The following is an 83,162-nucleotide window of genomic DNA, read 5'->3' on the forward strand; positions in this document are numbered from 1 at the left end:
GCGCGGGGGGGGGGGGGGGGGGGGGGGGCGCGGGGGGGGCCGGGGCGGGCGGGGGGCGCCCCCCCGGGGGGGGCGGGGGGCGGGGGGGGGCGCCCCCCCCGGCCGGGTGTCCCGGGGTGGTGACGGGTCAGAGCGCCAGGCCCGGCTTGGCGGCGGTCCGGCGGCGGCGCATCGCCAGCACCGAGACGCCGACCCCGCCGGCCAGCAGGACCGCGCCGGTCGCGGCGCCGCCGCCGGACAGCGCGAGGCCGCCGCCGCCGGTGTGCACGCCGCCGTGCGGCTTGTCGTGCTTGCTGTCGGAGCCCTTCCATCCGTGCTCGGACGTCGAGGAGCCGGTGGCGGCCTCGGCGGCCGGCTCGGCGGCAGCCGGGTCGGCAGCCGGCGCAGCGGCGGCCGGGTCCGCGGCGGCGGGCGCGGCGGGCTTGGAGCCGCCCTCCCAGCCGCCGCTGCCCTGGTGGCTGCCGGCATCGGGCGGGACGTCGGCGAGGGCGGCGGGTGCGCCGAGCAGGAGGGTGGCGGCAACGGCCGCGCCGGTCACGAGGGTGCGTGCAGAACGCATGAGGGTGGGGACCTTTCCGATGGCCGCGCGGGCCGGCCCGTTGCCGGCCCGTGGTGTCGCGGCGCCGTGGACCACGCTGCGCCCGCCGACCGGGTGCCGCGAGCCGGGTGCGGCATCCCGGGCGTCCTGCTGGGCCCTTCGGGTGCGGGGGGTCAACCCGGGCGCGTGCCCTGCCGATAGGGGGTCAGACGGTCGCTTCCTCGGCCATGGCGGCGACCAGCCCGGTGGTGTGCTGCCCGGCCCGGTAGCGCGGGTCGGCCAGGGTGCGGCGCAGGTACCCGGCGGTGGTGCGCACGCCCGGGCCGTCGATCCGGAACTCGGCGAGGGCGCGGTCGAGTCGGGCGACGGCCTGTTCGCGGTCGGGTGCCCAGGCGATCGTCTTGGCGAGCAGCGAGTCGTAGTCGGGGCCGACCACCCAGCCGGGGTAGGCGTGGGTGTCGACCCGGACGAACGGGCCGCCGGGCGGGGTGAACTCGCTGAGCAGGCCGGGGGTGGGCACGAAGTCCCGCTCGGGGTCCTCGGCGTTCACCCGGGCCTCCACGGCGTGCCCCCGCACCACCACGTCCTGCTGCCCGTAGCCGAGCGGCTCGCCGGCCGCGATCCGCAGCTGCTCGCGCACCAGGTCGATGCCGGTCACCATCTCGGTGACCGGGTGCTCCACCTGGAGGCGGCAGTTGACCTCCATCAGGAAGAAGCCGCCGTCGGACGCGAGGACGAACTCGAAGGTGCCGGCGCCGACGTAGCCGGCGGCGAGGGCGCCCTGTACGGCGGCCGCGCAGATCCGGTCGCGCAGCGCGCGGGGCAGGTTGGGGGCCGGGGACTCCTCGATCAGCTTCTGGTGCCGGCGCTGCACCGAGCAGTCCCGCTCGCCGAGGTGGACGGCGTTGCCGTGGCGGTCGCACAGCACCTGCACCTCGATGTGCCGGGCGCCGTCGACGTACCGCTCCAGGTAGAGCCGGTCGTCGCCGAAGACGGCCCGGGCGTGGGCGCGGGTGTCCTGGAAGGCGGGGGCGAGCTGGTCGCCGTCGCGGACCACGGCCATGCCGCGTCCGCCGCCGCCGGCCACCGCCTTGAGGATCACCGGGTAGCCGACCCGGTCGGCGAGCTGCCGGGCCTCGGCGGGGCCGGTGACCACGCCGGTGGAGCCGGGCAGGACGGGCAGTCCGGCCTCGGCCATCAGCCGGCGGGCCATCGCCTTGTCGCCGAGCCGCTCCATGACGTGCGCGGGCGGGCCGATGAAGGTCAGGCCGTTGGCCTCGCAGACCTCGGCGAAGTCGGGGTCCTCGGAGAGGAAGCCGTACCCGGGGTGGATCGCCTCGGCGCCGGTGGTGAGCGCGGCCTCGATCAGCGCGGGGATGTTCAGGTAGCTCGACCTCGCGGCGGGCGGCCCGAGGTGGACGGCCCGGTCGGCGAGCCGGACCACCGCCGAGTCGCGGTCGGCGGTGGAGTACGCGGCGACGGTGCGGATGCCCAGTTCACGACAGGTCCGGGCGACCCGCACGGCTATCTCGCCGCGGTTGGCGATCAGTACGGTGGTGAACACGTCGGCCCCTCAGGCGAGTCGGACGGCGATCAGCGGCTGCTGGAACTCCACCGGCGCGGCGTCGGGGGCGAGGATCTCGACCACGGTGCCGGCCGCGTCGGCCTCGACGGGGGTCATCATCTTCATGACCTCCAGCAGGCCGATCGGCTGTCCGGCCGCAACGGTGTCGCCGACCCGGACGTAGGGCGGGGAGCCGGGTTCGGGCGCGTGGTAGAAGGTGCCGATCATCGGCGCCTTCACCTGGTGCGGGCTGGCGGTCTCCGGCTCGGCGGCGGCGGGCGCCGCGGGGGCCTCCGCCACGACGCCCACGGCCGGGGAGGTGACCGGCTTCCACTGGATCTCGACCGCCGTGCCGAGGTGTTCGAGGCGGATCCGGGCGGGCAGCTCGGGCCTGATCCGGGCCAGTTCGGCGATGCTGTGGCAGAGCGCGGGCAGGTCCGCGGTCGGCCCGGCGGTCAGGTCGGCGGGATCGCCGGTGAGCTCGGTGGTCACGGCTGGCTCCTCTCGGCAGGTGCCGCGGCGGCGGCGCCGAAGGCGTGGAAGCGGTTCCGGCGGTCGGCGAGCAGCCGCTGCGGGTCCCAGGGGATGAGTTCGTGCAGGGCGCTGACCAGCGCGGCCTCCAGCAGTCCGGCGGCGGCGGCGTGGTCCTGGTGGGCGCCCTCCGGCGGTTCGGGGACGACGCCGTCGACCACGCCGAGGGCGAGCAGGTCGCGGGCGTGCAGGCGCAGCGCGTCGGCGGCGGTGGGGGCGGCCTGCGGGTCCTTCCAGAGGATCGCGGCGCAGCCCTCGGGGCTGATCACCGAGTAGATGCCGTTGGCGCTGACCAGGACGAGGTCGGCGACGGCCAGCGCCAGGGCGCCGCCGCTGCCGCCCTCGCCGATCAGCACGGCGACGATCGGCACCGGCAGCCGGGCCATCAGCCGCAGGTTCTCGGCGATGGCGGCGGCCTGGCCGCCCTCCTCGGCGTCGGGGCCGGGGTTGGCGCCGGGGGTGTCGATCAGGGTGACCACCGGCAGGCCGAGCTTGGCGGCCAGCCGCATCAGCCGGGCGGCCTTGCGGTAGCCGGAGGGCGCGGCCATGCCGAAGTTGCGGCGGCGGCGCTCGCCGAGGTCGGGGCCGCCCTTGTGGTGGCCGATCAGCATCACGGACGTACCGGCGACGCGTCCGGTGCCGGCGACGATGGCGGGGCAGTCCTCGCTGAGCCGGTCGCCGTGGAGTTCCTGGAAGTCGTCGACCAGCCGCCGGACGTAGTCGAGGGTGGTGGGGCGTTCGGGGTGGCGGGCGAGCCGGACGCCTTCCCAGGCGTCCCGGTCGGTCAGCTCGTCGGCGGCACGCAGGATCGCCTCGGTGGATCCGGCCTCCGGCGCGCTCGGGGCGAGCGGCGGGCGCAGCCCCAGCAGGCGGCCGAGCACCGGGCGGACCCCGATCCGCGGGACGACGTCGTCGACCATGCCGTGCTCCAGCAGGAACTCGGCGGTCTGGAAGCCCTCCGGCAGCCGCTCCCCCGTGGTCTGTTCGATCACCCGCGGGCCGGCGAAACCCATCCGGGCGCCGGGCTCGGCGATGATCACGTCGGCCAGGGTGGCGAAGGAGGCGGCCACCCCGCCGTACGTCGGGTCGGTGATCACCGAGACGGTCAGGATGCCGGCCTCGTCGAGTTCGGCGAGCGCCTGGGCGGTCTTGGCCATCTGCATCAGGGAGAGCACGCCCTCCTGCATCCGGGCGCCCCCGGAGGCGGTGACCATGACCAGCGGGACGCGCCGGGCGAGCGCGGTGTGCGCGGCCTGGGTGATCAGCGCGCCGACGGCGCAGCCGAGGCTGCCGCCGAGGAAGCGGAAGTCCATCACGGCGAGCACCGCGGGCTGGCCCTCGATCAGCCCGGCGGCGCACAGCACGGCCTCGGTGAGACCGGTGTCGGCGCGGGCCTCGTCCAGCCGCTCCGTGTAGGAGCGGCTGTCGACGAAGCCGAGCGGGTCGTGCACCGCGGCGGCACCGTCGAGCAGCTCGGCGGTGCCGGGGTCGAGCAGCTGCGCCAGCCGCTGCGCTGCGGTGAGCCGGCCGTGCCGGCCGCAGTCGGGGCAGACCCGCAGGTTCCTGACCCATCGTTTTCCGTAGACCAGGGCGGCGCAGCCCTCGCAGCGCACCCAGTCGGGTTCCTGCTCGTCTCGGTCCACGTCCACGTCGGGTCTCCTTCCTCGGGCGGGTCGCGGGCCGGTCAGTGACCGGTCCGCTCCCAGCGGTAGAACTCCCGGGCCATGGCGTCCTTGGGCGAGCGCCAGGTGGCCGGGTCGTACGCGTCGACGTAGACCGCGAGCCGGTCGCTGATCGAGCGGAACTCGGGGTGCGAGGCGTACCGGGCGACCTCCGGCCCGGCCGGGCGCTCGGACTCGATCAGGTGCAGGTAGACGTCGCCGAACTGGAACAGGCTGCGGCCGGTGACCCCGATCAGGTGCGGCAGCTCGCCGCGGTCGGAGTCGGCGAACACGTCCGCGATGTGGTCGGCGGTGTCGGGCTTCATCCGGGCGACGATCAGCGACCGGTGGGGGCCGGTCACGAAAGACCCGCCCGGTGTTCGACCTTGGCGCGGATCAGCTCCATCTGGACCTTGGAGTTCTGGTTGATCCGGTCGGTCATCCCGACGTCGTCGATCGGCGCGGTGGGCTTCATCGCGAAGTCCTGGATCCAGCGCATGCTGGTGCCCTGCGGCACGTCCTCGTACTCCCAGCGGATCTCCATGAACTCGAACGGGCCGGGCTCGACCCGGCGGGCCCGCACGGCGAGCGCGTCGCGGTCGGTCTCCCGCTCGGAGACCCAGCTCCACACCTGGCCGTTCTCGTCGGGGTGCATGGTGAGCCGGAACCGGACCAGCTGGCCCTGCCGGTCGATGACCTCGACGGAGGCGTACTCGCTGAACAGCTGCGGCCAGTTCTCCAGGTCGTTGGTGACGTCCCAGACCAGGTCGACGGGGGCGTTGATGACGATGGTGTTGTCGGTGTGTCCGGGCATCTCAGGCGCTCGCCTTCACGGTGGAGTTGACGGTCTGCAGGAACTCGGCGACCGGGCGGCCGAGCAGGTCGGAGCTGTCGATGGAGACGCCGTAGCGGTTCTCCAGGTCGGCGAGGACGCCGAGCACGCCCAGCGAGTCGACGCCGAGGTCGAGGAACATGCAGCCGGGGTCGGCCAGTTCCTCGGGGGTGACGGTGACGCCGGCCCGGGTCTTGATCAGGGTGGCGAGGTCGTCGTGGGTGATCTCGGAACTCATCGGATTCCTCCAGTGGGTGAGGGGGTGTCAGGCCCGGCGCAGCACGAGGGCCGCATTCGAACCCATCAGTCCGCGGCTGAGCACCAGGGCGGTGCGCGGCTCGGCGGAGCGGGCGTAGCCGGTGACCAGGTCGATCTCCGCCTCGCACGCGGTGGTGTTCGGGGTGGGCGGGATCAGGCCGTTCTCCAGGGCGAGCACGGCGGCGGCCACGTCGAGCGCGGGCGAGCCGCAGTGCGCGCGGCCGGTGCCGGCCTTGGGGGCGGTGACCGGGACGCGGCCGGCGTGCTCGCCGAGCGCGTCGACGAGCGCGAGCGCCTCGGCCCGGTCGGCCTCCGGGACGCCGAGGGCGTCGGCGAAGACCACGTCGACCTCGTCGGGCGCGCAGCGCGCCTCGGCGAGCGCCCCGCGGATCGCCCGGGCCAGCCCCTCCCGGGACTCCGCCCAGCGCGCCGCGCCGGTGAAGGTGGCGCCGTGCCCGGCCAGCCGGGCCCGCACCCGGGCGCCGCGGTCGCGGGCGTGCCGCTCGTCCTCGACCACGAACATCGCGCCGCCCTCGGCGGGCACGAAGCCGGCCGCCGCCCGGTCGAACGGCAGGTAGGCCCGTTCGGGGTCCTCGACGAACGACAGGCCCGGGTAGCCGAGCTGGCACACCATCGAGTACGGGGCGATCGGCGCCTCCGCGGCGCCGGCCACCACCGCCTCGGTGCCGCGCCCGATCGCGCGGGCGGCGTGCGCCAGCGCGTCCAGGCCGCCCGCCTCGTCCGCGGCGACCACCCCGCAGGGGCCCTTGAAGCCGCCGCGGATGGAGATCTGGCCGGTGGAGGCCGCGTAGAACCAGGCGATCGACTGGTACGGGCCGACGTGGTGCGGCCCGTTGCCCCAGAGCTGCTGGAGCTCGCGCTGGCCGAACTCGCCGCCGCCGGAGCCCGCCGCGGTGACCACGCCGACGGTGAACGGGTCCTCCACCTCCAGGCCCGCCTCGTCGATGGCCAGCGCGGCGGCGGCCATCGCGAAGTGGGTGAAGCGGTCGGTCTGCACCAGGTAGCGCTCCTCGACGAACGACCTGGCGTCGAAGCCGCGCACCAGCCCGGCGACCCGCAGCGGCAGCCGGTCGCAGCCCTCCCGGTCGATCGGGGTGAGGGCCGAGCGGCCCTCCCGGGTGGCCTTCCAGTAGTCGTCGGCGCCGATCCCGGTCGGGGCGATCACGCCGACGCCGGTGAGCACCGCGCTGCGTCCGTTCACGCCGCCACCCCCGTCCGGCTGAGCACCACGGCGGACTGGAAGCCGCCGAAGCCGCTGCCGACCGAGAGCACGTGCCGCAGCGGCACCTCCCGCGCGGTGCGCGGGACGTAGTCCAGGTCGCACTCCGGGTCGGGCTTCTCGTAGTTGGCGGTCGGCGGGACGACGCCGTGGTGCAGCGCCAGCGTGCAGGCGACCAGTTCGATCGCGCCGATGGCGCCCAGCGAGTGGCCGACCATCGACTTGATCGAGCTCATCGGGGTGCGCCGGGCGTGCTCGCCGAGCGAGCGCTTGACCGCGGCGGTCTCGTGCCGGTCGTTCTGCTTGGTGCCGGAGCCGTGGGCGTTGACGTAGTCCACGTCCTCGCCGTTGACCTGGGCGTGGGCCAGGGCCCGGTCGATCGCCTGCGACATCTCCCGGCCCTCCTGGGTGAGGCCGGTCATGTGGTAGGCGTTGCCGAAGGTGGCGAAGCCGCCGAGTTCGGCGTAGATCCGGGCCCCGCGCCGGCGGGCGTGCTCCAGCTCCTCCAGCACCAGGACGGCGCCGCCCTCGCCGAGCACGAAACCGTCCCGGGAGGCGTCGAACGGCCGGGAGGCGTGCGCCGGGTCGTCGTTGCGCGCCGAGGTGGCCTTGATCGCGTCGAAGCAGGCGACCGTGATCGGGGAGATCGGCGAGTCGCTGGCGCCGGCGATCACCACGTCCGCGCGGCCCTCCTCGACGGCCATCGCCGCGTAGCCGACCGCGTCCAGACCGGACGTGCACCCGGTGGAGACGGTCTGCACCGGGCCGTTGAGGCGGAACCGCTCGGCCACCGCCGCCGCCAGCGAGCTGGGCTGGAACGCCCGCTCCAGGTACGGCCCGGCCGGGCGGTGGTCGACCGCCCAACGCGCCCCGTGCGAGGAGACCTTGACGTAGTCGTGCTCCAGCCGGGTGGTGCCGCCGACGGCGGTGCCGAGCGAGACGCCGATCCGCCACGGGTCCTCGGCCGCCAGGTCGATCCCGCTGTCGGCGACCGCCTCGGCGGCGGCCACCAGCGCGAACTGCACGTAGCGGTCGTGGGTGGCGCACTGCTCGGCGTCCAGGCCGTGCGCCGCCGGGTCGAAGTCGCACTCGGCGGCGATCCGGGAGCGGAAGCCCTCCGGGTCGAACAGGGTGATCCCCCGGGTGGCGGTGCGCCCGGCGGTGAGCAGCGCCCAGAACGAGGGGACGCCGACACCGCCGGGAGCAACCACGCCGATCCCGGTCACCGCGACCCGGCGCGTCACGACACCGCCCCGAGGGGTTCCGGCGGACCCGCCTGGGTGGCCTCCACCACGGTCTCCTCGGTGTCCACGTGCCCGAGCTCGGGGCGCGGCGCCAGCGGGCCGAGATGGAAGACCAGCCGGGCCTGGGTAGCGCCGACGTTGCGGAAGCGGTGCCGCATCCCGATCGGGATCATCAGCCCCTGGTCGGGCCCCAGCCGCTGGGTCTTCCCGTCCAGGTCCACCTCCAGGTCGCCCTCGACCACGAAGACGAACTCCTCGGAGTACGGGTGGTAGTGCTCACCGATCCGGTCCCCCGGCTCGACGAGCGCCATCCCCATGAAGCCGCTGGTCGCGCCGACCGTCGTCGGGGTGAGCATGGCCCGCAGGTCACCGCCGCGGCGGCAGTTCGGGGGTGCGTCGTCGACGTGGACGACGCGTGGGATCTCCGTGGTCATGGAACGTCCTCTCGGGAAGGTGCGGGCTGGGGTGGGGGCTCCGGGGCCGGAGCGGGGGAACGGATCAGGCGGTGGGCGAGACCCGGTCGGTGATCTGCGTCATCGCGCAGGCGGCCAGCAGGTGGCGCATCCCGTCCTCGCTCGGCAGCGGGTGCTCGGCGGGGACGTCGACCAGCTTGGCCAGCACCGCCGAGGCGCGCGGGCCGGCCAGGCCGAGCGCGGTCTGCGGGTCGTCCTGCGGCGAGCCGGTCAGGTCGACCAGGCGGACCACCCGGTCCTCGCGCTGGAACACGGTCGCCCGTACCAGCGGTGACGCCGGGTCGGCGACGGCCTGCTCGTCCTGCCGGGCGAGCAGCTCGGCGACGGCGGCGCCGCAGCCGGTCCGTACCGGGTAGTGGAACGCGAACCGGGCGACGGCGCCCGTCGGTTCGGCCGACCGGGCGTGGTGGTGGACGGCGGGCAGCGCGGCCTTCATGAAGAAGTCGCGGGCGGCCAGCGGGTCGTTCAGGTCGCGGGCGACCTCCAGGTGGGGGTTGATCGCCTCCTCGACCGCGCGGACCTCCGGCTGCATCGCCACGTGCCGCAGCGCCGCCACCAGGTCGCCGACCACTTCCACCGAACGGACCACCCGGTTGCCGTCCATGAACAGCGTGGTGCGCATCAGCCGGGTCTCGGCGTCCACCTGGGCGTTCGGCGACCGGTACCCCGCCAGGATCCCGGCCACCTTCTGCTCGCTGCCCGGCTTCACGGTGAAGGTCAGCGCGTGCCGGATCACCCCGTCCGGGCCGGGACGGGGCGCCAGCGGCACCCCGGCGACCGTCTCGCCGGGCGCCAGCGGGCGGTGCCCGCTGTCCACGGCGAGCCGGCCGGAGGTCTCGCGCATCACGTTGAAGCGCAGCGAACGGGTGTCGCGCACGCAGCCGTGCAGCGGCTTGACCATCTCGCGGTGCTCCGGGCTGTCCACCCAGCTGAGGAACGGCGCGGCGCTCTCCCACTCGCTGGTGATCAGCCACCGGGCCGGGTCCTCGATGGACTGGCACAGCTGGTCGGTGATGTGCCCCGGCACCGCGGAGACCTGGTACCTGAGCTGCTCGTACGCGGCGAGGAAGCGGTCCTGGGCACCGTCCTGCACGTCGCACAGCAGAACGACCCGCAGCCGGGCGGCGCGGGGGTCGGTGGAGTCGATGGTGGATTCGGACAACAGGGTCATGGAAGTTCCCGTCAAGGCTCGGACAGGGTCAGGTCGATCGTGGTGGCGAGTGCGGGACGGCGCGAGAGTTCGCATCCATCCGAGCGAAGCACCCTCTGTGTCCGTCCGACCGTGGGAATCCATCAGCGGACGGGGGCAGTCGAGTGCAACGGAGAGACCAGAACTGATGGACACACAGACCGCCGGCCGGGTGCCGGTGCTGATCGCGGGCGGCTCCCTGGTGGGCCTGTCCGCCTCGCTCTTCCTCGGCAGGCTCGGGGTTCCGCACCTTTTGGCGGAACGGCACGCCGAGACCTCGCGTCACCCGCGCGGACGCGGCAACAACCTGCGGACCATGGAGCTCTTCCGGGTCGCCCGGGTGGAGGACGACATCCGGGCCGCCGCCTCGGTGCTGGCCGACAACCACGGCATCCTGCAGGCCGACACGCTCACCGGTGCGGAGCAGGAGTGGCTGTTCCGCGAGATCGACCCCGGCGGGGGGCTGGCCCGGTTCAGCCCGTCCGGATGGTGCCTGTGCAGCCAGAACGACCTCGAACCGGTCCTGCTGCGGCACGCCCGGCAACGCGGTGACATCCGCTTTGGGACGGAGCTGACCGGGTTCACGGTGGACGCCGAAGGAGTGGACTGCACCCTGCTGGACCGGGAGAGTGGCGAGGTGTCCACCGTTCGGGCGGACTACCTGGTCGCCGCGGACGGGCCGCGCAGCCCCGTCCGCACCGCGCTCGGCATCGCGCAGACCGGCCGCGGCGACCTGTTCCACAACATCAGCGTCACCTTCCGCGCCAAGCGGCTCGCCGACGCCGTCGGGGACCGCCTGTTCATCGCCTGCTACCTCACCGACCCGGCGGGCGCGGGCGCGCTGCTGCCCGTCGACAACCGCGAGCAGTGGGTGTTCCACCTGCCCTGGCACCCCGAACGCGGCGAGACCGTCGAGGACTTCACCGACGAACGGTGCATCGCCCACATCCGCGCCGCCGCCGGCATCCCCGACCTGGAGGTGGAGATCACCGGACGCGCCCCCTGGCACGCCGCCGAACGGGTCGCCGAACGGTACTCCGCCGGGCGGGTGTTCCTGGTCGGCGACGCCGCCCACGAAATGCCGCCGACCGGGGCGTTCGGCTCCAACACCGGCATCCAGGACGCGCACAACCTCGCCTGGAAGCTCGCCGCCGTCCTCGACGGCTGGGCCGGGCCGCGGCTCCTCGACACCTACGGGCCCGAGCGGCAGCCGGTCGCCGTGCACACCGCGGCGCGGGCCGCGGAACGCTCGGCGGAGCACAAGCACCCCGGCTTCGACGCCGCACCCGGCGGCGGGCGGCAGACCAACGTGCTCGCCGTCGCGCTCGGGTACCGGTACGCGGACGGCGCGCTCAGCGGGGCGGACGCGGGCGACCCGGTGATCCCCGAACGCTTCGCACCGGACGGCTCGGTGGGCAGCCGGGCACCGCACGTCTGGCTCCGCCGGGGCGAGGAACGGCTCTCCACGCTCGACCTGTTCGAACGCGAGCCGGTCCTGCTCGCCACCGACCCCGCCTGGCGCGCCGCCGCGGCCACGGTCGCCGCCGAGACCGGCGTGCCGCTGCGCTGCCACGTCCTCGGCCCCGCCCCGGACGCCGACCTCCACCCCGAACCCGCAACCGGCCCCGCCGCAGGCGGCCACCCGGGAGCCGCAGGGCACGCCGGAGGCGGCGACCCGGCTGCGGCGGGCACGGGCGGCGGTGCAGGAGTTGGCGGCCCCGCAGGGCACGCCGGAGGCGGAGCAGCGCCGGTGGGTGGGCGGCCTCCGGGGGTCGGGGGCGTCGTGGTGGGGTGGCCTGAGGGGTACGGGCTCGGTGCGGGCGGGGCGGTGCTGGTGCGGCCCGACGGGTTCGTGGCGTGGCGGGCCGCCGGGCCGGTGGCGGACCGGGCGGGGGCGTTGCGGGCCGCGGTGCGGGAGGTGTTCGCGCTCGCGTGACGGCGTGACGCGGCGGGCCGGCGACCTCGATCGGTCGCCGGCCCGCCGCGTCGGTTCAGGGCCGGGAGTCGGTGAGCGCGGTGGCCAGGGCCAGCAGCACCAGGCCGACCACCACCGCCAGGCTCAGCTGGAACGCCGCCGCCCAGGAGCCGGTGACGCCGAGGCGGGCGAAGAAGACCGCTCCGACCGCCGCGATGCCGGCGGCGGAGCCGATCCGCTGCGCGGTCTGCAGGACGCCCGCCGCACTGCCCGCCCGTTTCACCGGGACCTCGCCCAGGGTGAGCACCTGGTTGGGCGAGACCACCAGCCCGCTGCCGACACCGGCGAGCAGCAGCGGCCCGGCGGTCGCCCAGCCGACGTACGGTCCGGACCACAGGTGGACGGCGAGCGCGGCCAGGGCGAGGCCGACCGCCGAGAGGGCGAGGCCGCCGGCCACCAGCCGCCGCCCGTACCGGTGGACGACCCGCCCGCCGAGGTTCGACGCCACCGCCGAGGCCAGCGCGAACGGTGTGATCGCCAGGCCCGCGCCGAGCGCCGACCAGTGCTCGCCGTTCTGCAGGTACAGCGTGAAGACGAAGAACACGGCGGTGAACCCGGCGAAGTACACCAGCGAGACCAGCGAGCCGACGGTGAACGACCGGGCCCGGAACAGCTCGGGGTTGACCAGCGGTTCGCGGGTGCGGGCGTAGCGGCGCTCCCATCCGGCGAAGCCGGCCAGCAGCCCGGCGGCGGGCAGCAGGAGCAGCCAGGTGGACGTCCGGTGGACGTCCTCCACCAGCGGGAACAGCAGCAGCACGGTGCCGGTGCCGAGCAGCAGCACACCGACCGGGTCGTAGTCCGGCCGGCGGCCGGTGCGCCGCGGCGGTGGTGGAAGCAGCCGGTGGGCGACGGGCAGGAGCGCCAGGCCGATCGGCAGGTTGACGTAGAACACCCAGCGCCAGCCCTCGTGCGCGCCGAAGAGGGCGATCAGCAGGCCGCCGAGCAGCGGTCCGACGGCAGTGGAGAAGCCGATGGTGGTGCCCAGCAGCCCGAACGCGCGGCCGCGTTCGGGTCCGCTGAACAGCTGTTGGATGAATCCGGAGACCTGCGGGACGAGCAGTCCGCCGGACAGGCCCTGCAGCAGGCGCGCGGCGACCAGCCAGGCCTCGCTCTGCGCGGCGCCGGCGAGTGCGCTGGTCGCCGTGAACAGCGCGAGCCCGGTGAGGAAGACCGGCCGCCGGCCGATCGCGTCGCCGAGCCGCCCGGCGGGCACCAGCACCAGCCCGAAGGCGAGCGAGTAGCCGGAGAGCACCCACTGCAGTCCGCTCTCGGACAGGTGCAGCCCGCCGCGCACGGACGGCAGGGCGACGTTGACGATCGACACGTCCAGCAGCGTCATGAAGCCGGCCACCAGGCAGACCGCCAGCGCCTGCCAGCGCCGGCGGTCTCCGGGTGCGGTGCGCTCGGCGGTCGGCAGCGGGGTCGCGCCGCTCACCGTCGGCTCAGGCGCCCGTGTGGGGGACGGTCAGGGTCAGCTGCTTGGCGTCGGCGGCGGCCGGCGGGGTGGCGCCGAGGTCGGTGACGGTGGCGACCACGATCCCGTCGATGCCGTCCAGCCAGTTGAAGGTCTTGGAGGAGACGATCACCTCCTGCGGGTGGGCGGTGCCGTCGCAGACCACCGTCGTGGGCGAGGTGCGGGTGCTGCCGAAGGCGACGTTGTCCTTGTCCTCGGGGTCGGTCTGCTCGACCGAGGTGTTCAGCGAGCGGGCGCCGTCCGGCGCGGAGCAGGTGTAGACGAGGTCGACCTTGACCCGCCCCGGGTACTTGCCGTCGATCGCCGCGCCCTTGATCTCGACCACCGTGGCGGCGACGGGCTTCGGGTCGGAGGTGGGCGGATCGTCCGTCGCGGTCGCCTGATTGACCGTCGCCACCACCGCGACGAGGGCGATCGCGCCGCCCAGGGCCTTGCCGAGCATGGGTCCTCCTCGGAACCGGGGGTATGCGACCGACTATCCGTCAGCCACTCGCCCCCGGCGATCCGGGTGCGCCGAGCGGAGCACGCCCGTTCAGCTGTACGGGAGTTCGATCTCGGCCCAGACGACCTTGCCCTCGCGGGTGGGGCGGGTGCCCCAGCGGTGCGCGAGCTCGCTGACCAGGTGGATGCCGCGGCCGCCCTCGTCCTCCTCGGCGGAGGCCCGCAGGCGGGGCGACTGCCCGCCGGCGTCCGCGACCTCCAGGGTGAGGGTGCGGTCGCGGAACAGCCGCAGCCGGCGCGGCGCGTCGGCGTGCAGCAGGGCGTTGGTGACCAGCTCGCTGACGACCAGTTCGGCGTAGTCGGTGAGCCCGCCCAGGCCCCACGCCTGGAGGGTGGTGCGGGTGAAGGCGCGGGCCTTCGCGGGCAGCGGGCCGTTGCCGGGCAGCTGCAGGGTGGCGATCCGGTCGGCGGGCACCGGCAGCACCCGCGCCATGATCATCGCGATGTCGTCGTCCGTGCCGTCGGTGACCAGGGCGCTCAGCACCGCGTCGCAGCTCTCCTCCAGGGTGCGGCCCCGGTCGGCGAGGGTGCGGGCGAGCAGCTGGATGCCGTCGTCCAGGTCGCGGCCGCGCCGCTCCACCAGCCCGTCGGTGTAGAGCGCGATCAGCGCGCCCGCGGGCAGGGTGAACTCCACGCTCTCGAAGACCGCGCCGCCCACGCCCAGCGGCAGCCCGGGCGGCAGCTCGACGATGTGCGTGCTCCCGTCCGGGTCGATCCGCACCGGCGGGAGGTGGCCGGCCGAGGCGATCGTGCAGGTCCGGTCCACCGGGTCGTACACCGCGCAGACGCAGGTCGCGAACTGGCCCTCGCCGATCGCCGACGCCGTCTCGTCGAGCCGGGTGAGCACCTGCTCGGGCGTCAGGTCCAGGGTCGCCAGGGTCCGCGCCACGGTGCGCAGCTGGCCCATGGTGGCGGCCGCCCGGATGCCGTGGCCCATCACGTCGCCCACCACCAGCGCCACCCGCCCGCAGGACAGCGGCACCACGTCGAACCAGTCGCCGCCGACCTCGCTGACCACGCTGGAGGGGATGTAGCGGTGGGCGATCTCCAGGCCCATGGTGCGGTGGATCTCCTGCGGCAGCAGGCTGCGCTGCAGGGTCAGCGCGGTCTCCCGCTCGCGGCGGTACAGGCGCGCGTTGTCGATCGCCAGCGCCGCGCGCGCCACCAGCTCCTCGGCGAGCGCCACGTCTGCGGCGGTGAACGGCTCCGGGTTGCGGGTGCGGACGAACTCGGCGCCGCCCAGCACCATGCCCCGGGCTATCACCGGCACCATCAGGTACGAGTGGATGCCGGCCTCGATGCCCGGCGCGACCCGGTCCGGCGAGGGCACCAGACCGCTCAGGATCTCCTCGTCCACGTACGGCTTCAGCAGCGGGCGGCCGCTGCGCAGGCACTGGGTGTAGATCCGCTTCGCGTCGTACTCGGTGCTCAGCCCGACCGCGTCCGCGACGTTGGTCAGCCCGGACCCGTACGCCTCGCCGACAGCGACCGCGCGCAGCTGGACCGGGCGGTCCGGCTGGATCGGCGCGGGCTCCTCGCCGCGCAGCACCGGCTCCAGCAGGTCGACGGTGGCGAAGTCGGCGAACCGCGGGACGACCGCCTCGATCAGCTCCTCGGCGGTGCGCTTCAGGTCCAACGTGGTGCCGATCCGGGCCGTGGCCGAGGCCAGCAGGGCCAGGCGCTCCTGCGCGCGGGAGGCGCGGGCCTCGGCACGGAACCGCTCGGTCACGTCGATGATCGAGGAGCTGACGCCCAGCACCCGGCCGGTGGAGTCCTCCAGCCGGAAGTACGACGCCGACCAGGCGCGGTCGCGGCGCGGATCGCCCGGGGTGCGGCCGTGCGAGCGGGCGTCCACGACGGGCCGGCCGGTCGCCAGCACCTGCCGCATCACGGCCTCGATCTCGGCGCTGTTCAGCCCCGGCAGCACGGCGCTTATCCGCCGGTTCAGATGGTCGGCGATCGGCAGGCCGTTGATCCGCGCGAGCGCGTCGTTGAGGCGGACGAACCGCAGGTCGGTGTCGTACACCGCCAGGCCGATCGGCGACTGGGTGAAGAACCCGTCCAGGATCGCCAGGTCCGCCTCCACCTGGCGCAGCGACTCCACGTCCGAGGCGGTCGCCAGCAGCATCGGGCGCCCGCCCGGGCCGGCGATCGGGTAGGTGTGGAACTCCAGCTCGATCGCGTGGCCGTCGCGGTGGCGGACGGGGTAGACGCCCGACCAGCCCGGGCCCGACATGATCTCGGCGAAGAGGTTGAGCACGCCCTTGCGCTGGCTCTCCGGGACCAGGAAGCGCGCCACGTACGTGCCCACCACCTCGGCGGCGGGCCAGCCGGTGAGCGCCTCCGCCTCCTCGCTCCAGTGCAGCACCCGGCCGTCGTCCTGGACCAGCGCGGTGGCGAGCGGGACGAGGCGGTGGCCGGCCAGGCGCGCGGAAGCGGCGCCCGCCGCGTCGCGGCCGGGCGTCGATGCGGAGTGCTCGAAACCGTGCATGATCAGTCAATCACCTGCCCGGTTCCTTCCCACCGCGACCCGGCCCAATCCGGTTCCCACCCAGACTGCACGGCCCACCGCCGTCCGGCGACCCGCAGGACACGTCGGAGTGGTGACGGTCGAGCCGCCCGGGTCAGCCGGTCGGGTGGAGGGTGGACTCCAGGAGGGACGACCAGTGCTGGACGATGCCCTTGCGGCGGGGGGCGTCATCGGTGAGGAGGTTGGCGAGGCCGAGTCCGCGGGCCAGGTCGAGGGTGGCCTGGACGGTCTCGCGCACGCCCGGGGTCGCCTCGTCCGCGCCGAGGAACTCCACGGCCGCCCGGTGGGCCTCGCGGCCGACGTGGTTCTCCAGGGTGACGATCCGCTCCCGCAGCGTCGCCTCGGTGGCGGCCGCCACCCACAGGTGGAGGGCGGCGCGGAACAGCGGCCCGGTGTACAGCCGGACGATCATCTCCACCACCGCCTCGGTCCGGGCCGGGCCGGCCGCCGGCAGACCGTCCGCGTGCGCGCGGACGGCGGCCAACCGCTCGGCGGCGACGTACTCGACGGCCGCGGTGAACAGGTCCTCGCGGGTCGGGAAGTGGTGCTGCGCCGCGCCGCGGGTCACCCCGGCGCGCTCGGCGACGACGGCGACGGTGGAGCCGTTCCAGCCGAGTTCGGCCAGGCACTCCACGGCCGCCTCCAGCAGCCGGCGCCGGGTGGCGCGGCTACGGTCCTGCTGGGGGGTGCGGGAGGCGGCGTGGGTGCTGGTCATCGGTGCTTCCTGCCGGTCGGTGCGGGTCGGGCCCGATCCTCTCAGACCGGCCGGGCGGCGCGGGCGCGCAGCTCCCGCCGGAGGATCTTCCCGCTGGCGGACTTGGGGACGGCGTCCAGGAACTCCACCGCGCGGACCTTCTTGTACGGGGCGACCTGCCGGGCGACGAACTCGATCACCTCCTGCTCGGCGAGCTCGCAGCCGAAGGCGCGGACCACGTACGCCTTGGGCCGCTCCTCACCGTCGGCGCCGACCTCGCCGACCACGGCGGCGTCGCTGATCTGCGGGTGGGTGAGCAGCAGGGCCTCGAGTTCGGCGGGGGCGACCTGGTAGCCCTTGTACTTGATGAGCTCCTTCACCCGGTCGACCACGTACAGGTAGCCGCGCTCGTCGACCCGGCCGACGTCGCCGGTGTGCAGCCAGCCGTCGGCGTCGATCATCGCGTCGGTCTCGCCGGGGCGGCCGAAGTAGCCCTTCATCACCTGGGGGCCGCGGAAGAGCAGTTCGCCGGCCTCGCCGACGCCGAGGTCGGTGTCGGGGTCGTCGAGGGAGACGACCCGCAGCTCGGTGGAGGCGATCATGCGGCCGACGGCGCCGGGCGGCGGGGCCGGGTCGTCCTTGGGGACGACGTGGGTGACGGGGCTGAGCTCGGTCATGCCGTAGCCCTGGAGCAGGTGCGGCAGGCCGAGGCGGCGGGCGCAGGCCGCGGCGAGCTCGGCGTCCAGCGGGGCGGCGGCGCTGAGCACGTTGCGCACCGAGGAGAGGTCGTAGCGGTCGACCAGCGGGTGCTTGGCGAGGGCCAGGGCGATCGGCGGGGCGATGAAGACGCTCTCGATCCGGTGCTCCTGGATGGCGTTCAGGAACTGCTCCAGGTCGAAGCGCGGCAGCACGACCACGGTGGAGCCGCAGCGCAGCGGCTGGTTGAGCAGCGCGGTGAGGCCGTAGATGTGGAAGAACGGCAGGACGGCGAGGATCCGCTCGCCGGGGGCGGTGGTGTGCACCGCGGTGATCTGCGCCAGGTTGGTGGAGACCGAGCGGTGGGTGAGCATCACGCCCTTGGGCAGGCCGGTGGTGCCGCTGGAGTAGGGCAGCACGGCGATGTCGGCGCCCGGGTCGATGACGGGGGCGGGCTCGGGGGCGGCGGAGGCCAGCAGGTCGGTGAGCGAGCGGTGGCCCTCCGCGCTGTCGCAGACGAAGATCTCGGCGACGGGCGTGCCGTCCAGGGCCTCGGCGGCGGCGGTGGCGACCGGCAGGAAGGCCGCGATGGTGATGATCCAGCGGGCGCCGGAGTCGCGGAGCTGGCCGGTGAGTTCGGCGGCGGTGCTCAGCGAGCTGACCGTGGTGACGGTGGCACCCGCCCGGGTGGCCCCGTAGAAGGCGGCCGGGTAGGCGACGGTGTTGGGGCTGAACAGCGCGACCACGTCGCCCGGGCGGACGCCCGCCTCGGCCAGGCCCGCGGCGATCCGGCGGCTGCCCGCGTCGAGTTCGGCGTAGCTGACGCTGCGGCCGGTGATGCCGTCGATCAGTGCCGGGGTGTCCGCGTGGGCGGCGAAGCCGCCGAGGACGGCGTCGTGGATCGGCAGGTCGAGCGGGGCGACGTCGGGGTAGTCGCTGCGGAACACCATGCGGGCCTCCTGGCCGGTCGGGCGGGGCGGTCCGCTCCAGGGTGACGTGCGGACCGCCGCGCCGACAGGGTTCTGTCATGAACTTCCGGTTGATCGACTCGTCGGTTCAGTAGGAGCGGGGCAGGCCGAGGGTGTGCTGGGCGACGTAGTTGAGGATCATCTCCCGGCTGACCGGGGCGATCCGGCCGACCCTGGTCGCGGTGATCAGCGCCGCCAGGCCGTACTCCTGGGTCAGGCCGTTGCCGCCGAGGGTGTGCACGGCCTGGTCGACCGCGCGGCAGGAGGCCTCCCCCGCCGCGTACTTGGCCATGTTGGCGGCCTCGCCGGCGGCCACGTCGTCCCCGGCGTCGTAGAGCAGGGCGGCCTTGCGCATCATCAGCCGGGCCAGCTCCACCTCCACCGCGCACTGGGCGAGCGGGTGGGCGATGCCCTGGTGGGCGCCGATCGGGCGGTCCCAGACCGTCCGGGTCTTCGCGTACTCCACCGCGGTGTCCAGGGCGTGCCGGGCGATGCCGAGGGTGAACGCGGCGGTCATGATGCGCTCGGGGTTGAGACCGGCGAAGAGCTGCAGCAGACCGGCGTCCTCGTCGCCGACCAGTGCCTCGGCGGGGAGCCGGACGTCGTCCAGGAAGACCTGGAACTGCTTCTCCGGGGCGGTGAGTTCCATCGGGATCGGGGTGTACTCGAAACCCGGGGTGTCGCGCGGGACGACGAACAGCGCGGGCTTCAGCCGGCCGGTCCTGGCGTCCTCGGTGCGGCCGACGAAGAGCACGGCGTCGGCGTGGTCGATGCCGGAGATGAACACCTTGCGGCCGGAGAGCAGCCAGTCGTCGCCGTCGCGGCGGGCGACGGTGGAGATCCGGTGCGAGTTCGAGCCGGCGTCGGGCTCGGTGATGCCGAAGGCCATCCGGCGGCTGCCGTCGGCCAGGCCCGGCAGCCACTGGCGCTTCTGCTCCTCGGTGCCGAAGCGCGCGATCACCGTGCCGCAGATCGCCGGGCTGACGATCAGCATCAGCAGCGGGCAGCCGGCCGCGCCCAACTCCTCCAGCACGATCGACAGTTCGGTGACTCCGGCACCACCGCCGCCGTACTCGGCGGGCAGGTTGACGCCGAGGTATCCCAACTTTCCTGCCTCGGCCCAGAGTTCGTCCACGGGTTGACCGGCCCGGGCCTTCGCCCGGAAGTAGGCGGGGCCGTAGCGGCGGGCCAGGTCTCCGACGGCGCGGCGGAGGGTCTGCTGTTCGTCCGATTCCAGGAGGACGTGCGCGGTCACGGTGCGGGTCCTTTCGGCGAGGGTGTTGGAGCAGGCGGGTGCGGTGGCGCTCGGGTGCTCGGGTGTGCGCGTGCGGTGGTGCTCGGGCGTGCGGGTGCTTGCGGGTGCGCGCCTGCGGCCGTGCTCAGGCGTGCGGGGTGATCACGGCGAGGGCGGTGCCGGGGGCGACCTGGTCGCCGGGGTTGGCGTGCAGCGCGGTGAGCAGGCCGTCGGCGGGGGCGGTGATGCGGTGCTCCATCTTCATCGCCTCCAGCCAGAGCAGCGGCTGGCCCGCGGTGACGGTGTCGCCGGGCTTGGCGGCGACCCGGACGACGGTGCCGGGCATCGGCGCGACCAGCGTGCCGGGGGCGAGCTGTTCGGCCGGGTCGGGAAAGCGGTCGAGCGCGGTCAGCACCGTGGCGCCGGCCGGACCGTCGACGTACACCTGCCGGTCGTGGCGGGCGACGTGGTGGGTGCGGCGGACCCCGTCGACCAGCAGGGTGACCCGGTCCGGCGCGGAGTCGAGCAGGACGGTGCCCGGGTGGCCCTCGGCGCGCAGCCCGTCCCGGGTGATCCGGTAGCGGACCTCCACCTCCTCGCCGTCGGCGGCCAGGTAGCGCTTGGACTGCGGCTGGGAGGGCAGGTTCCGCCAGCCGGAGGGCAGGGCGGTACGGCGCTCGGCGGCGTCCGCGAGCGCGGCGGCGAGCGCCGCCTCGCCGGCCGCCTCGGGTGCCTTTCCGGTCAGGTCGGCGGCGTGCTCGGCCAGGAAGCCGGTGTGCAGGCGCTCGGCGAGGAACGCCGGGTGGCGCAGCGCGTCGACCAGCAACTGCCGGTTGGTGGCCGGGCCGTGGATCCGGGCGCGGGCGAGCGCGTCGGCGAGGCGGCGGGCCGCGGCGACCCGGGTGGGTGCCCAGGCGATCACCTTCGCGAGCATCGCGTCGTAGTGGACGGTGATCTCGTCGCCCGCGCCGCAGCCCGCGTCCAGGCGCAGCCCGCGGCCTTCGAACTCCTGGTGCGGGAGCGTGAGTTCGAGGCGGTGCAGGGTGCCGATGGCGGGCTGCCAGTCGCGTCGCGGGTCCTCGGCGTAGAGTCGGGCCTCGATCGCGCAGCCGGTGGTCGCGGGTGGCTCGGCGGGCAGATGCCCGCCCTCGGCGACCTGGAGCTGGAGGGCGACCAGGTCGAGTCCGCTGACCGCCTCGGTGACCGGGTGCTCGACCTGGAGCCGGGTGTTCATCTCCAGGAAGAAGAACCGCCCGTCCGGGGCGAGCAGGAACTCGGCCGTCCCGGCGCCGACGTACCCGATCGCCCGGGCGGCGGAGACCGCGGCGGCGTGCAGTTCGGCGCGCAGCGCGTCCGGCAGGCCGGGGGCGGGCGCCTCCTCGATCACCTTCTGGTGGCGGCGCTGCAGCGAGCAGTCGCGGTCGCCGACGGCGAGCACGGTGCCGTGGGCGTCGGCCATCAGCTGGACCTCGACGTGCCGCCCGGCGGGCAGGTACGGCTCGCAGAACACCTCGTCGGAGCCGAAGGCGCCGAGCGCCTCCGCCCGGGCGGCGGCCAGCGCCTGCGGCAGCTCGGCCAGGTCCCGCACCACCCGCATGCCGCGGCCGCCTCCGCCCGCGGCCGCCTTGACCAGCAGCGGCAGGTCCGCCTCGGTCGGTTCGGCCCCGACGCTCAGCACCGGGACGCCGGCCGCCGCCATCAGCCGCTTGGCTTCGGTCTTGGAGCCCATCGCCTCGATCGCCGCGGCCGGCGGGCCGATCCAGCGCAGGCCTGCGGCCTCCACGGCGCGGGCGAAGTCGGCGTTCTCGGAGAGGAATCCGTACCCCGGGTGCACGGCGTCCGCGCCCGCCGCGCGGGCCGCGGCGACCAGCAGGTCGGCGCGCAGGTAGGTGTCGGCCGGTGCCGCACCGGGCAGCCGGACGGCGGTGTCGGCCTCCCGGACGTGCGGCGCGCCGGCGTCCGGGTCGGAGTACACCGCGACGGTGGCGATGCCCAGGTCGCGGCAGGTGCGGAAGATCCGGCGGGCGATCTCGCCCCGGTTGGCGACCAGCAGAGAGGTGATCATCGGGTTGCAGTCCTCACGTCCTTGGCGTCCTGGCGTCCTGGGGTCCTCACGGCGTCACTGGCGGCGTCACTGGCGGCGTCGCTGGCGGCGTCGCTGGCGGCGTCACTCGCGCCGTTCACATCCGGAAGACGCCGTAGCCGCGCGCGCCCTCCACCGGGGCGCTGTGGATCGCGGACAGGCACAGGCCCAGCACCGTGCGGGTGTCCCGGGGGTCGATCACCCCGTCGTCGTACAGCCGGCCGGAGAGGAAGACCGGCAGCGACTCGGCCTCGATCTGCTGCTCGACCATGGCACGGATCGCCGCGTCCGCGTCCTCGTCGTACGGCTGCCCCTTCGCCGCCGCCGACTGCCGGGCCACGATCGACAGCACCCCGGCGAGCTGCTGCGGGCCCATCACCGCCGACTTGGCGCTCGGCCAGGCGAACAGGAACCGCGGGTCGTACGCCCGGCCGCACATGCCGTAGTGCCCGGCGCCGTAGGAGGCGCCCATCAGCACCGAGATGTGCGGGACGCGACTGTTCGCCACCGCGTTGATCATCATCGCGCCGTGCTTGATGATTCCGCCCTGCTCGTACGCCTGCCCGACCATGTAGCCGGTGGTGTTGTGCAGGAAGAGCAGCGGAATGTCCCGCTGGTTGGCGAGCTGGATGAACTGGGCGGCCTTCTGCGACTCCTCGCTGAACAGCACGCCCTGTGCGTTCGCCAGGATGCCCACCGGGTAGCCGTGGACCGAGGCCCAACCGGTCGCCAGGCTCGTGCCGTACAGCGGCTTGAACTCGTCGAAGTCCGAGCCGTCGACCACCCGGGCGATCACCTCGCGCGGGTCGAACGGGACCTTCAGGTCGCCGGGGACGACGCCCAGCAGCTCGTCCTCGTCGTACTTCGGGGTCAGCGGCGAACGCTCGGGCGCGGGGCCGGACTTGCGCCAGTTCAGCCGGCGGACGATCCGGCGGGCCAGGCGACAGGCGTCCGGCTCGTCCAGCGCGAAGTGGTCGGCCAGGCCGGAGGTGCGGGCGTGCATCTCGGCGCCGCCCAGCTCCTCGTCCTCCGCGTCCTCGCCGGTCGCCATCTTCACCAGCGGCGGCCCGCCGAGGAAGACCTTGGCCCGCTCCTTGACCATCACCGTGTGGTCGGACATGCCCGGCACGTACGCGCCGCCGGCCGTCGAATTGCCGAACACCACAGCCACGGTGGGGATTCCGGCCGCGGAGAGCCGGGTCAGGTCGCGGAACAGCGCGCCGCCCGGGATGAAGATCTCCTTCTGGCTGGGCAGGTCCGCGCCGCCCGACTCCACCAGGTTGACCAGCGGCAGCCGGTTGCGCAGCGCGATCTCGTTCGCCCGCAGCGCCTTGCGCAGCGTCCAGGGGTTGCTGGCGCCGCCGCGGACCGTCGGGTCGTTGGCGGTGATCACGCACTCGGTGCCCTCGATCACCCCGATCCCGGTGACCAGCGCCGCACCCACCGGGTAGTCGCTGCCCCACGCCGCCAGCGGGGAGAGCTCCAGGAACGGCGAGTCCGGGTCGATCAGCAGCTCGATCCGCTCACGCGGCAGCAGCTTGCCCCGCTTGCGGTGGCGCTCCACGTACTTGGGGCCGCCGCCGGCCAGCGCCTTCGCGTGCTCGGCGTCCAGCTCGGCGAGCCGCTCCAGCATCGCGGCGCGGTTGGCCGCGAACTCCGGTGCGGCGGTGTCCAGTCGGGTGGGCAGCACGGTCACAGCAGCACCTCCGGGATGTCCAGGTGACGGGAGCGCAGCCACTCCCCCAGCGCCTTCGCCTGCGGGTCGAAACGGGCCTGCGCGGCGACGCCCTCGCCGAGCAGGCCGGCGACGGTGAAGTTCACCGCGCGGAGGTTCGGGAACAGATGGCGTTCGATGTCCAAGTCGGCGGTCTCCGGGAGGAGTCGGCGGAGCAGGTCGGTGGTCAGGGTGTGCGCGAGCCAGCGCCACGCCTCGTCTGTCCGCACCCAGACGCCGAGGTTGGCGTCGCCGCCCTTGTCGCCGCTGCGCGCCCCGGCGACGGCGCCGAGCGGGGCCCGACGGGTGGCCGATTCGGCTAGCGGTGGCGGGAGTTCGTGGTACGGGCGGCATGCAGCCGGGTCGCCGACGGTCGGAGGTGGTTCGGCCGCCGACGGCGGGGCGACGGTCGGGGGCGGGGCGACGGGCAGCTGCGTGCCGTCGGGCAGGACGGCGGTGTGCTCGACGTCCTTCTGGTCGACGTACACCGCCTCGAACACGCCGTACGGGCTGCCCGGCCCGGGCGGCGCGGTGAGGTGGAAACCCGGGTAGCCGGCCAGGGCGAGCTCCACCGCCGCGGCGGAGAGCGCGCGGCCGACCCGACGCTCCTCCGGGTCGCGGACGGTCAGCCGCAGCAGGGCGGCGGCCGTCTCCTCGGTGTCCGCGTCCGGGTGGTCGGTGCGGGCGAGGCTCCAGCGGACCTCGGCCGGCGGGTCGGCGGCGATCGCGTCATTGATCTGACGTTTCGTCAACTCGGCCTTGGCATCGATGTCCAGACCGGTGAGGACGAACACCACCTCGTTGCGGTAGCCGGCCAGCCGGTTCAGGCCGACCTTGAGCGCGGGCGGCGGCGCCTCGCCGCGCACCCCGTCGATCCGGACCCGGTCCGGGCCCTCCTCGGTCAGCCGGACGGTGTCCAGCCGGGCGGTGACGTCCGGGTTGAGGTAGCGCGGACCGGCGGTCTCGTACAGGAGTTGGGCGGTCACGGTGCCGGTGGTGACGGCGCCGCCGGTGCCCGGGTGCTTGGTGATCACGCTGCTGCCGTCCGCGTGCAGCTCCGCGATCGGGAAGCCCGGACGGACAACGTCGTGCTCACGGAAGAACGCGTAGTTGCCGCCGGTCGCCTGCGCCCCGCACTCCAGCACGTGGCCCGCCACCACCGCGCCGGCGAGCGCGTCGAGGTCGTCCGGGCCCCAGTCGAAGTGCGCGATCCCCGGGCCGACCACCAGCGCCGCGTCGGTGACCCGGCCGGTCACCACCACGTCCGCGCCGGCCCGCAGGCACGCGGCGATGCCCTGGGCACCGAGGTAGGCATTGGCCGCGAGCAGGCCCGGCCCGGTGGACGGGAGTTCGGCGCGCCGGGGCAGCAGGTCGTCGCCCGTGACGTGCGCGACCCGGGCCGCCAGGCCCTGCCGGTCCGCGAGCTCGCGCAGCGCGGCGGCCAGGCCGGCGGGGTTCAGGCCGCCCGCGTTGACGACGATCCGTACCCCGCGGTCGAGCGCCAGCGCCAGACACTCCTCGGCCTGCCGCAGGAAGGTCTTCGCATAGCCGAGCCGCGGGTCCTTCAACCGGTCCCGGGCCAGGATCAGCATGGTCAACTCGGCCAGGTAGTCCCCGGTCAGGACATCCAGCGGCCCACCGGTCAGCATCTCCCGGAACGCCCCGAACCGGTCCCCGTAGAACCCGGACGCATTGCCGATCCGCAACACCGCGCGCCTCCCCTTCGACCGCCTTCGGGCAGCAGCCTGGCAGCGCTCGGCAAACAAATCAAGCATGCATGCTTGTTTTTCTCCCGAACGATCGCCCACCTCCCCGGAAGGCCGGCGTCACTGTCCGTCCGCAGGTGATCCGGCGGATGCACTGCTGACCTGGTAAGGGTCGCGGCCGGTGCGTCAGTCCGGCAGCCAGTGCAGCTCGTGCGCCAGGGCTTTCGCGACGGCGCGGAGGCGGCGGTGCAGTGGCGACTGCTCGCGTGGGAGGACCAGGTGGTACGTCAGGCTGGGCGCGCCCCGCAGCGGCCGCCAGGTGAGACCGGCCGGCTGTGCCGTGGCTGCGGCTTCGCCGGCCGGGGCGAGGGTGACCCCGTCGCGCAGGTCGCGCTGGGACATGTCGAAAGAGACTGCGGGCGTGTGGAATCGGGGGTGTGGTCGGATGTCCCGGAACAGCGCGGACAGCTGGTCGTGGATCACGGGGTTGGCCGCACGGTCCGGGAGTCGCAGCGGATACCCGGCCGCGTCGGTGATCTCGATCTCCGGGTGTTCGGCCAGCGGATGGTGCTGCGCCAGCTGGACCCCGATGCGCGCACGCCGCAGCAGGAGCCGGCGCACGCCGCGGCCCGGCTGTTCACCGCGGGTGATCCCGGCATCGATGCGGCCGTCGGCGACCGCGGGGGTGATCTCCGGTGTCGCCATCGGGACCGCACTGACCTCGAGTCCGCTGGTGCCGCGCATCAGCCTGTCCACCAGGGCCGGTGTTGTCTCGGCCCCGGTGCTGAGACTGTATCCGATGCGCAGCGTGCCCAGTTCACCGGCCGCCGCGCTCCGGGCGGTGTCCCACGCCCGGTCCAGCGCCGCCAGCGCGGGCGGCGCGGACTCCGCCAGAGCCGCACCGGCTGTGGTCAATTCGACCCTGCGCGTGTTGCGGACCAGCAGGTCCGTACCGAGTTCCGCCTCCAATCGGCGCATCCGGGCGCTGAGTGCGGGCTGTGCGATGCCGATCCGGGCGGCCGCGCGAGTGAAGTTCAACTCCTGTGCCAGCACCAGGAAGTACCGCAGGCTCACCGTATCCGGCGCCACGTGCCCTCCCTGCCGATTGATAACGATCCGTTCTGAGGCTATCCCGCACCGGTCTTTCCCTCGGCCGCACATCGAGTCCTAACCTGCACATGCCGGGATCGATCGATCTGCGTGTCCGGCCGAGCACAGGAGGTCTCCATGGCCAAGGGCTACTGGGCCAGTGTCTACCCCGCCATTTCCGACCCTGAGAGGCTGACTGCCTACATCGAGCTGGCGGGCCCGGCTGTCCGGGCTGCGGGCGGGCGGACCCTGTCCCGTGGCGGTCGAGTCGTCGCCCACGAGGCCGGAATCACGCAACGCGTCGTTCTGATCGAGTTCGACAGCTTTGAACAGGCCGTCGCGGCATACGAGAGCGAGGCATACCGGAAGGCGCTGGCGGCACTCCCCGACGGCTTCGAGCGCGACTTCCGCATCGTCGAAGGCATCGACTGACCGGCGCGCCCAGCCATCGTTGAGCATGACCGACCCCACCGACACCGTCGAACTGATGGCCCGCCGGCTCGGCCGCATCGCTGCCTGACCCGGGCCGACCCCCGCCGGCGGGGCGCGGGCGGGGGTCGGGCGGGGCGGGTCAGAGGCGGTGGACCCGGAGGACGGCGGTGCGCATCGGCAGGGTGAACTCGCCGTCGGCGGTCTCCGGGCGGCTCGCGAGGTAGGTGCGGATCCGGTCGAGCGCGGCCTCCCGCTCCGCGTCCGGCATGACGAGCATGCCGGCGCGGGTCGCGAGGGTGGCGGTGAGGGAGTCGGCGGTGCGCGGCTGGCCGTGCGCGAACTCGGCCTGCTCCGGGGAGCCGAAGCGGACGTCGGTGCCGACCTTGGGGAGGTGCATGTCGGCCGTGGCGGCACGCCACTCGGCGGGCGTGTCGCGCGGGCCGATGGCGGCGGGACCGGCGATCCGGGCGAGTCCGGCGACCCACTCGACGTCGTCGTCCAGGACGTTCCACAGGCCCGCGAAGATGCCACCGGGGGCGAGCACCCGGGCGATCTCGGGCCCGGCGACCGCCATGTCGAACCAGTGCATGGCGTTGCCGGCCAGCACCGCGTCCACGGATCCGTCGGGCAGCGGGACGGTCTCCGCGCTCCCCGGCAGGGCGCGGACGCCCGGCAGTCCGCGCTGCAGTTCGGCGAGCATCGCCGGGTCGGGTTCGACCGCGACGACCTCCGCTCCCGCGGCGAGCAGGGTGGCGGTCAGCTTGCCGGTGCCCGCGCCGAGGTCGAGGACGCGGAGGCCGGGCGCGGGTTCGAGGGCCCAGCGCACCGCGGCCTGCGCGTAGTCCGGGCGGTGCTCCGCGTACGCAACCGCCGCGCTGCCGAAGGACGATGCGTGCCGTAACCGTTCGTTGTGATCCATCCGGTCACGCTAGCCGCGGCGCAGGGCCCGGACAAGCAACCCGACGGTCGGTCAGCTCCTCGGGAGGTCGGTGTCGACCAGCCGGGCGGCCCGGTCGGGGTCCTGCTCGGCGCGGGCGAGCAGGGCTTCGACGTCGCAGGTGAGGTCGTCCGGCAGACTGAGGGTGAGGCCCTGGTCGAAGCGGTCCACGGTGAGTCCGGCGTCCAGGTCGGGGCGGATCCGGTCGAGGGTGGTGAGCACCTGCCAGGCGGCGGACAGGAGTTGCTCCTGGACGGACGGGTCGCAGGCGCGGAGCGCCTCGGTGACGCCGGGGTCGGCGGGGTCGTACTGCCGCAGCGCGGGCAGGAGTTCGGGGTCGCCGAGGATCCGGGCGGCGGTGAAGGTGAGGGTGTGTGCCCCGTCCTCGTCCCGCAGCAGTTCGGCGAGGAGCGGGACGGCGTCCGGGTCGCGGCGGCGGGCCAGGCCGCGGACGGCCTCCTCGCGGGTCTCCTGGTGCGGGTCGGTGAGGCGGCCGCGGAGGGCCGCGCGGATGGCCGGGCCGTCCGCCGGGAGTTGGAAGCCGAGGGTGAAGGTGGCCCAGTTGCGGACGTCCGGCACCTCGTCCCCGGTCAGGGCGATCAGCGCGGCGACGACCGGTTCGACGGGCGGGCAGGTGCCGAGCGCGACGGCGGTCTCCTGGCGGACGCCGGCGTCCGGGTGGGCGGCGAGGGCGCAGAGGACGGAGGTGGCGCGTGCGTCCTCGGTGCAACCCAGGGCGCGGGCCAGGTCGGCCAGCACCTCCGGGTCGGACTCGCCGGCGGCCGCGGCGAGCAGGGCGGCCGTCGCGGCCGTGCGCAGCTCGGGGTGCAGGTCGGCGGTGCGGCCGAGGAGGTCGCAGCCGGTGGCGCGCTCGCCGGTGTCGGCGGAGGCGGTCAGGGCGATCGCCAGGGGCAGGGCGGCCTCGCCGTCGTCGGCGGCCTCCTGGAGCAGTGCGTCGCGGTCGTCCGGTGGGGAGGTGAGGGCCCGTTGGACGAGCTGCGCGGTGTTCATGGCGCCATTGTGCCCCGGGACGGCGGACGGCCCCGCCGACCGGGTGGGTGGTCGGCGGGGCCGTCGGTGTGCTCCGCGTCGGTCGACGCGCGCGACCTCGGGCGGTCGGCGCGCGGCGGTGGTCGGCGGGGCCGTCGGTGCGCGGGGCGTCAGTCGGTGCCGAGCTCCATGGCGGCGCGGTCGAGGGCCTGGCCCTCCTCGCCGGTGGTGGAGCCGGCCGCGATGGCCTCGGCGCCGCCCTGCGGCATGGCGCCGATCAGGCCGGTCGCGGCGGCCTGGGCCGCGCCCTGCAGGGCGTCCCGGGTGTCGCCGAAGATGCCCAGGCCCGCGTACTGCTCGAGCTTGGCGCGGGAGTCGGCGATGTCGAGGTTGCGCATGGTCAGCTGGCCGATCCGGTCGACCGGGCCGAAGGCGGCGTCCTCGGTGCGCTCCATGGAGAGCTTGTCCGGGTGGTAGCTGAACGCCGGGCCGGTGGTGTCCATGATCGAGTAGTCCTCGCCGCGGCGCAGGCGCAGCGTCACCTCGCCGGTGACGGCCGAGCCGACCCAGCGCTGCAGGGACTCGCGGATCATCAGCGCCTGCGGGTCCAGCCAGCGGCCCTCGTACATCAGGCGGCCGAGGCGGCGGCCCTCGTTGTGGTACTGGGCGACGGTGTCCTCGTTGTGGATCGCGTTGACCAGGCGCTCGTAGGCGGCGAACAGCAGCGCCATGCCGGGCGCCTCGTAGATGCCGCGGCTCTTGGCCTCGATGATCCGGTTCTCGATCTGGTCGGACATGCCGAGGCCGTGCCGGCCGCCGATCGCGTTGGCCTCCATGACCAGGTCGACCGGGGTGGCGAACTCGCGGCCGTTGATGGTCACCGGGCGGCCCTGGCGGAAGCCGATGGTGACGTCCTCGGTGGCGATCTCGACCGACGGGTCCCAGAAGCGGACGCCCATGATCGGGTCGACGATCTCGACGCCGTTGTCCAGGTGCTCCAGGGTCTTCGCCTCGTGGGTGGCGCCCCAGATGTTGGCGTCGGTGGAGTACGCCTTCTCGGTGCTGTCGCGGTAGGGGAGGTCGTGGGCGAGCAGCCACTCCGACATCTCCTTGCGGCCGCCGAGCTCGGTGACGAAGTCGGCGTCCAGCCACGGCTTGTAGATCCGCAGGTGCGGGTTGGCCAGCAGGCCGTAGCGGTAGAACCGCTCGATGTCGTTGCCCTTGAAGGTCGAGCCGTCGCCCCAGATCTGGACGTTGTCCTCGAGCATCGCGCGGACCAGCAGCGTGCCGGTCACCGCGCGGCCGAGCGGCGTGGTGTTGAAGTACGCGCGCCCGCCGGAGCGGATGTGGAACGCGCCGCAGGTCAGCGCCGCCAGGCCCTCCTCGACCAGCGCCGCACGGCAGTCGACCAGCCGCGCGACCTCGGCGCCGTACGCCAGCGCGCGGCCGGGCACCGAGTCGATGTCGGGCTCGTCGTACTGGCCGATGTTGGCGGTGTAGGTGCAGGGGACGGCACCCTTGTCGCGCATCCAGGCGACCGCGACGGAGGTGTCGAGTCCGCCGGAGAAGGCGATGCCGACGCGCTCGCCGGTGGGCAGGGAGGTGAGAACCTTGGACATGGGAAAAGTATGCATCATGCAGCATGCCCATGCAACGCCCGGCCACCCGACGTCCGACAGGCGGACGGCCGAACCCCGGCGGAAGGACGGATGGACGGCAAGGACGGATGTACGGCGAGGATACCGACCGCGGCGGGGAGAATGGCGGCATGACGATCACCGCGACACCCCCGCGACCGGAGGCCGGTGCGCTGCTGCGCAGTTGGCGCGAGCGCCGGCAGCTGAGCCAGCTGGAACTGGCGTTGCGGGCGGACTCCTCGGCGCGGCACATCAGCTTCGTGGAGAACGGGCGGGCCCGGCCCAGCCAGGCGCTGCTGCTGAGACTGGCCGACCAGCTCGACGTGCCGGTGCGGGAGCGGAACTCGCTGCTGCTCGCCGCCGGTTACGCGCCCCTCTACCCGGAACGCCCGCTGGACGACCCGGAGCTGCGCGGGCTGCGGGAGGCGATGGAGCGGCTGCTGGCCGCCCACGAACCGTACCCGGCGCTGGTGGTGGACGGCACGTACCAGGTGGTGGCTGCCAACCGGGCGCTCGGGGTGCTGCTGGCGGGCGTGTCGGAGCACCTGCTGGCGCCGCCGGTCAACGCGATGCGGCTGACCCTGCACCCGGAGGGCATGGCGCCGCGGATCCGGAACCTGGCGCAGTGGCGGGGCCACCTGCTGCGGCAGATGGAGCGCCAGTTGGCGCTGGTCCGCTCCGAACCGCTGCGGGCGCTGTACGAGGAGGTGAGCGCCTACCCGGTGACGGATCCGGGCGCGGACGACCCGACCCGGCCTGCGCCGTTCGCGCTGCCGCTGCGGGTGGAGCACGGCGGCCGGGTGCTGTCCTTCCTGTCGACGATCGCGACCTTCAACACGCCGATGGACGTGACCGTCTCGGAGCTGGCGATGGAGACCTTCCTGCCGGCCGACGCGCCGACCGCGGCGTACCTGCAGGCACTGGACCTCGACCGGTAGCGGGGGGGGGGGGGGGGGGGGGGGGGGGGGCGGGCCGGCCGCGGCGCGGGGCGGGGGGGGGGGGGGGGGGGGGGGGGGGGGGGGGGGGGGGGGGGGGGGGGGGGGGGGGGGGGGGCGGCGCCCCCCGCGCCCCCCCGCGCCCCGCCCCCGCGCCCCCCCCCCCCCCCGCCCCGCCGCCCGCCGCCGGCCGCCCCCCCCCCCCCCCCCCCCCCCCGCGGCGGCAGTCGGGTGGTGGCCCTCAGGTGGTGGCGCGGACCGTCCGGAGGGCGTGGAGCTGGAGGGCGGCGAAGCCCGCCACGGTGAGGGCCTGCATCGGGATCCAGACCAGGCCCGCGGTGCTCGGCGACAGCCACGCCTCCAGGGCGACGATCGACAGCACCGGCCACAGCAGGTTGGCGTCGACGACGAGCTTGACGCCGAGCACCGGCGGCCGGCGCCGGGCCGCCAGCACGCCCACGGCGAGGCCGAAGGCCAGCAGGAACGCGCCGACCTCCAGCAGCAGGCCGCGGCCCACGCCGAGCAGCTCGGCGAGCGGCCCGGACGCGGCGAGGTAGGCCAGGCCGTTGCCGCCGGTGACGGCCGCGTCGAGGGCCAGGAAGCGGCGCAGCCGGGTGTACGCGGCGGCGGTGGAGGTGGTGGAGCTGGTGGTCGCGAACGAGGTTGCGGACATCGCGGATCGCCTCCGGGCGGCTGGGAAGGTGTGGGTCACGGCCTCGGCCGGGGCCTTTCGCGGCTGCCCGGCCGGGCATGACTCCACTGTGCCGCCGCGGGACGCGGGGGTCGATTACCTGTCAGGTCATGCGACGCCGGCTCGGCGCGCGCGGGCCCGGCGGGCCTGCCACCGGCGCAGCGCCCAGCAGAGCACCACGGCGTACAGCCAGCCCGCGAGGATGTCGATGACGAAGTGTTCGGCGCCGTAGACCAGGGTGAACGCCATGGCGAGCGGGTACGCGGCGAGCAGCACGCGGACCGGGCGGCCGGCGGTCGGCCAGAAGAACACGGCCAGCATCATCGGGTACGCGGAGTGCAGCGAGGGCATCGCGGCGACGTCGTTGGCGAAGCGGCTGCCGTTCTCGAAGACCGAGCCGGCCCGGGGCAGTCCGCTGACGTCGAGGACGGCGGAGACGATCCGGGTGAGTTCGGGCAGGTGGCCCTCGGCGGAGGTGAGCCACGGCGGGTCGGCCGGGTAGAGCACGTACGTGGCGAAGCCGGCGAAGGTGACCGCGAGGTAGAGCGCGAGCAGCCCCTTGAAGCGCTCGCGGCGGCGCCGCCACAGGACGGCGAGCAGCACGAAGACCGCGAAGAAGTGCGACATGTAGACGGCGACCGCGGCGTAGTCGTACCAGTGCGGGCTGCCGGGGGTCCACAGCCAGTGCTGCAGGCGCACCGTCCAGGTCTCGCCGCCGCCGATGAAGGTGTCGAAGGCGAGCTGGGGCGCCCAGTGCGGGGCCCACGGGGTGTGGGCGCCGTAGCCGCGCAGCAGCGAGTACGTCCAGACGGCCGCCATCACCGGGATCCAGTCGCGCAGCACGCTCAGCCAGCCGGTGCGGCCGCCGCTGTGCACGGAGCCGGCGACCAGGGCGGCGATCAGCCAGCAGAACACCACGTCGTTCTGGTACGGCAGGCCGTAGGTGTTCAGGTACCAGAGCAGGGCGAGGGCGAAGAGCGGCCAGGCCAGCAGGCGGGGGCTCGGGCGCGGTCGGGTGCGCCGCGCCGGGCGGGTCAGGTCGATCATGTCCGCAAGCTAGCAACGGGACCTGGGAACATTCCTTACGCGACTCACCTGCGGACCCAGAGAATTCTCAGACGCGCCGGTCGTCCCGCTCAGTCGGTGGTCGGCGCGCCGAGGTCGAGGGTGAAGCTGAACCGGTCGCCCCGGTAGAGCGTCCGGACCTGCTCGAACGGGGCCCCGGCGGCGTCCCGGCTGCGGCGGTGCAGCAGCAGCATCGGCAGCGCGGGCGGGGTGCCGATCAGCAGCGCCTCGCGCGGGGTGGCGAGCACGGTCTCGATCCGCTCGTGGGCACCGCCGAGCGCCAGCCCCTGGGCGCGCAGGTAGGCGTAGAAGGAGCCGGCCGGGTCGAAGTCGCCGTCCAGCCTCGGCACCCGGGCGACGGCCACGTAGGTGCTCTCCAGGCCGACCCGCTCCTCGTCGGCGTACAGCACCCGCTCCAGGTGCCAGACCGGCTCGCCCTCCTCGACGCCGAGCGCCCCGGCCAGGCCGGGGTCGGCGGGCAGCCGGTCCAGGGCGACCAGGGTGCGGCCGGGGCGCAGGCCCTGGCGGGTGACGCCCTCGGTGTAGCTGGCCAGCGAGAGCGGCTGTTCGATCTTGGCTCCGGCGACCACGGTGCCGCGGCCCAGGCGGCGCAGCCGGCCCTCCAGCAGCAAGTCGCGCAGCGCCTGGCGGAGGGTCGCCCGGGCCACGCCGTAGCGGGCCGAGAGCTCGATCTCGGTGGGCAGCCGGCCGCCGGGGCCGAGCTCGCCGAGCAGGTCCTCCAGCTGCGTCTTGACCAGGTAGTACTTGGGGACGCGGCCGTGCTCGGGGACGCCGGAGCGGGCCGGGGCGACGGGTGGCCGGGGGCTGCCGTGGTTCACCGCGCCACCCTATTTCGAGACCTGCGGAGCGGGAAAGCCGCGCCGGGCCCGACGGGTCCGGACCAGGCCGTCTCTTTCGGATCACGCCTGCTGGTGGCGCCCGGGGGTGGTGCCGAAGGCGTGCCGGAAGGCCTCGATGAAGGCGCTGGGTGACCGGAAGCCGCAGGCGGCCGCGGTCCCGGTGACGGAGCGGCCCTCGGCGAGCAGCACCAGGGCGTGCTGGAGCCGCAGCTGGGTGCGCCACTGCGGGAAGCCCAGGCCGAGGTCGCGGCGGAACAGTCGGCTGAGGGTGCGTTCGGCGGCGCCGACGGCCCGTCCCAGCTCGGCCAGCGACCGGTCGTCGGCGGGGTCCGCGGTCAGCAGCGCCGCCACGTCCCGCAGCCGCGGGTCCTCGGGCTGCGGAAGGCCCAGCGGGAGTTCGGGGGCGTGCACGAGCTGGTCCAGCGCCGCCTGCTCCAGGGTCCTGGCCGGGCGCCCGGCGGGGGCGTCCGGCCCGGTGAGGTGGGCGATGATCTCGCGCAGCAGCGGAGTGACGGCCAGCACGGCGGGCGAGGACAGGCGCAGCGGATTGGTCCCGGCGGGGAACACCAGGCATCTCAACTCGCTCGGCCCGTGCGCCTGCTGGGCGTGCGGCACACCTGCGGGCAACCACACCGCCCGGTGCGGCGGCACCACCCACTGCCCGTGCGGCGTGCTGACCCGCAGCACGCCCCGGCCCGGGCTGATCAGCTGGTTGACGTCGTGCCAGTGCCACTCGATCCGTTCGCGGTCCGCCAGCGGGCGGCGGCTGGGGGCGACCTCTTTCAGGTGCGCCGCCTCGGGAAGGGCCTCGGGAAGGGCCTCGGCGGATTGGCGGGTTGGCGACATGGGTTGGCAGAGTACCGGAAGCCCGCACGGGGACGCGGCGGCCAGGCTGGTCCCATGACGAGCGAAACGGCCGGCGTCTGGCGCCGGATGCGGATGTGGGGCACGGCGCACGCCGTGGACGACCTGTACCAGGGCCTGGCGCCCGCCGTGGTCCCGTACTTCGTCCTCGAACGCGGCTACGGGTACGTGGCGGCGGGCGGGCTGACGCTGGCGGCGACGCTGGGCAGCGCGGTTCCGCAGCCCCTGGTCGGGCTGCTGGTGGACCGCCGGCCGCTGCCCTGGCTGTCCGCCGCGGGCCTAGCCCTGGCCGGGGTCGGCGCGGGGCTGAGCGGACTCGCCGACGGGTACCCGCTGGTGTGGCTGCTGGTGCTGCTCTCCGGCCTCGGCGTGGCGCTCTTCCACCCGGCCGCCGGGCGGGCCGCCCGGGAGGCCGCAGGGGACTCGGCCAGTGCGATGAGCGTGTTCGCGGCGGGCGGCAGTGTCGGGTTCTTCCTCGCACCGGTCCTCGCCACCCCGCTGCTGGCGGGGTGGGGCGTGCGGGCCACCGCGGTCTTCGTCCTGCCGGCCCTGCTGATGGCGGCCGTGCTGTTCCGCGCCCGGCACCGGACCTACGCGCACGTCGGCGGAGGGGCGAAGCGCACCGGGAAGGACCGGTGGGGGCCGTTCGCGGTGCTGACCGGCGTGGAGGTCGTCCGCTCGGTGGTGTTCTTCGGCGTCAGCACCTTCATCGAGCTGTACTGGCTCCGGCACCTGCACGCCTCCCACCTGCTCGCGGGCGCGGCCCTCACCTGCTTCCTGCTCGGCGGCGTCGCCGGAACCCTCGGCGGCGGCCGGCTCGCCGACCGGATCGGCATGGTCCGGACCGCCCGATGGGGCACCGCCCTCACCGTCCCGGCGCTGGTGCTGCTGCGGGTGACGCCGGGCCAGTGGGCGCCGCTGCTGTTCGCGGTGGTGGCCGGCGCGATGCTCAACCTGCCGTTCGCCGTCCTGGTCAAGCTCGGCCAGGACTACCTGCCCACCCGCCCCGGCACCGCGGCCGGCGTGACCCTCGGGCTGGCCGTCAGCGGCGGCGGTCTGGTCGCCCCGCTGTTCGGGCTGCTCGCCCAGCAGCACGGGCCGCAGGGCGTCCTGACCCTGCTTCCCGCGGTGCCGCTGCTGGGCGTCGCGCTCGGCGCGTTCATGGTCGAACCGGGCCGCGGGGCGGCTCCGGCCCAACCCGAAGAAGATAACGAATTGGTAACCGGTCTGGTCTGAATTTCGGAAGTTGTTCACTCAACCGTGGACTCGGAGAGGGGACGGCATCGCCCGGGCCGCCCATCCTCGGTGCCGGTGCAAGCCGCACCGCGACGTTCACTCCTCCAGGGAGCCCCCGTGCGCATCGCCCGTCCCGTCCGCACAGCACTCGCCGCCGCCGCCGTCACCGCCGCCCTGCTGCCGGCCGTCGCCGGCACCCCCGCGTCCGCCGCCACCGGCCCGTACAACGGCCTGCCGAACGGCACCAAGTCGGCGAAGACGCTGGTCATCGGCATCGACGGCACCCGCTACGACAAGCTGCTCGCCGCCGACGCGCCCAACGTCAAGGCGCTGATGGCCGGCGGCACGACCGCCACCAGCAACCTGTACGCCAACCCGCTGGCGCCCACCCTGTCCGGCCCGGGCTGGTCCACCATCGGCACCGGCGTGTGGCCCGACAAGCACAAGGTCATGGACAACACCTTCGCCGGCTCGCGCTTCGACCTCTACCCGGACTTCGCCAGCCGCCTGGAGAGCGCCGACCCGGCCACCTCCACCCTGGTCATCGGCTCCTGGAACCCGATCACCGCCAACGTCTTCAACGGCACCGCGGACGTCCGGATCGCCGAGAGCGAGAACGACGTCAAGACCGCCTCCGACGCCGCCGACTACCTCGCCCACGGCAACCCGGACGCCACCTTCCTGCACTTCGACGAGGTCGACGAGGCCGGCCACAGCTACGGCGGCGCCTCCACCCAGTACCTGGCCGCCATCCACTCCGTCGACGGCCTGGTCGGCCAGGTGGTCAACGCCGTCAAGTCCCGTCCCACGTACGCCTCCGAGGACTGGACGATCCTGGTCACCACCGACCACGGCCACACCGACGCGGGCGGCCACGGCGGCAACTCCGCCAACGAGCGGCAGACCTTCGTGGTCGCCAACGGCGCCGGCTACGCGGCCGGTTCGACCCGCAAGGACGTCAAGCTCGTCGACATCGCGCCGACCGTCCTCAAGCACGAGGGCGCCGCGATCAACCCGGCCTGGGGCCTGGACGGCAAGCCGATCGACGAGATCACCCCGGACGCCTTCGACGCGCTCCGCCCGAGCCTGCAGTCCCGGGTCGACGAGACCGGCATCGCCACCACCGTCAAGGGCTTCACCCACACCCCGCCCACCGGGTGGACCATCGACAACTCCCGGATGCCCAGCGGCGGCGTCACCGAGTGGCGCGGCTGGGCCTTCGCCACCGACGAGTTCTGGACCGCCGCGCAGCTCGGCCAGGCCCGCGAGACCAACGTCCGCGCCCGCAACGTCTTCGCCGTCGCCGACTCCGACGAGTGGGACGACAGGACGCACGGCACCGGCCAGTTCGACTCGACCCTGGTCAGCCCCAAGTACCCGGCCTCCGGCGCCGGTTCGGGCGTGCTGTCGTTCGCCGGCAACTACAAGGTGGACGGCCCGCAGACCGGCGACGTGTACGTGGTCTTCGACAGCGGCACCCCGCAGCTGGTCAAGTCCTACCGCAGCGACCTGAACTCCTTCGAGAAGCTGCCGGTCACCATCCCGGCGGGCACCTCCACCGTCCAGTTCCAGTTCCGCTACACCGGCACCAACAGCGCCTTCTGGACCGTCGACCAGGTCGCCTTCACCGTCTGACCACGACCCGCATCCTGCCCGGCCGGTGGCGCCACCGGCCGGGCAGGCCCTAGAGTCGGCGCCATGTTCCTCGTCCGCGACTAGAGACGCGCACCGCGACCGCACCCGCCACCGGCGGTGCGGTCCTCCGCCGTCCCTGTCCACCGGCGCGCTGTCCGCGCGCCGTTCTTTTCGAGGAACTCCCGTGTCCTATCGCGCTGTTCTGTGTGCTCCCGGCGTGCGCCGGGTCTTCGTCGCCGCCATGGTCGGGCGGCTCTCCTACGGCACCGTCCCGCTCTCGCTGATGCTCGCCGTCGCCGGCGGCGGGGCCTACGTCCGTGCCGGGCTGGTGATGGCCGCCTTCGCCACCTCCTCTGTGCTGCTCACGCCCGTGCGGGGCGGTCTGGTCGACCGGTACGGCGCGCGGCGGGTGCTGCCACCGATGGCCGCCGGGTACGCGCTGGTGCTGTGCGCCTTCGCGGCGGCCACCTGGCGGCCCGGCACGCCCGCCGCCGTCCTGTTCGCACTCGCCGTCGCGGCGGGCGTGTTCGCCCCGCCGCTCGGGCCGGTCACCCGCGCGCTGTGGAGCCACCTGCTCGGCGACGGGCCACTGCGGCAGCGGGCCTACAGCCTGGACACCGTCTGCGAGGAACTCCTGTACGTCGGCGGCCCGTTGCTCGCCGGGCTGCTCGCCGCCACCGCCCGGCCCCAGTACGGGCTGCTGCTGGGCGCCGTCCTGGTGCTCGGCGGGACGCTCGCGCTCGCCGCGTCCGTCCGGGGCGGCGTCGCCGAACCCCGCGCCACCCCGCGCCCGCGCGGCGGCGGCCTCGCGCTGCTGGCGCACACCCGGCAGCCGCTCGCCGTCGCGGCGGGCGCCGGCGCCGGGCTCGGTGCCTTCGGCCTGCTGGTCGTGGTCTTCGCCGGGCGCCACGGGCAGGCGGCCGACGCCGCGTGGGTCGAGGCCGCCCTGGCCGCGGGCAGCGCCGTCGGCGGGCTGGCGCTCGGCGCGGTCGACTGGCGCGCGCCGGCGGCGACCCGGCTCACCGTGCTCACCCTGACCCTGGCGGGGGCGCTCGCCCTCGCCGCGGCGGCGGCGAACGTCCCGCTGCTCGCCCTGTGCGCCACCCTCGCCGGCCTGTCCGTCGCCCCCACGCTGACCACCGCCTACCTGGTCACCGACGAGCTGGCCGGCCCCGACCGGCGGACCCAGGCCGGGGCCTGGGTGAACGCGGCCTTCAACGCGGGCGGTTCGATCGGCACCGCCGGCATCGGCCTGGCCGCCGACCGGCTCCCCGCCGCGCTCTGCTTCCTCCTCGCGGCGGCACCCGTCCTCGCCGCCCTCACCGCCACCACCCGCCCGACCCGGCAGCCACGGCAGCCCCGGCCGGTGCCGGAACAGGCCACCGCGGCACCGCTCGCCGTCCGGTGCGAGGCCGAGGTGAGGTAGCGGCGGTCAGGCCGCCGGGCGGAGCGGCGTGGCGGCCGGGTGCTCCGGTGCGGGCGGCGGCGGGAGCTGGGGGCGGCGGCGCAGGACGCTGCGCAGGACCGACGGGGCGAACAGCGCCTGCGGCGGGCGCCGCAGGTTGGCGACGCCGAGGAAGGTGGCGGCCACGGCGGGATCGTCGGCGGCCGCGCGGTGCAGCCGGGCGATGTAGCCGTTCAGGATGCGGACCCGGGCGGTGCGGCGGCCCTGGACGGACGGGAAGCGGAGGTCGCCGCCGACGGACATGTCCCACGGGACGTCGGTGATCTTCGCGGCGTGCCGGAAGAAACGGCGGGCGAGTCCGGGGCCCGGGTCGGCCGTGAGGCAGTCGCGCAGGGCGGCGGCCTCGCGGGCGGCGACCGTCATGCCCTGCCCGTAGCTGGGGTTGAACTGGCAGAGCGCGTCGCCGACCACCAGGTAGCCCTCGGGGAAGCGGGTCAGCCGCTCGTACCGGCGCCGGATGGAGACCGGGATCCGCATCCGGCGGGGCGGGCCGAGGGGCTCCAGCCGCTGCAGCAGCTCGTGCAGGTCGGGCGCGGGCAGGGTGCGGGCGAACTCGAGGTAGCCGTCCGGGTCGCCGGCCGGGTGGTTGCCGCCGAGGCCGAAGAGGGTGACCAGCCAGCGGTCGCCCTCGGCGCGCAGGGCGACGCCGCCGCGCGGGTTGCTGCCCTGGGCGCCGATGATGACGGCGTCGGCGTCCAGGTCGCCGGGGACGTGGCGGTACTCGCGGGAGGAGTAGACGAGTCCGGAGTCGATCCGCTCCTCGGGGGCCGGTCCGTAGCCGAGGCCGGCCAGCCAGGTCTCGCCGCGGTTGCCGCGCCCGGTGGCGTCCACGAACAGGTCGCTGGGCAGCAGTTCGGGTTCGGCGTTGACGCGCAGCAGGCGGACGGCGGTGACGGGCCCGCCGGTGCGTTCGGCGACGGGTTCGAGGACCTCGCAGTGCTGGCGGATCTCGACGCCGGGCAGCGCGGCGACCCGGGTGCGCAGGTAGTGCTCGAGGGCCGGGCGGCTGATCAGCAGGCAGGGCAGGTCGGAGCTGCCGGCGGCCATCCGGTGGCCGTCGTTGATCCAGCGGACGTCGGCCTGCGCGTCGCGGACCATCGCGCCGCGGGCGAGCAGGTCCTCGCGCAGCCCGGGGAAGAGGTCCTCCAGGATCTCGAATCCCTTGGCGAGCAGTCCGTGGGCGTGATGGCTCTGCGGGACACCGCGGCGGGCGCCGGCCTCGTCGGGCAGGGTGTCGCGTTCGATGATGCTGACGTTCCGGTAGGTGTCGCTGAGTACGCGCGCGGTGAGCAGTCCGGCGATTCCCGCTCCGGCGACGACGGCGTGGTCGTGTCCTGCCATGGTGTCTCCCTCGATCCGTCGACATCCCGTCGACGGATCGAGCATGACGTTCCCGAGTAAGCATTCGATTGACGCCGGAAAAACGCAGGTCAGGTGCGGGCCGGGTGGTCAGGTGGGCAGGTGCCAGGCGGGGCTGAGCGCGATGGCGCGCAGCTGCTCGACGGTGAGGACCGGCGTGGGCCGGCTCGCGGGCTCGCGCGGACCGGCGCTGTTGTGGGCGAAGACGACCACCCGCAGGCCGTCGGGGCGCAGCACGTCGACCACCCAGCGGCCGGGGTTGCGGCCCTCCTGGCTCTCCACGATCCGGGTGCCGTCGGGCAGGGTGCGGGCGCCGGCGTAGACCTGGGCGGCGGCGGAGCCCGGCTTGCCGGAGTCGAGTTCGGCGAGGTCGGTGCGCCAGTCCTGGACGTTGATGCCGACCATGCTGGGGCCCTTGGCGTCGCGGACGGTGAAGTCGGCGTACCCGTCGCCGTCACCGCTCGGATCGGCCTCGGTGAGGCCGGCGGGCAGCAGCTTCGCGGCGGTGGCGAGGATGTCCTTGCTGGGGAACTGCACTCTCCGGGCGGGGGTCGCGGCGGGCACGGGCAGGGCGGCGAGGATCGGGTTCCAGGCGGTGGAGGTGACGGCGGCGGTGAGCCGTGCGGCGTCCAGCGGCGGGTTGGCGCGGCTGGTGGGGGCGTCCTTGTCCTTGGGGGCGTTCCATTCGGTGAGCTGGATCCACCGGCCGTCGGGGCCGGAGAGGGTGGCGGTCCAGCGCTTGGTGTCGACGCGGCGATCCGGGTACTCGTAGCCCTTCAGCACGGTGAGCACGGCACCGTCGGCGAGGGTGGTGGTCGTGCAGGAGTCCACCGGGACGATCTTGGCGTTAGGGCAGGTGTTGTCGGCCGCGGCCTCGGCCGCCGGGCGGCGGGCGACCGTGACGGAGAGCTGGACCGTGCCGTGCCCGTCGTCGTAGGTGGTGGTCAGGAGGGCGGTGCCGGGCTCGTTGCCGGCCTTGCCGGTGCTGCCCGGCTCCCCGTACGTGCCGTCCGGGAGGGTGGTGCGCAGCGCGGCGAGGACCTGTCCGCTGCCGACGGCGGGGCCGGTCGGGCTGGGGCTCGGGCTCGGCGTGGGGGCCGCGGACGCGGTGGCACTGGCGGGCGGGGCGACGGGCCCGGCCGTCCCGCCGGCCGGGCCCGGGCCGACCAGCGCGTACGTCCCGGCGCCGACCAGGGCCAGCGCGGTGGCGCTGCCGGCGGCGGTGGCGGCGCTGCGTCGGCGCCAGCGGCGGCGGCCGCGGGCGATCCCGGCGGTGACGGTCGGGTGGCCGGCGGCGGGCAGGGACTCCCCGACGGCGGTCAGGGCGCGGGCCAGCTGCTCCTCGAACTCCTGGTCGGTGGGCATGCGGGAACCTCGTCTCGGTGATGGTGGAGTTCGGTGGGGTGTCGGAACGGGTGCGGTGGTCGGTCAGCGGTCGGCGGGTTCGACCAGCGAGTCGCCGAGCAGGACGCGCAGCCGGGCGAGCGCCCGGGTGGTCCTGGTGCGGACGGCGCCGGGCGAGCAGCGCAGCACCTCGGCGGTCTCCTCGATGCTGCGGTCCTCCCAGTGGCGCAGCACGACGACCGCGCGGTCCTTGGGGCCGAGTGCGGCGAGGGCCTGCAGCAGGGTGAGGCGCAGGGCGCTGTCCGGGCCGGTGCGGGCGTCCGGTTCGGGGAGGTCGCCGATCAGCAGTTCGCCGGAGGAGCGGCGGCGCCGGTGCTCCAGGAAGGTACGGACCAGCACGGTGTGGGCGTACGCCGCGGGGTTGTCGATCCGGCCGCGGCCGAACGGCCAGGCGTACTGGCGGCGCCAGACCACGTAGATCCGGGCCAGGGTCTCCTGGACCAGGTCCTCGGCGAGGTGGGTGTCGCCGCCGGTGAGCAGGCAGGCGGTGCGGTGGAGCCGGCCGGTGCAGCCCGCCGTGAGTTCCAGGAACCCCGCGTCGCCGCGCTCCGTCTCGGCCCGTGCCCGTCCCATCCGTCCGCTCCCCCTCGGCTGCGACGGCCCCCGCGGGCCGCTCTCATCAGATAGAGAGGGACCGGCGGGGGCCGGACGTTACAGCGGGATGCGCACTTTCTCGGCGGCGGGACGGGTCAGCTGAAGTTCAGGATGCGGTCGGCGGTGATCCCGAGGGCCTTCAGCCACTGCTGGCAGTTCTCGCAGGGCATCCGCTTGACCCAGAACCGGCCGGTGCTGCCGTTGACGGTGCGGGCGTCCATCGCGGCGATCCGGCCGTCCTTGAAGGTGGGCCGCGTCCCGCAGAGCGCCTCGTACGCCGCCTCCGCGGTGGCGAAGCCGTTCTGGTACACCCACTGGTCGAGGGCGTAGGCCTCCGCGCAGCCGGTGGTGCTCCAGTCCTCCATCTTGGTGACCCGCGGGCGGATCAGGTCGTAGGTGACGTAGAGCAGGCCTCCGCCACTGTTGGCGCCGGTGTACGCCCGGCCACCGAGCACCAGGACGGCCTTCACCCGCGCCTCCTTCCCCTTGGGGGCGGCCCGTCCGAGCCGCTTGGTGAGCTCCTCGGCCAGGATGTCGGCGTTGCTCTTCTTGCCGGCAGCCTTCGGCGCGGCGGTCCGCAGCGCGGCAGCGTCCTTGGTCAGCAGCACGCGGCGCAGCCGGTCGGCCAGGTCCTTGAAGGAGGCCCACTCCCCTGCCGTGAGCTTCCAGGCGGCCCACGCCTCGTGGGCGTCCAGCCCGGCCATCGCCTCGTGGCCGGTGGTGATCTCCTGGAGGTACCGGCAGACCATCCTCAGGTCGTAGGCCTGGTCGCCCGGGGTGCGGCCGTCCAGGGTCTGCCCGTCGTCCAGCTGGCGAATCGCCCGCCTGGCGATGCCGGCGACGGCCGCCAGCGCGGCCAGCGCCTCGGCGTCGTCGTCGGGTGCGGCGCCCTGGTAGCGCAGCCAGTCCTTCTCGGCCTGCGTCAGGCCGGTGAGCACCGCCTCCAGGTGGGCGGGCGGGACGTCATTGGTCTCGTGCAGCATCGGGGTTCGTTCCTTCCGCCGGTGGCAGCTCCGGCCGGCGACGCTACCCGCGCCGCCCGGCCGCCACCGGCGGAAGTCCTGAACTCGCCCACGTCAATCGGACATTGTGGCCGATCGCCGTCCCCTCGGCTCAGCCGGCGGCGATCCGCTCGACCACCGTCTCGCACAACTCGTGGGTGGCCAGGGCGTCGTGGGCGTCCAGCACCTTGCCGTGGCGCACCGCGTCCAGGAAGTGCAGCACCACCTGCTCGATGCCGCGCTGGCGGGCGACCGGCACCCAGTCGCCGCGGCGGCGCAGCGAGGGCTGGCCGTGGTGGTCGACCACCTCGGCGAGGTTGTGCACCTCGCGCTTGGCGTTGCCGCCGGAGACCTCCAGCACCTCCTCGGTGGAGCCGGAGAGGCGGTTCATGATGCCGAGCGCGGTGAAGCCGCGCCCGGCCAGGGTGAGCACCAGGTGCTCGACCAGGCCGTCGCGCACCCGGGAGCGGACGTCGACGTGCTCGATCTCGCCGGGCGCGAGGAAGCGCAGGGTGTCGACGACGTGGATGAAGTCGTCGTACACCAGGGTGCGGGCGGCCTCCGGCAGGCCCTCGCGGTGCTTCTGCAGGACGATCAGGTCGCGCGGCCGCTCCTGGGCGAGCAGGTAGCCGGGCGCGTAGCGGCGGTTGAAGCCGACCAGCAGCGAACGGCCGGTGGTGTCGGCGAGTTCGACCAGCCGGCGGGCGCCCGCCAGGTCGTACGCCAGCGGCTTGTCCACGTACACGTCGACGCCGGCCTGCAGCAGCTGTTCGACGATCGGCACGTGCTGGTCGGTGGCGGCGTGCACGAAGGCGGCCCGGATGCCGCTGTCGATCACCGCGCCGAGGTCGGTGTAGCGGTGGGGGATGCGGTACGCGTCGCCGATGCGCTCGACCTTGGCCCGGTCGCGGGTCATCAGCCGCAGATCCAGGCCGGGTTGGGCGGTGAGGACCGGGAGGTACGCCTTCTGGGCGATGTCGCCGAGTCCGATCACCGCCACCGGGATGGTCGCGCCGTCGAGGTCGAGAGAGTGGTCGCTCATCGCTTGCGCTCCTGCCGAGGGTGGGGTGGCGGCCGGGTGCCCGTCACCCGACCCGCGCCGCCTGGAGCATATGCCAGAACCCTCGCTGAGCAGTCAGGATGTCGCGAGATCGGCCGATTCGGTTCGGTCGAGCCCGGCGGCGGCGCCGGCCAGCGCGTCCAGGACCGGGCGGATCAGGGGGTGCTGCTCGGCTCCGCTGCGCACCGCCGCGAACACCTTGCGGGTGGCCAGTTCGCTGTCCACCGGACGCACCGCCACCCCCGCCAGGTCGCTCCCGCGCAGCGCCGAGCGGGGCACCAGGGCGACCCCGGCACCCGCCGAGGCGAGCGCGACGACCGCCCGGAAGTCGTCCGAGGAGTGCACCAGGCGCGGCTGGAAACCGGCGTGCTCGCAGGCGAGCAGCACCACGTCGTGGCAGGGGTTGCCCGGGTAGGGTCCGATCCAGGGGTCGGCGGCCAGGTCGGCGACCGCGAGCGGCGCGTCGGTGCCGGCCAGCGGGTGGGTCAGCGGCAGCACCGCCTGGAACGGTTCCGCGTACAGCGGCAGCCGGGTCAGCCGGCGGTCGTCCGCGCGCGGCGCGCCCCGGTACTCGACGGCGACCGCCAGGTCCGCCTGGCCGTCCAGCAGCATCGGCAGGCTGGCGTCGCCCTCGGCGTCCAGCACCTTGAGCCGCACCCCGGGCGCGGACTGCGCGAGCGCGGCGATGGCGGGGGCCAGCACCAGGGCGATGCCGGTGGCGAAGGCCGCCACGGTGACCTCGCCAGCGGCGCCCGCGCTGTACGCCGCGAGGTCGGCCTCGGCGCGCTCCAGCTGGGCGAGCACCGCGTCCGCGTGGCCGAGCAGGATCTCCCCCGCCGCGGTCAGCCGCACCCCGCGGCCGTCCCGCAGCAGCAGGCTGTGCCCGGTCTCCTGCTCCAACGCGGCCAGCTGCTGGGACACCGCCGAGGGCGTCAGGTACAGCGCCGCCGCGGCGGCCGTCACGGTCCGGTGGTCGGCCACGGCCCGCAGGGTCCGCAGCCGTCGTGCGTCGATCACACGGCCAATTCTGCCAGCCGGGCGGAGCGGCCCGCGCCGACGGGCGAGCCGCCGGCCCCGGGGTGGTTCGAGGGTGGGGGGCCGGCGGCTCAGGGAGGGTGGTCAGGCGTCGAGCGCCTCGCGGGCGTCGACGAAGGCGGCCACGGCGCGCTCCACGTCCTCGGTGGAGTGGGCGGCGGAGAGCTGGACCCGGATCCGGGCCTGGCCGTGCGGGACGACCGGGTAGGAGAACCCGATCACGTACACGCCGCGCTCCAGCAGCAGCTCGGCGAGCCGGCCGGCCCGCGCCGCGTCGCCGATCATGACCGGGGCGATGGCGTGCTCGCCGGGCAGGATCTCGAAGCCCGCCTCGGTCATCTTCGTCCGGAACAGCGCGGTGTTGGCCGCGAGCCGCTCGCGCAGGTCGTCGGAGGTCTCCAGCAGGTCGAGGACCTTCAGCGAGGCGGCGGCGATGACCGGCGCCAGCGAGTTGGAGAACAGGTACGGGCGCGAGCGCTGGCGCAGCAGGGCGACGATCTCGCGGCGCGCGGCGACGTAGCCGCCGCTGGCCCCGCCGAGGGCCTTGCCCAGGGTGCCGGTGATGATGTCGACCCGGTCCATCACGCCGTGCAGCTCGGGGGTGCCGCGCCCGCCGGGGCCGACGAAGCCGACGGCGTGCGAGTCGTCGACCATGACCATGGCGTCGTAGCGGTCGGCCAGGTCGCAGATCTCCGCCAGCGGGGCGATGTAGCCGTCCATCGAGAACACGCCGTCGGTGACGATCAGGCGGCGGCGGGCGTCCTGCGAGGCCTGGAGCTGCTTCTCCAGGTCGGCGAGGTCGCGGTTGGCGTAGCGGTGGCGGCGGGCCTTGGAGAGCCGGATGCCGTCGATGATCGACGCGTGGTTGAGCGCGTCGGAGATCACCGCGTCCCGCTCGTCCAGCAGCGTCTCGAAGACGCCGCCGTTGGCGTCGAAGCAGGACGAGTAGAGGATCGTGTCCTCCTGCCCGAGGAAGTGCGACAGCCGCTGCTCCAGCTCCTTGTGCACGTCCTGGGTGCCGCAGATGAAGCGCACGGACGCCATGCCGTAGCCCCAGCGGTCCAGCGCGTCCTTGGCGGCCGCGATCACCTCGGGGTGGTCGGCCAGGCCCAGGTAGTTGTTGGCGCAGAAGTTCAGCACCTCGCCGCCGGTGCCGGAGCTGACCGTCACGGAGGCGGACTGCGGGCTGCCGATGACGCGCTCGGGCTTGAACAGTCCGGCCTCGCGGATCTCGGTCAGCGTGGCGGCGAGGTCGTCGCGGACGTTGTCGAACACAGTGGCTCCTAGCGGGGGGTCAGAGGGTCAGACGGTCCAGTCGAGGATGACCTTGCCGCAGTTGCCGCTCGCGGCCTCGTCGAAGGCGGCCTGGTAGTCGGCGGCGGCGTAGCGGCCGGTGATGACGGGGCTGAGGTCGAGGCCGCCCTCCAGCAGGACGGACATCGCGTACCAGGTCTCGAACATCTCGCGGCCGTAGATGCCCTTGATGGTGATCATCGAGGTGACGATCCGCGCCCAGTCGACCGGGAAGTCGTTCGCCGGCAGGCCCAGCATGGCGATCTTCCCGCCGTGGGTCATGTTGGCGATCATCGACTGCATGGCCTCGGGGCGGCCGGACATCTCCAGGCCGACGTCGAAGCCCTCGCGCAGGCCGAGCTTCTGCTGGCCCTCCTCGATGGTGTGCTTGGAGACGTCCAGCGCCAGCGAGACGCCCACCTGGCGGGCCAGCTCCAGCCGGTACTCGGAGACGTCGGTGATCATCACGTTGCGGGCGCCGGCGTGCCGGGCGACGGCGGCGGCCATGATGCCGATCGGGCCTGCGCCGGTGACCAGCACGTCCTCGCCGACCAGCGGGAAGGACAGCGCGGTGTGCACGGCGTTGCCGAACGGGTCGAAGATCGCGGCGACGTCCAGGTCGACCGGCACCCGGTGCACCCAGACGTTGCTCGCCGGCAGCGCCACGTACTCGGCGAAGGCGCCGTCGCGGTTGACGCCGAGGCCGACGGTGTTGCGGCACAGGTGGCGGCGGCCGGCCAGGCAGTTGCGGCACTTGCCGCAGACCAGGTGGCCCTCGCCGCTGACCAGGTCGCCGACGTTGATGTCGGCGACGGCCGCGCCGATCGCGGCGACCTCGCCGACGAACTCGTGGCCGATGGTCATCGGCGTCCTGATCGTCTGCTGCGCCCAGCCGTCCCACTTGCGGATGTGCAGGTCGGTGCCGCAGATGCCGGTGCGCAGCACCTTGATCAGCACGTCGCCGGGGCCGATCTCCGGCTCGGGGACGTCGATCATCCAGAGTCCGGGTTCGGCGTTCTGCTTGACGAGTGCCTTCACTGCGAGCGCTCCTGACGCACGGAGGGAGGGGTCGGGTGCGACCCGAGGTTGAAATCTGCCTGGTCGGAGGGGGTGCGGTCCATCGAGGAATTCTTAACGGGGGTCACAGCAGGGCTGAACGATCGTGCCCGGCCAGGGCCGCGACCCGGACGGCGGTGCGCCGAATGCCACCCGTACGGAGCAGCGCTCCGAGCACTGACGGAGGTTCAGCAGTGCGGTCCCGAACCGTGGTCGGCCCTTGACATGACCAATTGGTCCAGTCCATTTTGTAGTCCGCGCTCCCACGCACCTCCACCCCCACACCCCCACCGGAGGTCCCCCGTGCACGCCCGCACCCGCCGTACCCGCCTGCCCGCCGCCGGCGTGGCCGCCCTGCTGGCGGCGGCCGCCGCCGTCACCGTGCCGAGCACCGCGCACGCCGCGAACATCCTGACCAACCCCGGCTTCGAGACCGGCACGCTCTCCGGCTGGTCCTGCTCGGGCGGCACCGGCTCGGTCGTCACCACCCCCGTGCACTCCGGCAGCAAGGCCCTGGCCGGCGCCGCCAGTGCGAGCGACAACGCCAAGTGCACCCAGACCGTCCAGGTCCAGCCGAACACGACCTACAGCCTCTCCGGCTGGGTCCGCGGCGCCTACGTGTACCTGGGCGTCACCGGCGGCACCTCCACCTGGACGCCGTCCGCCGCCAACTGGCAGCAGCTGTCGGTCTCCTTCACCACCGGCGCCTCGCAGACCACCGCCGAGATCTACACCAACGGCTGGTACGGCCAGGGCACCTACTACGCGGACGACATCAGCCTGGACGGCCCCGGCGGCACCACCGACACCCAGGCCCCGACCGTTCCCGGCTCGCTCGCCTCCACCGGCAAGACCGCGAACTCGGTCTCGCTCTCCTGGACGGCCTCCACCGACAACGTCGGCGTCACCGGGTACGACGTCTACCAGGGCGGAGCCCTGGTCACCACGGTCACCGGCACCAGCGCCACCGTCGGCAGCCTGGCCGCCTCCACCGCGTACACCTTCACCGTCAGGGCGCACGACGCGGCCGGCAACGCCTCCGCCGCCTCCAACGCCGTGACCGTCACCACCAACGCGGGCGGCGACACCCAGGCGCCCACCGTTCCCGGCTCGCTGGCCTCCACCGCCAAGACCACCAGCTCGGTCTCGCTCTCCTGGACGGCCTCCACCGACAACGTCGGCGTCACCGCCTACGACGTCTACCAGGGCTCCACGCTCGCCACCACGGTCACCGGCACCAGCGCCACCGTCGGCAACCTGGCCGCGAACACCGCCTACACCTTCACGGTCCGGGCCCGCGACGCGGCCGGCAACACCTCCGCCGCCTCCAACGCGCTGAGCGTCACCACCAACCCCAACACCGGCGGCGGCGGCTTCAAGCAGGCCGCGCCGTACCTGTACAACGGCTGGGGCAACCCGCCGGCCGCCACCACCGTGATGAACGCGACCGGCATCAAGTGGTTCACCATGGCGTTCATCCTCTCCTCGGGCGGCTGCAACGCCTCCTGGGACGGGCAGCGCCCGCTGACCGGCGGCGTCGACCAGCAGACCATCAACTCGGTGCGGGCGGCCGGCGGCGACGTCGTCCCGTCCTTCGGCGGCTGGCAGGGCAACAAGCTCGGCCCGAACTGCGCCGACGCCAACGCCCTGGCCGGTGCCTACCAGTCGGTGATCAGCGCCTACAACCTCAAGGCGATCGACATCGACATCGAGAACACCGACGAGTTCGAGAACTACACCGTCCAGGACCGGATCCTCAACGCGCTGAAGATCGTCAAGCAGAACAACCCCGGCCTGAAGACCATCGTCACCTTCGGCACCTCGACCTCCGGCCCGACCGCGGACGGCAACCGCCTGATCGAGCAGTCCAAGGCGATCGGCGCCGACATCGACGTCTTCACCATCATGCCGTTCGACTTCGGCAACGCCTCGACCAACATGTACACCGCCACCGTGAGCGCGGCCACCGGCCTCAAGAACAAGCTGAAGTCCACCTTCGGCTGGGACGACGCCACCGCCTACGCCCACCTCGGCATCTCCGGCATGAACGGTCTCAGCGACAACAACGAGACCACCACCGTCCAGAACTGGACCGACATCCGCGACTGGGCCAACACCAACCACATCGCCCGCCTGGCGTTCTGGTCGGTCAACCGCGACCGCGGCTGCGCCGGCGGCGGCCTGCAGGAGACCTGCTCCGGCATCGCCCAGAGCGACTGGCAGTTCACCTCCATCACCGCCGGCTTCACCGGCTGACGCACCACCGCACCACCCCTGACGCCCCGTCGGATCCTCCGGCGGGGCGTCGGCCCGTCGCTGCGCCCACTCCGGCCGCGGGGCCGGCAGCTGCCGGATCGGGCGGTCGGCGGGCGGGCGGCCGACCGCCCGGGTCAGCGGCCGGTTGCCGGGCAGGGACCTTTCGGGGGCTGGTTGCGCGGTCAGGCCAGGCCCTCGCCGGCGCGGATGTTCCGGCCGGTGACCCAGCCGCCGTCCGGGCCGCCCAGGAAGGCCCCACATCGGCCACGTCCGAGGGGCGCCCGAGACACCCCAGCGGGGTCAGCGCGGCGACCGTCTCCGCGTCCGAACAGACCAATCGAGGGCGCAGCATCTCGCGGACGGGCGGCCGGGCCGGGCGGGCGTGGTGGACTGGGGCCATGGCGGCTCAGGGCACCTGGATGTTTCCCGGCGGGCACACCCACGCGCGGCTGGGCCCGCTGCTGCTGGTGCTGACCTTCGCGGGCGGGCTGGTCGACGCGGTGAGCTTCCTGGACCTCGGCAAGGTCTTCGTCGCCAACATGACCGGGAACGTGGCCTTCCTCGGGCTCGCGCTCGCGGGCGTGGGCGAGCTGTCCGCCCCCGCGTCCGGGACCGCGCTGGCCGGGTTCCTGGCGGGCGCCGCGGTGGCGGGCCGGGTGGCGCCCCGGGCGGGCGGGCCCCGCCTGCTGTCGCTGGTGGTGGGGGCGCAGGCGGCGCTGGTCGCGGTGTCGCTGGGCGCGCAACTGGCGGGGGCGGGCCGGTACCCGGTGCTGGTGCCGCTGGCGCTCGGAATGGGGCTGCAGAACGGGGTGGTCCACCGCCTGGCCCTGCCGGACCTGCCGACCACGGTGGTGACCCGGGGCCTCGCCGGGCTGGCCGCCGACCCGCTCGGCCCGGCCACCGTCCGGCGGGGGCTGACCGCCCTCGCCCTGTTCCTCGGCGCGCTGACCGGCGGGCTGCTGCACTTCCACGTGGAGCCGCGCGCGGCGCTGGCCGCCGTCCTGGCCCTGCTGCTCGCCGTCGCGGTGGCGGCCTGGTTCCCGTCCCGCGGCGAGCGGTGAGCCGGGTCAGTGGACCGGCTCGGCGTAGTCGGGCAGGTCGATGTCGGCGGCCTTGGCGAACTGGGCGGCCATCAGCGGGCGCATCGGCCAGCGGGTCATCCAGCGCATCGAGGCGGCCCGCATCCGGATGGCGAGGGCGCTGTTCGGCGCGAAGCCGCCCATGCCGCCGGGCGGCAGCTCCTGGGCGCCGGTGACGTACGGGCGCATCAGCTCCTCGTACCGGGCCAGGGCGGCGCCGAAGTCGCCGCGGGAGGACGCGAGTTCACCGGCCAGCAGGTAGCCGCCGACCAGCGCGAGGCTGGTGCCGAGGCCGGTGAGCGGGGTCGGGCAGTAGCCGGCGTCGCCGACCAGGGTGACCCGGCCGCGCGACCAGCCGTCCAGGTGGACCTGGCCCATCTGCTCGAAGAAGAAGTCGTCGGCGCGGTGCATCGCCTCGATCAGCCGCGGGGTCTGCCAGCCGGCGCCCGCGAAGCGTTCGGCGATCAGCCGGCGCTGGGCGCCGAGGTCGCGGCGGTCGTACGTGAGCGGGCCGGAGCGGAAGCTGAGGCCGGCCTTCACCTCGCCGGGCCGACGGCCGGGGCGGGCGGAGGAGACCAGGCCGCCGGGGGTGTTGTGCATCATGTACCAGCCGTCGAGGTCCAGGTCGAGCTCGGCGGTGAACCAGGCGGTGTAGCCGCCGATCGGCCGGAAGCACCGGTCGGCGCCGCCGAAGGCGAGCCGGCGGACGGTGGAGTGCACGCCGTCGGCGCCGACCACCAGCGCGAAGCGGCGCGGGGCGGCCTTCTCGAAGGTGACGGTCACTCCGTCGGCGTCCTGGTCGAGGGCGGTGACGGTGTCGTCGAAGAGGTACTCGGTGTCCTGGCGGGTGGCGTCGTACAGCAGGTCGGCGAGGTCGCCGCGGAGGATCTCGATCTCCGAGATGATCCCCTCGCCGCCGAAGGCGTCGGCGGGCATCCGGGCGTCGATCCGGCCGCGGGCGTCGACCAGGGCGAAGCCGCGCTGCTCCAGGGAGACCGCGCGGGCGGCCTCCATCAGGCCCATCCGGGTGATGACGGTCCGTCCGGCGCCGCGCAGGTCGACGGCCTGGCCGCCGGGGCGCGGCGCGGGGGCGCGCTCGACGACGACGGGATTGAAGCCGGCCCGGCGTAGCCAGTACGCGAGGGCGGGGCCGGCGATTCCTGCACCTGAAACGAGGATGTCGTTGTTCTCCATGACTCGAATGTACGGTGTACGCGTGCACTACTGCAAGCCTGAAAACAGCAGCTCACACGGCAGCCGCACTAGTGCACCAGGGCGCCGAAGGGGAGCCCTGCGGGCATTCGCGCAGGCCCGGCGCTAGGGTGAGTGCACTAGTACACGGAGGTGGATCGGTGGAGCGGTACAGCCAGATCGTGGCCGAACTTCGGGGGCGGATCGAGAGCGGGCAGCTGGCACCCGGCGACCGGGTGCCCTCCACCCGGGAGATCACCCGCGAGTGGGGCGTGGCGATGGCCACCGCCACCCGGGTGCTGACCGAGCTGCGCACCGCCGGGCTGGTCCGGGCGGTACCGGGCGTGGGCACGGTGGTGGCCGCCGTCGACCGCCCCGGCCCGGCCTCCCCCACCGGGCCGTCGGCCCCCGCCCGCCGGGCCGCCGCCGCGCCGCCGGCCGCGTCCCGTCCGCAGCCCGGGGAGCCCGCGCTGACGCCGGAGCGGATCGTGGCCGCCGCCGTCGCGGTGGCCGACGCGGAAGGACTCGCCGCGCTCTCCATGCGCCGGGTGGCGACCGAACTCGGCGCCGCCACCATGTCGCTGTACCGCCATGTGACCGACAAGGAGGACCTGCTCTTCCGGATGCTCGACGCCGCCTTCGCCGGCCACCCGCTGCCCGCCGACCCGCCGCCCGGCTGGCGGGAGCGGCTCGACCTGGCGGCCCGCCGGCTCTGGGCGGCGTTCCGCCGACACCCGTGGCTGGCGTCCGCGATGTCGCTGACCCGGCCGCAACCGGTGGCCAGCGCCCTGCCGTACACCGAGTGGGTGCTGGCCGCACTGGAGGACCACGGGCTGGACGGCCAGACCGTCTTCACCGCGCACCTGGTGCTGCTGAACTACGTCCGCGGCATCGCGCTCAACCTGGAGCTGGAGCGGGAGGCGGAGGCGCAGACCGGCCAGACCAGCGAGGAGTGGATGGACGCCCAGGAGGGCGAGCTGTCCGTCCTGCTCGACCCGGCCCGCTTCCCGCGGCTCGCCGCGATGGCCTCGGCGGGGTACGACTTCCAACTGGACAGGCTGTTCGAGTTCGGCCTCGAACGGATGCTGGACGGGCTGGCGGTCCTCATCGGCGAGCAGCCGTGACCGGCGGTCAGCGCAGCAGGTCCCGCAGGTCGTAGGAGACCGGCTCCTCCAGCTGGGCGTAGGTGCAGCCCTCCGGCTCCCGGTCCGGCCGCCAGCGCTTGAACTGCGTGGTGTGCCGGAACCGGGTGCCCTCCATGTGGTCGTACCCGACCTCCACCACCCGTTCCGGGCGCAGCGGCACCCAGGACAGGTCCTTCTTCCCGGTCCACCGGCTGACCGCGCCCGGCAGCCGGGAGGAGGCCTGCGCCTCCTCGTCCGCCCACGCCGCCCACGGGTGGCCGTCCAGGTCGTCCAGCCGCAGCGGCGCCAGCTCCTCCACCAGCTCGCGGCGGCGCGCCATCGGGAAGGAGGCGCTCACACCGACGTGCTGCAGCTGCCCGCCCTCGTCGTACAGGCCCAGCAGCAGCGAGCCGACGACCGGGCCGCTCTTGTGCTCGCGGTAGCCCGCCAGCACGCAGTCCGCGGTGCGGGTGTGCTTCACCTTGAACATCGAGCGCTCGCCCGGGCGGTACGGCTGGTCGAGCGGCTTGGCGACCAGCCCGTCCAGCCCGGCGCCCTCGTACTGGGCGAACCAGGCGCGGGCGGTGTCCAGATCGGTGGTCGCGGGCGCCAGGTGGATCGGCGGGGCGACGCCGGCGAACGCGGCGGCCAGCGCCTCGCGGCGGTCCGCGAGCGGCTGCTCGGCGAGCGGGGCGTCGGCCAGCGCGAGCAGGTCGAAGGCGACGAAGGAGGCCGGCGTGCGTTCGGCGAGGGTGCGCACCCGGGAGGCAGCGGGGTGGATCCGCTCCAGCAGCTCCTCGAAGTGCAGCCGGCCGTCGTGCGCGATCACGATCTCCCCGTCCACCACGCAGCGCGACGGCAGCGCGGCCTTCACCGCCTCCACCAGCTCCGGGAAGTACCTGGTCAGCGGCTTGCCGGTGCGACTGCCCAGCTCGACCTCGTCGCCGTCGCGGAAGACGATCGCGCGGAACCCGTCCCACTTCGCCTCGTACTGCATGCCGGGCGGGATCTCGGCGACCGACTTGGCGAGCATCGGCGACACGGGCGGCATCACGGGGAGGTCCATGGCTCCGATCGTCGCCCGCCGGACGCGCGCCCGCACGGCAGTGTGCTTAGCGTGGGGGCCATGGCTGGAGCTGTGGAGCTGGAGGTGGACGGCCGGGCGGTGCGGCTGTCCAACCCCGACAAGGTGTACTTCCCGGAGCCCGGGTTCACCAAGCGGGACGTCGCCGAGTACTACCTGGCGGTCGCACCCGGCGTGCTGCGCGGGCTGCGGAACCGCCCGACCACCCTGCAGCGCTTCCCGGACGGGGTGGAGGGCGAGTTCTTCTACCAGAAGCGCGCGCCCAAGGGCCTGCCCGAGTGGCTGCCGACCGCGCGGATCGCCTTCCCCAGCGGCCGCACCGCCGACGAGATCTGCCCCACCGAACCGGCCGCCGTGCTGTGGGCGGCCAACCTCGGGTGCGTCACCTTCCACCCGTGGCCGGTCCGCCGGGACGACACCGAGCACCCCGACGAGCTGCGGATCGACCTCGACCCGCAGCCCGGCACCGACTTCCACGACGCCGTCCGGGCCGCGCACGGGCTGCGCGAGGTCCTCGACGCGTACGGGCTGCGCGGCTGGCCGAAGACGTCCGGCGGGCGCGGACTGCACGTGTACGTGCCCGTCGAGCCGCGCTGGACCTTCACCGACTGCCGGCACGCCGTCATCGCCCTCGGCCGCGAACTGGAGCACCGGATGCCCGGCGAGGTCACCACCAAGTGGTGGAAGGAGGAGCGGGGCGAGGCCATCTTCGTCGACTACAACCAGATGGCCCGCGACCGCACCATCGCCTCGCCGTACTCGCTGCGCCCCCGGCCGCAGGCCACCGCCTCCACCCCGCTGCGCTGGGAGGAGCTCGACGAGGTCTCCCCCACCGACTTCACGCTGCGCACCGTGCCCGAGCGCTTCGCCGAACTCGGCGACGTGCACGCCGACATGGAGCAGCACGCGTTCTCGCTGGAGGCCGCCCTGGAGCTGTACGCGCACCAGGACGCGGGCGACCTGCCGTACCCGCCGGACCATCCGAAGATGCCCGGCGAGCCGGCCCGGGTGCAGCCCAGCCGCGCGAAGAAGCACTGACCGTGGGCGGCGCCGAACCGATGGCGGGCCGGCCGTACATGCCCGGGTACGGGATCCGGCCGGCCGCCGAGGGCAGCGGGCTGCTGTCCTGGTCCTGGGCGCGGCGGCAGCTGACCGACTCGCACGAGTACTGGGTGGCCACCACCCGGCCCGACGGGCGGCCGCACCTGATGCCGGTCTGGGGCGTCTGGCTGGACGACGCGCTGTGGTTCAGCAGCGGGCTGCGCTCGCGCAAGGCCCGCAACCTCGCCGAGCAGCCGATGTGCGCCGTCGCCACCGACAACGCCCTCGACCCGGTCGTCGTCGAGGGCCACGCGGAGATCGTCACCGGCCTCGCCGACATCGGCCTGTTCCTGGACACCCTCAACGCCAAGTACCGCACGGCGTACCGGATCGACTTCCTCGACCCGGGCGTCAACGCCACGGTCCGGGTCGACCCGGTGCAGGCGATCGGCCTGGTCCAGCGGGACTTCACCGGCTCCCCGACCCGCTGGCGCTTCCGCTGACCGGCCCGAATATCCGCTTGTGCGGGCCGGTCGGCGCTGGCAGCCTTCCCCGCATGCCGGAACCCGATGTGACCTCGCTCTTCTCCAACGGACGCCTGACCGCGATCCCCCGCCGCCCGGCCCGCCGCCGACAACTCCTGGACCACCTCGCCGAGACCCTCCTGGAGCCCGGCCGCACCTACACCGAGCCCGAGGTCAACGAGGCGCTGCGCACCGTCCACGACGACTGCGCGGCCCTGCGCCGCTACCTGGTCGTCGCCGGCCTGCTGCTCCGCAGCCCCGACGGCGCGGAGTACCGCCGGGCGGCCTGAGCCGCTCCCGCCAGCGGTCAGCCGATGGTGACCACCCGGGCCCAGTCCGGTGGCGAGTCCGGGACGTAGTCGGGGTCGTCCTCGTCGGAGGAGCGGCCCGGTCTCGGGCGGTCGAACAGGCCGATCACCGTCCGGCAGGGCGGCCGGCTGTCGGGCCAGGCGGTCTGGCCGTCCGTCAGGACGACGACCACGTCCGGCCGGGGCCGGCTGCGCAGCGCCCGCGCGAACCCGGCCCGCAGGTCGGTGCCCCCGCCGCCGATCAGCGGGATGCCCTCGGCCCGGCAGAGCGGGTGGACGGCGCCCGCGGCGGCGTCGCAGGCCAGCACGGAGACCAGGTCGCGCCGGCCGCCCACCGCGCGGGAGATCGCGGTGACCTCCAGCAGCGCGCTGCCGAGCTCGGCGTCGCTGACCGAGCCGGAGGTGTCGATGACCACGCAGACCCGGGGCGGCCTGCGGCGCAGGCTCGGCAGGACGGTGCCGGGCAGCGCGGTGGAGCGACGGGCCGGGCGGCCGTAGCTGTAGTCCTCGCCGGTGCCGGCCGCGGCGGCCGCCGAGCGGACGGCCGCGCCGAGCAGGTCGCGCCACGGCTGGGGCGGGTGGAACGCCTGCTCGGCCCAGCGCCGCCAGCCCTGCGGGGCCTCGCCGGGACGGCCGGTGATGCCCTCGGCGACCCGGAAGCGGACGGCGTCGCGTTCCTGCTCGCTGAGGCCGTGCGCGCCGTCCGGCCCGAGGTCCCAGGGCCGGTCCAGGCCGTCCGCGCCGCTGCCGCAGTCCAGCCAGGCCGCGTCCAGGGTGATGGGGACGATCCGGAGTTTGCGCAGGTACTCCTCCATCAGCCAGCCGGTGGGAAGCTCCAGGTGGGCCGGTTCGAAGACGCCGGTGGGCCGGACCAGGCCGTCGCCGTAGACGTCGTCGTTGATCTCGCAGTCCGCGGCGATGTTCATCCGCAGCCGGTTCGCCGCGCCGTGCAGGCCGAGTTCGCGGGCGATCCGGTCGCCGCGCCCGTGGTGGTCGCGCAGCAGGTGGGAGACCTCGTGCACCCACGCTCCCGCCAGCTCCTCGATCGGCGTGGCCGCGACGAAGCCCGGCGAGGCGTAGCAGCGCCAGTACCGGTCGACGGCCATCGTCGGCACCCGCCGCGACTCCACCACGTGCAGGGCGAACAGCGCCGTCGCCAGGTAGGGGCGGGCCCGGGCCGCGTACAGCCGGGCGGCGAGCAGCTTGTCGAGGTCGAGGGCCGCGGGCGCGCAAGTGGCTGCGGTGGCCGGGGTGGCGGGAGTGCTCATCGGCCGGCCTTCGCGGTGACCCGGGCGGCCGCCCGGTCGGCCCGGCGGGAGAGGTCGACCGCGCCGGCCAGCCGCTCGATCGCCTCCGGGACGTCCCACTCCTCCCGGCGCAGCGCCGCGAGGCCGGTCGCGGGTACCACCACGAGATCGGGCGCGCCGGTGTCCAGGGCCCGGACCAGCACAGCCCACGCGGCGTCCCAGCGGGCCCGGTCGGGACGGTTGCGGACGGCCGCCACCACGCCGTCGAGGACGGCCTGGCGCAGGTCGCCGCGCTCGGGCAGGACCGCGGCGGCCGGATCGGCGAGCAGCGTCTCGGGGTCGGGCAGGTCCATCCGGTCCAGGGCGGCCAGCAGTTCGAGCCCGGGGCCGTCGCCGACGGTGCCGCGGACGAGCAGCGAGAGCACGTCGCGGGAGGAGCCGGCGGCGGTCGCGAAGGCGACCAGGTGCAGGGTCATCTCCCAGCTGCGCGGCGAGGGCCACGGGCCGCCGCGGCGGGCCTCGTCGTTCGGCAGCCGGTGGACCAGGTCGGGGCGCGCGGTGAGCAGCGCGCAGACCGCGCGACGGGCGAACTCCACGGCGTGCGGCAGCCGTTCGGCGTCCAGCCGGGGCAGGGCGGCGCGCGGCCAGGTGCCGCCGAGGCCGCGGACCACCACCTCGTGGTCGTGGACCCAGCGCAGGTGGACGAAGCGGTTGGCCAGCGGCGGGCTGAGCTCCCAGCCGTCGGCGGCCGAGGCGCGGGGGTTGGCGGCGGCGACGATCCGCACGCCCGGCGGCAGCCGCAGCGCGCCGATCCGGCGTTCCAGCACCAGCCGGAGCAGGGCCGCCTGCACCGCGGGCGGCGCGGTGGAGAGCTCGTCCAGGAAGAGCAGTCCGCGGCCCTCGCGCACCAGGCGCACCGCCCAGTCCGGCGGGGCCAGCGGGACGCCCTGCACCGCCGGGTCGTCGCCGACGACCGGCAGGCCGGAGAAGTCGGAGGGTTCGTGGACGCTGGCGATGACCGTGGTCAGCGGCAGGTCGAGGGAGGCGGCGAGCTGGTTCAGCGCCGCGGTCTTGCCGATACCGGGTTCACCCCACAGCAGGACGGGCAGGTCGGCGGCGACCGCGAGGGTGAGCGCCTCCAACTGCTCGTCGGCGCGCGGTTCGGTGGTGGTCTCGCGGAGCAGGGCGAGCAGGTCGGCGGCGAGGTCGAGCTGGGTGTGCGTGGGCATGTCTGATCACCTGTCGGGAGTCGGGGCGGGCCGCGCACCACCGCCGCGCTGCCGGTGCCGCATCGGGGCAGCAGGCAGTGCGGGGGTGGGGTGACGGCCCGAGGGGAGAGCGGGGAAGGCCTAGAGGGCGCGCGGGCGGCGGGGGGTGCGGTCGGGCGAGGGTGGGGTCTTGACCAGGCCGGCCCGGTAGAGGCCGTGGGTGACCCGCCGTTCGACGGCGGCGGCCAGCTCGTCGCGCAGCGGGCCGTCGCGCAGCGCGGCGCCGGGGCCGAGCAGCCGTTCGACGACGGCCAACGCGCCTTCGGGGTCGCCGTGTTCGAGGCGGGCGCGGACGTCGTCGAGGTCCTCCGGGTGCCGGTGGACCGCGTCGATCGCCTGCAGGCAGGGCAGCGGGGTGCCGGTCAGCGCGGCCAGCAGCTCCTCGCGGCGCAGCTCGGCCGGGTCGTGGTCGAGGGCCGCCAGGACGCCGTCGACCAGGTCGATCCGGTGCCGGGCGCCCCGGCAGTCGACCAGCCGCGCCCCGCCGACCGGGTCGGTCGGCGGGCCGGAGGCCGCCGGGACATGACCGGGCGTCAGCGCGGCGGCGACCAGCGGGTGCAGCCGGTCCGGCTCGATCAGCCCGGCCCGCAGCAGCTCCAGGTCGGGCGGCAGCCAGGTCGCCGCGTCGGGGAGGACCGGCAGGCTGCCGGTGTCGCCGTCAGAGGCCTGCAGCACCGGCCGGCCGGCGGTGTCGGTGTCCAGCAGCAGGCGGCGTCCGGCGCCGAGCCGGACGGCGACCGGTCCGGGCGGTCGGCCTTCGGCGTGCAGCAGGATCGCCGCCTCGGCCGCCCACCGGCCGACGGCGCAGCCGTCCGGCACGGCGAGTGCCGGCCCGGTCGCGCCGGGCCGGCCCTCGGCCTCGGACCTGGTCCGCAACTCCCCGCTGCGGTCGGCGTCCCACAGGTGCCGGTGCAGGTCGAGCCGGTAGCGCCGGCTCGGTCGGGGGTGCGGGTGGCGGCGTTCGACGGCCTGGGTGCGGGAGCCGTCCCAGAGGGCGAGGCTGATCCGCTGGCCGGCGTCCGCCCAGCCGGGGTCGGTGCGGACGACCAGGTGCAGTGGGCCCGGGCCGCCGTGGTCCGCGGGCCCGTAGCGGGCCAGCGGGACGGTCAGGCCGGGCCTGAGCAGGCCGCGCGGGGCGATCCGCGGCAGGTGCCAGCGCAGCAGGTCGGGGGCGAGCCGGCGGAGGTCGGCGCGGAGCCGGGCCTTCAGGGCCTCGCCGTGGGTTCGGGCCACGGACCGCAGGTCGAGGTCGACGTCGACGTGGGCGGCGGCGCACGCCCCGGCCCAGTCGCCGGCGCGGCGGCGTGCGGTGGCGGTCTCGATCATGGTGGGCGGCACGGCGTAGAGGCGCACGCGCTGCCAGCGGGAGAGACGGGTGTCCCCGTTCGCGGTGTGAGTGGGCATCAGCACTCACCTTGCGCGGACGGGACCCCCATTTCGGAAGAAGAAGGAGTCATCGCCGGTGATCGTAGCCCGGCCGGCCCGGCGTGTCGACGGGATTCGTCGTCAGCCGAAGGAGAGCGGGGCTCCGACCTCCCCGAGCAGCTCGCGGGTGCGGGAGAAGGCGCCGAGCCGCAACGCCGCGACGACCCAGGCGGCACCGAACGCCCAGACCGAGAGGGCCTCGCAGAGGTAGAGGGGCGTGACCGGCCAGTGGCTGCCCCAGCCGGTCAGACCGGAGACGGTCGCGACGGCCAGGAAGACCGGGATCAGGACGCCCGCGGCCAGGTAGAAGCGGTTGGCCTTCGAGGGCACCGGATCGCGGAACGAGACCAGGCAGAAGACCGCCAGCGCGCAGAGCAGCACGCCGGCGAACACCAGGTGCAGCACACCGACCACCTCCTGGAAGGCGGTGGCCGCCCTCGGCATGGTGGGGAACAGCGCGACGCCGATCGCGAACCATCCGGCGATGCTGGTCCACACGTCGTCACGCCGGTTGTAGCGGTAGCCGATCAGGAACACGCCGAGCGCGCACAGGCTGCCGACGAAGAGGTTCCGGGTGCTGGTGTAGTACGAGCCGCTCATGCTGGCGGGCATGATGTCGGTGGGGTGGCCCAGCTGCACGAAGATCCAGTTGCCGAGCGGCAGGGCGACCGGGAGCAGCAGCCCGATCACGCCGACGCCGAGGCGCAGTCGCATCACCGTCCGCCGGTCCTGGTCGGCCGACCAGGACCGGACGCCGTTGTCGCCGTTGCTCATGCCGTCTCCCTCCCGGACGCGGGGGTACCGCAGCGCAGTTATGCCCGCGGACCAGCGCGTTTGCACCTGCTGGGAGGCGATTTCGGGCCCGGACCGGCCGTGGGTGGGCGCACGGGGCCGCCCGCGCGCCCCGAGGATCACTCGCCGGGGTAGCGGACTCCGATCCGGTCGCGGACGGCGTCCAGGGTGCGCATCACGGCGAGGGTGGTGTCGAGCGGGACGAGCGGGGACTCGGTCTCGCCGGCGCGCAGGCAGCGGATCACCTCGGCGGCCTCCAGGCCGTAGCCGTGGCCGGTGCGGGCGGGGGCGAGATAGGGCTCGGGGTCGCGGTCGGCGCGGTGCAGGGTGAAGCCGGCGGGGTGGAAGAAGTCGCGGTCGAGTTCGATCCGGCCCTCGGTGCCCTGGACGGAGGCGCGCTGGCCGCAGTGGGCGTCGAGCGAGCAGGAGAGCAGCGCGGTGGCGCCGCCCGGGTGGCCGAGCACGACGGCGGTGTTGGCGTCCACGCCGCGGTCGGTGAGGCGGGCCCAGGCCTGGACGGACTCCGGTTCGCCGAGCAGGAGCTGGGCGAAGGCCACCGGGTAGACGCCGAGGTCGAGCAGGGCTCCGCCGCCGACCGCCGGGTCCCACAGCCGGTGGCCGGGGTCGGCCGGGCCGGGGAAGCCGAACTCGGCCTGGACGGACCGGACCTCGCCGATCGCGCCGTCGGCGACCAGCTCGGTGATCCGGCGGACCGCCGGGTCGAGGTAGGTCCACATCGCCTCCATCAGGAGGACCTCGCGCTTGCGGGCGAGCGAGACCAGCTCGGCGGCCTGCCCGGCGTTCAGCGTGAACGGCTTCTCGCAGAGCACCGCCTTCCCCGCGTCCAGCATCAGCGCGGTCGAGGCGTGGTGGTCGCTGTGCGGGGTCGCCACGTACACCACGTCGACCTCGGGGTCGGCGGCGAGCTGCTCGCGGCTGCCGTACGCCCGGGGTATGCCGTGGCGGTCGGCGAAGGCGCGGGCGGACGCCTCGGAGCGGGAGGCGACGGCGACCACCTGGGCGTCGGGGACGGCGGCGAGGTCCTCGGTGAAGGCGGCGGCGATCCCGCCGGTGGCGAGGATGCCCCAGCGGACCGGACGGTCGGTGATCGGCTGCACGGCGGGGTCCTTCGGTCGGTGCGGAAGCGGTTCCCGCCGAGCCTAAGGGCGGCGCAGGCTGCGCAGGTACTCCTGGTTGAGGCGTGAGATGCCGGTCAGCGGGATGCCCTTGGGGCAGGCGGTGGCGCACTCGCCGGTGTTGGTGCAGCCGCCGAAGCCCTCGGCGTCCATGGTCTCCACCATGGACCGCACCCGGCTGCCGCGTTCCGGCGCGCCCTGCGGCAGCACGTTGAGGTGGACCACCTTGGCGGCGGTGAAGAGCATCGCCGAGCCGTTCGGGCAGGCGGCCACGCAGGCGCCGCAGCCGATGCACTCGGCGTGCTCGAAGGCCAGCTCGGCGGTGTCCTTGGGGACCGGCGTGGCGTGCGCCTCGGGGGCGGAGCCGGTGGGCGCGGTGATGTACCCGCCGGAGCCGATGATCCGGTCCAGCGCGGTGCGGTCCACCACCAGGTCCTTGACCACCGGGAAGGCGCCGGCCCGCCAGGGCTCGACGTCGATGGTGTCGCCGTCCTCGAAGTGCCGCATGTGCAGCTGGCAGGTGGTGGTGCGCTCGGGGCCGTGGGCGCGGCCGTTGATGACCATGCCGCAGGCGCCGCAGATGCCCTCGCGGCAGTCGTGGTCGAAGGCGACGGGCTGCTCGCCGCGCAGGATCAGCTCCTCGTTGAGGGTGTCGAGCATCTCCAGGAAGGACATGTCCGGGCTGATCCCGCTGACCCGGTACTCGGTCATCGCGCCGGGGGCGTCGGGGCCCGCCTGGCGCCAGATCCGCAGGGTGAGGTTCATGCGTAGCTCCGCTGGGTGGGGTGGACGTGTTCGAAGACCAGCTCTTCGCGATGCAGGACGGGTGCGCCGCCGGTGTGCTCCCAGGCGGCGACGTAGGAGAACTCGCCGTCCCGGCGGGCGGCTTCGCCGTCCGGGGTGGCGGACTCGGTGCGGAAGTGGCCGCCGCAGGACTCGGTGCGGTGCAGCGCGTCCAGGCACATCAGCTCGGCCAGGTCGAAGTAGTCGACCAGCCGGTTGGCCTTCTCCAGCGCCTGGTTGAGCTCCTCGCCGGTGCCGGGCACCTTGATCCGGCGCCAGAACTCGGCGCGCAGCTCCGGGATCGCGGCGAGCGCCCGGCGCAGGCCGGCGTCGTCGCGGGCCATCCCGCACTCGTCCCAGAGCAGGTCGCCGAGCTCGCGGTGGAAGGAGTCGGGGGTGCGGTCGCCGTCCACGGCGAGGATCAGGTTCAGCCGGTCGGCGGCGTCCGCGGTGACCTCGGCGATCTCCGGGTGGTCGGCGGGGACGGGGTCGAGCCGGGTGGCGCCCAGGTAGTGGTTGAGGGTGGGCGGCAGCACGAAGTAGCCGTCGGCCAGGCCCTGCATCAGGGCGCTGGCGCCGAGCCGGTTGGCGCCGTGGTCGGAGAAGTTGGCCTCGCCGATCGCGAACAGGCCCGGGACCGTGGTCTGCAGGTCGTAGTCCACCCACAGGCCGCCCATGGTGTAGTGGATCGCCGGGTAGATCCGCATCGGCACGCTGTACGGGTCCTCGGCGGTGATCCGCTGGTACATCTCGAAGAGGTTGCCGTACTTGGCCTCCACCGCGGGCCGGCCCATCCGGGCGATGGCGTCGGCGAAGTCCAGGTACACGCCCTGCCCGCCGGGGCCGATGCCGCGGCCCTCGTCGCAGACGTTCTTGGCGGCGCGGGAGGCGATGTCGCGGGGCACCAGGTTGCCGAAGGCCGGGTAGATCCGCTCCAGGTAGTAGTCGCGCTCGTCCTCGGGGATCGCGCCCGGCGGGCGGGTGTCGCCCTTCGCCCTGGGCACCCAGATCCGACCGTCGTTGCGCAGCGACTCGCTCATCAGGGTGAGCTTGGACTGGTGGTCGCCGGAGCGCGGGATGCAGGTCGGGTGGATCTGGGTGAAGCACGGGTTGGCGAAGTACGCGCCGCGCCGGTGCGCCCGCCAGACGGCGGTGGCGTTGGAGTTCTTGGCGTTGGTGGACAGGTGGAAGACGTTGCCGTAGCCGCCGGTGGCCAGCACCACCGCGTCCGCGAGGTGGGTGGTGAGCTCGCCGGTGACCAGGTCGCGGGCCAGGATGCCGCGGGCCCGGCCGTCCACCACGAGGAGGTCGAGCATCTCGGTGCGGGCGTGCATCTCGACGTTCCCGGCGGCGATCTGCCGGGAGAGCGCCTGGTACGCGCCGAGCAGCAGCTGCTGGCCGGTCTGGCCGCGGGCGTAGAAGGTGCGGGAGACCTGGACGCCGCCGAAGGAGCGGGTGTCGAGCAGCCCGCCGTACTCGCGGGCGAACGGCACGCCCTGGGCGACGCACTGGTCGATGATCTCCACCGACACCTGGGCGAGGCGGTGCACGTTGGACTCGCGGGCGCGGAAGTCGCCGCCCTTCACGGTGTCGTAGAACAGCCGGCGGACCGAGTCGCCGTCGTTGCGGTAGTTCTTGGCCGCGTTGATGCCGCCCTGGGCGGCGATCGAGTGAGCGCGCCTCGGGGAGTCCTGGAAGCAGAACTGGACGACGCGGTAGCCCTGTTCGGCGAGGGTGGCGCCGGCCGCGCCGCCGGCCAGGCCGGTGCCGACCACGATCACCGTGTGCCGGCGGCGGTTGGCCGGGTTGACCAGCTTGGCCTCGAACCGCCGGGTGTCCCAGCGCTGTTCGATCGGCCCGGCGGGCGCGGCGGTGTCGGCGATCGGCGCGCCGACGGTGTAGTCGAGGTACTCGTCGTGGGAGGTCATCGGACCACTCCGGTCATCACGGCAACGGGGACGGACAGGAACCCGGCGGTCAGCAGCAGGGCGGTGGCGTTGGCGACGGCCTTCAACGCCCGGTCGCGGCGCGGGTTGTTGGCACCCAGGGTCTGCGCCGCACTCCAGAAGCCGTGCCGGATGTGCAGGCCCAGCGCCAGCATCGCGACGATGTAGATCCCGCCGCCGTACCAGGTGGAGAAGGACGCCACGATGTTCCGGTACGGGTGGCCCTCCTCGGCGGCCGGGTTCACGGTCAGCGTGGTCAGGTCGAGGATGTGCCAGACGATGAACAGGCCGAGGATCACGCCGCCCCAGCGCATCGTCCGGGTCGCGTAGCTCGCCCGCTGCCGCCGGTGCGCGTACTGCTGCGGGCGGGCCCGCCGGTCGCGCCTGCTGAGCTGGTACGCGGCGGTGCCATGGGCGACCACCGCGGCCAGCAGGACGAACCGGGCCAGCCAGAGGAACCAGCCGTAGTGCAGGACGGGCTCGCCCAGGGTGCGCAGCCAGTGCGCGTAGCCGTCGATGTCCCCCGGGCCGAAGAAGACCTTGAGGTTGCCCAGCATGTGGGCGACCAGGTACAGCAGCATCAGCAGCCCGCTGACCGCCATGACCGCCTTCTTGCCGACGGAGGAGCGCCAGAGGGTCACCAGGGTGGACGGGTGCGGGGCCGTCCGGGTCGGGAGTGCCATGGCCGCAACGCTAGGCAGCGGGGCCGGGGCACGTCCAAGACATGGATCCGGGGCTTTCGATAGGCAGCGTCTATGGTGGGAGGTGTGCAGCTCCAACAGCTCCGGTACTTCCTGGCCGTCGCCGACGCCCGGCACTTCACCCGCGCCGCCGAACTGACCCACGTCTCGCAGCCCTCGCTCTCCCAGCAGATCCGGCAGCTCGAACGGGAGCTCGGCGCCGAGCTGTTCCACCGCGCGCGGGCCGGCGCCGAGCTCACCGACGCCGGCGAGGCACTGCTGCCGCTGGCCCGCCGGATCATCGCCGACACCGAGTCGGCCCGGCTCGCCGTGCAGGAGACCGTGCAGCTGCGGCGCGGCCGGGTGCGGTTCGGGGCGACGCCCAGCCTGTGCGTCAGCCTGGTGCCGGACGTGCTGCGCGCCTTCCGCGCCCGCCACCCCGAGGTGGACCTGGTGCTCCGCGAGGACGGCTCCCGGGACCTGGTGCGCAGCCTGGAGGCCGGCGAGCTGGACCTCGCCCTGGTGATCACCCCGCGGGACGCGGACGCCCCGGCCGGGCTGCAGGTCACCCCGGTGCTGCACGAGGAGCTGGTGCTGGTCTCGGCCGAGCCGCTGCCCCGGCGCCGGGCCCGGATCGAGGACCTGCGCGAGCGGCCGCTGGTGATGTTCCGCGAGGGCTACGACCTGCGCGAGGCGACGCTCGCCGCGTGCCGGGCGGCCGGGTTCGAGCCGCGGTACGCGGTCGAGGGCGGGGAGATGGACGCGGTGCTCGCCTCGGTGCGGGCCGGGATCGGCCCGGCCGTCCTGCCGGGGATGGTCGCCGCCCGCTCCGGCCTCTCGGTGGCGTCCTTCGCGGGCGCCGGGCTGGGCCGCACCGTCGCGGTGGCGCACGGGCGGGAGGTGCCGCTCAGCCGGGCCGCCGCGGAGTTCCGAACGGTCCTGCTCTCCCATCTCGCGGACGTATGATATTGAACATGTTCGAAAAGATCTTGTCCGAGGCGGCGGCCGGCCGCTTCCCCACGCCCGACGGCTCGGTGACCGTCGTCCCGCAACCCTCCGACCGGGAGGCCGGGATCCTCTCGCTGACCGCGCACGCCGTGGTCTTCTGCGACGAGGACCCCGCCTGGATCCGGCGGATCATCGCCGAGGCGCCGATCGACCCGTTCGCCGCGCCGCTCTCCCCGTACGTCCAGATCGCGCTCGCCGAACGCACCGGACGCAACCTCGGCAACATCGACATGCTCACCGTCGCCGACCGGCTGCCCGGCGACCCCGAGCTGCCGCTCGCCGAGATCACCGACCGGGAACACCCCCGGGTCGTCCGGGCGCTCAAGTACCGCGACGAGGTCCGCGCCTGGACCGCCGACGGCGGGGTGCTCGCCCTCGGCCGCGGCGTCGCCGGCCGCTGGGAGGCCGCGATCGAGGTCGAGCCCGACGCCCGCCACGCCGGCCTCGGCCGCGCCCTCGCCCTGGCCGCCCGCCACCTCGTCCCGACCGGCGACGTCGTCTGGGCCCAGCAGGCCCCGGGCAACGCCCGCAGCGTCCGCGCCTTCCGCTCCGCGGGCTACCGCCCGATCGGCGCCGAGGTCCTGCTCGTCCGGCACAGCCTCGTCTGACCGGGACGCGCCCCGCGGGGGCCCGGCAGGGGTCAGTAGTCGCCGAGTTGGGCGAGTTCGGCGCGGGTGCGGACGTTGTGGCGGCGGTAGAGGCGGGTCAGGTTGGCCTCGACGGCCTTGACCGAGAGGTGGAGGGCGGCGGCGATCTCGCGGTTGGTGGCGCCCTCGCGGACGAGCTTGATCAGGTGGGTCTGGAGCGGCGTGGGGTCGGTGGCGGCGGGGTCGAGGTCGGCGAGGGCGGCCTCGGTGTGGCGCAGCCACGGGGTGCAGCCCGCCCGGGCGTAGCGGGCGGCGGCCTCGCACAGGGCGGTCCGGGCGGCGGCGCGGCGGCGGGCGCGGCGCTCCAGCTGGCCGAGCACGAGGTGGGCGCGGGCCAGTTCGAGCGGGTAGGGGTGCTCGGCGGGGATCCGCTCGCGGAGGGTGTCGGCGGCGGCGCGCGGGTCGCCGGTGGCGGCGGCGAGGACGGCCTCGGCGCGGTGCAGGCCGAGCCGGACGACCTCCCGGCCGAGCCGGTCGACCCGGACGGAGGCGTCGGCGAGGGCGTCGCCGGCCTCGCCGGGCCGCCCGGCGAGGGCGAGGGCCTCGGCCAGGTCGGCGTCGAGCAGGAAGAGCGAGGGGTCGGTGAACTGGAGCCGGCGCAGCAGCCGTCTCGCCTCCAGGAAGTGCCCGGCGGCGGCCTCGGGGGTGCCGGTGAGCAGGTCGACCCGGCCGCGCAGGCCGTGCGCGTAGGCGAGCCATTCGCGGTCGCGGTCGCTCTCGGCGGCGCGGATCGCGGAGTCGAGCAGGTCGGCGGCGCGTTCGGCGCTGCCGCCGGCGAGTTCGGCGGCGCCGCCGAGGACGCGGGCCGGTCCGGGGTTGGGTTCGATGCGTTCGCGCAGCTCGTACGCGGCCCGCCCGGCGGCGTAGGACTCGGCGCAGCGGCCGGCCCGCTCGTACACCGAGGCGGCGATGTAGTGGACGTTGCACAGGTCCTCGGTGCGGCCGGCCCGTTCGACCTCGGTGCGCAGGGCCTCGACCTCGGCGAGGGCGCGGTCGACGGCGCCGGTGCGCAGGTGGGCGACGGCGAGGCCCTGGCGGACGAAGACGCCGGCGGCGGTGAGCGGGCGGCCCTCGGAGAGCCGCCGGCCGCGTTCGAGCAGGGCGAGGCCGTGGGCGGGGTCGGTGACGAGTTCGATCGGGGCGCGGACGGCGAGGAGTTCGACCAGCAGGTCGGTGTCGCCGGCGGCGTCGGCGTCGTGTTCGGCGGCGGCGAGTTCGACGAAGCCCGCGGTGTGGTCGGCGCGGTGCAGGGCGCGGACGGCCCGCTCCTGGTGGACGGCGGCGCTCAGCGCGGGGGCGCCGTGCGCGTCGTCGGCGGCGGTGGCGAGCAGCGGGTCGGCCTCGGGGTGGTCGGGGCCCAGCAGCCGGGCGAGCAGCAGGGCGGCGTGCACCCGGACGTCGGCGGCGGGGGCGTCGGCGAGGCGTTCGCCGCAGGCGCGGGCGAGGTCGGGCAGGCCCGCGGTGGCGGCGTTGCGGGCGGCGGCGAGCAGTCGGCGGGTGGCGGCGTCGGGGTCGTCGGGGGTGAGGTCGGCGGCGAGGCGCAGGAGTTCGGCGGCGGTGGCGGGGGCGCCGCGGGTGAGGGCGGTGGCGGCGGCCGCGTCGAGTTCGGCGGCGAGCGCCGGGTCGGGTTCGGCGGCGGCGAGGGCGCGGTGGCGGGCGCGTTCGACGGGGTCGGCGGTGCGGTCGGCGAGCAACCGGTGGGCGGCGCGGCGGGCGGGTTCCGGAGTGTCGGCGGCGACCAGTTCGGCGAGCAGCGGGTGGCTGAACTGGAGGGCGCCGCCGGGCCCGTGGACCAGGACGCCGTGCTCGACGGCGACGGCGAGCGGGGCGGCGGTGTCGGCGGGCAGTCCGGTGCCGGTGCGGGCGGCGGCGAGCACGGTGAGGGCCTGCCGGGCGTCGGCGGGCAGCGCGGTGAGGCGTTCGGCCATCAGTTCGCGCAGCCGCTGCGGGACGCTGAGCGGCCGTCCGGGGTCGGTGGCGAGTGCGGCCTCGGCGCCGGGGGTGCCGAGCGCACGCCCCAACTCCAGGGCGAAGTAGGGGTTTCCGGCGCTGGCGGCGTGGATCCGGGTCAGTGTCAGGCCGGACAGGCGCAGGCCCAGGCGCTCCTGCAGCAGGGCGCCGACGGCGAGTTCGCCGAGCGGGCCGACGGGTATCTCGGTGACCGGGCCGGGGCAGAGTTCGGTCATCCGCGGTTCGCTGTCGGCGCGTTCGGTGCGTTCGGTGACGGCGAAGCGGATCGGGCGGCCGGCGAGCCGGCGGGCGGCGAAGGCGATCACCTGGCGGCTGGCCTCGTCGAGCCACTGGGTGTCGTCCAGCAGGACGAGCACCGGGCCGCGGTCGGCGAGCCGGCGCAGTGCCTCCAGCACGGCGACCCGGACCGCCAACGGGTCGGTGGCGGTGCCGGGTTCGGGTGCGCTGTGCAGCAGGGCCCGTTCCAGGGCGTGCCGCAGGTGGGCGGGAAGCTCCTCGGCGAGGCCGGGGAGGGCCTCGCCGAGGAGGTCGATCAGGGCCAGGTGCGGCAGTCCGGCCTCGGCGGCGGTCGGGCTGCTGCGCAGGACCGCCTCCCCTGCGGATCCGGCTTCGCTCCCCAGCGTGTCGAGCAGCGCCGTCTTGCCGATGCCCGCCGGGCCGTGCAGCAGCACGCTGCCCTGACCGTCGAGGGCCGACCGGATCCGGTTCAGCAGGTCGTTCCGGTCGACGAGTTGGGCGCGGACCGGCCCGCCGCCCGGTGGGGCGACGCGGCCGGGGCCCTGGGGGGCGCTGGTCATGGCGGTTAGTGTGCCGCCTCCGGCGCCCGGGCGCGAGAGTACTCGGCGGTACCAAGTGGTTCAGACCACCGAGCACTCCCGGGGAGCGGGGCTCAGCCCAGCGTGACGTCGTCCACCAGGAAGGTGGTGGCGAGGTACGCGTCCTCCTGCCCGGCGAACTCCACCGACACGTTCTGGCCCTTGTAGGCGCTCAGGTCGACGGTGCGCTGCACGTACGAGGCACTGGCGTTGGCGTTGGAGTACGTCGCCAGGGTGGCGCCGTTGACCTTCACCTTGAGCGTGTCGTACACGGTCGCGCCGCTCTCCGCGGTGGTGACCTTCAGCCAGAAGGTGAGCTTCGGGGTCCCGGTGGCGGGCACCGCGACGTTCGCCTGCGACACCGACTCGGTGTTCGCGCTGCCGTAGCCCATCATCCACGCGTACCAGGAGCCGCCGTGGGCGGCCTGCTGGGTCGAGTTGGTGATGTCCTCGGCGCTCTGGGTCCAGCCGGTGGTGCCCTGCTCGAAGCCGCCGTTGACGAGGGCGTTGCCGCCGGGCGGAGTGGTCGGGCTGGAGGTCGGGCTGGGGCTCGGGGACGGGTTGCCGTTGCCCGGGTCCGGCAGCGCGGTGCCGACGCTGACCGCCGCCCACGCCTTGGAGATCAGGTACCGCTCCTGCGAGTTGGTGCCGTACAGGTCGGCGGCCGCCTGCAGGGTCGCCGTGCGGGCGCCGGAGTAGTTGGTGGTCGAGGTCATGTAGGCGCTGAGCGCCCGGTACCAGACCGCGGCGGCCTTGTCCTTGCCGATGCCGGCGAAGGTGTCGTTGTTGCAGGTGGTGCCGTTGTGCGAGCGGCCGCCGATGGTCTTCGCCCCGGTGCCCTCGGACGCCAGGTAGAAGAAGTGGTTGCCGATGCCGGAGGAGTAGTGCACGTCCACCGAGCCGGCGCTGGAGTTCCAGCAGCCGAGGCTGCTGCCGTCGGCCGCGGGGTTGTCCATCCGGCGGAAGTAGCCGCTGGACATGTTGAGCTTCTCGCCGATGTAGTAGTCGCCCGGGTCGTTGGCGTTGGCGGCGTAGAACTCCACCATGGTGCCGAAGATGTCGGACGTCGCCTCGTTCAGGCCGCCGGACTCGCCCGAGTAGTTCAGGTTCGCGGTGGCGGCGGTGACGCCGTGGCTCATCTCGTGGCCCGCGACGTCGAGCGAGGTCAGCGGGGTGTTGGAGTTCTGCGAGCTGCCGTCGCCGAACGACATGCAGAAGCAGCTGTCGTCGTAGAACGCGTTCAGCAGGTTGTTGTCCACGTGCACGTACGCGGGCGCGCCGCGGCCGTCGTTGCGGATGCCGCTGCGGTTGAAGGTGTTCTTGTAGTAGTCCCAGGTCTTCGCCAGGCCGAACGCCGCGTCCACACCCGCCGACTCGCGGTTGGAGTTGCTGCCGTTGCCCCAGGAGTTGCTGGTCTTGGTGAACAGCCGGGCGTTCTGCCGCGGGTTGGACTGCGGGCTGTTGTTGGAGTCGTAGATCGCGGTGTTGCCGTGCAGCGCGTCCGTCAGGGTGTAGCTGCTGCCCGACTGCGTGGTCTCCAGCGTCACCTGGCCGTCGTGGATGCCGTTGCCGGTGCCGGAGACGTCCTGGTGCAGCTCGTAGCTGTCCAGCAGCGTGCCCTGCGCGGCGTCGGTGATCACGGCCTCCCGGGTGTCCGCGCCGGCCTCGCCGGCGCCGCTCACGGTGGTCCGGTAGGCCAGCACCGGCACCTTGCCGACCGCGTACACCACCAGCTGGCCCTCGGCGGTGTCCGCCTTGGCGTTCTTCACGTGCCGGGCGTGCCGGACGGCCGCCGAGGAGGCGTCCTTCGCCGCCTGCTTCGGCGTGGTGGAGGCGAGCACGATCGCCCCCTTGTGCGCCTGGTCCGAGCCGGTGATCCGGCCGTCCGCGGCGCGGTGCACCACCAGGTCGCCGCCGATCACCGGCAGGCCCCGGAAGGTGCGGTCGTACCGGACGTGGCGGGAGCCGTCGGCGTCCACCAGGACGTCCTTCACCACCAGCTTCTCGTCGCCGCCGAGGCCGAGCGCGCGGGCCGTCGCCGACGCCTCCCGGTCGCCGGCGGAGAGCGCCTGCGCACGGGCGTCCGCGGACAGGGCCTGGAAACCGGGGATCGCCCGGGCCGAGGTGGGACTGGCCAGAGCGGCGGACTGGCTGAGCGCGACAGTCGCCGTGCCCAGGGTCAGGGCAGCGGCCACGGCCGCCGCCAGGGCGGTCTTGCGGGTCATCACATTCCTCCCGCCGAGCCGGGGTTGAGGGGGACGGACACCCGTCGTCCATGGGGGAGAACGGCGGGGCCGGTGACAGCTCGGCGGGGAGGACGCTAGGACGGCGGCATGTCCATGCGGTACGCCTCACGGCGGGCGCAAGGGTTCCGCAAGGGAGTCGCGGGGGGTGCGGAAGGGGAGGCGCCGTCCGGCTCCAGGGGATACCTCAACCTGCCTTCATTAATTATCAGGTTCCCTTCCTGATAATTAACCGCTACGTTGTCGCCCACCGAGACCACCTCGACCAGGAGAACCAGCCACCTTGACTGCGGACATCCGGGCGGCCCGGCGGGCCAGAACCGCCACCGCCATCGCCTTCGGCGTGCACGGCGCCGCCATGGGCACCTTCATCACCCGCATCCCGTGGATCCACGAACACCTCGGCCTCAGCAGCGGCGAACTGGGCACCGCCCTCGTCGCACCGGCCGTCGGCTCCTTCCTCGCGATGCCGCTGGCCGCCCGCATCGTGCACCGCCACGGCGGCCGGGCCGCGCTGCGCGGCCTGTTGCTGCTGCTCTGCCTCGCCCTGCCGCTGCCCACCGCCGCCCCGAACCTCCCCGCGCTGTTCGTCGCCCTCCTCGGCCTCGGCGCCGCCTCGGGCATGGCCGCCGTCGTCGCCAACGCCCAGGGCGTGGAGGTCGAACTGCGGCTCGGCCGCCCGGTGATGTCCGGCCTGCACGGGATGTGGAGTCTGGGCGGCCTGCTCGCCTCCGGCATCGGCGTCGCCGCCGCCCACCTGGAAATGGACGCCCGGCTGCACTCCGCCGCCGTGGTCCTGGCCCTGGCGGCCCTGGCACTGACGGCCACCCGGCACCTGCTCGACGTCCGACCCTCGCCCGACGAGGGCGCGCCGCCCCGCTTCGCGCTGCCGCCCCGCTCCGCGCTGCTGATCGGAGCGGTCGGCCTCTGCGCCGCCTTCGCGGAGGGTGCCGCGGTCGACTGGAGCGGTGTCTACCTCAGGGACACCACCGGCGCCTCGGCCGCCGTCGCCGCCTCCTGCTACACGGCCTTCGCGGCAACCATGACCGCCGCCCGGCTGCTGGGCGACGCCGCCGTGGGCCGGCTGGGCGCCGTCCGTACGGTCCGGGCGGGCGGCGCGGCCGCCACCGTCGGCGGACTCCTGGTCGTCTCCACCGACCGGTCGTACGTGGCCATTCCCGGCTTCGCGCTGATCGGTGTCGGCATCGCGGTGGTGGCACCGCTCGCCTTCGCGGCCGCCGGACGGACGGAGGGCAGCCCCAGCCGGGCCATCGCGGGTGTCGCCTCGGTGATCCAGACCTCCAGCCTGATCGCCCCCGCCCTGGTCGGCGCGATCGCCCAGACCAGCTCCCTGCGGGTCGCGTTCGCCCTCGTCACCGCGCTCACCGCCGCCATGGTCCTCGGAGCCGGAGCACTGCGCCCGCGCCCGGACACCGGCACCACGCCCGCGGCCGCGACCGCGGCACCGGCCAACGACAGCGTCCCGGCCGCCGCCTCCTGACCGGCCCGCCGACGACCCGGCTACGGAGCGGTAGCGGCGATCACCCGGACCGCCTCGGCGATCTGGGTGTCCGTCAGGTCCCCGCGCGCCGTGAGCCGCAGGCGGGAGATGCCGTCCGGGACGGACGGGGGGCGGAAGCAGCCGACGGCGAGGCCGGCGGTGCGGCAGTCGGCGGCCCACCGGACGGCGGCCTCCGGGCCCGGGGCGCGGACCGAGACCACGGCGGCATCCGGCTCGGAGGCGTGCAGGCCCTCGGCGCGCAGCCGGTCGGCAAGGGTGCGGGCGACGTACCGGGCGCGCTCGGCGCGCTCGGGTTCGGCGCGCAGCAGGCGCAGCGCGCCGAGGGCGGCGCCGACCGCCGCGGGGGCGAGCCCGGTGTCGAAGATGAAGGTGCGCGCGGTCTCGGTCAGGTGCCGGATCACCCGGCGCGGCCCGAGGACGGCCCCGCCCTGCGAGCCGAGGGACTTGGAGAGGGTCACGGTGGCGACGGTGTCGGGTTCGCCGGCGAGGCCGGCGGCGGCGAGGGCGCCGCTGCCGCCGGGGCCGAGCACGCCGAGCCCGTGCGCGTCGTCGACCAGCAGCGCGGCGCCGAACTCGCGTGCCGCGGCCGAGTGTTCGCGCAGCGGCGCGGCGTTGCCGTCCACCGAGAACACCGAGTCGCTGACCACCAGGGCCCGCCGGTGGGTGCGCTCCGCGAGGATCTCCCGGACGGCCGCCGGGTCGCTGTGCGGGGCGCGGCGGACGTCGCTGCGGGAGAGCCGGCAGCCGTCGATCAGCGAGGCGTGGTTGTACGCGTCGGAGACGATCACGGTGTCCGGGTCGGTGAGCGCGGTGAGCGCGGCGAGGTTGGCGGCGTAGCCGGAGGAGAAGACCAGGGCGGCCTCGAAGCCGCAGAACGCGGCGAGCTCGTCCTCGAGCTCGGTGTGCAGGGCGGTGGTGCCGGTGACCAGGCGGGAGCCGGTGGAGCCGCCGCCCCAGCGCAGCGCGGCCTCGGCGGCGGCGCCGGTGACGGCGGGGTGGTGCACCAGGCCGAGGTAGTCGTTGCTCGCCAGGTCGAGGACCGGGTCGTCGGCGGGCCGGCTGCGCAGGGTCCGGGTGAGTCCGGCGGCGGCCCGGAGGTCGGCCGCCTCGTCGAGCCAGTCGAAGACGGCGGCGGGGGCGAGGGCGGACTGCTGCGGGGCGGAGTGGACCATGTTCGGCACTCTGTCACCCGGCGTCCGCTGCGGGCAATGTGCGGCGCGGCACACCGGGCGCGCGACCTGCACCCGTCCCGGGCGCGTTCGGCGCGTGCTCCGGCGCGCCGTTGCGGTACGACCATCGGACGGTTGGACAGTCCGTGTCACACCGGTTGACCCGCCCCACCGGGACCGGCAAGATCGCCGCGGAGGAGACCATGACCCTGGATCCGGCCGCGCCCGTCCGCGAGGACGTGCCGCCCGTCATCGGCCCGGCGCATGCCCTGGGCCCCGTCCTGGCCGAGTTCTTCGAGCCGGCCGTGCACCGCGTCGCCATCACCGAACCGCCCGGCGGACCGCTGGACGCCGCCGCCGAGGCGTACGGGCTGCGCCGCTACCGGATCCCGCCCACCCCGCAGGGGCGGCTGGACGTCGAGCAGCTGCTGCGCCTGCCGGTGAAGGGCATCCTGCTGGCCGCCGACCCGCTGCACGGGCTGGACCGGCTGCTGGACCGCTTCCCCGGCCCGGTGATCGTCCTGGCCGGGCCGGGTGCGGAACCCCCGCCGCACGAGCGACTGGTGCTGCTGCGCGCGACGGCCTGAGCGGCCGCTACTCCCCCGTGGCGCCGTCGATCGTCTCGCGGAGCAGGTCGGCGTGGCCGTTGTGGCGGGCGTACTCCTCGATCAGGTGGGTCAGGATGTAGCGCAGGGTGAACTCCTGGTCGCGCCAGCGGATCACGGTGTCCAGCGACTCGGCGGCGTCCACGGTGGCGCGGGAGCGCGCGCACTCCTCGTCCCAGACCCGGAAGGCCTCGTCCGGGTCGGCGTCCGCCACGTCGAACTCGGCGAAGGCCTCGCCCGGCGGGGTCGGCCAGTGCGCGGCGCCGTCCTCGCCGTTGACGACGGCGCGGAACCAGATGCGCTCCACCTCGGCGAGGTGCCGGACCAGGCCGAGCAGCGTCAGCCGGGACGCCGGGACGGCGCGCTGCCGGAGCTGTTCGACGGTCAGGCCCGCGCACTTCATGGCCAGCGTCTCGCGCTGGTACTGGAGGAATCCGGTCAGGGAGGCCCGGTCGCCGGCGAGCCGGTCGGGCGCGGTGCGCTGCTGGGTGTCCATGCGTGCATCCTGCCAACCGGCCCGCCGTCAGCGCCCGGTGATTTTCAGGTGGCCGCCGGCGGTCTCCACCCCGCCGAGGGTGGCGCCGGCCGGGCCGACCCGGGTGAGGTGGAGGTCGCCCCGAGGGCTGTGTCCGGCGATCCGGGCGGCGAGTTCGGGGGTGGTGAGGGGGGCGGGTTCGCCGTCGACGCTCCAGACGGCGGGGCGTCCCCAGGTGGCCGCCTCGACCTGTTCGAGCCAGCGCTCGGTCCGGCGGCGGGATCCGGCCGGGGCGGCGCCGAGGACCGCGGGGTCGTGCAGCAGGGCGCCCCACCGGCCGAGGTCGGCGGCGGGGCCGGTGACGACGAGCATCGGCAGGCCCCGGCGGCGCAGCAGCACCTCGGGTGCGCCGTGCAGGATCCGCGGGATGCCGATGGTGGGCTCGGCGGTGACCGGTCCGTCCGCGTCGAGCGGCGGTTGCGGGTCGGCCCGCCACACCCGGCCGATCCCGTCGAGCCACCGGCGCACCTCGCCGCGGCCGGCGGGGCGGATCTCCTCCAGCACCCGGGGTGTCCGGAGCAGCAGCAGGTCCCGGCCCAGCTCGGCGCGGGCGGACTCGAGCAGCATCCGGATGCTCACGTTGCCGCCCCGCTCCGCCCACGCCAGCGGGGTGAGCAGCAGCTGCGAGCTGTCGAGGCGGTGCTGGAAGGCCACCGCCATCGGCTCGGTGTACGACCGGGGCGACCAGCCCGCCTCCGGTACGCCGCCGGGCAGCAGCGGCGACCAGGCCGCCAGCCAGGCGGCCAGCTCGGTGGGGGTGCGGACCGTGCCGTACAGCGGGACCCGACCGGCCGGGGCGCCCTGGGGCACGACGAACTCGAAGGGCCTGCCGGGCGCGTCGAACCGGTGGATCGGCGCGATCTCCAGCCGGGGCTCGCCGTGCCCCGGACCGGCGTGGGTGTGGACGTGCAGGGCGTCCGCACCCAGCTCGGTGAGCCGGCGGGCGACCTCGGGCAGGCTCAGCCCGGAGCCGATCGGCAGGCCGTACACGTCGACCTCGGTGCGGGCGCCCCAGAGCGTCCAGCCGTCCGGCTGCGGCCCGATCAGCTGCTCCTGGACCCAGGTCAGCCAGTCCAGCAGCGGACCGTCGCCGCCGCGCCACTCCAACGGATCACGCATCGCGCCCGCACCTCCCCCGTCACTCCGGGATGGTACGGGTCAGGCGCCCGCGTCGGGCAGGGCGGCCTGCATCCGGGCCCGGGCCCGGCGGCCGTAGCTGATCGTGTAGTAGATCAGTCCGCCGAGGAACGCCCACGGCATGATGCTGCTGACGGTCAGCATGGTGGCGGTGGACAGCACGAAGGTCAGCGCCGCCTTCACCACCGACTCGACCAGGAACGCCACGCCCCAGATCACGGTCAGCCGGCGCTGCCCGCGCCGGAAGCCCTCGTACTGCCACAGGCCGTTCCAGCGGGCGACGCCCTCGGGAGTGCCGCCGGAGGCGAACTTGCGGCCGAAGTAGAACATCGCCGGCCGGGCCGTGAACAGGGTGGCCAGGAAGCCGAGCCCGATCAGCGCGGTGAGCGCCGAGTCCTTGAGGAAGATCAGCTCGGTGGTGTTGTACGCCAGCGCACTGGCCGCGCCGAGCACCATGGTCACCAGGGTGAAGATGCCGAACTCGTCGAGTCGGCGGTGCAGGGCGAAGTACAGCGCCAGGTCGGCCACCGGCCACGCGGAGGAGATCAGCAGCGCGGTCGGCTCGGAGTGGCCGCTGCCGGTCAGCGCGTTGTAGGTGAGGATCGGCGCGAGGATGTTGAGCAGCAGCGTCGGGCCCCAGTCGAGGAGCAGCTTCAGTCCCTTCGACGAGGACTCAGGAACGCTCTGCTCAATGGCTTCTGAGGTGGTTTCGGACATGCTGAAGTTCCCCCGTGGATCTTTTCGAATGATCGGCCGAACAGCCGACGAGCAGTCATATCAGCATCCGGACCGCCGAGAAAAGATCATGAAAAGTAAAATCCGGGCCCGGAGAGCACCCCGGGCCCGGCAAGTGGGGGTCAGCGGAACGCCGGGACGACGCTCGTGCCGTACGCGTCGATGGTGGACTCGACGGCGTCGTGCATCGCGTAGACCGCGAACTGGTCGACGCCCAGGGCCCGCAGCTCGTTCAGCCGTTCCAGGTGGGTCTCCACCGGGCCGATCAGGCAGAAGCGGTCGACGATCTCGTCGGGGACGAACGCGGTGTCGGGGTTGTCGACCCGGCCGTGGTGGCTGTAGTCGTAGCCCTGCCGGTCCTTGATGTAGGCGGTGAGGGCGTCCGGCACCAGGCCGGAGTGCTCGCCGTAGCGGGCGACCAGGTCGGCGACGTGGTTGCCGACCATGCCGCCGAACCAGCGGCACTGCTCGCGGGCGTGCGCCATCGCCTCCGGCGAGTCGTCGGCGGTGACGTACGCCGGCGCGGCCACGCAGACGGTGACCGAGGCGGGGTCGCGCCCGGCCTCGACCGCGGCCGCCCGGACGGCCTTCACCATCCACTCGGTGAGGTACGGGTCGGCGAGCTGCAGGATGAACCCGTCCGCCTCGCGGCCGCACAGGGCGAGCGCCTTGGGGCCGTACGCGCCCATCCAGATCGGCAGTTCGGCGCCCGGCTGCACCCAGGGGATGTGCAGCTCGGTGCCGTCGATCTCGACGCTGCGCCCCTCGGCGAGCGCCTTGACGGCGTGCATGGCCTGGGAGAGCCGGTCCAGCGAGGCGGGCTTGCGCCCGGCGACGCGCTGCGCGGAGTCGCCGCGGCCGATGCCGCAGACGGTCCGGTTGCCGTACATGTCGTTGAGGGTCGCGAACAGGGAGGCGGTGACCTCCCAGGTGCGGGTGGCGGGGTTGGTGACCATGGGGCCGACGGTGAGCCGGGTGGTCTCGGCGAGGATCCGGCTGTAGAGGACGAAGGGCTCCTGCCAGAGCACCACCGAGTCGAAGGTCCAGCCGTGGCTGAAGCCGGCCGCCTCCGCCCGTTTCATCCGGTCGATGAGCAGCCGGGCCGGGGGGTCGGCCTGCAGGACGAGTCCGATGTCCACGCTTCTCCTTGCAAGTGCTGGGCGAGGGTGCAGAGGGTGCAGAGGGTTCAGATGAGGTACTGGCAGGTGGCGCGCGGCTGGAAGCGGCCGTGGCCGGCCCGGCCGAACCAGCGGTTGTCGTCGACCACCACGGTGCCGCGGGAGAGCACGGTGCGGACCCGGCCGGTGAGCTGCCGGCCCTCGTACGCCGAGTAGTCGACGTTCATGTGGTGGGTCTGGGCGGACAGCGTCTGGGTGGCGGTGGGGTCGTACAGCACGATGTCGGCGTCGGCGCCGGGGGCGATGGTGCCCTTGCGCGGGTAGAGGCCGAACATCCGGGCGGGGGTGGCGCAGGCGATCTCGATCCAGCGGCGGCGCGAGATGTGGCCGTCGACGACGGCCTGGTGCAGCAGGTCCATCCGGTTCTCGACGCCCGGCAGGCCGTTGGGGATCTTCGAGAAGTCGCCGCGGCCGAGCTCCTTCTGCCCGACGAAGCAGAACGGGCAGTGGTCGGTGGAGACCACCTGCAGGTCGTTGGTCCGCAGGCCCTTCCAGAGCGCCGCCTGGTGCTCCTTGGGCCGCAGCGGGGTGGAGCAGACGTACTTGGCGCCCTCGAAGCCGGGCTCGGCGAGGTTGTCGGTCGACAGGTACAGGTACTGCGGGCAGGTCTCGCCGAAGACGTTGAGGCCCTGGTCGCGGGCGGCGGCGAGCTCGGCGACCGCGGAGGCGGCGGAGACGTGCACCACGTACAGCGGGGAGCCGGCGACCTGGGAGAGCTTGATCGCGCGGTGGACGGCCTCGGCCTCCAGCAGCTCCCGGCGGACCTCGCCGTGGTAGCGCGGGTCGGTGTGCCCGGCGGCCAGCGCCTGCTCGACCAGCACGTCGATGGCCAGGCCGTTCTCGGCGTGCATCATGACCAGCCCGCCGTTGTCGGCGCCGCGCTGCATGGCCCGCAGGATCTGCCCGTCGTCGCTGTAGAACACGCCCGGGTAGGCCATGAACAGCTTGAAGGAGCTCACCCCCTCGGCGACCAGCAGGTCCATCTCCTTCAGGCTGTGCTCGTTGACGTCGGCCAGGATCATGTGGAAGCCGTAGTCGATCGCGCAGTTGCCGTCGGCCTTCGCGTGCCAGGCGTCCAGCCCGGCCCGCAGGGTGGCGCCGACGCTCTGCACGGCGAAGTCCACGATCGTGGTGGTGCCGCCCCAGGCGGCGGCCCGGGTGCCGGTCTCGAAGGTGTCGGAGGCGGAGGTGCCGCCGAACGGCAGCTCCATGTGGGTGTGCGCGTCGACGCCGCCAGGGACGACGTACAGCCCGCGGGCGTCGATCTCCCGGTCCGCCGTCCAGCCCTCGGCCACGGACGTCCCGTAGGCCGCCAGCGCCACCACCCGCTCGCCCTCGATCAGGACGTCGGCGTGCATCTCCTCGGCCGCGGTGACCACCAGGCCGCCGCGGATCACGGTACGGGTCACGGCTGTTCCCCTCACGCCTCGGTCAGCGGGCCGTAGGCGTCCGGCCGGCGGTCACGGTAGAAGGCCCACTGCTGGCGGACCTGGTCGATCAGGTCCAGGTCGAGGTCGCGGACGACCAGCTCCTCGTCCTTGTCGGAGGCAACCTCGCCGACGAACTGGCCGCGCGGGTCGACGAAGTAGCTGGTGCCGTAGAAGTCGTTGTCGCCGTACTCCTCGACGCCGACCCGGTTGATCGCCGCCACGTAGTACTCGTTGGCGACGGCGGCGGCCGGCTGCTCCAGCTGCCACAGGTACGCGGACAGGCCTCGGCTGGTTGCCGAGGGGTTGTAGACGATCTCGGCGCCGGCCATGCCGAGCGCCCGCCAGCCCTCCGGGAAGTGCCGGTCGTAGCAGATGTACACGCCGACCTTGCCGACCGCGGTGTCGAACACCGGCCAGCCCAGGTTGCCGGGCTTGAAGTAGTACTTCTCCCAGAAGCCCTTGACCTGCGGGATGTGGTGCTTGCGGTACTTGCCGAGGTAGCTGCCGTCGGCGTCGATCACGGCGGCGGTGTTGTAGTAGAAGCCGGCCTGCTCGACCTCGTACACCGGCACCACGATCACCAGGCCCAGCTCCTTGGCGAGCGCGCTCATCCGCCGCACGGTCGGGCCGTCCGGCACCGGCTCGGCCCAGGCGTAGTGCTCGGGCTCCTGGACCTGGCAGAAGTACGGCGCGTTGAAGACCTCCTGGAAGCCGATCACCTGGGCACCCTGGGCGGCGGCCTCGCGCGCCGCCCGCTCGTGCGCCGCGATCATCGTCTCCTTGTCCCCCGTCCACGCGGTCTGGAACAGAGCGGCACGTACGACTCGACTCATGGCGGACTCCCTCGCAGCAGCGGTGTGACCGTGAGACTAGGAGTACTGCCCCGTTGTGACACGCGTCACGCGCCGGGCGCCCGGAAGTTCTCCCCGGGATTGGAGAGCGCTCTCAGCCCTTGTTCGACACCTGAACGCCGGATGCGAACGATGAGGTTCCGTCAGGGCCCGTAGCCTGCACGGGGAAAGAACTTGGCTCTTTGACATTGCCATGACTTGAAAGCCGCCCCTAGGATCCCGCCAGAGAGCGCTCTCAACGAGAAGGGTGACACCTCATGGCAACCCCCACCCGCCGCCGACTCTTCGGCGGCCTGCTGCCAGCCCTCGGCGCCGGCCTGCTCGCGGCCGCGCTGATCACCTCCCCCACCACGGCCACCGGCGCCGCGACCCCCGCCTCCGTCGCACCGGTCGCCGCGTCGACCTGGAACGACGACTTCGACGGTCCGGCCGGTGCGGCCGCCGACCCGTCCAAGTGGACGATGGAGACCGGCGGTTCCGGCAACGGCAACCACGAGCTGCAGTACTACACCTCGGGCGCCCAGAACGCCGCCCTGGACGGCCAGGGCCACCTGGTCATCACCGCCAAGCGGAGCAGCGGCGGCCTCAGCTGCTGGTACGGCACCTGCCAGTACACCTCGGCCCGGCTGAACACCGCCCAGACCTTCTCCCAGGCGTACGGGCACTTCGAGTCGCGCATCAAGATCCCGCGCGGCCAGGGCATCTGGCCGGCCTTCTGGATGCTGGGCAACGACCTCGGCTCGGTGGGCTGGCCCACCAGCGGCGAGATCGACATCATGGAGAACATCGGCCGCGAGCCGGGCACCGTGCACGGCACCATCCACGGGCCGGGCTACTCGGGCGCGGGCGGCATCGGCGCGCCGTACAGCCTGCCGGCCGGGCAGTCCTTCGCGGACGCCTTCCACACCTTCGCGGTCGACTGGAGCCCCACCGCGATCACGTGGTCGGTCGACGGCAACGTGTACCAGACCCGCACCCCCGCCGACCTGGGCGGCAACCGCTGGGTCTTCGACCACCCGTTCTTCGTGATCCTCAACCTGGCGGTCGGCGGTGACTGGCCGGGCAGCCCGGACGGCTCCTCGACCTACCCGCAGACCATGACCGTCGACTACGTGCACACCACCACCTGGGGCGGCAGCACCGGCGGCTCGTACACCGGGCGGATCACCGGCCCCGGCGGGATGTGCATGGACGTGGCCGGCGGCTCCAGCGCCGACAGCACGCCGATCCAGCTGCACAACTGCACCGGCAACGCGGCGCAGCAGTGGACCGTGGGCACCGACGGCACGGTCCGCGCGCTCGGCAAGTGCCTGGACGTCGCGGCCGCCTCGCACAACGACGGCGCGGTCATCCAGCTGTACACCTGCAACGGCACCAGCGCCCAGCAGTGGAACCACCGCTCCGGCAACGACTTCCTGAACCCCGGCTCCGGCAAGTGCCTGGACTCGCCGAACGGTTCCTCGGCGGACGGCACCCGGCTCCAGCTGTGGACCTGCAACGGCAGCGGCGCCCAGAAGTGGACCCTGGGCTGACCCCGGCCCCTTCCCGCGCGGCCGGCCTCTCCCCCCGGAAGCTGCTCGCCCCGCCCGAGAACGGAAGAGCGTCGTCGAGGGAAAGAATGTTCCACACACTGTAGAACACGGTGGTCGCCCTATCAATAAAAAAAGATTGGTGGGAGGCCGGGGCGCG

General features: G+C 74.2%; 72 protein-coding genes. 17 read left to right on the plus strand and 55 right to left on the minus strand.

The window, feature by feature from the left end; genetic code table 11:
- Positions 1-127 precede the first annotated feature (127 nt).
- From ACGFX4_RS31210 to ACGFX4_RS31260, 11 genes are all read right to left on the minus strand, one after another.
- Positions 128-559, minus strand: a complete 432-nt coding sequence (locus tag ACGFX4_RS31210) for a hypothetical protein (protein ID WP_393081456.1) — start codon at positions 557-559, stop codon at positions 128-130.
- A gap of 184 nt (positions 560-743) precedes the next feature.
- Positions 744-2,102: an acetyl/propionyl/methylcrotonyl-CoA carboxylase subunit alpha gene (locus tag ACGFX4_RS31215; RefSeq protein ID WP_393081458.1), complete on the minus strand. Its 1,359-nt coding sequence runs from the start codon at positions 2,100-2,102 to the stop codon at positions 744-746.
- A gap of 9 nt (positions 2,103-2,111) precedes the next feature.
- On the minus strand, positions 2,112-2,594 hold the full coding sequence (locus tag ACGFX4_RS31220; RefSeq protein WP_393081461.1) for an acetyl-CoA carboxylase biotin carboxyl carrier protein: 483 nt from the start codon (positions 2,592-2,594) through the stop codon (positions 2,112-2,114).
- Positions 2,591-4,282 carry an acetyl-CoA carboxylase, carboxyltransferase subunit beta gene (accD, locus tag ACGFX4_RS31225; RefSeq protein ID WP_393081463.1) on the minus strand — a complete coding sequence of 564 codons (1,692 nt, stop codon included), beginning with the start codon at positions 4,280-4,282 and terminating at the stop codon, positions 2,591-2,593. Before accD ends, ACGFX4_RS31220 begins: the two co-directional genes overlap by 4 nt.
- Positions 4,283-4,317: 35 nt before the next feature.
- Positions 4,318-4,620 (minus strand): TcmI family type II polyketide cyclase, encoded by a 303-nt coding sequence (locus tag ACGFX4_RS31230; RefSeq protein ID WP_393081630.1) that lies wholly within the window; start codon positions 4,618-4,620, stop codon positions 4,318-4,320.
- 32 nt (positions 4,621-4,652) lie between these two features.
- A complete protein-coding gene (locus tag ACGFX4_RS31235) occupies positions 4,653-5,108 on the minus strand; it encodes an SRPBCC family protein (protein ID WP_393081466.1) in 456 nt (151 codons plus the stop codon).
- A 1-nt stretch (position 5,109) separates the two neighbouring features.
- On the minus strand, positions 5,110-5,364 hold the full coding sequence (locus tag ACGFX4_RS31240) for an acyl carrier protein (protein WP_345700795.1): 255 nt from the start codon (positions 5,362-5,364) through the stop codon (positions 5,110-5,112).
- A 27-nt stretch (positions 5,365-5,391) separates the two neighbouring features.
- Entirely contained in the window at positions 5,392-6,606 is a 1,215-nt protein-coding gene (locus ACGFX4_RS31245; RefSeq protein ID WP_393081469.1) for a beta-ketoacyl synthase N-terminal-like domain-containing protein, read from the minus strand.
- Positions 6,603-7,868, minus strand: coding sequence for a beta-ketoacyl-[acyl-carrier-protein] synthase family protein (locus ACGFX4_RS31250; RefSeq protein ID WP_393081472.1), 1,266 nt, complete (start codon positions 7,866-7,868; stop codon positions 6,603-6,605). Before ACGFX4_RS31250 ends, ACGFX4_RS31245 begins: the two co-directional genes overlap by 4 nt.
- Positions 7,865-8,302: a cupin domain-containing protein gene (locus tag ACGFX4_RS31255; RefSeq protein ID WP_393081475.1), complete on the minus strand. Its 438-nt coding sequence runs from the start codon at positions 8,300-8,302 to the stop codon at positions 7,865-7,867. The genes ACGFX4_RS31250 and ACGFX4_RS31255 overlap by 4 nt, the downstream gene beginning before the upstream one ends.
- Before the next feature lie 64 nt (positions 8,303-8,366).
- Positions 8,367-9,512, minus strand: a complete 1,146-nt coding sequence (locus tag ACGFX4_RS31260; protein WP_393081478.1) for a SchA/CurD-like domain-containing protein — start codon at positions 9,510-9,512, stop codon at positions 8,367-8,369.
- A 166-nt stretch (positions 9,513-9,678) separates the two neighbouring features.
- On the opposite strand from ACGFX4_RS31260, the gene ACGFX4_RS31265 reads away from it, so the two are divergent.
- A complete protein-coding gene (locus tag ACGFX4_RS31265; RefSeq protein ID WP_393081481.1) occupies positions 9,679-11,466 on the plus strand; it encodes an FAD-dependent oxidoreductase in 1,788 nt (595 codons plus the stop codon).
- A 55-nt stretch (positions 11,467-11,521) separates the two neighbouring features.
- On the opposite strand, the gene ACGFX4_RS31270 is transcribed toward ACGFX4_RS31265, so the two are convergent.
- From ACGFX4_RS31270 to ACGFX4_RS31315, 10 genes are all read right to left on the minus strand, one after another.
- Positions 11,522-12,940, minus strand: a complete 1,419-nt coding sequence (locus tag ACGFX4_RS31270; RefSeq protein WP_393081483.1) for an MFS transporter — start codon at positions 12,938-12,940, stop codon at positions 11,522-11,524.
- Positions 12,941-12,947: 7 nt separating this feature from the next.
- Positions 12,948-13,421, minus strand: coding sequence for a hypothetical protein (locus ACGFX4_RS31275; RefSeq protein WP_393081486.1), 474 nt, complete (start codon positions 13,419-13,421; stop codon positions 12,948-12,950).
- 90 nt (positions 13,422-13,511) lie between these two features.
- Positions 13,512-15,971 (minus strand): SpoIIE family protein phosphatase, encoded by a 2,460-nt coding sequence (locus ACGFX4_RS31280; RefSeq protein ID WP_393081488.1) that lies wholly within the window; start codon positions 15,969-15,971, stop codon positions 13,512-13,514.
- A gap of 133 nt (positions 15,972-16,104) precedes the next feature.
- Complete coding sequence (locus ACGFX4_RS31285; RefSeq protein WP_393081491.1) at positions 16,105-16,725, minus strand: TetR/AcrR family transcriptional regulator; 621 nt, start codon at positions 16,723-16,725, stop codon at positions 16,105-16,107.
- A gap of 41 nt (positions 16,726-16,766) precedes the next feature.
- Entirely contained in the window at positions 16,767-18,347 is a 1,581-nt protein-coding gene (locus ACGFX4_RS31290) for a 4-coumarate--CoA ligase family protein (protein ID WP_393081633.1), read from the minus strand.
- A gap of 109 nt (positions 18,348-18,456) precedes the next feature.
- Positions 18,457-19,623: an acyl-CoA dehydrogenase family protein gene (locus ACGFX4_RS31295; RefSeq protein ID WP_393081493.1), complete on the minus strand. Its 1,167-nt coding sequence runs from the start codon at positions 19,621-19,623 to the stop codon at positions 18,457-18,459.
- 124 nt (positions 19,624-19,747) lie between these two features.
- Complete coding sequence (locus ACGFX4_RS31300; protein WP_393081496.1) at positions 19,748-21,667, minus strand: biotin carboxylase N-terminal domain-containing protein; 1,920 nt, start codon at positions 21,665-21,667, stop codon at positions 19,748-19,750.
- Between the two features lie 115 nt (positions 21,668-21,782).
- Positions 21,783-23,381, minus strand: a complete 1,599-nt coding sequence (locus ACGFX4_RS31305) for an acyl-CoA carboxylase subunit beta (protein ID WP_393081499.1) — start codon at positions 23,379-23,381, stop codon at positions 21,783-21,785.
- Positions 23,378-25,048, minus strand: a complete 1,671-nt coding sequence (locus ACGFX4_RS31310) for an acyclic terpene utilization AtuA family protein (RefSeq protein WP_393081636.1) — start codon at positions 25,046-25,048, stop codon at positions 23,378-23,380. The genes ACGFX4_RS31305 and ACGFX4_RS31310 overlap by 4 nt, the downstream gene beginning before the upstream one ends.
- Positions 25,049-25,291: 243 nt before the next feature.
- Positions 25,292-26,194, minus strand: a complete 903-nt coding sequence (locus ACGFX4_RS31315; RefSeq protein WP_393081501.1) for a LysR family transcriptional regulator — start codon at positions 26,192-26,194, stop codon at positions 25,292-25,294.
- Positions 26,195-26,332: 138 nt separating this feature from the next.
- Between ACGFX4_RS31315 and ACGFX4_RS31320 the strand changes: the two genes are divergently transcribed.
- Positions 26,333-26,626, plus strand: coding sequence for a DUF1330 domain-containing protein (locus ACGFX4_RS31320; protein ID WP_393081504.1), 294 nt, complete (start codon positions 26,333-26,335; stop codon positions 26,624-26,626).
- A 139-nt stretch (positions 26,627-26,765) separates the two neighbouring features.
- Here the strand turns inward: ACGFX4_RS31320 and ACGFX4_RS31325 are convergent, their stop codons facing one another.
- The 3 genes from ACGFX4_RS31325 to argG all read right to left on the minus strand — a co-directional run bounded on the left by ACGFX4_RS31325 (position 26,766) and on the right by argG (position 30,172).
- Positions 26,766-27,545: a class I SAM-dependent methyltransferase gene (locus tag ACGFX4_RS31325; RefSeq protein WP_393081507.1), complete on the minus strand. Its 780-nt coding sequence runs from the start codon at positions 27,543-27,545 to the stop codon at positions 26,766-26,768.
- A 51-nt stretch (positions 27,546-27,596) separates the two neighbouring features.
- Positions 27,597-28,574, minus strand: coding sequence for a HEAT repeat domain-containing protein (locus ACGFX4_RS31330; RefSeq protein WP_393081509.1), 978 nt, complete (start codon positions 28,572-28,574; stop codon positions 27,597-27,599).
- A gap of 149 nt (positions 28,575-28,723) precedes the next feature.
- On the minus strand, positions 28,724-30,172 hold the full coding sequence (argG, locus tag ACGFX4_RS31335; protein ID WP_393081512.1) for an argininosuccinate synthase: 1,449 nt from the start codon (positions 30,170-30,172) through the stop codon (positions 28,724-28,726).
- Between the two features lie 149 nt (positions 30,173-30,321).
- Here argG and ACGFX4_RS31340 point away from each other — a divergent pair, with 149 nt between their 5' ends.
- Complete coding sequence (locus ACGFX4_RS31340) at positions 30,322-31,128, plus strand: helix-turn-helix domain-containing protein (RefSeq protein WP_393081514.1); 807 nt, start codon at positions 30,322-30,324, stop codon at positions 31,126-31,128.
- A gap of 238 nt (positions 31,129-31,366) precedes the next feature.
- Here ACGFX4_RS31340 and ACGFX4_RS31345 read toward each other — a convergent pair whose 3' ends face one another.
- From ACGFX4_RS31345 to ACGFX4_RS31360, 4 genes are all read right to left on the minus strand, one after another.
- Complete coding sequence (locus ACGFX4_RS31345) at positions 31,367-31,798, minus strand: hypothetical protein (RefSeq protein WP_393081516.1); 432 nt, start codon at positions 31,796-31,798, stop codon at positions 31,367-31,369.
- A gap of 126 nt (positions 31,799-31,924) precedes the next feature.
- Positions 31,925-32,863 carry a phosphatase PAP2 family protein gene (locus ACGFX4_RS31350; RefSeq protein ID WP_393081518.1) on the minus strand — a complete coding sequence of 313 codons (939 nt, stop codon included), beginning with the start codon at positions 32,861-32,863 and terminating at the stop codon, positions 31,925-31,927.
- 89 nt (positions 32,864-32,952) lie between these two features.
- Complete coding sequence (locus ACGFX4_RS31355; protein ID WP_393081520.1) at positions 32,953-33,720, minus strand: GntR family transcriptional regulator; 768 nt, start codon at positions 33,718-33,720, stop codon at positions 32,953-32,955.
- 81 nt (positions 33,721-33,801) lie between these two features.
- The gene (locus tag ACGFX4_RS31360) at positions 33,802-34,587 is read right to left on the minus strand and encodes an AraC family transcriptional regulator (RefSeq protein ID WP_393081522.1); all 786 of its coding nucleotides are present in this window, start codon (positions 34,585-34,587) and stop codon (positions 33,802-33,804) included.
- 54 nt (positions 34,588-34,641) lie between these two features.
- On the opposite strand from ACGFX4_RS31360, the gene ACGFX4_RS31365 reads away from it, so the two are divergent.
- The 3 genes from ACGFX4_RS31365 (at position 34,642) to ACGFX4_RS31375 (ending at position 38,902) form a co-directional block, all read left to right on the plus strand.
- The gene (locus tag ACGFX4_RS31365; protein ID WP_393081525.1) at positions 34,642-35,841 is read left to right on the plus strand and encodes an MFS transporter; all 1,200 of its coding nucleotides are present in this window, start codon (positions 34,642-34,644) and stop codon (positions 35,839-35,841) included.
- Positions 35,842-35,958: 117 nt separating this feature from the next.
- Positions 35,959-37,476: an alkaline phosphatase family protein gene (locus ACGFX4_RS31370; RefSeq protein WP_393081527.1), complete on the plus strand. Its 1,518-nt coding sequence runs from the start codon at positions 35,959-35,961 to the stop codon at positions 37,474-37,476.
- 217 nt (positions 37,477-37,693) lie between these two features.
- Positions 37,694-38,902 carry an MFS transporter gene (locus tag ACGFX4_RS31375; RefSeq protein ID WP_393081529.1) on the plus strand — a complete coding sequence of 403 codons (1,209 nt, stop codon included), beginning with the start codon at positions 37,694-37,696 and terminating at the stop codon, positions 38,900-38,902.
- Positions 38,903-38,908: 6 nt separating this feature from the next.
- Here the strand turns inward: ACGFX4_RS31375 and ACGFX4_RS31380 are convergent, their stop codons facing one another.
- The 8 genes from ACGFX4_RS31380 to tdh all read right to left on the minus strand — a co-directional run bounded on the left by ACGFX4_RS31380 (position 38,909) and on the right by tdh (position 47,725).
- Complete coding sequence (locus ACGFX4_RS31380; RefSeq protein ID WP_393081532.1) at positions 38,909-40,282, minus strand: NAD(P)/FAD-dependent oxidoreductase; 1,374 nt, start codon at positions 40,280-40,282, stop codon at positions 38,909-38,911.
- A 108-nt stretch (positions 40,283-40,390) separates the two neighbouring features.
- The gene (locus ACGFX4_RS31385; protein ID WP_393081534.1) at positions 40,391-41,665 is read right to left on the minus strand and encodes a hypothetical protein; all 1,275 of its coding nucleotides are present in this window, start codon (positions 41,663-41,665) and stop codon (positions 40,391-40,393) included.
- Positions 41,666-41,728: 63 nt separating this feature from the next.
- On the minus strand, positions 41,729-42,277 hold the full coding sequence (locus ACGFX4_RS31390; protein ID WP_393081537.1) for a SigE family RNA polymerase sigma factor: 549 nt from the start codon (positions 42,275-42,277) through the stop codon (positions 41,729-41,731).
- A gap of 116 nt (positions 42,278-42,393) precedes the next feature.
- Entirely contained in the window at positions 42,394-43,281 is an 888-nt protein-coding gene (locus ACGFX4_RS31395) for a hypothetical protein (RefSeq protein WP_393081540.1), read from the minus strand.
- 130 nt (positions 43,282-43,411) lie between these two features.
- Positions 43,412-44,305, minus strand: a complete 894-nt coding sequence (locus ACGFX4_RS31400; RefSeq protein WP_393081639.1) for a Gfo/Idh/MocA family protein — start codon at positions 44,303-44,305, stop codon at positions 43,412-43,414.
- A gap of 129 nt (positions 44,306-44,434) precedes the next feature.
- Positions 44,435-45,376, minus strand: coding sequence for a LysR family transcriptional regulator (locus tag ACGFX4_RS31405; protein ID WP_393081543.1), 942 nt, complete (start codon positions 45,374-45,376; stop codon positions 44,435-44,437).
- Positions 45,377-45,478: 102 nt separating this feature from the next.
- Positions 45,479-46,669, minus strand: coding sequence for a glycine C-acetyltransferase (locus ACGFX4_RS31410; RefSeq protein WP_393081545.1), 1,191 nt, complete (start codon positions 46,667-46,669; stop codon positions 45,479-45,481).
- A 27-nt stretch (positions 46,670-46,696) separates the two neighbouring features.
- Positions 46,697-47,725: an L-threonine 3-dehydrogenase gene (gene tdh, locus ACGFX4_RS31415; RefSeq protein ID WP_393081547.1), complete on the minus strand. Its 1,029-nt coding sequence runs from the start codon at positions 47,723-47,725 to the stop codon at positions 46,697-46,699.
- Between the two features lie 321 nt (positions 47,726-48,046).
- Between tdh and ACGFX4_RS31420 the strand changes: the two genes are divergently transcribed.
- Both ACGFX4_RS31420 and ACGFX4_RS31425 read left to right on the plus strand, forming a co-directional pair.
- Positions 48,047-49,999, plus strand: coding sequence for a fibronectin type III domain-containing protein (locus ACGFX4_RS31420; RefSeq protein ID WP_393081549.1), 1,953 nt, complete (start codon positions 48,047-48,049; stop codon positions 49,997-49,999).
- Positions 50,000-50,397: 398 nt separating this feature from the next.
- On the plus strand, positions 50,398-51,060 hold the full coding sequence (locus ACGFX4_RS31425; protein WP_393081552.1) for a YoaK family protein: 663 nt from the start codon (positions 50,398-50,400) through the stop codon (positions 51,058-51,060).
- A gap of 6 nt (positions 51,061-51,066) precedes the next feature.
- On the opposite strand, the gene ACGFX4_RS31430 is transcribed toward ACGFX4_RS31425, so the two are convergent.
- Positions 51,067-52,272 carry an FAD-dependent monooxygenase gene (locus ACGFX4_RS31430; protein ID WP_393081555.1) on the minus strand — a complete coding sequence of 402 codons (1,206 nt, stop codon included), beginning with the start codon at positions 52,270-52,272 and terminating at the stop codon, positions 51,067-51,069.
- A 158-nt stretch (positions 52,273-52,430) separates the two neighbouring features.
- On the opposite strand from ACGFX4_RS31430, the gene ACGFX4_RS31435 reads away from it, so the two are divergent.
- Positions 52,431-53,393, plus strand: coding sequence for a TetR/AcrR family transcriptional regulator C-terminal domain-containing protein (locus ACGFX4_RS31435; RefSeq protein ID WP_393081558.1), 963 nt, complete (start codon positions 52,431-52,433; stop codon positions 53,391-53,393).
- A 7-nt stretch (positions 53,394-53,400) separates the two neighbouring features.
- Here the strand turns inward: ACGFX4_RS31435 and ACGFX4_RS31440 are convergent, their stop codons facing one another.
- A complete protein-coding gene (locus ACGFX4_RS31440) occupies positions 53,401-54,459 on the minus strand; it encodes an ATP-dependent DNA ligase (protein ID WP_393081560.1) in 1,059 nt (352 codons plus the stop codon).
- Between the two features lie 60 nt (positions 54,460-54,519).
- On the opposite strand from ACGFX4_RS31440, the gene ligD reads away from it, so the two are divergent.
- Genes ligD through ACGFX4_RS31455 form a run of 3 tightly spaced genes read left to right on the plus strand, consistent with a single transcriptional unit; the run spans position 54,520 to position 56,332 of the window.
- Positions 54,520-55,515 carry a non-homologous end-joining DNA ligase gene (gene ligD / locus ACGFX4_RS31445; protein WP_393081563.1) on the plus strand — a complete coding sequence of 332 codons (996 nt, stop codon included), beginning with the start codon at positions 54,520-54,522 and terminating at the stop codon, positions 55,513-55,515.
- A gap of 2 nt (positions 55,516-55,517) precedes the next feature.
- Positions 55,518-56,021: a pyridoxamine 5'-phosphate oxidase family protein gene (locus tag ACGFX4_RS31450; protein ID WP_393081566.1), complete on the plus strand. Its 504-nt coding sequence runs from the start codon at positions 55,518-55,520 to the stop codon at positions 56,019-56,021.
- Between the two features lie 53 nt (positions 56,022-56,074).
- On the plus strand, positions 56,075-56,332 hold the full coding sequence (locus tag ACGFX4_RS31455; RefSeq protein WP_393081569.1) for a DUF2087 domain-containing protein: 258 nt from the start codon (positions 56,075-56,077) through the stop codon (positions 56,330-56,332).
- Between the two features lie 17 nt (positions 56,333-56,349).
- Here the strand turns inward: ACGFX4_RS31455 and ACGFX4_RS31460 are convergent, their stop codons facing one another.
- The 8 genes from ACGFX4_RS31460 to ACGFX4_RS31495 all read right to left on the minus strand — a co-directional run bounded on the left by ACGFX4_RS31460 (position 56,350) and on the right by ACGFX4_RS31495 (position 65,630).
- Entirely contained in the window at positions 56,350-57,618 is a 1,269-nt protein-coding gene (locus tag ACGFX4_RS31460; protein WP_393081572.1) for a VWA-like domain-containing protein, read from the minus strand.
- On the minus strand, positions 57,615-58,826 hold the full coding sequence (locus ACGFX4_RS31465; protein ID WP_393081575.1) for an AAA family ATPase: 1,212 nt from the start codon (positions 58,824-58,826) through the stop codon (positions 57,615-57,617). Before ACGFX4_RS31465 ends, ACGFX4_RS31460 begins: the two co-directional genes overlap by 4 nt.
- A gap of 120 nt (positions 58,827-58,946) precedes the next feature.
- Positions 58,947-60,269: a hypothetical protein gene (locus ACGFX4_RS31470; RefSeq protein ID WP_393081576.1), complete on the minus strand. Its 1,323-nt coding sequence runs from the start codon at positions 60,267-60,269 to the stop codon at positions 58,947-58,949.
- A 102-nt stretch (positions 60,270-60,371) separates the two neighbouring features.
- Positions 60,372-61,064 carry a hypothetical protein gene (locus tag ACGFX4_RS31475; protein WP_393081579.1) on the minus strand — a complete coding sequence of 231 codons (693 nt, stop codon included), beginning with the start codon at positions 61,062-61,064 and terminating at the stop codon, positions 60,372-60,374.
- Between the two features lie 137 nt (positions 61,065-61,201).
- The gene (locus ACGFX4_RS31480; protein WP_393081581.1) at positions 61,202-62,200 is read right to left on the minus strand and encodes a Gfo/Idh/MocA family protein; all 999 of its coding nucleotides are present in this window, start codon (positions 62,198-62,200) and stop codon (positions 61,202-61,204) included.
- Positions 62,201-62,242: 42 nt separating this feature from the next.
- Positions 62,243-62,983 carry a succinate dehydrogenase/fumarate reductase iron-sulfur subunit gene (locus ACGFX4_RS31485; protein WP_393081584.1) on the minus strand — a complete coding sequence of 247 codons (741 nt, stop codon included), beginning with the start codon at positions 62,981-62,983 and terminating at the stop codon, positions 62,243-62,245.
- A complete protein-coding gene (locus ACGFX4_RS31490) occupies positions 62,980-64,929 on the minus strand; it encodes a fumarate reductase/succinate dehydrogenase flavoprotein subunit (RefSeq protein ID WP_393081586.1) in 1,950 nt (649 codons plus the stop codon). Before ACGFX4_RS31490 ends, ACGFX4_RS31485 begins: the two co-directional genes overlap by 4 nt.
- Positions 64,926-65,630 (minus strand): succinate dehydrogenase cytochrome b subunit, encoded by a 705-nt coding sequence (locus ACGFX4_RS31495; RefSeq protein ID WP_393081589.1) that lies wholly within the window; start codon positions 65,628-65,630, stop codon positions 64,926-64,928. Before ACGFX4_RS31495 ends, ACGFX4_RS31490 begins: the two co-directional genes overlap by 4 nt.
- Before the next feature lie 84 nt (positions 65,631-65,714).
- Between ACGFX4_RS31495 and ACGFX4_RS31500 the strand changes: the two genes are divergently transcribed.
- Positions 65,715-66,593 carry a LysR family transcriptional regulator gene (locus ACGFX4_RS31500; RefSeq protein ID WP_393081592.1) on the plus strand — a complete coding sequence of 293 codons (879 nt, stop codon included), beginning with the start codon at positions 65,715-65,717 and terminating at the stop codon, positions 66,591-66,593.
- Positions 66,594-66,601: 8 nt separating this feature from the next.
- Positions 66,602-67,243: a GNAT family N-acetyltransferase gene (locus tag ACGFX4_RS31505; RefSeq protein WP_393081594.1), complete on the plus strand. Its 642-nt coding sequence runs from the start codon at positions 66,602-66,604 to the stop codon at positions 67,241-67,243.
- Between the two features lie 32 nt (positions 67,244-67,275).
- On the opposite strand, the gene ACGFX4_RS31510 is transcribed toward ACGFX4_RS31505, so the two are convergent.
- Together ACGFX4_RS31510 and ACGFX4_RS31515 are read right to left on the minus strand one after the other, a co-directional pair.
- The gene (locus ACGFX4_RS31510) at positions 67,276-70,050 is read right to left on the minus strand and encodes an ATP-binding protein (RefSeq protein WP_393081596.1); all 2,775 of its coding nucleotides are present in this window, start codon (positions 70,048-70,050) and stop codon (positions 67,276-67,278) included.
- A gap of 92 nt (positions 70,051-70,142) precedes the next feature.
- Positions 70,143-72,293 (minus strand): M4 family metallopeptidase, encoded by a 2,151-nt coding sequence (locus ACGFX4_RS31515; protein ID WP_393081599.1) that lies wholly within the window; start codon positions 72,291-72,293, stop codon positions 70,143-70,145.
- A gap of 301 nt (positions 72,294-72,594) precedes the next feature.
- Here ACGFX4_RS31515 and ACGFX4_RS31520 point away from each other — a divergent pair, with 301 nt between their 5' ends.
- Complete coding sequence (locus ACGFX4_RS31520; protein ID WP_393081601.1) at positions 72,595-73,812, plus strand: MFS transporter; 1,218 nt, start codon at positions 72,595-72,597, stop codon at positions 73,810-73,812.
- Between the two features lie 20 nt (positions 73,813-73,832).
- Here ACGFX4_RS31520 and ACGFX4_RS31525 read toward each other — a convergent pair whose 3' ends face one another.
- The gene (locus ACGFX4_RS31525; protein ID WP_393081603.1) at positions 73,833-75,005 is read right to left on the minus strand and encodes an 8-amino-7-oxononanoate synthase; all 1,173 of its coding nucleotides are present in this window, start codon (positions 75,003-75,005) and stop codon (positions 73,833-73,835) included.
- Between the two features lie 143 nt (positions 75,006-75,148).
- On the opposite strand from ACGFX4_RS31525, the gene ACGFX4_RS31530 reads away from it, so the two are divergent.
- Positions 75,149-75,589, plus strand: a complete 441-nt coding sequence (locus tag ACGFX4_RS31530) for a hypothetical protein (protein ID WP_393081606.1) — start codon at positions 75,149-75,151, stop codon at positions 75,587-75,589.
- 7 nt (positions 75,590-75,596) lie between these two features.
- Here the strand turns inward: ACGFX4_RS31530 and ACGFX4_RS31535 are convergent, their stop codons facing one another.
- From ACGFX4_RS31535 to ACGFX4_RS31560, 6 genes are all read right to left on the minus strand, one after another.
- Entirely contained in the window at positions 75,597-76,103 is a 507-nt protein-coding gene (locus ACGFX4_RS31535; RefSeq protein WP_393081609.1) for a DinB family protein, read from the minus strand.
- Between the two features lie 27 nt (positions 76,104-76,130).
- Positions 76,131-77,261, minus strand: a complete 1,131-nt coding sequence (locus tag ACGFX4_RS31540; protein WP_393081612.1) for a hypothetical protein — start codon at positions 77,259-77,261, stop codon at positions 76,131-76,133.
- Between the two features lie 39 nt (positions 77,262-77,300).
- Positions 77,301-77,996: a VC0807 family protein gene (locus ACGFX4_RS31545; protein WP_393081615.1), complete on the minus strand. Its 696-nt coding sequence runs from the start codon at positions 77,994-77,996 to the stop codon at positions 77,301-77,303.
- A 140-nt stretch (positions 77,997-78,136) separates the two neighbouring features.
- Positions 78,137-79,153 carry a TIGR03842 family LLM class F420-dependent oxidoreductase gene (locus tag ACGFX4_RS31550; protein ID WP_393081618.1) on the minus strand — a complete coding sequence of 339 codons (1,017 nt, stop codon included), beginning with the start codon at positions 79,151-79,153 and terminating at the stop codon, positions 78,137-78,139.
- Between the two features lie 47 nt (positions 79,154-79,200).
- Positions 79,201-80,601 carry a dihydropyrimidinase gene (gene hydA / locus ACGFX4_RS31555; protein WP_393081621.1) on the minus strand — a complete coding sequence of 467 codons (1,401 nt, stop codon included), beginning with the start codon at positions 80,599-80,601 and terminating at the stop codon, positions 79,201-79,203.
- Positions 80,602-80,612: 11 nt separating this feature from the next.
- Positions 80,613-81,455, minus strand: a complete 843-nt coding sequence (locus ACGFX4_RS31560; RefSeq protein ID WP_393081624.1) for a nitrilase-related carbon-nitrogen hydrolase — start codon at positions 81,453-81,455, stop codon at positions 80,613-80,615.
- 275 nt (positions 81,456-81,730) lie between these two features.
- Here ACGFX4_RS31560 and ACGFX4_RS31565 point away from each other — a divergent pair, with 275 nt between their 5' ends.
- The gene (locus ACGFX4_RS31565) at positions 81,731-83,005 is read left to right on the plus strand and encodes a family 16 glycosylhydrolase (RefSeq protein WP_393081627.1); all 1,275 of its coding nucleotides are present in this window, start codon (positions 81,731-81,733) and stop codon (positions 83,003-83,005) included.
- Positions 83,006-83,162: the final 157 nt, after the last annotated feature.

Origin of the sequence: Kitasatospora sp. NPDC048365 (genome assembly GCF_043200835.1) — a bacterium.
In the GTDB taxonomy this organism is placed as follows: domain Bacteria; phylum Actinomycetota; class Actinomycetes; order Streptomycetales; family Streptomycetaceae; genus Kitasatospora; species Kitasatospora terrestris.

Bases quoted from the DNA above. Each gene is read 5' to 3' on its own strand.
- ACGFX4_RS31210 (WP_393081456.1), bottom strand. From the start codon at position 559: ATGCGTTCTGCACGCACCCTCGTGACCGGCGCGGCCGTTGCCGCCACC.
- ACGFX4_RS31230 (WP_393081630.1), bottom strand. From the start codon at position 4,620: ATGAAGCCCGACACCGCCGACCACATCGCGGACGTGTTCGCCGACTCC.
- ACGFX4_RS31235 (WP_393081466.1), bottom strand. From the start codon at position 5,108: ATGCCCGGACACACCGACAACACCATCGTCATCAACGCCCCCGTCGAC.
- ACGFX4_RS31240 (WP_345700795.1), bottom strand. From the start codon at position 5,364: ATGAGTTCCGAGATCACCCACGACGACCTCGCCACCCTGATCAAGACC.
- ACGFX4_RS31255 (WP_393081475.1), bottom strand. From the start codon at position 8,302: ATGACCACGGAGATCCCACGCGTCGTCCACGTCGACGACGCACCCCCG.
- ACGFX4_RS31260 (WP_393081478.1), bottom strand. From the start codon at position 9,512: ATGACCCTGTTGTCCGAATCCACCATCGACTCCACCGACCCCCGCGCC.
- ACGFX4_RS31265 (WP_393081481.1), top strand. From the start codon at position 9,679: ATGGACACACAGACCGCCGGCCGGGTGCCGGTGCTGATCGCGGGCGGC.
- ACGFX4_RS31275 (WP_393081486.1), bottom strand. From the start codon at position 13,421: ATGCTCGGCAAGGCCCTGGGCGGCGCGATCGCCCTCGTCGCGGTGGTG.
- ACGFX4_RS31280 (WP_393081488.1), bottom strand. From the start codon at position 15,971: ATGCACGGTTTCGAGCACTCCGCATCGACGCCCGGCCGCGACGCGGCG.
- ACGFX4_RS31285 (WP_393081491.1), bottom strand. From the start codon at position 16,725: ATGACCAGCACCCACGCCGCCTCCCGCACCCCCCAGCAGGACCGTAGC.
- ACGFX4_RS31300 (WP_393081496.1), bottom strand. From the start codon at position 21,667: ATGATCACCTCTCTGCTGGTCGCCAACCGGGGCGAGATCGCCCGCCGG.
- ACGFX4_RS31310 (WP_393081636.1), bottom strand. From the start codon at position 25,048: ATGCTGACCGGTGGGCCGCTGGATGTCCTGACCGGGGACTACCTGGCC.
- ACGFX4_RS31320 (WP_393081504.1), top strand. From the start codon at position 26,333: ATGGCCAAGGGCTACTGGGCCAGTGTCTACCCCGCCATTTCCGACCCT.
- ACGFX4_RS31325 (WP_393081507.1), bottom strand. From the start codon at position 27,545: ATGGATCACAACGAACGGTTACGGCACGCATCGTCCTTCGGCAGCGCG.
- ACGFX4_RS31330 (WP_393081509.1), bottom strand. From the start codon at position 28,574: ATGAACACCGCGCAGCTCGTCCAACGGGCCCTCACCTCCCCACCGGAC.
- argG (WP_393081512.1), bottom strand. From the start codon at position 30,172: ATGTCCAAGGTTCTCACCTCCCTGCCCACCGGCGAGCGCGTCGGCATC.
- ACGFX4_RS31340 (WP_393081514.1), top strand. From the start codon at position 30,322: ATGACGATCACCGCGACACCCCCGCGACCGGAGGCCGGTGCGCTGCTG.
- ACGFX4_RS31345 (WP_393081516.1), bottom strand. From the start codon at position 31,798: ATGTCCGCAACCTCGTTCGCGACCACCAGCTCCACCACCTCCACCGCC.
- ACGFX4_RS31350 (WP_393081518.1), bottom strand. From the start codon at position 32,863: ATGATCGACCTGACCCGCCCGGCGCGGCGCACCCGACCGCGCCCGAGC.
- ACGFX4_RS31360 (WP_393081522.1), bottom strand. From the start codon at position 34,587: ATGTCGCCAACCCGCCAATCCGCCGAGGCCCTTCCCGAGGCCCTTCCC.
- ACGFX4_RS31365 (WP_393081525.1), top strand. From the start codon at position 34,642: ATGACGAGCGAAACGGCCGGCGTCTGGCGCCGGATGCGGATGTGGGGC.
- ACGFX4_RS31380 (WP_393081532.1), bottom strand. From the start codon at position 40,282: ATGGCAGGACACGACCACGCCGTCGTCGCCGGAGCGGGAATCGCCGGA.
- ACGFX4_RS31385 (WP_393081534.1), bottom strand. From the start codon at position 41,665: ATGCCCACCGACCAGGAGTTCGAGGAGCAGCTGGCCCGCGCCCTGACC.
- ACGFX4_RS31390 (WP_393081537.1), bottom strand. From the start codon at position 42,277: ATGGGACGGGCACGGGCCGAGACGGAGCGCGGCGACGCGGGGTTCCTG.
- ACGFX4_RS31395 (WP_393081540.1), bottom strand. From the start codon at position 43,281: ATGCTGCACGAGACCAATGACGTCCCGCCCGCCCACCTGGAGGCGGTG.
- ACGFX4_RS31425 (WP_393081552.1), top strand. From the start codon at position 50,398: ATGGCGGCTCAGGGCACCTGGATGTTTCCCGGCGGGCACACCCACGCG.
- ACGFX4_RS31430 (WP_393081555.1), bottom strand. From the start codon at position 52,272: ATGGAGAACAACGACATCCTCGTTTCAGGTGCAGGAATCGCCGGCCCC.
- ACGFX4_RS31440 (WP_393081560.1), bottom strand. From the start codon at position 54,459: ATGGACCTCCCCGTGATGCCGCCCGTGTCGCCGATGCTCGCCAAGTCG.
- ligD (WP_393081563.1), top strand. From the start codon at position 54,520: ATGGCTGGAGCTGTGGAGCTGGAGGTGGACGGCCGGGCGGTGCGGCTG.
- ACGFX4_RS31455 (WP_393081569.1), top strand. From the start codon at position 56,075: ATGCCGGAACCCGATGTGACCTCGCTCTTCTCCAACGGACGCCTGACC.
- ACGFX4_RS31460 (WP_393081572.1), bottom strand. From the start codon at position 57,618: ATGAGCACTCCCGCCACCCCGGCCACCGCAGCCACTTGCGCGCCCGCG.
- ACGFX4_RS31465 (WP_393081575.1), bottom strand. From the start codon at position 58,826: ATGCCCACGCACACCCAGCTCGACCTCGCCGCCGACCTGCTCGCCCTG.
- ACGFX4_RS31470 (WP_393081576.1), bottom strand. From the start codon at position 60,269: ATGCCCACTCACACCGCGAACGGGGACACCCGTCTCTCCCGCTGGCAG.
- ACGFX4_RS31475 (WP_393081579.1), bottom strand. From the start codon at position 61,064: ATGAGCAACGGCGACAACGGCGTCCGGTCCTGGTCGGCCGACCAGGAC.
- ACGFX4_RS31485 (WP_393081584.1), bottom strand. From the start codon at position 62,983: ATGAACCTCACCCTGCGGATCTGGCGCCAGGCGGGCCCCGACGCCCCC.
- ACGFX4_RS31490 (WP_393081586.1), bottom strand. From the start codon at position 64,929: ATGACCTCCCACGACGAGTACCTCGACTACACCGTCGGCGCGCCGATC.
- ACGFX4_RS31495 (WP_393081589.1), bottom strand. From the start codon at position 65,630: ATGGCACTCCCGACCCGGACGGCCCCGCACCCGTCCACCCTGGTGACC.
- ACGFX4_RS31505 (WP_393081594.1), top strand. From the start codon at position 66,602: ATGTTCGAAAAGATCTTGTCCGAGGCGGCGGCCGGCCGCTTCCCCACG.
- ACGFX4_RS31510 (WP_393081596.1), bottom strand. From the start codon at position 70,050: ATGACCAGCGCCCCCCAGGGCCCCGGCCGCGTCGCCCCACCGGGCGGC.
- ACGFX4_RS31515 (WP_393081599.1), bottom strand. From the start codon at position 72,293: ATGACCCGCAAGACCGCCCTGGCGGCGGCCGTGGCCGCTGCCCTGACC.
- ACGFX4_RS31525 (WP_393081603.1), bottom strand. From the start codon at position 75,005: ATGGTCCACTCCGCCCCGCAGCAGTCCGCCCTCGCCCCCGCCGCCGTC.
- ACGFX4_RS31535 (WP_393081609.1), bottom strand. From the start codon at position 76,103: ATGGACACCCAGCAGCGCACCGCGCCCGACCGGCTCGCCGGCGACCGG.
- ACGFX4_RS31540 (WP_393081612.1), bottom strand. From the start codon at position 77,261: ATGCGTGATCCGTTGGAGTGGCGCGGCGGCGACGGTCCGCTGCTGGAC.
- ACGFX4_RS31545 (WP_393081615.1), bottom strand. From the start codon at position 77,996: ATGTCCGAAACCACCTCAGAAGCCATTGAGCAGAGCGTTCCTGAGTCC.
- ACGFX4_RS31560 (WP_393081624.1), bottom strand. From the start codon at position 81,455: ATGAGTCGAGTCGTACGTGCCGCTCTGTTCCAGACCGCGTGGACGGGG.
- ACGFX4_RS31565 (WP_393081627.1), top strand. From the start codon at position 81,731: ATGGCAACCCCCACCCGCCGCCGACTCTTCGGCGGCCTGCTGCCAGCC.